Source organism: Chitinophaga vietnamensis (assembly GCF_902167635.1).
GTDB lineage: Bacteria > Bacteroidota > Bacteroidia > Chitinophagales > Chitinophagaceae > Chitinophaga > Chitinophaga vietnamensis.
This window is the reverse complement of the sequence record NZ_CABHMS010000005.1, coordinates 230,686-346,028: the sequence shown is the minus strand read 5'-3', so window position 1 is coordinate 346,028 and position 115,343 is coordinate 230,686. Positions and strand designations below refer to the sequence as shown.

Genomic DNA, 115,343 nt, shown 5'->3' with positions numbered 1-115,343 from the left:
GGGCTGTCAGAGAACATCAGGGCAGTTACACCATGCAGTGCATCGTAGATACCGGCATATTTTTCTTTATCCAGCGCTTCCAGTGCCTTGCGGATCAGGGTGTTCTTAGCCACCTTCATTTCCACATTCTTATCGAAACAAACCTTCCTCAGGTTGTTTACCTGAGCAACGGTCAGTGATTCCGTGTTAGTGATGTAAAAGTTGCTGTACTGAGAAAATTTCTCTTTCAGCAGTTCGATCACTTCATTTTTTTGCTCTTTATTCATATTAAAACGTTTGTAGCAAGCCCCCATCAGTAACGATTTCCGGGCTACAACTCGTGATCAGATTAGTTTTGAACAGATTTAGTGTCGATTACGATACCAGGGCTCATGGTGCTGGCCATAGACAGACCTTTGAGATAGGTACCTTTGGCAGTAGCCGGTTTCAGTTTGATGATCGCATTGATCAGCTCCATAGAGTTCTGTTCAATTTTCTCAGAACCGAAAGATACACGGCCGATAGAAGCGTGGATGATACCAGCTTTATCCACCTTGAAGGTGATTTTACCGCCTTTCACCTCGTTCACAGCTGCTGCAACGTCGTTAGTAACAGTACCGGTTTTAGGGTTCGGCATCAGGTTACGAGGCCCGAGGATCTTACCCAGTTTACCGATTTTAGGCATTACAGCAGGGGTAGCAACGATTACATCGACATCAGTCCAACCGGCTTCAATCTTCTGGATGAATTCATCCAGACCAACGTAATCAGCACCCGCTTCTTTAGCAGAAGCTTCTTTGTCGGGTGTGCAGAGCACTAAAACTCTCTTTGTTTTACCAGTACCGTGAGGAAGCGTTACGGAACCACGGATAGCCTGGTCTGCTTTCTTAGGATCAACGCCTAAGCGGATATGTAAATCGACAGAGCTGTCGAATTTAGTACAGTTAATATCTTTTACTAAAGTGGAAGCCTCTTTCAGGGTGTACGTCTTGTTTTTGTCCACCTTTGCTTCAGCTACTTTTCTCTTTTTAGTTGCCATTTGTCAAAATGATTTTAAAGTCCTGCCTTAACAGGGTGAAACAATTAGTTTTCCCAGGGAGCTTTACCTTCTACAGTAATACCCATGCTACGAGCAGTACCAGCTACCATTTTCATAGCGCTGTTCAGGGTGAAGCAGTTCAGATCAGGCATTTTGTCCTGCGCAATAGCTTCCACCTGTGCCCAGGTAACTTTACCCACCTTGTTACGGTTAGGTTCTTTGGAACCACCTTGCAATTTAGCAGCTTCCAGCAGCTGTACAGGCGCCGGAGGAGTTTTGATTACGAAGTCGAAAGATTTGTCAGTGTAAACAGTCAGCAACACAGGCAATACTTTACCCATTTTGTCCTGGGTACGGGCATTGAACTGTTTGCAGAACTCCATGATGTTCACACCTTTGGAACCCAGCGCGGGACCAATTGGAGGTGCAGGGTTGGCCTGGCCGCCTTTAACCTGCAATTTCACGTACGTTGCGATCTCTTTTGCCATACTATTTTATTTAATTTGGTTAAAACGTTCCCTGCAAAGCAGAAAACTCCCAAAACTAAAAGGAACTAAAATAACCTTTTAAAGGGGATGCAAAGGTATATAATAATATGAAATTGACAAAAAGTATTTGATTTTGGGCATCCTTTTTGCTTAGAGACGCCTTTTTTTTACAAATCCATTGCATTCCACGAAAATTTCCTTATTATCCGGAGCTGGCAAAGGTACGCCTAAAACACCACTTTATAAAATAGAGACTTCCGGAACATCCTGCCCGTTCTGATATATTTCGATACAAAAGCCTGCTCTCCCGCTACCCGCTGCTTCAAATCAGTGGCCGCCGCCAGTATCTCGTTGCGCGTCCGGTTTACTCCGGCATCATCTCCCGGGATCGCCCCCAGCAGCGCCACCGTCTCGTCCAGCTTGCGCGCCACCCCGTCAATCCAGGCCCTGATCTCGTCGTCCGGCCGTGCAGGACTAAACTGGTGATTCTTGAACTGCACATAGCTATTAAAGGCATTCACCGCCTCGTTATACATACTGCTCCCCTCGTTCACCCGGTTGATCAATTGATTTTGTGCCAGCACCTGTTCATTCTGCTTGCCAATTGCCACCACATTATGCAGGTAATTCACTTCAACAGACGTAAACTGGTTGGTGATCCCATATCGCTCGATCCTGGCCACCTCATTGGCAGCGCGGGCCACATGCCCCATGGCATTGAAGGCCCGGAGCGTGTCGGAATAATTGAAAACCGGCCTGCCGGCGGCTTCTGTGAGCCGCCCATCCCTGATCTCGTCATGCCGGAAAGGATGATCCAGCAACTGGAACAGCGGATCAAAGGGCACATGCGTTCTGATAAAGGCCGAGGGCAGCACCATGAAATACCGCCAGTTCAATTGTTGTACATAACGATTGCCGTTAACGTATCCCGCTCCCCAGGTGGGATCGGTGAACTGCCACTGGTTATTCACATACACCGCCACCCAGGCATGGCTGGCATTATCCAGCTTGCCGTTGGTGATCGTATAGCCCGTTACTAACCAGGCTGGAATATGTGCAGCACGGCAAACGGCCATATACAGGGCTGCATAGCCCTGGCACACGCCTGCACGGGTTTGTAAGGTCTTAACGATAGCGTCAGTGGTATCTTTATAATAGTCAGGCCGGAAAGTATTCACCACATCATAAACAATATGATCAGCCATCCAGGCATAGAGGGAGCGCAGTAAGGCCGTTTGGTCAGTAGTGTGCGACTTCAGATAAGCCGCTATGCTGGCGGCGGAGCCGGTAGCCGAATCTGGAATAGGTACAACAGGAATAGCGGATGGCGGCGCCACTGCTTTTCTCACTTGCGCCTGCAAACCGTTGCATAACAGGAAGCAGGCCAGGATATATATCATTACTCTCATACAGGAACAGCTTGCATGAAAAAAGCGTTCCGGAAATTCCGGAACGCTTTTAATATTGTTGAAAGTATTTAGGAGAGTTTCTCTACCTGCATGAAGTTCAGTTCTACCGGCGTAGCACGGCCGAAGATCTTCACAGTCACTTTCAGTTTCTTTTTGTCTTCGATTACTTCTTCGATCACACCGTTGAAGTCGTTGAAAGGTCCGTCGATGATTTTGATGGTTTCTCCCACGATGAATGGTTCGCTCATGGTGAGGCCCTGATCGCTCAGTTCATCTACTTTACCCAGCATTTTATTCACTTCTGCTTTACGGAGTGCGATCGGTTTTTCTTTTCCGAGGAAGTGGATAACACCTGATACGTTGCGGATGGCTTGTATCACTTCATCGGTCATTTTACCGTCTATCGCTTCGATCATCACATAGCCCGGGTAGAAGTTCTTTTCGCGCATCACTTTTTTACCAGCCTGCACTTTATACACTTTTTCTACCGGCAGGAAAACCTGTGTGATCACGTTGCCCCAATCGGAGCGGCGTACTTCGATATCCAGGTATTCCTTTACTTTCTTTTCCTTGCCACTAACAACGCGGAGTACATACCACTTTGTTTCCTGAGCAGGAATATTGGCTGCATCCATTATTTAGCTGCTTTGAATATTTGATAATAGTGAGTTAACACAAAATTGGAGGCGGCATCCATACCCCATACCAGTGCTGTTACGAAGATAGTAGCAATCAGTACAACCATGGTAGAGGATTGGAGTTCTTGCCAGGTAGGCCAGGACACCTTGTAAACCAATTCATGATAAGACTCGCGGAAATAGTTTCTGATCTTATTCATTCTATAAAGTTAACTTTTTATGGTCAATTGGTTAAAGCCTAAAATGGTTGAATTGTTCTATTATTTAAAAATAACAACAATTCAACCATTTATTTACTTTTAAAAACCTTGCACGGGCACTAGGATTCGAACCCAGATCAAAGGTTTTGGAGACCCGTATGCTACCGTTGCACCATGCCCGTGTATAGAGCCATTAGCGGTCCAGCATTTCGGCTACCAGCAAATATAGCTGATTTGAGATTGCCGACGCTAATGGCTCTTTGATATTTTTATTACGTTGCTTATTTCAGGATTTCAGTTACCTGACCAGCACCTACTGTACGGCCACCTTCACGGATAGCGAATTTCAGACCTTTGTCCATCGCGATAGGCTGGATCAGTTTTACGGTCAGAGAAACGTTATCACCAGGCATTACCATTTCAACACCTGCAGGCAGTTCAACTTCACCAGTTACGTCAGTTGTACGGAAGTAGAACTGAGGACGGTATTTGTTGAAGAACGGAGTGTGACGGCCACCTTCTTCTTTGCTCAGTACGTAAACTTCGCATTTGAATTCAGTGTGCGGAGTGATAGAACCCGGTTGGCAGATAACCATGCCACGACGGATCTGAGTTTTTTCAATACCACGCAGCAGCAGACCAGCGTTATCACCAGCTTCACCTTCGTCGAGCAGTTTTTTGAACATTTCAACACCGGTACAAGTTGATTTCAGTGATTCAGCTTGCAGACCTACGATCTCAACGTTCTCACCAACTTTGATACGACCGCGTTCGATACGACCGGTAGCAACAGTACCACGACCGGTGATAGAGAATACGTCTTCTACAGACATCAGGAACGGCTGATCAACTGGACGGGGAGGCAGAGGAATGTAAGAGTCAACTGCATCCATCAGTTTATCGATCGCTTCAACCCATTTAGCATCGCCAGCGAGTGCGCCGGTTGCAGAACCCTGAATAACAGGAACGTTATCACCGTCGAAACCGTTAGAGGTCAGCAGGTCGCGGATCTCGATTTCAACCAGTTCCAGCAGCTCAGGATCGTCTACCAGGTCAACTTTGTTCATGAATACTACGATACGAGGTACACCTACCTGGCGAGCCAGCAGGATGTGCTCTCTTGTTTGTGGCATAGGACCATCAGTAGCGGCAACCACGAGGATAGCACCGTCCATCTGGGCAGCACCAGTGATCATGTTTTTCACATAGTCAGCGTGGCCTGGACAGTCTACGTGTGCGTAGTGACGGTTAGCTGTCTGATACTCTACGTGTGCTGTATTGATAGTAATACCTCTTTCTTTTTCTTCAGGAGCAGCATCGATCTCATCATAACCTTTCTTCTCTGCCAGACCCTTGTTTGCCAAAATGTTGGTAATGGCAGCAGTCAAGGTAGTTTTACCGTGGTCCACGTGACCGATGGTACCGATGTTTACGTGGGGTTTATCCCGCTTAAAGGTTTCTTTTGCCATTGTATTTTCTTTTTAGATGGTTTGTAAAGATTGTATTGATAGTTGTTTTTAAAACACGTTTTACAAACTTGTACCGTTGATGAGAATTGAACTCACGCCCTTCCCTTAAGGGGATGCTCTTCCGCTGAGCTACAACGCTAAGTTTAATTTCGGAGTGGGAATTTAATAAATTCGAATCCCGAAATTCGAATTTTATGGAGCTGTTGATGCGATATAACGACTCACTACAACTATTCTTCTAAAATTCAATTGAGCTGTTGAAGAGAATTGAACTCTCGACCTCTTCCTTACCAAGGAAGTGCTCTACCCCTGAGCTACAACAGCTTGAAAAATTGCATTAAAATCATGCGAGCGGGAGACGAGGTTCGAACCCGCGACCTACAGCTTGGAAGGCTGTCGCTCTACCAACTGAGCTACTCCCGCATGTAATTCATCCGAACGGAAATAACGAAGGTCGCTCCGCTCAAAGAATCATGGAATAAATTAAAGAACCTGATTGGCTGTTGTCTCAAAGGGTCAGGGTGATTGGTTGTAACAACTTAAAACTCACCTTCCGTTCACAACTATGTTCCGCCTCTGCGAAGGGCAAAGGCGGAACACGCCGTTGGTGGGCAGGATAGGATTCGAACCTATGAAGTCGTAGACAGCGGATTTACAGTCCGCCCCATTTGGCCGCTCTGGAACCTGCCCGAAATAGTTTGATTTTGAAATTCTGAATCTTCGTACGTACGTGAAATTACCGGGTAAGAAAATCCGAAATTTAATCGATGAGCCAGCAGAGGGATTCGAACCCCCGACCCACTGATTACAAATCAGTAGCTCTGGCCAACTGAGCTATGCTGGCATCTTTCTTTCAAAAAACATTCTTTTAAAGTGTAACTCGTTAAAAGAGAGCGCAAAATTAAGAATCTTTTTCAATTCTCAAAATCTTTTTTTCAGTTTCTTACAAATATTGAAAATTTATTTGTTTTCCGCTAAAACGCCCTGCCATAAAGAACTTTGCTACCTTTACCGACCCCTTTTCGAATCGGGATGGCAAAGGTAGCAAAGAGATTAATATTTCCAAAATTATTTTAGAAAATTATTGAAATTTCTTCTCCTTTTGTTTTTTCACCTGGTTAACGAGAGAATCAAAAGCGAGATCAAAGGATTCTTCGAAGGATTTGGACTCATGCTTCACAAAGAGATCCTGGCGGGGAACGCGTACTCTTATTTCCGCAATTTTATCTTTAACCTGATGCGCTAAATTATCCAACTTTAAAAACACATCCACACTGACTATGCGATCGTAAAACGTGTTGAGCTTCTGCACTTTTTTATTCACATGATCGATCAATTTTGAATCAGCATCAAAATGCACAGTTTGAATTTGTACGTTCATAGCACTAATTTTTTAAATATTTAACAATCTAGGTTCTATTAAGTTGACCGTGGTCATAGGCATTCTCTTGGTGTGAAAGAACTTCATTTCTAATTTAGTCATTTTTGCGATACCGTGATATTCGCGAACGTAATATTTTGTTAAAATGAAAAATAATCGCAGCTATGCTTTCGGGTGCGCCTGTTGATATACCTTTTTCAATTGTTCAATCGTATTGTGCGTATACACCTGCGTGGCCGCCAGCGAAGAGTGGCCCAGCAACTCCTTCACCGCGTTCAGGTCCGCACCATTATTAGTAAGGTGCGTGGCAAATGTATGCCGCAGTATATGCGGGCTTTTCTTCTTCAGGGTCGTGATCTCGTGCATCGTCAGATATTTCCTTACAGTCAGATATACATACTTGGGATATAAACGCTTGCCGCTGAGCGGATGCACCAGCAATACCCCTTCTTCAAAAGTCTCCAGTTGCTGACGCTTCAATTCCATATACCGGCTGATCTGCTCACTCAGCGCAGGACTGATAGGAATCAGGCGTTCCTTCCCCCCTTTCCCCAACACCTTAATAGTGAGCGCACTCCTGTCTACCCGGAACTCCAAAAGAGAGATCAGCTCTGATAAGCGGATACCGGTTTGATAGAAGATCTCGAAGATGAGCCGGTGGGTAATCCCTTCAAAGTCGTTTTCGAAGATGGATACACTGGTGACAGACACGGGACTACGGTTGTCCTGCAGGGCGCGCATCCCTTTTTCTTCAATGAACCCGGGAAGGCGGCGACTTACCTTGGGGGCCACCACTTTCGCCATGGGCGACGTTTTGATAAGACCCTGCAAGAGACAGAATTTAAAGAAAGACTTGAGAGAGGATATTTTGCGGTTGACGCTCTTGGCTGTGATAGCGTTCTCCATGAGCTTTGCCAGCCAGCTACGCACCATGACATGCGAAAGGTCGGCTATGAGCGTAGTGCTATAGCTTTCAGTAATAAAATCAAAAAATTGGAATAAGTCGTTACGATATGCAGTGCTGGTATGACTGGAGTATCGCTTTTCGAGCTGGATGTAGGAGATGAAGCGCTCGGCTAAGGAGTATAGTTCTTCGTTCAACGCAAAAAGATTGATGATTGTAAAGTTATAAAATAACCCTACAATCATCAAATATTTTGAGTTGTAATATGCTTACAGAATGAAGGAATTAACCTTCGAGCTTGCCACTAGCCAACTGTTGTTTGTAAACGGCTTTCAGTACTTCGTTACGACGTTTAACAGAAGGTTTAGTGAAAGACTGGCGCGATCTCAGCTGCAGCAAAATGCGAGCTTTCTCGAATTTCTTTTTATACTTCTTAAGCGCCTTGTCTATGTTTTCGCAATCTTTAGAATCAATTATCAACATAATTTTTGCCTCTTATTTTTAGGAACGCAAAGATAAAACAAGATTTAATAAAAACCAAACCTGATTGAAAATTACTCCGCCTCGCCTCCCTCCTCTCCATAAAATATTGCCCAGAGCAGCAGATCGGGGCTGAAATTGCGGAACCGGTGCCTTGTATTAGCTGGCACAAAGAGAAAATCCCCTACCCCTACGTTCACCACTTTTTCACCTTCCAGTTCAAACTCGCCACTTCCTCTGACCACAATATAAATCTCATCCTGTATATGCGGTTCCTGGCCATCTATTTCATCAGGTCCGAAAATAATTCCCCGCATTGATCCGTGTTCAAACAATACAGCAAAGTCGTCTTCGCTTTTCTGCAGTTGCCTTAAAGACTCTGCAAGAGAAACATGAAACCTCATCCGATTGGTGATTTACGTGTTCAGATAAAATACTGTCAGAATGTAAAGTAATTTATGATTTTTAGCTATAATAGCCAACCGCCGCGCTAAAAAAATGCTGTGCGGCAATTGCCTGCGCAGGTATTGCAGCGGGTTTGGGGCATAGGGGTGATGCCAATAGCCCCCGCGAATGCGCAGGGGCTATTGTTTATTTAATCTTTGATTTTTTTCTTCAGTAGGCTGACCTGGTCTTGCAGATGACTGACCATATCTGCGAGGTGGTTGACGCTCATGCGGCTTTGGGGGCCGGCTTTGCTGATCACGGCATCGGACTGCCACAGTTCCAGCACATCTTCCATCTCCACCGCGTAGGGTTCGAACTGCGGATTGTCGGACACCAAGGTGATACGGGCTTTGGAGCGGTTGCTCTTGAGCACTCTTTTGAACACGATCCCTTCGCGGGAGGTAACTACGATATAGGTTTCGTTGTTCTTGATCTCTTCCCAGCCATCTACTTTATGGCAAACGATGACGGAGCCTGATGTTACGGGCAACATAGAGTCGCCGGCGATTTCAAAGGCGCGGTAGTCGCCAGCGCCGAGCATGGGCAGCGTGAAGGTGTTCAGTTCTTCGATGAACTCTTCATCATTGTAGCCGGCGAGGTAACCTGCTGCAGCCTTCACGGGTACAAACTGAACGGCCTGCCTGCTGTTACCCAGTTTCTGCTGGCGGCGTTTTTCCAGGAAGCTGTCTTTCTGGGAGCCGAGATCGCGGCGAAGCAAGTCGTCGATGGATACGCGGAACATGTCGCTGACCTGTTCCAGTATGTCGGTTCGTGGTTCTGCGCGCTCCTCTTCATATGCTCCCAGCAGGGAACGTTTGATACCTAATTTGTCGGCAAACTCTTGCTGCGTCCAGCCTTTTTGCTTACGCAAGTACTTGAGATTCTGGCATACTACGGACATAACCTAAACATTTTAGTACATTGCTAACAAAATTAGCAAATATTTTTCGCATTTTCCAAATTATATCTATAATCTTCACTTATTTTTGCCCGGTAAAAATCCAACTCAACACTATGTTATATTTACACTCCCTCTTAAGATGGGCTATAGTACTGGCTGGCATCTGGGCTGTGCTGCGGGCGCTGAAAGGTGTTTCCGGCAAAACGCCCTTTACCGGAGCCGACAACAAGGCAGGGCTTTTTTTCATGATATTTTTTGACTTGCAGTTCCTGGTAGGGCTGATCCTTTTCTTTACCAGCCCGCTGGTGAAAAGTGGTTTGGCAGATATGGGAGCTGCGATGAAAAACACGCCGCTGCGTTTCTTTATCGTAGAGCACGAAACCATGGCCCTGATCGCATTTGCGCTGGTGCACATTGGTAAATCAAAAGTGAAGAAAGCGGCTACCGATGCGCAGAAACACAAGCTGGCATTGATCTTTTACGGCATTGCACTGATCCTGGTGCTGGCGCTGGTTCCATGGCCTTTCCGTGAAGCCCTGGGCCGCGGCTGGTTTTAAGTAAATAAAAAAATAAACAAATCCTCACATAACAAAATGAATGGCGGCCTTGTCAGAGCCGCCATTTCTTTTTTATTGATTGACCACTTAATTATTCAGCCTTTGTCTTGGTTGTATAATCTGAAAGAATAGATATACGGTAGAGCCGACAGTACGATGGCTGCTACGAATATAACAAAAACCCCTGTAACCAGCGGCAGAAAGAATCCTGCGATGATGATCACGATACCGGCGCTGAGCCAGAGTGTGCCGGCCATGCGGTGTGTTTCTCTCCATATATCCGTGCTTTGCAGGGTCCAGGGCGTTCTTACGCCTACATAATTATTGGGCCGCAATTTTTTCAGATAGGCGCCAATGGCGGCAATCAGCAGGCCGATGCCGCAAAAGGCCCAACGTTCCATTGCAAAAGGTTTTCCCTGGCTCACCATAAATATGATCACACAGGTAAAAACCGCCTGGTAAGCATGAATGATAAACCGGATCCGGTAATATTCCTTTCGCATCACGTCCACATCCGATACGCCCTGCCCGTCGGTACGCGGCACATACCGGAAAAGCGCGTAAATAAGGGCATTGGTGATGAACAGGAAGATCATCAGGAGCAGAAAATCATTTTTCTCTCCCACCCTTTCGGGTACGCCTTGCACATTGAAATTAGTGGGAATAACGTCCGGGAGATAATTCCAGATGACGCCTAAATAAACCATCGGGACCAGTACCAGGGCCAGGATAAGCAATTCTTTTCGATAATCCGTTTTTGTCATAGGAACATGATTTAAAGATGAACGTGCACGATCCCTTTTTCTTCATTTCCATCCTCTTAACTACTACAGATTCCTTGCCTATATGTTGTAATAAAGTTACGAAAATTGAAAATGGGGATAAAAAAACAAGAATTATTTTGCTAAAAATATTAGTAAAACTAAAAAAGTTAGTACTTTAGCAGGTACAATTGCATTAAGGTGATTCCGGCTGGCAGGCCCCGCAGATCGCTATCCAGATTACCCTCACGCCCGGCCTGCCATCCGCGTATCGCTTCATGAAGGGGCCATTTAAAGCATCATGAAGGGCCATTTGAATCATTGATGCCATTTAAATACCGAATATGATCACGTTACAACAGCGTGCTATCGCGCATTTCGACCTGGATTGTTTTTTTGTATCAGTAGAGTGCCAGCAGGACAACAGCCTGCTCGGCAAGCCGCTGCTGATAGGCGGCAGCAGCGACCGCGCCGTAGTGGCGGCCTGCAGTTATGAAGCCCGGCGCTTTGGCATTCACTCTGCCATGCCCATGAAAACAGCGCTGCGCCTGTGTCCGCAGGCAATCGTGAGAAGCGGCGATATGGAACGCTACAGCGAGAAATCAAAAGAAGTAACGCAGATCATTGCAGACAAAGCCCCCTTGTACGAAAAATCATCCATCGACGAATTTTACCTGGACCTCACCGGCATGGACAAATTTTTCGGTTCGCTGAAATGGACAAGCGAATTGCGAAAGCGTATCATGAAAGAATCAGGGCTGCCAATCTCTTTCGGACTGGCAGCCAACAAAATGATCTCGAAAGTGGCCACCGACGAGGCCAAGCCCAATGGTCAGCTGGAAGTGCCTTTCGGCGAAGAGAAAATATTTCTTGCGCCAATGCCTGTGGAAAAAATACCCATGGTAGGCCGCGAAACCGCCGCCCAGCTGCGGCGGCGCGGCGTGGAAACTGTGAAAACACTCAGCGAAGTGCCCGTCAACCTGCTCGAAGCGTGGATGGGAAAAAACGGTATCTCCCTCTGGAAAAAAGCTAATGGCATCGATGAATCCCCCGTGGTGCCTTATTTTGAGCAGAAGTCCATCTCCACTGAAAGTACCTTTCCCGCGGATACGATCGATATGGCATTTCTTCATGCAGAGCTGGTACGCATGACAGAAAAGATCGCGTTTGAATTGCGGCAGCAAAACAAACTGACGGGCTGCATTACCGTGAAGATCCGTTACTCGGATTTTGAAACGGTTACCAAACAAATGGCCATCCCATACAGCTGCGCTGATCACGTCTTGCTGGAGAAAGTGAAAGAACTTTTCCGGAAACTGTACGACCGCCGCCTGTTGGTACGCTTGATAGGCGTGCGTTTCAGCCACCTGGTACATGGCAATTACCAGATCAGCCTTTTTGACGACAGCCAGGAAATGATTGCCTTGTATCAAGCGATCGATCATATCAAAAACCGCTTTGGATGGGAATATCTTATGAAAGGCACCAACGTACTGCCACCCGAAAAAAGAAAGCAGCCGCCCGTTAAGAAAGATATCATGCGCTACTTTAAAGCATAATCATGTTCCTGAACTGCAAAACATTTTTCAGCCTGCGCTACGGCACGATGCACGTGGAAACACTGGTGAAACAAGCGTTTGACCTGGGCATCCGTACACTGGCACTCACTAACATCAACATGACCTCCGACGCATGGACCTTTGTGGCCGAATGCCGCAAACATGATATCAAACCCATACTGGGCGTGGAGTTCAGGAATGAGCATGCTTTCAAATACCTCTTGCTGGCACGCAACGAGGAAGGCTGGTACCATATCAATCATTTTCTTTCCGAACACCTGCGCACGGAAAAACCCTTTCCTGACCAGGCGCCGGCATTGCCGCACACCTTCGCTGTCTATGCCTGGGGAACCCGCGATGCTGCTGCATTAGCGCCGCATGAGCTGCTAGGCATAAAGCCGCGGGACATCAATAAACTCTTCCGTGCAGACACCATTGCTCTCCGCGAAAAACTGGTGATCATGCACCCGGTCACCTTTCAGGACCAACAACATTATGAGCTGCACCAGCTGCTGCGCGCAGTGGATCAAAACATTCTCATCTCCCAGCTGGAAGCGCACACCATCGCGCATGCGGACGAAATGTTCCAGCATCCGGCGAAGCTGGTGGAGCATTTTGAACGGTATCCGGATATTGTGCAAAACACGTTAATGGTGATGGAAGCCTGCGGGATCGCAACGGATCTCCATCTCTCCCGCAATAAAAAAACATTCACCGCCAGCGTGGCAGAAGACCGGGAACTACTGCGCAGGCTTGCCTTTGAAGGCATGGCCTATCGCTACAGCCTGCAGGATGCGCAAGCACGTGAGCGTATTGAAAAAGAACTGGAGATCATCGCGCAGCAAAACTTTGAAGCCTATTTCCTGATCACCTGGGATATTATCCGTTATGCACAGCAACGCGGTTTCTTTTACGTAGGGCGCGGCAGCGGCGCCAATTCTATTGTAGCCTATTGTCTTCAGATCACAGATGTGGACCCCATACAACTGGATCTGTACTTTGAGCGCTTCCTCAATCCCTACCGCAGCTCTCCCCCGGATTTTGATATTGATTTTTCGTGGCGCGACCGTGACGAGATCATTAAATATGTATTTGAAAAATACGGTCACGACTATACGGCCTTGTTAGGAACGGTCACCACGTTCCAGACCAATGCCATCATACGTGAGCTGGGCAAGGCTTACGGGCTGCCTAAAAAAGAGATCGACAAGATATTGGAAAATGGTTTTGATATCCGGCTGGATGGCGATCATATACAGCGAAAGATACAGCAGTTCTGTAAGCTGATGGATGATCCGGGGGTGAAGGCGTTTCCCAATCACCTCAGTATCCATGCTGGCGGTATCCTGATCAGCGAGGCGCCGATACATCATTATTGCACTACCTATTTGCCGCCGAAAGGCTTTAGCACCGCGCAACTGGATATGTTCCAGGCCGAAGCAGTGGGATTATTCAAGTTCGATATTCTCAGTCAGCGCGGCCTGGGGCATATCCGGGATGCGATCGATATTATCCGTGAGAACAAAGGTGTGGAGATAGATATCCACAATGTGAAAGCATTTATGGTGGATGAGCGTGTGAAGAAAAATCTCAGTACGGTCAATACCATCGGGTGTTTTTATATAGAGTCGCCGGCGATGCGGCAACTATTGCTGAAGCTGCGTTGCGACAACTATCTTTCACTGGTGGCGGCGAGTTCTATTATACGCCCGGGGGTGGCGCAATCCGGGATGATGAAGCAATACATCGAGCGTTTTCATCACCCGGAAAAAGTGAAGTACCTGCACCCGGTGATAGAAGAATTGCTACATGAAACTTTTGGTGTAATGGTGTACCAGGAAGATGTGATCAAGGTAGCGCACAAGTTTGCCAATATGGAGCTTGGCGATGCCGATACGCTGAGAAGGGCCATGGCGGGCAAATACAGAGGACTGAAAGATATGGAAGATATACAGCGGCGCTTCTTTGACAACTGCCGGGCGATGGGGCATCCGGAAGAAGTGACGATAGAAGTATGGCGGCAGATCGCCAGTTTTGCGAACTTCTCTTTTTCAAAGGCACATTCCGCCAGCTTTGCCGTAGAGAGTTACCAGAGCCTGTACCTGAAAACGTATTTCCCTGCGGAATTTATGGTGGCGGTGATCAATAATTTCGGTGGCTTTTATAACCGGGAGCTGTATTTCAGGCAGCTGAAACAGACCGGTGTTGCGCTGCATCCGCCCTGTATCAACCACAGTGACTATCCTACCAATATCAAGGGCCAGGATGTATATGTGGGACTTATACACATCGAAGGGTTGGAAGAAGCGCTGGCAAAGCGCATCCTGGTGGAAAGGAAAGATTATGGCCCGTTCCGGGATCTGGAAGATTTTACGGAACGTATCGGACCGGGGCCGGAGCAGATGGAGCTGTTGATACGTGCCGGTTGCTTTCACTTTACCGGCTATACGAAAAAGCAATTGCTGTGGAAAAGCAGCCTGCTCGTGCGTTCCAGGGAAGCGGCGAGCGCGCACAATATGCAGCTTTTTCAACAGGAAGGCGTTTCCTGCGAGCTGCCTGAGCTGGCTTATCATCCACATGAAGACGCCTTTGACGAGATCGACCTGCTGGGCTTTCCGCTGGCTTCTCCCTTCCAGGTTTTACAGCATGATCAAAAATCGTATATACCTGCCCGTGAGTTCGTCCGTTATGTGGGTCAAACCATTACTACGCTGGGGTATTATGTAACGGGCAAATTCATGCGTACGTCCAAAGGAGAGCCCATGTGTTTCGGGACCTTCCTGGATGCGGAAGATGCGTTCATCGACACAGTGCATTTCCCGGACAGCCTGCGACGCTATCCGCTGCAAAAAGATGGTTTCTATATCCTGACGGGCAAGGTGGTAATGGATTATGGCGTGATCACGCTGGAAATCAGCCATATGAAGAAGATCGGTTACTTTGAGGACAAAAATTTCTGACGATTTCCAAATAACGACAAAATGTTGTATTTTTGTGCCAAATGTCGGAGTTTATGAAACAAGCCAAAGGATATCAAGTACAGGAAAATGCCCTGTTGATCGTGGAGGACCCGCACGCAGTCTATGGCCGCGGCAGTGCCTACTTTGATTACATCCAGCTTTCACGCAGCGGCATCATCAAACGGGCGCTATTGAACCTGAGCCGGCAGCTCTCCTTTTCGCTGGCAGAGCTGGCGCAGGTGATACATCTCTCCGAGAGAACATTACAACGTTACGCAGATGATGCAAAATTGTCTATCGATACATCTGAAAGAGCTATACTGCTTTCCCGGCTCTACCAGCGCGGTACAGAGGTTTTCGGTGACCTCGAGAATTTCAAGGAATGGATGAGAACTCCATTACCAGCCTTCAACTATCAACTCCCTATTTCGCTTTTAGACACTACATTTGGTTTCCAGCTGATCCAGGATGAGCTGGGGCGTATTGAACACGGTCTATTCGCATAGCATTTATCAAAGCAACAACCGGCATGGAAGTTTACAGGATCAGTAAGTGCGCTTACATCAATGACCTGAGTGGCACGGGTGCGCGGCTGTATGGCGGTCGCTGGAACAGTCCGGGTCATTCTATTGTTTATACTGCGGGCAGCAGAGCCCTATCGGCGCTGGAGGTGCTCGTTCACATCCCTCTCAAAAATATCATACAGGATTTCTGTATTGCTACTATTCACATCCCTGATGAAATAGCTATTAAAACCCTTACCAAAAAAGATCTGCCCACCGGCTGGCAATCGCTCGCGCCTTTTCCCGAGCTACAGGCCATTGGCGACGAATGGATTGATACGGCGAAGTATGCTGTATTAAAAATCCCGTCTGTGGTAATTGCTGATGAGTTCAACTTTCTCATCAATCCGCAACACCCGGAGGCCGTACATATCACGATCAAAGATGCCCAGCCTTTCCTGTTTGATCAACGTTTGAGCAGGAAATCCTGATAAAAGTAAGGGCCTGCCGCAATTGCGGCAGGCCCTTACTTTTATCGCATAAAATCTATTCCAGTCCAAATAATCCTTTGTTCAGCAGTTGCAGTACTTTCTCCTTGAACTGGCCATTTACCAGGATGGAGACGTTATGCCTGCTACCGCCGTAGGAGATCATGCGCAGCGGCACATCTTCCAGGGAGGAGAATAATTTAGTAATGATAGATGGCGTGGCAGCCACTTCATTACCAACGATAGAAACGATGGTTTGATGATGATCCAATTCCACGGAGCCGAAAGGTTGCAGTTCCTTGATGATCTGATCGAGATGCTGTGCATGATCGATCGTGAGGGAAACAGCTACTTCGGAGGTGGTGATCATATCGATCGGTGTGCGGTATTTTTCGAACACTTCGAATATCTTGCGCAGGAAGCCGTAAGCCAGCAACATGCGGCTGGACTTGATTTTTATGGCGATGATACCATCTTTTGCCGCGATGGCTTTCACACCGTTGCCATTGGGCAGCTCAGTGATGATGGTGCCTTTGGCTTCGGGCTGCATGGTGTTCAGCAGTTTCACCGGAATGTTGAAATGCTGTGCAGGCCAGATAGAGGCCGGGTGCAGTATCTTGGCGCCGAAGTAGGCCAGCTCCGCTGCCTCATCGAAGGAGAGCTGTTCTATCGGGAAGGTTTTCTTTACTACGCGCGGATCGTTGTTGTGCATACCGTCGATATCTGTCCAGATCTGTACTTCACTGGCCTGGATAGCAGCGCCGATGAGAGAAGCGGAATAGTCGCTGCCACCACGTTTCAGGTTATCCACTTCGCCTCTTGCGTTGCGGCAGATATAACCTTGTGTGATGAAGATGGTTTGATCTTTTTGCTGATTGAGCAGGTTACCCAGTTTGATCTTGATCTTCGGAATTTCCGGTTCTTCATATTCATCGATACTCATGAAATCCAGCGCTGGCAGCAGTACTGCGGGGATGCCGGCATCTTCGAGGTATACGCAGAACAGGCGGGTAGACAGCAATTCGCCTTGTGCAAGGATATCCTTGTTCAGTGCTTCGTTGAAAGATATCTTCAGGATGATATTCAGAAATTCAAAGTGCTCATCTACGATAGCTTTGGCGTTGGCGCGACCTGCGTCGCTCTTCACCAGCTCCTCACAGAAAGTACGGTAGTGCTTTTCCAGCTTGTCGATCTGCTGCTTGGCCTGTTCCTTCTTGCCTTCCGACAATGACTGACTAATTTCCACGAGGGCGTTGGTGGTGCCTGACAGGGCAGACAGTACGACGATCTTACGATCTTTATCTGCGGTGATCAGTTGAGCTACCGAATGCATACGCTCTGGCTTTCCCACGGAGGTTCCGCCAAATTTTAACACTTTCATCTGAGTTTATTGTTTTTGCTTCGCTATGAATGATTGAGATTTAAAAATTCAATTTGAGTTTGGCCGCTACTTCCCGGAGGTCTTTTACTACGGGTTCGAGCACGGGTATACCGTTTTCCAGGCGGTGGTGTTGCATTTCCCTTTCCGGATCGCCGGGGATCAGTACTTGCTTTCCGGCTACAGGCGTGGCTTCGCGGAATCGGCCGATCCATTTGTCCATGTGTGATTTAAATTCATCTGCCGGGCGGAAGGCATCTACGCGCATGGCGCCGAAGAAGTGGCCTAGTCCCTCTCCTACGGGATCGGGAGCCAGTGGCAGGAAGCTCACAAACGGCGGCGCCCATGGTCCGTAATTGGCGCCGGAAAGGACAGCCGAAAATATATCAACAATTGCTCCCAAACAATACCCTTTATGACTTCCGTGGTCGCGGTCGCCGCCCAGTGGCAGCAAAGCGCCGCCATCTTTGAGTTCATGCGGGTTGGTGCTGGGATGGCCGTCTTTGTCCTGAATCCAGCCATAGGGCGCTTCTTCATTTTTGCGTTGAAGAATTTCCAGTTTGCCGTTGGCGGCGGTGGTGGTGGCAAAGTCGGCCACAAAAGGTGGCTGCTCTTTCGCCGGGATGGCCACTGCGATGGGATTGGTGCCGAGCATGCGTTCTTTCGCGAAAGTGGGCGCTACGAGCGGACTGGCATTGGTCATCGCCATGCCGATCATATCCTGGTCCAGCGCTTTCATGGCATGATATCCTGCGATACCGAAGTGATTTGAGTTTTTCACGCTCACCCATCCGCTGCCTACTGCAGCGGCCTTTTGCATGGCTACTTCCATGGCGAAGGGCGCTACAACGAGGCCGAGGCCGGCGTCGCCGTCCACTACAGCAGTGCTGGGCGTTTCGTGTATGATACGTATGTTGGGTCGAGGATTGATCCTTTTAGCTTCCCAGAGGCGCAAGTAGCCGGAGAGCCGTGCTACACCGTGAGAGTCGATACCGCGGAGATCTGCGGCCACCAGCACATCTGCGGCCAGCGCAGCATGTTCGAGCGAGCAGCCCATATGTACAAATACTTCCCTGGTAAACTCTCTCAGGTGATGGTATGAATAGATATTTTCCATGAGATGACGATAATATAAAGCGATACGATATTATGCCTGCGCGGTAGGCCCTCCGAAGTTCATAGGCAGGGAAACCGGCTCCTGATCCTGGATCGGGCCATGTACGGATTCGTATTTCTTGATATTATCGACCATCGCCTTCATGAAGCGTTTGGCATGCTGTGGAGTGAGGATAATGCGGGATTTGACTTTCGCTTTAGGTACGCCCGGCATTACATTTATGAAGTCTACAACAAATTCTGCGTTGGAATGTGTGATGATAGCGAGATTGGCATATTGACCTTCGGCCATTTCTTCACTCAACTCAATATTGAGTTGATGCTGTTCTTCCTGCTGATTTTCCATGATATTAGATTTAGCGGTACAAAAATAAAAAAAGAGGACTCAAAAGCCCTCTTTTTTTATCTCATGCAAAATTCTAATTTATCATTGATCCCACCATACTCTGCTGAAGAGGGTGAGCTTGGAATTTACGTTAGCCAGGTTATAGCTGATTTCCTGTTGCGGGTAAAGGAACCGGCGTGGTATCTGTGTTCCGGCTGACGGCGTGAGTGCGGGCACGCCTGTTCTGCGCCAATCGGTGAATACTTCAGGGCTGAGGTACATGGCCAGGTATTTCTGGAACATGATCTGCTGAAGCGCCTGCGCTTGGGTAGTAGCCGTAAAAGGATTGGCTGCGAGGTAAGTATTGGCAGTTGCGGTGTCTAAACCAAATTTCTTGAAGGAGGCCGTTACGGCGGCGGCATAGGCGGCTCCGGCAGCCGGCAGGTTATTCAGTCGCGCATAGGCTTCTGCCTGTATGAATATTTGCTCCATATTTGTCACCAGTGGTACAGGAGAAGCGGCACTACCATAGAACGCGCCAATGGTGCTGTTAGCTGTGTCGATCAGGACAGGAAGTCGAGGATCATTCATACTAACCATCGTATTGTACCAGTAGCTTTGTGTATAAGAGAGATAGCCACCACGGTTTTGTTCAAACTGGAAGTAAGGCGCATTAGAGGTCGCAGCGGTACCAAATATTACCTGAAAATCTTCGTCATTGCTAGTAAATCCGCCTGCAGCGATAGCATCCAGAGCTTTCTGCGGAGCTGTGTTATCAAATTTCGAAACATGTATGTAAAGGCGTGCTTGTAAGACGTTTGCCAGTTTTATCCATCTGTTTATTTTACCGCCATACACTACGTCATCCGCGCCTGGTTCGGCTGTACCAGCTGTAGCACCTTTACTACTGAGATTTTTTATGGCATCAGCCAACAATGCATGTGCTGCTGTATAGATATCCTGTTGCTTGTCGTACTTTGGCTGTAGTCCACTCAAACCATTGAAAGCGTCACTATAAGGTACATCACCCCAATAGTCAGTTGTGGTTACAATGGTGTATGCCATGAGAATCTTGGCGATAGAGGCATATGGGTTATAACCATTTGTACCGGCGGGTGATGTTTTGATCATGATCTGCAGGTTCTTCATGATAGCACCATAATCGAGCGACCAAACGTTATCAAAATCCTGCGTAGAGAAAACGTATTGCTGATAAGAAGCAAATTGCCTGTCTGCACCGGTAATTTGTTGTGCAAACAAACTTCCCCAACGTGAAAAGTCACTACCGAAAGCATAGCCCATGGCTACTTCCACACTTGGCAGCAATGCAGATGAAGAAACGGACACCGGGTTATTGGGATCCTTGTTAATATCAGGATCCACAAAAGCTTTCTTACAGGAACTGCCGGCAAAGAACATCGCCGCTGATAAAACCCCTGTTACGATATATCTGAATTTCATAAAATCAACATTTAAAATTTAATAAACTACCTGGTCGGATCAAAGAGATAATTTCAGTTGAACGGCATAGCTTTTTGTACCGGGCGACATGAAATAATCGAGGCCCTGCGCATTACCAGCACCGGTGAGGCTTCCATCAGGATCTACACCAGTGTATTTAGTATGGAGCCAGAGGTTCCTGGCAACAAATCCTAATTCCAGCCCTTTGATCACTTTTGTACCGCCGAGCAGTCTTGGATTGAACTTGTAACTGAGGTTTACTTCACGGAGCCTTACGAAACCGGAGTTTTCCATGAATGGTTCGCCAACAGGCCCGAAGCCACCACCATTACCAGTATACCATGCCTGGCCCAATACAGCTTTCACATCATTGGTCTTACCGGAAGTAACGAGGTTGCCGTTATCGTCGAGGTGACCAGCTACTCCCTGGAATACAGTGGTAGTACCTCTGTTTTCAGTTTCTTTAGCACGTCCGTAAGTAACGAGTGCCCCACGGGTACCGTTCCACATCATGCCACCGTGTTTGATATCCAGCAGGGCATAGAGGCTGAAACCCTTGTAGGTAAAGGTATTTGCGATACCTGCGAGCCAGTCGGGGTTTGGATCGCCGAGAGAAACACTTTTGGATAGATCGGGTATCGGGAAACCGTATGCGCCAGCCCCCTGGTCAGCGCGATCTTCGATCACGAGGTTGCCCTTGGAATCGCGCAGGTATTTGTTACCGAAGATGGCGCCAAAAGGTTGGCCTTTCATCGCACTGGCAACTGCACCGGTATAACCGCCCAATCCTATCTGATCTACTCCAGGATAGAGATCACCAACAAGGCTGCGGTTGCGTGACCAGTTGATATTGATATCCCAGCGGAAGTCGCGGGTTTTTATTGGCGTACCATTTAACTGTACTTCCACACCATTGTTGGTAATATTACCTGCGTTCAGCACCACAGCGCCATAACCGGTAGATGCAGTAGTGGGTACTGCCAGGATTTCATCGATGGCTTTTTTGCGGTAGTAAGTAACGTCAGCGCCTAAACGATCTCCGAAGAAACGCAGTTCGATACCGGTTTCAAATTGTTTGATCCTTTCAGGTTTCAGGTTCGGATTGTTCAAACGGGAGCCGGCAGCGCTGCTGGTACCGTTTGCCATAAAGCCGCCCACGTTACCGTTGGCAGTCTGGAACGGGAAGGTGATACCGTTAGTGAAACCATCTATAAAGAAAGAAGATACGAAGTTAGGATACAGGTAGTAGATGGGCGCATCATTACCTACTTCTGCATATGATACGCGCAGTTTACCGAAAGTCAGTGCCTTACTGCTTTTCAGGCCATTCAGCTCTGTGAATACCCAGCCCAGATCCACGGCAGGATAGAAGAAAATATTATTTCCGGGAGGCAGTGTAGAGCTTTTATCCTGACGTCCGCTGGCATGCAGGAACAGTTGGTCTTTATATGCTACACGCAAGTCGCCTATATTGGAAGCTCTTCTGCGTTTGAACACACCCTCTGTAGCCTGGATATTTACAGCATTGGAAAGATTATCGAAGTTCTGGAAGGTCAGGTTGCTACCAACCGGGTTGATATGTTCATTGTAATAGCTGTAAAGGTTGTTGTCATACATCAAGGCAAAATCCCAGTCGCGGAACTGTTTCTTGAATGTAACGAAGAGGTCGGAGTTGATGATCCTGTTCAGGTATTGATCTTCATACAGCTGACCGGCAGGCAGGTTGGCGGAATAGATCGGGTAAGGTTGTTTTCGTCTGTCTGAGTAAACGTCGCCACCGATACGGTAAGAGAGGTTCAACCAGCTGAGCGGATCGTAGCTGATAGTACCAGATCCCATTACACGGTTTACATCATCTTTAAACTGTTCTTTATTGATTACCCAGTAAGGATTATCAAATACAGGCGTGTGCGATCCATCACCATTCACCCCAGTAAATGCACGCTGAGAGCCGGCGCCATCAGGCAGAATGTAGGCTTTTGGATCGGAAGGATCAGTTGCGCCATTTTTATTATCAAAGGTGATAGGGGTACGGTACAGACCCAGGCCAATACCGGAAAGGCCGCCACCTTGCGGGATACGGGTACCTCCGGAATTGATATACGCAATTGTAGCGTTGGAGTTCAATTTATCCGTGAGTTTGGAATCCGCGCTCAATCTGAAAGTGGTTTTGCGGAATTCACTGTGTGGTACCACACCATTGTTCTGTTGGTTGGAGAAAGACACACGGTAAGAACCTTTGTCAGTGCCGCCAAAGAAAGATACAGAGTTATCGTACGTCATACCCGTTACAAAGAAATCCTTGATATCGTATATGCGTACAGGTGCGCCAGTACCATGTGGATCTTTATGGCCAACAATTGTTGTACTGCCTGGTAGTGAAGGATCAGTCACATCATTCTTATAAGTGAGTGCACCAAGATAGCTCCAGAGATAGTTACCCGGATTAAGCGGATCGTTGGGATCAGAAGTATTGTTATAATAAGTGAGGTCTTTTACATTAGGTCCCCAAGACCTTGAAGTGCCAATATCCGGCCCTCTGTATTTGCCACCGGTACCTTGTGCATAAGTGTCCTGAAATTCAGGCAGCTTGTTCACCTTGCTCCAGGTTACTGCGGAGTTCACGATCACATTGATCTTACCGCCGGTGTTAGCGCCTTTTTTAGTGGTGATAACGATCGCACCGTTGGAGGCGCCGATACCGTACAATGCAGTGGCAGCAGGGCCTTTCAGGACAGACATGGTAGCGATATCGTCCGGGTTCAGGTCAATAGCGCGGTTAGAGTTCTGCACACCTTGCAGGTTGCTTTCTGTAGAGTTTACACTGTTATCGATAGGAATACCGTCGATCACGAACAGTGGCTGGTTGGAGCCGGTGATGGACTGATTACCACGGATCACGATGTTGGCAGAAGAACCAGGCAAACCTGTGGAGTTAGTCACCTGCACGCCGGAAACCTTACCAGACAAGGCAGAAACAACGTTATCCTTGTTATTCATCAACTGGTCGCCTTTCACTTCCTGTACAGAATAACCGAGAGATTTCTTCTCTCTTTTAATACCTAAAGCCGTTACCACCACTTCTTCCAGGCTCTTCTGGTCCGACTGCAATACTACATTGAACGTACCACCGGCTGTTGCTGTCACTTCTTTGTTATTGAAGCCTACGCTTCTGATTACAAGTACAGCCTCCTCGCCGTCAATGTTCAATTTGAAATTACCACTGGCATCGGCAGTAGTGCCTTTCGTAGTGCCTTTGATTTGAATGGTGGCATAAGGAACTGGAGCACCATCTGCTCCGGTTATCTTGCCCGCAACGGAGCGTTGCTGGGCATAAGTCATGTTCAATGCGGTGAAGAACACAACGAAAAAGAATAGCATCTTTTTCATAGATGATTCAGATTTTGGTTGAAAAGAAAAAACTAAATAATTCCGATAAACAGCAAATTATATATGATCAGGTTGTAACTGTTTGACTAAAACTAATCTCATAATCCCCAAAAACCATAGTGACCGCCTGCAAAACAGACAATCGAGCACAATAACAAATAAGTTAAAAGGTCTGAATAAATGGAAACTTGTGAAAATACAGATCGAGTGCGAGTTGTGTGCTCTGATCCTCTTCCATTGATTGAGCCCCGGGTAGAACGGGTTGAAAAAGATTAAGTCGTCTCTTTCATAAACAATTTTCGATTTAGATTTTGGTTGAACATCCACAATTTAGAAAAAAAATCAACTCCACCATCAAAAACACTTAACATTATTTTAACAGCGTTGTCAATTAGTTATTAACTAACTGTATTTCAATAAATTATGAGAATAAAATTAAGCGGTTTTTAATCCACTATCACCATTCATCCACTCAAAACTGCTGTTGTAACTGGCATTGGACCATCGTTTTTCTTCCTCCAGGGATCGCATCCCAGCCTGTTCCAATAGGGCCGCCACCAGGATAAATCGTTTGATGCCACCGCAGCCAGGCCACCAAACCGCGGCGTAGCTTGTAACTTACATTTACATAGTACTGCCAACCATCTCCATAAAGCTGCGATACCGCGTTATCATAGCGCACGCTGTGCTCAAAAGCGTATATACGCGACTGATAGCCTCCCGTCAGGAAGCGCGCCAGCCGGGCATTTACACCGAGCGGCAAATGCCGGCCATGCCAGGCCACGTCCTGCGCCAATAACCATCCCTGCTGCGCAGCGCCCGCCTTAACGCTGTAATAGCTCCATTCCAGCCGTGATTGTATATGGAAGACGCGGCCGGGTTGATAACTGCCCTGAAAACGTATATGCGTCAGCGTTATAGGCGTCAATACTTTCACCCTGCCAACTGTTACATTTTCTTCATATCGGCGGCTATTGCAACGCAGCGCCCAGGTATAGCGTTTGTTGGGCGTATAAGTAGCAGCCAGCAACCATTCATAGCCCTGGCTCGGCGCATTGGCGCGGTACTTTATCCAGGGAAAATAAAACAGGTCGCCAAATGCATCCAGTTGCAGGCGCGCATTTACCTTGAGCGTAATACCTGTGTACAGTCCCTGCTCGTTGACGGTACGGTAACTATCGCCAAAACCTTTGGTATACATACTTTGATAGGCCTTATCATAATAGCGGTATAACGCAGCAAGGCCCAGCGATGGCGACAGGCTCATCAGCAAACCCTGCACCACGGCCGGTTTGCCGTGCATATCCACTGCGGCTTCTCCAAAAAGGTGCAGGTTACGCCAGTTGCCGCTATAGTCGATACTCGCATTAGCCACCTGATCACCGCCTGGATCGAATTGGTCATAGGCTGCTTTTCCCGCTTGCAGCGGCGGTGTAAAATGATGCCATATACCATTGATACCAATCTGCCAACGGCGGCCACTGTGGCGGATATTGGTGCCTGCACTCCATTGTTGCAGCGTACCTTTTTTCGCTATCTCTTTTTCACTTCGGTGATAACCACTGCTGTTAATGGCACTCACCTGTGCGCCATCAAGTGAATCTGTAGCCATGCTGCCATCCAGGCGGCGGAAAGAAGTGAAGGCAGTGAGCTGCCATGCCTGCTGCTGTAATGTAATAGCTGCGCCCCTGAAGAAATAATATTCTCCTGCAGAAGTGTAAGGCCGCAACACATCTCCTTCCCTTTTCACCTGCATCACGGCGGCGCCTTTGCTATAGGCCATTGCATGCCATTGTATCAGGCCCTGACCAAGGTTCACCGTATAATCACCCAATGCGAAAGCCCTTATCTTCCTGTAATTACGCAGGAAAATATGCGCGCTGTAAAAATCAAATCCCTGGCGCTGCCCGCCCCTAAAAAATGCTTCGCCGGCATCTTTCTTCATCACTACACCCCAGCTGGCATATCTGCCGAATGTATAACGGTAACGTATAAACGCTTTATCCGGGCTGCCGCGGTAAAAAGGCAGGGTACTGTCGGTATGTCGATAGCCTTTGGCTTTCTCCAGCACACGGCCGTAACGTAGCAGCAGCGTGCGTTCTCCCTTGCTGAAATAATCGCGGAGGGAATAATGCGGGGCCAGGTCGTTACCCACTTTTACGTACGGCAATATGCGCTGTATCACTTCGGGCTCAAAGCCAGGCACTGCCTGCAACTCGTAGATACTCACCAGGTCGCCGAGCAGGCGGCGGTAAGCCAGCAGGTTACCGACTTGCAAAGGCGTTAGCAGTCCTAACGATTGTAGTGCCGCCTCATCGGCATCATTGAGTTGCAACCGGTGTGCAGCCAGCATATCCAGCTGTTGCCACTGGGCGTCGTCATCGGAGCTTGCATTGGTGTTGGCCGCCTCATTTTCCAGTTGCTGGGTGATGGCGGCAGGTATATGTTCTTCTTCCTGCTGCTGCGCTATTGCATAGGTATGTATCCCGCACAGGCATAGCATCGTTAACACACATCTGTTCATGTGAATTCCAGATTAACAAACAATAAAAGTTCAAGACAGGGTTGTGGATTGGGTCAACAAAACGCTATCTTCTTATACAAAAATAATAGCGTTGCAGGTGGGGATTGTTTATTGGATGTTAACAAAAATCCGGATATGCTGTTTTCTTCAACATATCCGGATCTCTTTATCAGAACAGCCCATAGAGCTGTGAGTCAATACGGGAGATGATTTCGCCGAGGTCTTCTTCGCTGTCAGGGAACTTATTTTTGTCAATATCTATGACCAGCAAAGGCCCTTCTTTATATTTCTCGATCCAGTTGTTGTAATATTCGTTCAGGCGTTTCAGGTAGTCGAGGCGGATATTCTCTTCATATTCCCTGCCCCGCTTCTGTATCTGGGCCACCAGTGTAGGCACAGACGCTTGCAGATAGATCAACAGGTCCGGTGGTTTCACCATCGACTTCAGCGTTTCGAAGAAATTGAAATAATTATCGAAATCACGTTTGGTCATCAGGCCCATTTCATAGAGGTTGGGCGCGAAAATATGGGCATCTTCATAGATCGTACGGTCCTGTATAACAGTGTCTTTGCCGTTCTGTATTTCGAGCAGTTGTTTCAGGCGGCCGTTCAGGAAGTAGATCTGCAGGTTGAAAGACCAACGCGGCATATCCTCGTAAAAGTCGTTCAGGTAAGGATTGTGTTCCACATCCTCATACTGCGGATTCCACTTGTAATGCTTGCTGAGCATTTCTGTCAGCGTAGTTTTGCCGGCGCCGATATTCCCGGCGATAGCGATATGTTTGATCTTGTTCTGTTTTGCCATGCGTTCGCGGATAGGAGTAAGCATTGAAAATAGCGACTAGTCGCGACTTTTTCAATAGTAATTTATACCGATAAGTTTTTGGGCCTGTTGCAAAGTTTGTGCCGCATTCGCCCTGGCTTTTTCGGCGCCCGCTTTCATGATCTTGCGCAGGAAGTCTTTGTCTTGCTGCAATGCCGCCGCTTTTTCACGGATAGGCGTAATAAATTTCACCATATCTTCTCCCAGCTGTTTTTTCATATCACCGAAGCGGATGTTCTGGTTGGTCCATGCATCTTCGTAAAACTTCACCACATCCGCAGTGGATACGAGTTTCATCAATTCGATGAGGTTCTGGACAGATTCCGGCATAGGCGCGCCGGGTTCGCCGTTGCCGCTATCGGTTTTGGCTTTGCTGATCTTCTTCCTGATCTTTTCATCATCATCCGCGAGGTAGATGGTGGCCATTTCGTTTTCGCTTTTGCTCATTTTACCGTTACCATCGAGGCTGGCGATGCGCACGAGGCTATCGCCATAATTGAAGGCTTCCGGTTCGGGGAATAGCTGACCATAGCGGCGGTTGAAGCGCTGGGCAAAATTGCGCGCCATTTCGAGGTGCTGGCCCTGATCCTTGCCCACAGGTACTTTCACGGCACGTTGTATGAGTATATCCACGCTCATCAGTACAGGATAGGTAAGCAGACCGGCGTTTACGTTATCGGGCTGCTGGCGTACCTTGTCTTTGAAGGTGGGTACTTTTTCCAGTTCGCCCATGTAGGCCAGGTTATTCATCAGCAGGTAGAGCTCTGCAATCTCTTTGATATCACTTTGTACATAGAGCGACACTTTTTCCGGATCGAGGCCAGAGGCAATGTTCTCCGCCAATACGCGCATCACGTTGCCTTGCAAGTCTTTCGGATCGGGATGCGTAGTCAGTGAATGCCAGTCGGCCACAAAAAAGTAGCAATTAAATTCTTCCTGCATCCGCACGTAATTACGGATCGCGCCGAAATAGTTTCCGAGGTGTAAATAACCAGTGGGGCGGATGCCGCTCACCACAATTTCTTTTTCTTTAGCCATAACAAGGCGCAATTTAATGATTTGTGCATTGGAGAATTTGAGAATTTGGGAATTTCTTTCCCAATCCTCAAATTCCCCAAATCCATAAATCCGTAAATCCATAAATCCTCAAATACTTATTGGCCGTTTATCCCTAATTTTGGGGTCATATCATTTTAGCACTTATATTTTATTATCTTTTGATTTAATTTGAATATGGAAGTGAACGACGCCCTGGTGCAACAGCTGGCAGATTTATCCAGACTGGAATTCAGCGAAGAAGAGAGAAATGATATCCGTGGCGACCTGCAACGGATGATCACTTTTGTGGAGAAACTGAACGAACTGGATACCACTAATGTAAGCCCCTTGCTGCATCTGACGGAAGACTATAATGTTTTCAGAGAAGACAAGGTGGTTCCATCCATTACCCGTGCAGAAGGCTTGCAGAATGCACCCGCGGCCAACGACGAATATTTCAGGGTGCCAAAGATCATTAAGAAATAAATCCGCATGCAAAAGTCCGTTATTCATCTCGAGGACATCCGCAAGAGTTACTATCTCGGAAAAAATGAACTTCCTGTACTGAAAGGCGTAACCCTGGATATATTCAAGAACGAATATGTAGCATTGATGGGGCCTTCCGGTTCGGGAAAGTCGACCCTGATGAATATCCTCGGATGCCTGGACTCCCCTACCAGCGGACGTTACATCCTCAGCGGCCATGATGTGAGCAAGATGGAAGACAATGCCCTCGCTACCGTTCGCGGTAAAGAGATCGGTTTTGTGTTCCAGCAGTTTAACCTGATGCCCAGGCTCACCGCACTGGAAAATGTGGCCATCCCGCTGATATATGCCGGCGTAGGCAAAAAAGAAAGAGAGGAGAAAGCCCGCGCCATGCTCGAAAAAGTAAGACTGGCAGACCGTTTCGACCATAAGCCCAATGAGCTTTCCGGTGGCCAGTGCCAGCGTGTAGCCATCGCCCGTGCACTCGTAAATGACCCCGCGCTCATCCTCGCTGACGAACCCACCGGTAACCTCGATACCAAAACTTCTATCGAGATCATGGATATCTTCGGCCAGATACATGCATCCGGCAATACCGTAGTACTCGTTACCCACGAAGAAGATATCGCCGAACATGCCAGGCGCGTGATCCGCCTGCGCGACGGCGTAATAGAATCCGACCGCATCAATGAAAAAAGAGTTATAGCAACGAATTGATTTCAAGTATAGTTGCGCGCTGCGCGCGCTTTTCACGCAGAGGCGCAAAGCAGCAGAGCGACATAAGATAAATGAAAGTATTTCATTGAGAGGGCTTTTAAGGCCCTCTTTTTATTGGGTAAAACTTGCGGGCTCGCCCGCCCTTTGCTGCTTTGCTTCTCTGCTGCTCTGCGTGAAAAACGCGCGCAGCGCGAGGTCATCTCTCCAGAAACTTCTTCGTAACTTTATCACTATGAAAATATATACCAAAACAGGCGACCGCGGCAAAACCTCGCTCATAGGCGGTACCAAGGTGCCGAAGAGTGATCTCCGTATCGATGCCTATGGCACCGTGGACGAGCTCAACTCTTACATCGGTCTCGTCAACGATTATACCGCCCACACGGAGAAAAAAGCGCAGCTGAAAGAAATTCAGGACCGCCTCTTCACCATCGGCGCAGCGCTGGCCTGCGACCCCGACAAGGAAACGAAGATGAAGATACCCGACCTGCATGAAGAAGATGTTACCCTGCTGGAACGCAGCATCGATGATATGAACACCGAACTGCCGCCCATGAAATCGTTCATACTGCCGGGCGGCCACGTAGCCGTATCCACCTGCCACATCGCAAGATGCGTATGCCGCCGCACCGAACGCCTCTGCGTAGGTATGCAGGAACAGGATATGTTCATCGAACCAGTGGTGATCAAATATCTCAACCGTCTCAGCGACTATCTCTTTGTGCTTGCCCGCTGGACTTCCCATCACCTCGGCGTGGAAGAAATACCCTGGAAGCCGAGAGTAAACTAGTATTTCCGTAAATTCGCTTTATGTTCACAGGAATCATAGAAACATCAGGAGAAGTAATTGCTACCAGGCAGGAAGGCGGTAACCTGGTCATTACTATACAGACGCCCATTGCAGGCGAATTGAAAGTGGATCAGAGTGTGGCCCACAACGGTGTATGCCTTACCGTTACCAACATCGGGCACGACACTTTCGACACCGTAGCCGTAGCCGAAACATTACAAAAAAGTAATCTTGGCCAGCTCACGCCAGGCCAGCAAGTGAACCTCGAAAGAGCCATGGTATTCAATGGCCGCATCGACGGGCACCTCGTGCAAGGCCATGTAGACAGTACCGGCGAATGCATTTCAAGAGCAGAACAGGACGGCAGCTGGCTGTTCCGCTTCCGCTACCCGGCTACCTTCGCAGGACTGCTCGTAGAAAAAGGCTCCATCTGCCTCAATGGCATCAGCCTCACCATCTTCGACGTTACCAACAGCGAATTTTCCGTGGCCATCATCCCGTATACATACGAACATACCAACATCCAGTACATCCAACCCGGCGACAGCGTGAACCTGGAATTTGATATCCTCGGGAAATACGTAGCACGCCAGTTGGCAGTAAGGTCTTAAACCACTTCAGATATTGAAACGAAAGCTGCTGCTGATCATATCACTGGCGCCGCTGCTGGCATTCAGCCAGCAGCGGACCATCGTAGCCGTTAAAGCGGTATACGATTCTTCCGCCGTTACAGAACTGTATAACCGCACCGCCATCGGACTGATATTCACCTACAGCGATAGCTCGCACCGCGCTACCACCGGCTATCTTCACGGCGACTACAAATGGAAACAGGCAGACGTTTCCACCTCCAACGGCAACTTGCAAAATGGTTTTCTCGTATTCAACCGCATGCAACTGGCACAGCAGCATTACCAGATCCTGCTGACCGTGAATACGCCGGAAAACGCCGCCGGTAAGCCTTTACAGGCCATACTCACCCTGCCGCACGTAATCGGCATCCGCTTCAATCATTATACCGACAGCCTCAAACGCGAAATTCCTTTTTATCTCAATGTAGAAGGAAAATTCAACAGCGGAAAGATATTCCCGCTGGATACCACGTTGATCCGCTTCAGCACTTCTGCCGGACAGCTCAACGGACAAAATCTTGTGTTGGAAAAAAATGATACCACCAGGCTGATTACCGTAGAAGCCTGGTACAAGCCTAATCCCAATATGTACCTGCGTTCGGTGATACCGGTGAAACAATTGCCAGATAAGGATATCCCGCCTATGGAAAGCGTAAGCCCGGGCCGCCGCAGGGGCAGACATTGATCAGATCAACATCCGCGCCTTCAGCTCCAGGTATTTGTTCACCACATTCAATGTGAGGTTTTCAGGGGGCGTTAACAAAGACATGATACCATACTTCGCCAGCTCTTTCACGATCAGCTTTTTATCGTAAGCAAACTTTTGCGCAATGGTTTGTTTGTAGATGCCCTCTACATCGCGGGCAGTTGTTTCCGTTACTTTTTTCAGTTCGGTATTTTCAAAGAACACCACCAGCAACAAGTGGTAACGCGCCAGGCGCCGCAGGAAGGGCAATTGCCGCTGCAAGCCCGACATCGATTCGAAATTGGTGAACAGGATCAGCAAAGAACGTTGCGACAAACGGCTGCGCAGTTGTACGCTCAGCGTTTCGTAATCGCTCTCCTGCCATTGCGTTTGCTGCGAATACAGGGATTCCAGAATATTATTTAACTGTACTTTTTTGCTGTTAGCCGCCAACATCTCCACCTGTTTTTCCGTGAAGGTGATCAGTCCGGCCTTATCGCCCTTATTCAACGCCACATTGCTGAACACCAGCGAAGCGTTTACCGCGTAATCCAGCAGGGTCATACCATTGAAAGGCATTTTCATCGTGCGGCCTTTATCGATCACACAATATACCTGCTGCGATTTCTCTTCCACATAATTATTCACCATCAGGTTACCAGTGCGGGCAGTAGCTTTCCAGTTGAGCATCCGCACATCATCTCCCTTTGTATAAGGCTTGATATGATCAAACTCCATACTGTGGCCTATTACACGGCGTTTATGCACCCCCAGCTCATTGAGGCGGTTCATGAAAGAATACAGCGTGTAATGACGCAATTGCAAAAAGCTGGGATATACGCTCACTGTTTTTTCATTATCGAAAACGAAGCGGCGGCTGATCAACCCCAAAGCGCTTTTCACAAAAATATTCGTATAGCCGAAATCGTAAGTGCCTCTTTCCACCGGGCGCAGGACGTAACGGAATATGTGTTCCGCGCCGGCGTCCACGCGACCTTCCATCAGGAAATCGCGCAGCTGGAACTGGAACGGCACTTCGTCGATCATCGACACTTCGAGCGGAAATGGATAATGGTTCTGTAATACTACCAGTACTTCGTTTTCATCGCCATTGCTGAAACGCGGGCTCATCCTGCGTTCCACCGAAATGATATCCCGGGGGCGCAAAAGCAGCAATGCCATATCCAGCAGGAGTAGCAACAGCAGCACGCCAATGGCGATCAGGGCCACGTTATACAGCGCCGGAAAAAAATAGGCACAGATAAACAGCAGGATATTAGCCCCCAGCGCGAAATACAGCCGCCTGGTGAAGAAGAGTATCTGGTATAGATTATTTTTTACGGTAGCAGACATGTTATGCGCTTTTATACAGATTATCTCGGCACTTCAATCATCTTGATGATCTGTGCGATCACATCATCTGTAGTGATGCCTTCCATTTCACGCTCCGGCGTGAGCATGATACGGTGGCGGAGCACATGCGGCACCATATCCACGATATCATCCGGGATCACGAAATCGCGGTTGCGCATGGCTGCCATGGCTTTGGCGCAGTTCATCACCGCAATGGAAGCACGTGGCGAGGCGCCGAGATACAGCGATGCGTTCATACGTGTTTCGTTGATGATAGACGCGATATAATGCAGCAGCTTTTCGTCGATACGTACCTGGCGCACGAGGTTCTGGTATTCGATCACCTGGGTGGCGGTCACCACTTTGCTGGCCATGTGCACGAGATCGGTCACGCCATTCAGCTGGTGGATACTTTGCAGCACGGCTACTTCTTCCTGGAGGTCAGGATATTTCACTTCTATCTTGAAGAGAAAGCGGTCCAGCTGCGCTTCCGGCAGGCGGTAAGTACCTTCCTGCTCAATAGGGTTCTGGGTGGCGATCACCATAAAAGGGCGGTCCAGCGAGTAGGTAACGCCGTCGTTGGTGATCTGTCTTTCTTCCATCACTTCAAAAAGCGCCGATTGTGTTTTTGCAGGGGCGCGGTTGATCTCATCGATCAGCACGAGGTTGCTGAACACGGGCCCTTTTTTATATTCAAATTCACGGGTTTGCGGATTGAATACGGAGGTGCCCAGTACATCGGCGGGCATCAGGTCGGGCGTGAACTGGATGCGGGAGAAGTTAGCATCCACGCACTGGGCCAGCAGCTTGGCTGTCAGGGTTTTGGCAACGCCGGGCACTCCTTCTATCAGTACATGACCCTGTGTGAGCAAACCTGCGATGAGCAGGTCTACCATCTGGTGCTGTCCTACAATTACTTTTCCGATTTGCTCCCTGATCGCCTCTACACCGGCATGTAAGGCAGAAAAGTCAGTTCTGGGCTGGAAGGTATTGATGTCCATTGTTATTTCGTATTTAAATAAAAAAGTTGAATGCGTTTATAAAATTCACGGAGATATTCATCGCTTACGTAACCTGCCTGCTGAATGTGATCGATCATGCCCAGCAGTTCGCGGATATCGCTATCTGGCAGGGAAGCCTTTCTGGACAAGGTTTCCACGAATTGCTCGTTCAGCGCATTGGTGTTGATATAATAACGGTTACGGATATACTCCAACAGGTGTAATATCATTTTGTGCGCGAGGTTGTAGTTATCGTGCTGTTGATAATACAATTGCCCGAGCGCATCTACAAATTCCAGCGAGGTATTCGCCAGTGCGGGTTTATCCGGGATGATGCGTTGCCGTCTTTTACTTTCGAAGATCACATACAGCAACATGAGCAACACGATCAGCCACAATGCCCAGCGCATGGCGGGATAGCGCATAAGCACCTGCCACTCGGTGAAGGCGCCACTGCGGGCCGAATGCTGCGCGGAATAATAATCATCCCAATAAATATTGGCCGCTACCTGGTCCATGTACGACAATTGATGCGCCAGCGCTTCATTATTATTGTTATGCAACACAAAATAATTGGTGAACGTATAAGGGTTCAGCAAGAGGAATATCCTGCCACGGCCATATTCAATGCGTACGAAATTAGGTTTGCCTTTATAGTTGGAGCCGAGCACCGTTGTGAATGTGCTATCCATGCCGGAGAAGTAGCTGCCGCTCACCATCCCGTTATAGCGGTAAGATGCATTGAACGGTACTCGCGTGCCGGAATATGCATTGACCTCAACACGGGGATCATAGTAAGATTGTACTGCTTTGTTCTGCTCATCCTGGAAGTTCTCTCCATCTACTACTTTCAGGTCCAGTTTTTTAGCGAGCACCGGATCAGGCTTGTTCACGGCGATGAATAGCTCATTGCCATTCATGGCATAGCTCAGCATATCTTCCACATCCTGTTCTGTGGCGAATAATTCATCGGCCACCAGGATGTAAACATTGCTGGTATGTTTCAGTTCATCGTCCTTGTCGTAGGAGCGGGTGAACGGTTTGGTCAATATCTGCACGGGACGGTTGCCAAACAATGAAGGCAACATTTTCACCGCAGCATAGGCGCCACCGGCTTTTTTGTCTTTGCTGGCGAAAGACGAATTTTTCATATCGGTGGTCTGGTCTTTACTGCTATTGCTCCGTATGCCGGTGATCACCAGCAGGATGAGCAGTACCGCTCCGATTGTTACGGCGATATAAACTAATTTCGACTTCACGCGGCTTTTCCTATTTGATTTACAAAATCCCTGAATTGCTGATCGATCAAGCGGTAATCATCTTCCCCTACTTCAAATCCGCCGTACCAGATATATTCATAATCCATCGTAAGCATGGCAAAAGCTTTATAGTAGCTGGTATTACGCATGCTGCGCAGGTAATCGTTATTGGTTTTTTCTTTGCCCGGTTTGATCAGCTCGCGACCAGCCAGCAGGAAGAGCGTGTAGAGATACCACCAGCGCGTAGCCTGACGAATATTGCCCGATTGCACCGCTTCCCTTATCTTCTCTTCGTACTCGGCCGGATGATGTAATTCCTCTTCCTGCACCACTTCTACACCATCTATCAGCACGGGTTTGCGGAAGATGCTCAAGCCATTGCGTTTCAGGAAAACATACAAGAGGTAGGCAATGAGCCCTATTATCAGCAAGATGATGATCCAGCGGAAGAAAAAGATATTTTGTGCGATGAAGCGGAAGATACCGGCGAAGAGCATCGTCCAGAACCCCGGCGTGGTATCCTTTTTCTCTTCCGGATGATATTGCAAACGTGGATCGTCTTTCAATTCCCTCAAAACAATATCCGATACCGGGCGGTTGTTATAGGCTGGCAATACGCTACCAGATTGATAATTGGGATTATTGCCGGCAACGGCATCTGTATCCGCAGGCACGGTGTCCTGCGCTTCATCAACCTGAAATTGTCTTGGATGAAGATTGGCAGAATCGATGTATTGCTGTATCTCTTTGTTCGCGGCGGCTTCTGCACTATCTGCCACCTGCTGTTGTTCCCTGTTTTGTGCGAATATGGCCGCCGGCAAACAAAGCATCAGCAGCAGCCAGATGCTTTTAATGACTTTCGATTTCATGTTGGCGGCTTTGATTGACAGGCATCAGCACTTTACCTTCCGGCGACAGCTGATAGCCGCGGCGGTAAAGGCGTATGGGGTAGATGATAAAATAACCGATGATAAATGTCAGCGATGCCAGCAGAATGAAGAGGCTCAACCATACCGGCATTTCTGTATGACGGGTTACAAATCCTTCGAGGAAAGCGGCTACAACAAACACCGGCACCAGCGTTACCATGATCTTCACCCCATCTTTCGCACCTTTCTTCAGTGCGTCTATCCTTTTGCGCGTGCCGGGAAAGAGCAGGCTGTTACCCATGATCAGGCCGGCGCAGCCTGCGATCACGATACTGGATATCTCCAGGGTACCGTGTATCCATATCACCAGTATGGATTTCCAGCCAAGGCCATGTGAGAAGAAAATATACTGGAACGCCCCGAGCATAATGCCGTTTTTGAACAAAATATACAAAGTTCCTACCGAGCAAAAAATGCCGAATATAAAACAGGTCATGGCCACGTAGATATTGTTGATCGCGATGTAAAGGAACATCACTACTTCGTTCCCGCTTTTATATACGCCAAAAGGATCGCCGTTGGCGATGTTGCGCTCGGTCATATTGATGTATTCATCTCCCAGCACGCCTCTCACAAAGGTTTCGTCATGTGCGCTGGAGAAGGCGCCCATCACGCAACACAGCAGGAAAAAGCTGAACGTGAACAACAACAAACGATGATATTTGCGGAAGAGCAGCGGCAGCTCATATTTGAAGAAGAGCTGGAAACGGCCCACCTGCTCACGACGGTTCTGATAGATAAGCTGGTAGATGCCCGCAGCAATGCCATTGATATATCGTGTAACCTTGCTGAAGCTGTAAAACGTTTTGGCGTAGGATAAGTCATCCAGTAAGGATACGAATCGGTCGGCCATCTCATCCGGGTTATCAGTATGCTCCTCCTGGTATTTTTTCCAACGGGGCAGATTCTTCTTGATAAACAATGATTCTCTCATAATGAGTCAATTCCCTTTTAAAAAATCCAGATAAAACCTACAGTGACAGGTTACTTACGCGGGAAGTATGAGCAAACATACTTAAATCGTTAAACAATATATAAACAATATGTAAATTTGTTTATGAGCAATATAAAAATCCCCACTTCATTCAATATAGACCTGGAGTTTGAATCGGCAGACCTGGGCCAGCGCTTCCTGGCATGGCTGATAGACCTTGCGGTGCGTTTGGCATTTGTGCTGTTGGTGGTTGTGGTCATCAATGGTATGGTAGACAATGGATCATTGAAGGCAATACTGTTTGTTATCTTCCTGGGGATTCCTTTACTATTGTATTTTCTGCTGGCGGAAATTATCATGCGCGGGCAAACGCCTGGTAAAATGGCCATGAGCCTGAAAGTGGTGAGTATGATGGGCAACCAGCCATCTATAAGCCAGCACCTGGTACGTTGGCTGTTCCGCATCATAGAGCAGCCGGGGTTTTTCTGGGCGCTGATACCGATCATTTCCATTGCGCGCTCGCCCTATAATCAGCGGGTGGGTGATGTAGTGGCCGGTACAATTGTGATCAGCACCAAGCGGAAAGGCAGTATTGAAGAAACCATCTTCCGCGATCTCTCGCATACCGACTACCAGCCTCATTTTCCGCAGATCATGAAACTCTCCGACAGGGATATGAACAAAGTGAAAGACCTGCTCGACCGCGCACTCAAAGCCAAAGACGAAGATCTTGCGGCAAGGGTGGCATTCCGCGTGAAAGAAGTATTACACATCCAATCAGATATGAGCCACACCCAATTCCTGGAAACGGTACTGAATGATTATAATTACTATACAACGAAGGATAATTAAAGCGTAGTTTGTCTTACTCAGGATTATTTTGATTGAAAGGATTACCAGGATTTTTTTATCGGGATTAATAAAGATTAAATCAGGATTTTCGATTTGATCTTCGCGAATCCTTAAAAATCCTGATAAAAAAATCCTGGTAATCCTTTCAATCAAAATAATTCTGAGTAAGACAAACTACGCTTTAATCACAATCGTGCCGCTCCATTTATCATGCCATGGCGCGGTGCCAAGGCCGGAAAAATTATCGAAAGGCACCAGTCTTGAAAGCGTTCTTCCTAATACTTGTCCTAAAGACATATCTTCACCGTTTTCATTCACCGCGCGGGTGCGGGTGATGAACTTGCCGAGGGTACGCCCTCTGGTGGCTACTTCCATAATAAAATAGTATGGAAAGGCGATGATGATCGTTGTTAGTATAGAGTTCTTTTCCCAGAATTCACCCATAAAGATCATCATGCAGGCGCATAAGATCACGATCAGAAAATAATCGATCAGGTAATTCGCGAAGCGCTGCCCTTTGGTGGCATGCTCCAATACGGGCTCTTCATGAAGATCATCCAGAAGGTCCGTTTTTATTTCAGGATGGTGTTCCATAGACAAAGGGTATAAGTGGTTAAATGCCTTTGCCGATGTTGCTTACATCATCTATCAAAGAGGCAGACGGGTTACCGGCAGGGCCTTTATAGGTGATCGTTCTGTCGAACGCAAGGATGGCGAGGAAGATAGGGCCAAGAAATATCAGGCCAACGGTGAATCCTTCACTTTTACCAAAGCTCTTGCTCAACAGGTTCATCACCCAGATGCCGAAGACGATGTTAAGGAAAGGAATGCAGAACAGCAGTAACCACCACCAGGGCTTACCAACTATTTTGAGCATGATAATCACGTTGTAGATAGGGATGAGACATTTCCATCCTTCTTCACCGGCTTTTTGAAAAACTTTCCAAGTACAGATAATTGAAAAAACCATGTAAAGTAACCAGAAGATCATAAAGCCTGCACCAAACGCGGCGCCTACAGCAGAGCTGCTTTCGTAAGAAGTTGTTTCCATAAATTTGAGGTGTTTAAGATGAATATGGATACGGAGGTTGAGCCGTATGCCAACAAATATATAAATTTTCTCCAGTACACATAATACAAGCAGTATTAACATAAAAAGAATGCGTAGAAATACTCATCGCAAATTTTTTTTAGAGATTCCTTTTATAAAATTTGGATTTACAGTGCATTGTATTACCTTTGCAACCGGCAAGTCTTATACGACCAGCTCCTGCTGAACTCCCCCAGGACAGGAATGTAGCAAGGGTAGGCGGTTGTAGCGGTGCGATATAAGTAACTTGCCTTTTTTATTTTAAAAAGGTCATTAGTCGCTGTCAATAATTAACTGGTTGCGATTCACCTCCTCCGCTAATGACAGCTACTCCACTAAGCTGACGCAACATTCCTGACAAAAAATTTTTCATCATATGAAATTCTTTATCGATACAGCTAATCTGGCGCAAATACAGGAAGCTCAGGATCTCGGTATTCTGGACGGTGTTACCACCAACCCATCCCTGATGGCAAAAGAAGGTATTAAGGGAGAAGCAGCCATTCTGAAACACTACAAAGACATTTGCGAAATCGCCGTTAATGGCGACGTAAGCGCAGAAGTGATCTCCACCGATTTCAAATCTATCATTGAAGAAGGTAAGAAACTGGCTGCTATTCACCCGAACATCGTGGTGAAAGTGCCCATGATCAAAGACGGCGTAAAAGCTATCAAATGGTTTACCGACAACGGTATCAGAACCAACTGTACCCTGGTGTTCTCCGCAGGTCAGGCGATCCTCGCTGCAAAAGCAGGCGCCGCCTACGTTTCACCATTCATCGGCCGTATTGACGACAGCAACTGGGATGGCGTGGAGCTGATCGCTCAAATCGCCAACATCTACAGCATACAGGGTTTCAAAACTGAAATCCTCGCGGCTTCCATCCGTAACGCACTCCACATCGTAAAATGTGCAGAAGTAGGCGCCAACGTATGTACTTGCCCGTTAGATTCTATCCTCGGCCTGCTCAAACATCCGTTAACAGACATCGGCCTGGCGAAATTCCTCGAAGACGCCAAAAAGATGTAAGTAAATATTTTTTAGATGGTCCCATCCCCGGTGTAGCTATTGCGCCGGGGATTTTTTTTCGGTAAATTTATCTCTATCATTCACCAAATAAATTCCACATGGGGAAATATATCCTTGCGCTTGACCAGGGAACTACCAGTTCGCGCGCCATCATCTTCGACCACCAGGGAAGCATCCGTGCCGTTGCCCAAAAAGAATTTAAACAAATTTTCCCGCAGGCAGGATGGGTAGAACACGACCCCATGGAAATATGGAGCTCCCAGGCCGGCGTAGCCGGTGAAGCCATCCTCAAAGCCAATGCCACCGGCGAAGATATCGCCGCCATCGGCATCACCAACCAACGCGAAACCACCATCGTATGGAACCGCAAAACAGGCAAGCCTGTACACAACGCCATCGTATGGCAGGATAAACGTACTGCCGACTACTGCGCACAACTTAAAAAAGAAGGCAAGGAACAGATGGTGAGAGAAAAAACAGGCCTCCTCATCGATGCCTATTTCTCCGCCACCAAAATAAAATGGATACTCGATAATGTGCCCGGCGCCCGCCAACAGGCCGAAAATGGCGAACTTGCTTTCGGTACGGTAGACAGCTGGCTGGTATGGAACTACAGCCACGGCAAGCTACACATCACCGATGTGAGCAATGCTTCCCGCACCTTGTTGTTCAATATCCACGATATGAAATGGGACGATGACCTCCTGTCCTTATTCAACATCCCTGCATCCATGCTCCCGCAGGTGAAACAATCCAGCGAGCTGTATGGCAATACAGAAGCCACGATCACGCCCTATGCCATCCCGGTTGCCGGCATCGCCGGCGATCAGCAGGCCGCCCTCTTCGGACAGCTGTGCACCCAACCCGGCATGATCAAAAATACTTATGGCACTGGATGCTTTATGGTGCTGAATACCGGAGATAAACCCATCCCCTCCAAAAATAACCTGCTCACCACCGTAGCCTGGCAGATCAATGGTAAAACCAGCTACGCACTGGAAGGCAGCATCTTCATCGGCGGCGCGGTAGTACAGTGGCTGCGCGACGGCCTCGGCATCATCCGCCATTCTGCCGATGTGGAAAAACTCGCTTCTACCGTGGCCGACAGCGACGGCGTATATCTCGTGCCAGCCTTCGCCGGATTGGGCGCTCCCTACTGGAACCAATATGCCAGAGGCACTATGGTAGGCCTTACGCGTGGCTCCAGCGCAGCGCACATCGCACGCGCCGCACTCGACAGCATCGCCTTCCAGACTAGAGACGTACTCAAAGCCATGGAGGCCGACGCCAACATGACCATCTCCGAACTCCGCGTAGATGGCGGCGCTACCAACAACAACATGCTCATGCAGTTCCAGGCCGATATCCTCAATGGCCGCGTTATAAGGCCCGTTGTAACTGAAACCACCGCACTCGGCGCCGCCTACCTCGCAGGGCTCGCCGTTGGCTTCTGGGACAGCATCGAAAGCATCAAACAACAATGGAAAGTGGATACCAGCTTCGAACCCGCCATGGAAGCGGCACAGCGCGATAAACTATGTCGCGACTGGAAACGCGCTATCAAGGCCGCACAAGCCTGGACCGAAGAATAAAATTTTTTGATTTTTGAATTTACGGATGTGAGAATTTGATCAAAATTCTCACATCCGTAAATTCAAAAATCCGAAAATCCAATCACCAAATATCTAAATAATAAAATACCCAAATTCTCATGTCTCCTTTTTTAGCAGAAATCATTGGAACGGCTTTTCTCATTGCGTTGGGAGATGGTGTGGTGGCGAATGTTGTTTTAAGCAAATCAAAAGGTAACCAGGGCGGCTGGATCGTGATCACCCTCGGATGGGCCATGGCCGTGTTTGTAGGCGTATATTGTGCAGGGCGCTACAGTGGCGCGCACCTCAACCCTGCGGTAACGCTGGCGCTGGCAGTGAAAGGCGATTTCCCCTGGAGCCAGGTACCTGCTTATTTTATTGCGCAGCTCCTCGGCGCTATGCTGGGCGCAGGGCTTGTATGGCTCATCTACAAGCAGCAATTCGACGAATCCACCGATGCTGATGGCAAACTCGCCGTATTCTGCACGGGGCCGGCTATACGAAACAGCTTCTATAATTTCCTCACCGAATTTCTGGCCACCGCCATTTTTGTGCTGGCAGTCCTCTTCATCACCAAACCCGCTACAGGACTGGGTTCGCTGGATGCCCTACCGGTAGCATTTCTTGTATTGGCGATCGGCCTTTCCTTAGGCGGCCCCACAGGCTATGCCATCAATCCCGCCAGGGATCTCGGTCCCAGGCTCATGCACTTCCTTCTCCCCATCCCCGGCAAACGCAACAGCGACTGGCCCTACGCCTGGATCCCCATCCTCGCTCCACTAGCTGGCGGCGCCGTAGCGGCGTGGTTGTTCGCGCTCTTAGCGTAGTTTGTCTTGCTCAGGATTATACTGATTGAAAGGATTACCATGATTTTTTTTATCAGGATTAATAAAGATAAAAGAAGATTGACGAGAAGATCAATGAGGTTCCAGCCCTTGAAGCGCTTTGAGCGCTTCAAGGGCTATCGTTGCGAACGATCTTCGTAAATCCTTCTTTCATCTTTATTAATCCTGATAAAAAAAATCCTGGTAATCCTTTCAATCAGCATAATCCTGAGCAAGACAAACTCCGCATAAACTTTCATTATTTTCTGAAAGTTTAGTAACTTTGATAATCCTTAGCAGCGGCACAGCATTTGCCGAACAGCTGCAAGGGGAAAAATGTTACGTAATGAGCACCTTTTAAACAGATGAATTATGATCCAGCCCAACATTCCGGAAACCAATCTGCCAAGGATAGTCATTGTCGGCGGCGGCTTCGGTGGTATCAATCTCGCCAAACAGCTCAAACATGCTCGGGTACAAGTAGTACTTCTTGACAGAAATAACTATCACCTCTTTCAACCCTTATTATACCAGGTATCCACCGCAGGGCTGGAACCCGACAGTATCGCATTTCCGCTGCGCGGTATCTTCCGGAAACAGCACAACCTTGTATTCCGCATGGCCGAAGTAACCGGCGTTCGCGCCGCAGAAAACATACTGGAAACAGGTATCGGCGAAATTCGCTACGACCAGCTCATCTTTGCCACCGGCAGTAATACCAACTTCTTCGGTAACAAACAGGTAGAAGAACATGCCATCGGCATGAAATCCCTGATAGAGGCCGTTCAGATCAGGAACTACGTTGTAAAACAATTTGAAGAAAGCCTGCTGCTCAAAGATCCTGAAGAGATAAAACCTAAACTCAACTTCGTGATGGTAGGCGGCGGCCCCACCGGCGTAGAACTCGCCGGCGCCTTCGCCGAACTACGCAAATATATCATGCCCAAAGACTACCCCGACCTGCCACAGAACCTGATGAACGTATATCTCATCGAGGCAGGACCCAGGCTGTTGGCATCTTTCAGCGAAAGCACCTCACAGAAAACCATGGAGGCATTACAACATATAGGCGTGAACGTGATGGTAAACACCAGCGTGAAAGACTACGACGGACAAACCATCACCCTCAATAATGGCGAACAGATCAAAACACAATCCCTCCTCTGGGCCGCCGGCGTAAAAGGCGTACCGGTACTGGGTTTGCCACAGGATATCCTGCTACCCAACGGACGCATTATCGTGAATGAATTTAACCAGGTGAAAGGATTTAATAACATCTATGCCATCGGCGATATTGCACAGATGACCAACGATAGCCGCTTCCCTAAAGGCTATCCCATGGTGGCGCAAGTGGCCATCCAGCAAGGAAAAAATCTCGCACACAACCTGCGCCTGCAAATGGAGCAAAAGCCCATGAAAGCATTCCACTACAAAGACCTCGGCAGCATGGCCACCATCGGCCGCAACAGAGCCGTAGCGGAACTCCCCAGCATGCGCCTCAGTGGCTACTTTGCATGGATCGTATGGATGGTGGTACACCTGATGAGCCTCCTCGGTTTCAGGAACAAACTCGTTGTGTTCATCAACTGGTTCTATCGCTACTTTACTTATGAGAGAGGAACCCGCATCATCATCAAACGCGGCGCCGCCAATATTGTGAAACTGCGGCAAACAGTAGGCGTATAAATGAAATAATTACGGATTACGAATTAAGAATTACGGCCTGAGAAAAAGATCATTGGGGAGATAGTTGCGAAGGTTAGAAGCCCTTGAAGCACTCAAAGCGCTTTAAGGGCCGATCTTCGCAACTATCTCCCCAATGATCTTTTTCTCAGGCCGTAATTCTTAATTCGTAATCCGTAATTATTTTCTGTTTAACATGGAATTCAAGGTAACAGTGGCTACCAGCTCATCAGACCTTGCGCCCAATGCACGGTAATATAACAGTATCGTATAGTTATTCTCTGTCTCCCAATAATCCCCTTCTGTCAACTCTGTATCAAACCTGGCATCGGGCTTCGTTTTATCTACCAGTCCGTAGAAGTAATTGTAATAGCCCTGCTTCAGGAAAAGCGTGCCTTCATAAGCGCGCGTAGCGCCATTGTAGGTTAGCTTGCTCATATCATTACACTCGTAATTGGTGAGTTCACCAAAGATGTACATATCATATCCGGCGTAAGGTTCCGGCGATGCAAAGGAAAAATGTACCGTGGCATAATCGCCTTCAAAGTTAGGATCATAGCCATCCAGCGTAGCGAGATAGTATTTACCATTGATATCTTTGATGAACTGGTATACCTTGTCGGCCCGCTCATGTTCAGGGAAGGCATATACGTCGGTGCTGCTGGCATGATACTCCGTATGCTGTACTCTCTCTGTTTGCAAACGGAAACTGCGCAGATCGATCCAGCGGAACTCCTTGCCGCCAGGGAAGATACAATCCACCTCTGTATTGTATTTGATCGTATTACCGTTGATGAACTGCGGCCGGATATTCGAAATGCAATTATCCCATCTGCCATTCTGCAGGATCACCACTTTCACCTGGTCAAATGGATTCACCACATTCAGTGCGGCGGTATTCACTTCAAAGTTTACTTTCTGGGTTGTTTTGAACAGCTTGGGGCTTACCGGCTGCTGAATAAAACCTGTTAACCCGGCTTTATTCTCTACCACCATCAAACGGCGGGTAAATGCCAGTTGCGACGTATCGCTATCGAGATATACTTTAAGCAGGTAATTACCTGATTTGATCGGGTAACTGTTAGTGCTCGGCAACTGCACACTGTAGTGCGTATAACGTTGCAGCGCTACGCTCGACAAACGGTAATTGAGTATCCTGGTTTCAGAGAAGCCGCGCAGGTATTCCAGCTGGTTCACCGTAGCAGGCGTCCAGTCGGCATTACAGAGCACAAAAGAATAGTAGTAATTCTTCACGTCATTGTCCAGGTCATCGAACGACAGCTCCAGTTTATCACCGGAGTTGAGCGTGTAAAGCGGCAACCCCAGCGGATCTCCGGCAGGATTCAGTTTTACCGATTTGATGTTGTTGTAATACACATGATCAGGTGTAACAGCGTTTGCCTGCGCCAGTGCTTCCACAGTACAAAACAGGGAAAACAGGGCAGCCAGGAACAAAAAGGCTTTACGCATAAGTGCTAATTGATTGTATTCAAGTTACGATTATTCTGAGATAGTACTTCTCTGCGCCACTGAGAAGTACTGATTTTTTAAGTATTTTAGCGCTTACTGTGCTTCATGGGCTAAAATATTAAATTACGATGAATCTGCCGCTCTTTATTGCCAGGCGTATTGCTTTCAACAAGGCGTCTACATTTTCGAAATTCATTATCAACATCGCCATCGCTGCCACAGCGATCAGCGTTGCGGTAATGATACTGGCAACAGGATTGGTGAACGGATTTCAGGAGGTGATACAAGAGAAGATCTTCAGCTTCTGGGGCCATATTCATGTAAACCAGTACCAGCCCAATGCCGGCCCCCTCACAGAAGAAGTGCCCTTCGATACCGACAGCACCGTGATCCGAAAAATATTGCAATTGCCGCAGGTCAGGTCTGTGAATAACTATGCCACCAAATCCGCGATACTCAAGGCCGAAAAGGAAATAGACGGCGTACTTTTCAAAGGCGTGGACAGGCACTACGACTGGCCACGGCTGCAGCAGTTCATGCAGGCAGGCCATGCTTTGCAATACAACGACAGCACCTATTCCCAGGAGATCATGATATCAGCCGCAATGGCCAAAGAACTGCTACTGAAAGTGAATGATAAAGTGATCATCTATTTCATACAGGGCGGCGGCCAGCCCCCCCGCGCCCGCAAACTTACCGTGGGCGGCATTTTCAAAACAGGCATTGAAGAATATGATAAAACCTATGTGATCGGCGATCTCAACCTCGTTCGCAAACTCAACGACTGGGCGCCCAACGAAGTAGGCGGCTATGAGATCAACCTCAGAGACTACCGCCAGATGGATGCTGTAGCCAACCAGATCGATAATAACATGCTGCCGGAAAAACTATTCACCCGCACCATCCGCGATATCTATCCCAACATCTTCGACTGGCTTCAGCTACAGAATAAAAATGAAGTGATCATCATCGTGATCATGATCATTGTTGCCATCATCAATATGATAACGGCCATCCTCATCCTCATACTCGAACGTACTAACATGGTTGGTATCCTCAAGGCGCTCGGTATGAAGAACTGGCGTATACAGGAAGTATTCATTGCACAAGCCGGATACATTGTACTGATGGGCGTTTTCATCGGCGACGTTTTTGGCCTCGGCCTCTCCTGGTTGCAACAGGCCACCGGTTTTTTTAAATTACCGGAAGAATCTTACTATATGTCCGTGGCAGCGATTTCCCTCAACTGGATCGAGGTATTGCTGATCAATCTCGGCACCTTCCTGATCTGTATCCTGGTACTCCTGCTGCCATCGTTCATCATCTCCCGGATCACACCGGTAAAAGCTATTCAGTTTAAATAATTACTACTTCGAGCGTCTCACAAAATCGCGGAGGTAGCTGCATTGGCCGTATACTTCCTGGTAAAGCCGCGTGTCTTTATAATTGGCCACCAGCACCGGGAAATAACGGTTACGCACCAACGCGCCATAGTATTTCTTGTCATCATTGTTCGGCGGCGTATGTTTCTGCGAACAACGGGCCGCCATGAAAAAGCAGCGTGCCCGGAATTCCTTATCCGTAGCGGCTTGCGCAGCCTTGAGATAATAAGCCTCCGCATTGTAGCAACCGAAATATTGCTTGTCTGCAGGAATAGAATCTTTCGCGGTCGTGTACCAATAACCCGAAGGACGGAAACTTCTCATGAAATGCCAGGTTTTCCCGTAATAGGAAATATTGAATAACGCGGTCGCATAATCGTAGTACGCGCGTGCATCTTTCGGCGCTGTTTTCATGCGCTCCTGCAATTGCAGCATCTGGTTACAGAACTGAAGCTGGGTAATGCTTTTCGGGTGTTTTGCATCAGCGGTATCCTCTCCGAAATCCTGTAGCTGGTCCTGGAATACCTGGTAGGTAACGAGCTGTTGTTTGGCGGGTACTTTCTTCAACCAGCTCTGTGCATTTTTAAAATCATGCAGGCGTACATAGCTCACGCCGATGGCCTGATCTATGTTCAGGGCTTTCGGGAAGAAGCTGCTGAGATAAGCCTCGTACGGCGTTTTAGCTGCCTGATGCAGGAAGCTGTTGAGCTTTTGCAGTTGATCGGGCGTCATGTCATTGGTAACCAGGTCCACTACACTGGAGCCGGAAACGCCCCAGGTATTCATGTTCAGCGAATCGCAGCGGCCAGTAACCAGGGCTTCTTTTACAAAGTCGCCCTGCCTTTTGTAGACTGGCGCCAATACCGCGAACAAGAGGTTGCGATAGGCTTTATTGAAGAAATATTCTTTATCGTTTCCATAAGCCCAGATGTTGTTAGGCTTATGCGCCGTTTTTGTATCGAGCCATTTAAAAGAAGCCAGCAGCTTGTTTTCGAAGGCGCTATCAATTTTTTTCTGTTGATTGATATTGACCAGCAGGTTGATGATCTCCCATTGGTCTTTTACGTTGGGGTCTTTCACCTTAGCATTGTCGAGCCTCGACCGGGCGCCGGGAAGATCGCGCAGCATCACAGAGAGATAGGCCGATGCAACGCGCCACAGGTCCGGATCGCTGACTTTTCCTTTATCGGCAATGCTATCCACATAATGCTGCAATTGTTTCGTATAGCCTTTATAGTTAAAGGTCTCAGAGCTATAGTAGTTGTATACCCAGGCGTTGCTGTCGAGCGAATGCAGGAGATCGGGACCGAAGTTGCCATCTTCCAGTTTATTGATCTCTCTCACCAATAAAGTATTAAGTGCAGGAGAAGAGGGATCGAACTGGTATACATTGCGCAGGGGCGCGAGACTGGGAGAGGCATACGCCACGCCGAAAATGGCTGCCACATTGGCTTTCTCGCGATTGTTGGCGCAGAGCGCATATACCTGTTCCGCTTTGGTATTGGTCCACATCAGGCTGGTGAATGCAGGGATGCGCATCGACGGCGCTTTGTCGAACACACGGGAGAAAAGGTAGGCGCTTTGCACCGTATCCTTGTAACGTAGCAGGGCGCCGGCTTTCAGCGAGAGCGATTTGTAATACATCAGCGAGTTGGTTTCTTTCTTGCCGAAATATTGATCGAACTCATTCATCGCATCCTGGTAGAGGTGGCGGAAATGAGTAAGCCGGATCAGCTGAAAGGCGTATCGGTCGCGGATTTCGCGGCTCTTTGTTTTTTCGCGGAGTTGCAGGCCTTCGGCGTGCAGCAATGCCATGATGCTGTCGTTGGCGGGCGCTGGTGTCCAGGCATCCACGTTCACTACCTGTGGCTCACAGTCTTTGGCGAAGAGGAGGTAACGGGCGGCGTCGCTGTTGCGTAGCAGAAAGCGTACGAAGGTATTGCGCTGGGCGCTGTCGGGCAATGTGCCGTTGCCGCCTTTGGCGCTATAGTCGGCCACCTGCGCAATCTGTTCACGACTGAAATGATAGATGTAGCGGTCCACATCTTCTGTCTGCACATTTTTGCCGGCATAAGCTGCCCAGTCGGCAGTATTCACCGTAGCTTCCGCCGGCGTGGGGTCATCGTAAAACGGCAGCATACCGATGTAATAGAAAGGCTCATATCCCGCACCTTTTCCGTAAGGGTTGAAGAAAGAGACGTAATAATCGTAGGGGTCTGGTTCCGGGCCACACGAGAGTGTGTAGATCACATTACCAAACAGCACGGTAAAAAAGCTAATGAAAAAGACGATAAATTTTTTGTAGTTCATCCAGGGGATAATTATGAAGGGTTACTGAATCAAGATGATAGAATATGACCGTCGGATCATGATGTTGCCGTTGCCTGGAAATCATATGGGCAGCGGTTTCCAGCAGTTCCGGGGTGCATCTCTCCCGCCGTATCTCATCGCCGGCCCTTAGTGCAAATCCATTGAAAAGCGTATCCTTTTGCACGCGGTACAGGTACTTTCCGGTGGCGGCAAACAGGGGGCTATGCTGTAGTGCCTTTTCATCCACACTTCTGAGGATACCCGCGTATTGTCCACCGCGGAACAATACGCTCCAGTCGAACAGGGGTAAAGCGATATCCAAAGATAATGGATAATCTGTAACGCGGCTGTCGCCAATATAAGCGGCGAGGGTAGTCTCGTCGAGAATGGAATTATGATCGCCGGGTTTACGGAGATCGCCCATGTTGTAGCACATCAGCAGGCCTTTATCTACCGGCGGAATGCCGCTACGGGAGCGGTATTTCACCTGGTACATGCGGATGGTGGCGGATAATATTTTATGTTGAAGGAAGGGCTGCGCGCGCATGGCCCTGATGAAAGTGAAATACTGATCGCGGGACCCTTGCGTCCAGTCGCAGTCCAGCTGTATCTCGGGAATGGTGGCGGTATGGAGGCTGTCGCAGCAATCCCGGAGCAGGCGCGTTACTTGCTGCGCCAGCGTATAGATAGCCGCGGAGTCCCGTCCAGCCCATATTTCATTCATGAGGAATACCACCGGCACGATGGCCACGCTGTCCGGCAGCGGCGCATTTTTCCTGAAAATGGCCACAGGGGCGGGCTCCCTGGTATTCTTTTCCGGCGCTACGTCGAACATACGGATATAGAGGCGTTTTGCGGGCAGGTCTTTCACATATTGCCGTTCCGTGCTATTGCCCGTCCATACCTGTTTCCAGAAATAGAAGGCGGGTGTTACCTGCCGCGGCGGAGGCGCCTGGCAAGCGAGCAAACAGCATAACAAACAATAAAATAATATACGGGGTGCCATGATCATTTAAATAAGTAAACGGCCACAGATAATGCCGGTGGCGATAGCGGCATTCAGCGATTCGGCGCCGCCCAGGCGCGGAATGGTGATACGGTGTGTGGCCAGCGCAATGGTGCTGTCCAGCAGCCCCCTCCCCTCGTTGCCGATAAGGATGATGCCTTCCGCTAGTTTCCCGAAGCCGGTGATATCATCACCATGCAATGTGGCGGCATAGGAGGGCAATACAGTTTGCCGCAACAGCGAGGGTATATCGTGTTCGGCTATACGAACACGTGCCAGGCTGCCCATCGTAGCTTGTATGGTTTTGGGATTGTACACATCTACACAGTCAGGAGAGCAGATGATCTGCGGGATACCAAACCAGTCGGCTATACGAATAATGGTGCCCATATTGCCGGGGTCCTGGATGGCTTCCAGCGCCAGTGCCACGGCGCCTGCGGGAGGCAGCGCAGTATCGGCGGGAGGCATATCCAGCAAGGCCATCGCCTGGTTGGGGGTTGTGAGAGCAGACAATTGTTTGAGTACGGCGCTATCCACTTCAAATACAGCACCGGCGGGCAGCTTGCTCAGCAAAACGCGATGCAGCTCGATCCATTCCCGGGTGGCATATACCGCTTTCACCGGCATGCCTGCCTGTAACAGCTCCTGCACGATCTTGTCGCCTTCTGCAATATACTGGCTGGATTTTTGACGGTTTTTTTTGTGCTGTAATGATTGAATATATTTAATTTGCGCCTTTGACAACATGGGGCCAAACCTACACGATTTCTTTTAATCGGCCAAGAACAGGCAGGGTTACCAGTTACTACAGCTTTTTCCATTATCAAATATTAACAACGTTTGCCCGTGATGCAGCCGCCAAAAAATTCAAGGACATACCTGCTGAAACATTTGCTGATATTGGCCGTACTGCTGGCACTGGGCGCCTGTTCCAATACCAAATACCTGCAAAAAGACCAGCAGCTCTACATCAGCAGCAAGATAGATGTGAAGGGAGATATCCTTACTTCGGAAAAGCAAGACATCCGCAGCGCCCTTTCATCCAGGTCGCTGATGACGCAACAACCCAATAAAAAGCTGCTCAACACCCGCATCAAAGTATGGCTCTACAACCAGAAGTATAACGAAAAAAAATCCAACTGGTTCTGGAACATCGTGCTCGCCAAACGGAATCTCGAAGAGCCCGTGATCTATGATTCTTCCAAAACAAAGGAATCAGTGGATCATATGACCAGCTACCTGCATAACCAGGGCTTCTTCTACGCCACCGTTGAAGCAGATGATGCCACCAAAGGCCGCAAAACCAGCGTCACCTATCATGTGAATACCGGCAGGAACTTCGTGATCGACAAGATCACCTACAACGTCGCCGATTCCGCCATCCTCGCGGTAGTGAAGGGCAGCGAAAATCTCTCCCTCATACAAAAAGGCGTGGCCTTCAAATCCTCCACCCTCTCCAGCGAACGTGAACGGCTCACCCGCATCATCAAAGATGCCGGCTACTATAAATTTAACCGCGATGCCATAGAATTCAGCGTGGATACGCTTAACAAGGCGCTCTTCAAAAACCCGCTCAACCCCTTCGAAGGATTTGTAAATATCTTCAACGAAAATAAAGGGAGAGAAAAACCCACCATGGATGTGGAAGTGATCATCAAAAATCCAGAAGATTCCGCCTTCCGGAACTGGCACAAATACTATATCAACCGCATCTATGCCTATCCTGATTTCCCCATCAATGGTGACCCGAACGATAGCTCCTTTCACCAGGAAGTAAGAAAATATATCACCATCCGCGAACACCAGGAAATACTGCGGCCCAAGATCCTCTCCAAATCAATCCTGTTGCGGCCCGGCGAAGTATACTCCCAGCAACAGTATAACAATGCTATCAACAAACTATACGACCTCGGCATATGGCAGTTTGTGACAGTACAATATAAAGAGACGAAAGATACCAACACCCTCGATGCTTACGCATTCCTTACCCCGCGCAAGAAACAGGAGATCGGCGCCAACTTCGAATTGAGCAACAGTACCGATTACCTGCTGGGAAGCGGCATCAGTCTCAACTACCGGCATATCAACCTGAACAGGACTGCCACACAATTTGGCGTGAGCCTCAACACCGGCATTGAGCTGATCCGCAATGCCAACAATCAGTGGGTGCTGCAATCAAAAGAATTTGGCGGCGAGGTAAGCCTTACCTGGCCTCGCTTTGCGCTGCCTTTCCATATCCGGCAATCGAACCGCTCCAACGTAAAAACGCGCCTCACACTGGGCGCTAACTATTTATCCCGCGTGGATAAATTCGATATCAAAAGCATCAACGCCTCCTATGGCTACGACTGGAATTCCAGCGCCTATCGCCGATGGATCGTAAGGCCCTTCACCCTCAACTATGTTGGCGTGAATCTCAATCCCGGCTTCCAGGATTCTATCGTAAACCCCAACCCTTACCTGAAGCGGAGTTTCGAGCCTGCGCTCATCGGCGGGGAAAATGTTTCTTACATCTATAGTAATAATGATGTGCTGCATCAGCGGCGTTATACCTACTTCCGCGTGAATGTGGAGGAATCAGGGCTGTGGCTCAATGGTATCAACAGTTTGGTGAATGCCGCCACCAGCAAGAAAAAGGACCTGGAAACCATCACCGGTGTCAGCATCTCCAATTTCGTAAAACTGGAACTCGATTACCGCCACTACTGGAAGTTCGGTATCCACAGCACCCTTGCTACAAGGGCATATGCGGGCATCGGTATCCCCTACAGTTATTCACAGGTATTGCCTTATGTGCGCCAGTTCACTTCCGGCGGGCCTAACAGCATCCGTGCATGGCGCCTGCGCACCCTCGGCCCCGGCATCTATAAAGACAGTTCCGCCAACGCCACGATATTCCCCGATCAAACCGGCGATATGAAACTCGAAGGCAACGTGGAATACCGCTTTGATCTGCTCCGCATGTTCGGCGGCAGCATCAACCTCAAAGGCGCTACCTTCCTCGATGTAGGTAATATCTGGATGATCAAGCCCGATTCCACCAGGCCCGGCTCTGAATTCAAGTTCAACCAACTGTATCATGATCTCGCCATGGGCACCGGCCTTGGCCTCCGCCTCGATTTCGAGTTCTTCCTCATCCGCCTCGATTGGGGCATACCATTGAAAGTACCTTATTTCACCGGCAACAAAAATGGCTGGTACCTGGGCCAGTGGAGTCTTGGCGACAGCCAATGGCGCAGGAACAATATTATCTGGAACGTGGCTATTGGTTATCCTTTTTAGGAACGGAATGCGCGGCGATGAAAGCCTCCATGTCCTCGGCATCTTCCAGCCTGAAGTCGCCGATACGGGTGCGGCATAAACTGCTCATATAAGCGCCACAGCCAAGGGCTGCGCCGTAATCATTGGCTAAAGAACGTATATACGTTCCCGTGCTGCATACCACCCGGAAATGCACCACCGGCATCTCTACCTTCGTGATCTCAAATTCGGAGATGGTTACTTTGCGCGGTTCTACCTTCACTTCCACCCCTTTCCTGGCGAGATGATAGATAGGTTTACCATTCTGTTTGATGGCAGAGTGAATGGGCGGCAACTGCATGATCTCACCGATAAAGCCCAGGGTAGCGGCTTTCAGCGCAGCGTCGTCAATGCCGCTGGTATCTTTGAAATGCTGGGGTTCAGATTCCAGGTCGAATGTAGGCGTAGTGGCGCCTAGTGTGAAGGTGCCGGTATATTCTTTTTCCTGTGCCTGGTATTCGTTAATCTTTTTGGTCATTTTTCCGGTACAGCAGATGAGCAGGCCCGTTGCCAGCGGGTCGAGCGTGCCCGCATGACCTACTTTGGCTTTGGTGGTGTTCCTGATCTTGCGTACTACGTCAAAGGAAGTCCACGTCAGTGGCTTGTTGATCAATATCACAGCGCCTTCCTGGTAAATATTCTTTTCTTCGGTTTGCATGCCGCAAAGATAGCTTTAAGCATTCAGGTTTCAGCAATCCGCTTTTTTTACTATTTTCACGGAATTTTCAAAACATGTCGTTACAACATCATACAGACGCAACATTACGTTACCAGCAACAGGTAGATAACTCGCGCGACTATGTGCTGCCCTTTATTCAACAGGAGTTCCCACAGCTGGAAGGCCTGCATGTAATGGAGGTTGGCTGTGGTGAAGGCGGCGTGCTCACTCCCATGCTGGAACAAGGCTGCCGCTGCGTAGGTGTGGACCTTGTACCGGAACGCATTGCCCTGGCAAATGGTTTCCTCGGCAAATATGTGAGCAATGGCCAGCTGAAACTGATCGCGAAGAACATTTATGATGTTGACTTTTTAGGAGCGTTCCGCAACGCTTTCGATCTGATCATCCTCAAAGATGCTATCGAGCATATTCCTGACCAGGAGAAGATCATCGGCCACCTGAAGCAGCTGCTCAGCCCGCGCGGCCAGATATATTTCGGATTTCCACCCTGGTACATGCCGCACGGCGGCCACCAGCAGATATGCCAGAACAAATTTCTCAGCATGGTGCCTTATATCCACCTGCTGCCGGCGCCGCTCTATAAAGGGCTTGCAAAGATGTTCGGAGAAAAGGATGATACCATCCAGGAACTGCTGGATGTGAAATCCACGGGTATTTCTATCGAGCGTTTCGAAAAAATCGTTAAACAACAACAATACGATATTACGCAGCGCAGGTTCTATCTCATCAACCCGATCTACAAATATAAATTCGGGGTGAGCGCAAAAGAGCAGTGGGGGCCGATTGCAGCCATTCCATGGTTCCGCGACTTCGTCACCACCTGTGTTTATTACATGATTAAACCACGATAAAAAATAAAGCCCCGCTTGGGGCTTTATTTTTTTATCCTTGGTTCCATATCTCCCAGGCCGCTTCGGCCTGCAATATCAGCATTTCATGACCGTTCTTGACAGTAGCGCCTTTCGCCGCGCCCCTTTGCAGGAACAGCGTTTCCGGCGGGTTATACACCAGGTCATACAGCAAATGTTTTGAAGTGATGTATTCGTAAGGGATGGCTGGCAACTCATCTACATTGGGATACATCCCTACCGGCGATGTATTGATGATGATGGTATGCGCTTCCATATCTGCACGCTGTAATGCGCCATACGCAATTGTTTCCGGGCCATCGCGGCGGCTCACCAGGGTATAGGGGATCGATAATTGTTTCAAGGCATACATCACGGCTTTGGCTGCGCCGCCGGTACCCAGTACCAGCGCTCGCTGGTGATGCGCTTGCAGCAAGGGTTTCAATGAGTTAGTAAACCCAATTACATCCGTATTGAAACCTTTCAGCTGGCCATCTTTAAAGCGGATCGTGTTTACGGCGCCGATTTCCGCAGCAGCATCACTGATGCTATGCAGATAAGGCATCACCACTTGTTTGTAGGGAATGGTAACATTAAGGCCGCATAGTTCCGGTTGCTGCTGTAATAAAGATGGGAAGGTGTTGATATCTGCCAGTGGAAAATTTTCATAACGGCAGCCTGTAATGTGCTCCTGCTCAAACTTCTGAGCAAAATATCCTTTGGAGAAGGAGTGGCTGAGCGGGTAGCCGATAAGGCCGTAGAGTTTCATTTGAGAATTTTTTGATTTTTTGATTTACGGATTTAGGAATTTGTTTAAATCTCTAAATCCGTAAATCAAAAAATTCGAAAATCATTATTCTTTGTCCAGAAACAGATGGAACGTATCGCCTCTGAGGCCTACGCGCATCGCTTCCAGGGAGATTACTTCATGTGGTGCGAGGTTACCGAGGTTGGCATTGCAACCTACCAGCTCCAGGAAGTAGAGCTGCTGGGCTTTCTGGGGCGCTTCCCAGATGATCTTTTCCGCAGGTATCTGTGTGAGGATTTCCTGTACAAGACCTTCGCGTACTTCACCGGTACCGCGATAGATACCCACATTACCGCTTTCGCGCGCCTCTGCGATCACATAGGTGGCGCCGGCATTGAGTTCTGCGCTCATCAGCTCAATCCATTTGTAAGGAGGGATGATGTGCTCTGCGTCTTTGGAGCCCACTTCACTGAGCACCAACCCGATCTTGGAGAGCTTCTCGATATAGCCGCATTTCTCTGCATGCGGAATAGTGATAGAACCATCGGATACTTCCATGTAAGAGATGCCGTAGTCCTGAACCACTTTTACGTATTCATCAAACTGGTTGCGGATGAGGAAGGCTTCAAACAAAGTACCGCCGAAGTATACAGGGATGTTGGCAGCCTGGTACAGTTCAATTTTTTGGCGCAGGTTGGGCGTTACGAAGGAAGTGCCAAAACCCAGCTTAACAATATCCACGTGAGGCGAGGAGGCAGATAAAAAATTTCTTGCTTCTTCCAAACTGAGCCCCTTGTCCATAACCATGGTCAGACCATGTTTGCGAGGCTTCTTTGTCCTTTCCGGGATTTGTGTCAGATTAAAATTCATTTGAAATATTTTTATCTTCTTAATGGTCATTAAAACACCCGCTAATACTGCCAGGCACTTGGGTATAGCTGATTAGCATTTTTTTAACCGGAAATAGTTGGCTTCCGTCCATGACAATGCAAAGCCGGCGCAAAAATAAGAAGTATCCGCTATTTTAAAAGTGTAATTAACATTGCTTAACGCTTACGCCTGTACTGGGCGATCAGGTCAACAACACTCACATGCTGTAAGATGGCGGGGTCCAGCTCCACCAGCTTCTTCAGGATTTTCGGCGCCTGTTGTAACGCTGTTTCCAGGTGCAGCAGCCCTTCCTTTGTTTTCCCCATGGCAATCAGGATGGCGGCACGGTAATACATGAACACGGGTTTGCGGCCCGCCTTTTCTTCAGCAGTGGCCAGCTGCGTCAGCGCTTCTTCCAAAAAGCCCGACACATACAGCCCGCGCAGCAATTCCTGCCAGGCCTGCGCGCTCTTGGGTCGCATACGCACCGCATTCATGAAATGGATCAATGCGTCCTTGTTTTTGCCCATCTCCAGGTAGCATTCTCCCAGGCTCATGTTGTATTCAGTGCTCTGCTTGTTGATCTTCAGGGCGCTGAGCAAGGACTTGGCCGCATTTTCCCAGTTGGCCTCCATCATATAGGCCACGGCTATTTTATAGTACAGCTTATCATCGTTCGGGCTAAGGTGGGAAGCCTTCCGATAATAATAACGCGCTTGGGTAAACTTGCGCTGACGCTCATAACAATGTCCGATCGCTTCATAGATCACATCTTCAGGCTTGGCAATCTCCAGGTGCTTCTGCAACACTTCTATCGCTTCGGCGTACTTACGCAAACGGATATACGCATCTCCCATATTACGGTAGGCGTAATCAAATTTCTCGTCGATCGCCACCGCATACTGGTAAGCATCGATCGATTTCTCATACAGCTTCAGGCCCTGGTAGGCGGTGCCCAGATTGAACCAGGCCAGGTGATTGTACGGAAACTCATCTATGATCTGCGTATGCAGGCGGATGCTCTCCTCATTCCGGCCGGTAAACTCCGTCCAGAAACAGATCTTGTGGAGCGCTTCCTCATTGTTAGGATCGTGTTCCAGCGCCATCTTCAGGCAATCGAATACCTTCTCGAACTCCTCCCAGTCGTCATACACATCTGCCAGTTCCAGCAACAACTCGGTGCGGTCTTCCCCATCAAACTGATCGATCTGCTCTTCCAGCACACGCGCCGCTTTCTGGTGCTGGTTCAGCGCCAGGTAAACGTCGGTTTGCAGGATGTAGAGATTGATATCGTTACTGTCGAGGAGGGCGGCTTTATCAAGCATATCCAGGGCTTCCCGGTACTTCTTGGTTTCTATCAGCAAGTTGGCTTTCTTCAGTAGTAGTGCGGCGGAGTAGGGAAATTGTTCGATGGCTATTTCTGCAGCCTGTAAGGCGATCGGCATTTCATCATGCTCGTCATAATAATCGATGATCTGCTCAAATGAGTCTTCGTCCAGAAAAGAATGAGACTTACCAGCCCTTAAGTTTTCAAACTGCTGCAACAAGTCTCTCAGATCATCAAAATCCTCGTTTAAAAATGAAAAGTCTTTACTCATTAGTGTAAATATAAGCAATTTCCATATCCCCAAGTAATCCCCTCTGTTAACCGTTTATAAATTTTTTAACATTTCTTTAGGTTTTCTTCGTATCTTGCGTTAAGAATATGTTATAGAATACATCAAAAAGTTTGTACATTTGTGATACAATGAAAACGAGACCCTTCATATTAAAAACTTTTTCATTGTCTTGCATGTTGGCGGGCGTTATGGCGCTGCTGGCTATCAAAGCGCAGGCAAACAGTAATCTTTTGCCCACCGATAATAAAGACAAGGTGAAAAAAACGGACAATACCCACTTTGTTCTCAATACTTCCATGCCTAAAGCTAATCTCGGCCTGGATGCCGGCTATCGTTATACCGGCGCTTTCTCTTCTGACTTCAAGTTTACCAATAACAACACCGTAAACTTCAAATCAGTAATGACTTATACCAAAGGTAACGTTACCTACGTAGTACCTTACAATGTACAGGTACCGCAACAGCCTGGAAATATGAACTTCCAGCGCCTGCAGATCATTCTGCCACTTAAGAAAGGATAATTACGTTTCTTCAAGTACAATACAAGCCGGTCAAAGAGTTTCACAGCTTTTTGACCGGTTTTTTTATATAGAAATATAAGCTCCACTCATAAAAAGGTCCCGCACCTGCTGGTGTGGGACCTTGCTATTTTTCTGTAGATCATTACATGTTTTTCAGCTCCTGCTGGCTCACTTCCTTATAGCCCGATTTTGGTACATCAAAGTAAGATGCCGGGATAGGGAACAACTCTACCTTCGTAGCAATCACCTTGATCTTGGCGCCCGTTTTAGTTGGAATCTCGAACTGCAAGGCAATTCCCTTCAGGTTCATGAAACGGTGGTTATAGAGCTTGTTTTCAGGTATCAGATCAGGTGCATAATACACGTCAATGGTTTTACCATCCACAGTAGCAGTGGCCTTACGGCAGGTATAACCCGCGATCTGCTTGGTTTCCCCATCTTCCTTGAACTGGATGTTCTCGTATTGCTTCAGGTCTTTCTCGTATTGCTCCTTGCTGATGCGGATCAGGTATTTGTTCCCGTGCTGGTCGATGAGCGTGGTCATTGTTTCATCCTTGCTGTTCATCAGGTAGGTATAGTTCACAATGTTCAGGTTCATATCGATACGGCTCAGGTGTCCGCGCATGTACTGGGTAAGGGTGCTGTTTTCCAGCATGGCATCCATTTGCAGCTGCTCTGGCGGCAATTCCATCTTATAGGTGATTTTGGCGTCAGAAACGGTACGCTGAGCCAGCAGCGCGCCGGAGATCCACAGGCATAAAAATGTTAAAAACAACCGGTGTGACATATTGTGTGGTGTTAGTGATTGGTATACTGATATTTCAGTTACCAGATAAGCTTCTCTTTATTCAGAAAGGCCGCGATACCACGCTTGCAATCGCTGTGCCCCCGGGTGGCGGCATTCAGTTCCGCAGCGTGCGTGAGGCCTTCTTCCAATGTAAGGTCCAACACTGTGCCAATCAATTGCTTGGTTACTTTGAGTGAGTGGCCGGATGCTTCCGTACACAAGCTGGCAGCCACTTTCGCCACCTGCTGCCGGATATCTGCGGCCGGTACTACCGCCGTGATGAGACCATCCTGCGCCGCCTTCTCTGCACTCACTAACTTACCGGTGAGCAACAATTCGCGGGAGCGGCCCTCTCCTATCTTGCGCACCAGGAAAACCGCTACCAGCGCAGGAATAAAGCCGATCTTCACTTCTGTATATCCCAACATGGCCTCGGGTACGGCATAACTCAGGTCGCAAAGGGTGACCAATCCGCAGCCGCCCGCTACCGCGTGGCCTTCTACCTGGCCGATCACGATCTTGTCCAGCTCATAAATCTCGCGGAACAAAGCCATCAATTCCCTGGAATCAGCAAGGTTTTCTTCATAAGTGTTCTTTTGCAGCTGTTGCAGGTATTCCAGGTCAGCGCCGGCGCAAAAGGCGTCGCCATTGCCTTTAAGCACGATCACCTTTACCTGTTCATTTTCCGCGGCCTGCCGGAAAGCCTGCCGCAACTCCGCTACCAGTAAGCCATTCAGCGCATTCCGCTTTTCAGGGCGGTTCAGCGTGATACTGGCTACGCGATCAGCTACTTCATACAATAAAAACGAAAAAGCCATGCGTCAGATTTTATAGTCCTCAAAATACAAAGGAGCAAAGCACACAAAAGATCGAAACATCCCGTTGTGTACTGCGCTCCAATGTAAGAAAAAAAAGATTATCCGATATCAGGCCGTACCTCACGGTACCGGCTATACGCTGTTACTTTGTGATCTCTTCAATCACCTTACCTACTGTGCCGCTTGGCATCTGGATATGCAGCAGCGCGGCCAGGGTGGGTGAAATATCGGTCATACCCACTGTACGGTTGGTTTTGCCGGGATGAATGCCCCAGCCCATCCATACCAGCGGAATATGCGCATCGTAAGGATACCACAAACCGTGTGTGGTACCGGTTTTCCCGCCTTCAATATAACCTGGCGCCAGTATCACCTGGATATCGCCGCTGCGTTTGGCATTATAACCATTGGTGAGCATTTTATGCATCACTTCCGTCAGTGGCGTATTGCTCAGCTGTTTCAGCGGGAAAGCATTCGCGATAGCGGGCGATTTCGTTACCTGGTCGATGATGAACTGGGTGATCTCTGCTTCATTTTTACCAGCAGTTGCAATAGCGGCATGGTCCAGCCAGAACTGGTAGTTGTCTGCCGCGCTGATAGCGCCTTTCACGCCAAATTTATCAGCGATCTGCTTGTTGATATCTTTCATCGCGCCGTTATCATCCCATACGCCGCCGGGCAGTTTATTTTCTTCCATAAAGCCCGGAACATGCGCTACGCCATGGTCTGCAGTGATAAAGAATACATACTGGCCTTTACCCACTTTTGCATCGAGGTACTGGAACAAGGTGGCCAGGTCCTGATCGAGGCGCAGGTAAGTATCTTCAATCTCCACTGAATTAGGACCGAACTGATGGCCTACATAATCCGTGGAAGACAGGCTGATAGCGAGGAAATCCGTTACGTTGCCTTTACCCAGGTTATAGGCTTCCAGCGCTTTCTTCGCAAATTCCAGGGTCATGGTATTGCCGAAGGGAGAAGCGGAGATCAGGCTGTTGGCTTGTGCAGACAGGTCATGCGGGAAAGACGTGTTGCTGGCGTTTTTATACTTGCCTTCATAAGGTTTTTCATCAGCGGTGCTGAGTGTATAGGTAGCCGCAGGATACAGCGTGGTCCAGGGTTTGGAGAGATATTGCTGCGGCCATTTTTCGTTATTGAAAGTTTGCGCCCATGCTGGCAGCTCATTCATGTAGTAAGTGCTGGTTACCCAGTTGCCGGTAGTGCCATCATACCAGAAAGCGGCATTGGCGCTGTGGCCGGCCGGCAGGATAGCGCCGCGGTCTTTGATCGCCACACCGATTACTTTGCTCTGGAAATTATTGGAGAGGCGCAATTCATCGCCGATGGTGGTCACCAGCATATTGCGCGGGCTCATTTTACCAGCGGCGGAGCTGCTGCCAACGGTGTTCATTGTAGTATCTTCCGTGCAATACACTTTGCGGCCCAATGCAGGACTATACCAGGTATTGCCGATGATGCCATGCACGGCAGGCACAGAGCCGGTGTACACGCAGGTGTGGCCACAAGCTGTGATGGTAGGGGTATAGTTGATCAGGGTATTTTCGCAGGAGAATCCTTCCTGTAACAATCTTTTGAAACCACCAGCGCCATAGCGGCTGTTGTAGCGGTACAGGTAATCCCAACGCATCTGGTCCACTACCACGCCCACTACCAGTTTGGGCCGGGCAGCAGTTTTAGCACTTGTTTTAGCAGCTGCGGCATGATTGAAAGGCTTTGGCGACGTGGCCTTCTGTGCCCAAACAGCCGTACTTACGAGGAGCAAGGCCGCTGTTAAAAGGTTGTTCCGTTTCATCAGATTGTAATAATTTTTAAAGGATTTAAGATGACGGGCTCATTGGCCCGGATATTTCATAGCTGTCGTAATTTTGAAAAGATGGAGGCAAATGTAAACCAAGTTTACAAAAAGTAATATTTTAATACCTTTGTGGCCATTTTAATTGAAAGCAATTAACCATTACATAATATAGCATATGGATATTTTCGAAAAACTGCTGAAACACATGGGCCCCATCGGGGAACATTCAGACAGAGCCCATGGCTATTTCGCATTCCCTAAACTGGAAGGAGAAATAGGCCCCCGTATGAAATTCCGGGGCAAAGAGAAAATTGTATGGAGCCTGAACAACTACCTGGGCCTCGCCAACCACCCGGAAGTTCGCGCCACGGACGCACAGGCCGCTGCTGAATTTGGTCTCGCCGCCCCCATGGGCGCGCGCATGATGACTGGTAACACCAACTACCACGAGCAGCTGGAAAAGGAACTTTCCGATTACATGGGTAAAGAAGATACCACGCTGGTAAACTACGGCTACCAGGGCTTTATGAGCGCCATCGATGCCATATGCAACCGTAGAGATGTAATTGTTTACGACGCAGAAGCGCATGCCTGCCTGATCGACGGCTTACGCCTCCACCAGGGCCATCGCTATGTGTTCAAGCATAACGATATCGAAGACCTGGAAAAACAGCTGAAACGTGCGGTAGAAATGATCAAAACCACCAATGGCGGTATCCTCGTGATCACGGAAGGGGTGTTTGGTATGGCCGGCGACCAGGGTAAACTGAAAGAGATCGCTGCTTTGAAAGATAAATACGAATTCCGCCTGATGGTAGACGATGCGCACGGCTTCGGCACCATGGGTAAAACCGGCGCTGGTACCGGCGAAGAACAAGGCGTTCAGGACAAGATCGACCTGCTGTTCAACACTTTCGCCAAATCAGGCGCTTCTATTGGTGGTTTCATCAGCGGCCAGAAAGCGATCATCAATTACCTGCGCTACAACATGCGCTCCCAGATCTTCGCCAAATCCCTCCCGCTGCCTATCGTAATCGGCCACCTGAAACGTGTGCAGCTGATGCGCAAACACCCGGAACTGAAAGCCAAACTCTGGGAAAATGTGCAGAAACTGCAACAGGGCCTGCGCGACAGAGGCTTCAACATCGGTAAAACCAACTCCCCCGTTACGCCGATCTACCTCGAGGGCGACATTCCGGAAGCTACCGCCATGTGCCTCGATCTCCGCGAAAACTATAACATCTTCTGCTCTATCGTCGTATACCCGGTGATCCCTAAAGGACAGATCATCTTCCGTATCATCCCGACAGCTGCACACAATGATGAAGATATCGAACTTACCCTTCAGGCTTTCAGCGAAACCAAAACCAAACTGGATCAGAAAGTTTACCAGGTAGCTGAAATACCCGTAGTATAAGCAAGCAATATATTTTTAGCAAAAAGCCGCTCTTGTGTGAAGAGCGGCTTTTTTAATATAGTCACCAGGTCACTCCATGCAAAAAGGGCTGATATGTATCAGCCCTTTACAACAAATCGTTCTTTCACTAGGTGTAAGTTCACTTAGTTTTCATTAGGACATGGTAGAACAATTGGTCTTCATAGAATGTGGAATAACCAAGTGATTCCAAATAATTTATATCGATAGTAATTTTCTAAGGTGCAAACGTTTTTGCTTCGTTCTTTTCAAAAGTAGATCAGATTTCGCAGTAATCTATGACACGTATGTGTGATTTTGTTAACGGGTTGTTAAAAACGCAGGACTGATGCAATAAGTCAGCCACACCCCCCAAATACCGCCTTTTTCCGTTTCTGATTGATATTTTTCCTTATTGCGTAAACGTTCCGGCTAAGCTAAGGCTAACTTTGCGGCGGCAACGCGCGCCGCCCGGAAGAATAGCACTTTCGTGCGCCGTCATACTGATAAGGTTAAAAAAACTACAGATTGGACAAACATTGGAGCAAGCAATTATTCTGGATACACCGGATCACGGGCCTCGTGGCCGGTATCATGCTGTTATTGGCCAGTTGCAGCGGCAGCTTGCTTGTTTTCAATGAAGAAATCGACCAGGCGCTCAACGCTCATCTCCACCAGGTAAGGCCCGGCGCCATCCGCAAGCCCATACAGGAACAGCTCAGCAGCGCCAGGCGAGCGCTCCGCGGAGGCCATCCCTACCTGCTGGTAACGAAACTGCCAGAAGCCCCCACTGAAACCACTGTCATCAGAGCGGAATACTCCGTCGAAAACAAAGTATACCTGTTCGTCAATCCCTATACTGCGGAAGTGATCGCGCAACGTGGTAACAAAGATTATTTCATGGGTTGGCTGCTCTACTTCCACTTCTCGCTGCTGGCCGGCAAAACCGGCGCGCAGGTCATGCTTGTTACTGGCATCCTGCTCTTCCTCTCCCTGCTCACCGGTACCTGGATATACCGCAAATCGTTCCGGAAAGTGCTCACCTTCAAAGCGCCGCTGGAATGGCACAAGCGCAAACGCCGCTGGCGTAACCTGCACCGCATCATCGGCGTATGGGCCGTTCTGTTTAATCTGCTCATCGCTTTCACAGGTGTGCTGATGGAATGCAAGATCATTGACGCGCGTAAAAATCCGGCGGCCATTTTCACCGAAGTGCCTGTGAATGCCGATTACGACCGGCTCATGATCAAAGCGGAAAGCCAGATCCCGGGTCTAACGGTAATGGGTATACGGCCGCCAAAGAAAGCCGGCGATCCGGTGAGGTTCCTCGGACATGCCCGCGAGTCGGCCATCTGGGGCGAATATCCATCCGCTGTTTCATTTGATCCCGCCAGCGGCGCCATCGTAAAAACAATAGATTTCAGCAAGGCAACTTTCGGCGATAAATTCAATGCCTGCATCTCTCCCCTTCACTTTGGCAACTATGGCGGCATCCTGGTAAAAATCCTCTATTCACTGTTTGCACTCACCCCCGGCATCCTCTCTGTATCAGGTTTCCTGATATGGTACCGCCGCAAGTTCATTATTAAAACACACCGTAACCCGCTGCCACAGGCAGTTTAAGAACATATGAAGCAATATATATTATCTGGATTAGTGATACTGACCGCCACCATACAAGTGGCCGCACAAAGTACTGAAGCAACTGTAGCAGATACCACACAGCCTGCCAGCAAAGGCCTCAACGAAGTTGTGATAACAGCCGGCCGTAACAAGGAAACACTAGGTACCGTTCCTTCTTCTATTACCATCATCACCGGTAAACAACTACGCGAACAAAGCGCCATCACCACAGATATTAACCAGCTGCTCAGTATGAACGTGCCAGGTCTCACACTGGGAACCAATACCGCTACCAAGAAAGGACAATCGCTCCGTGGCCGCAGCATGCTCATCATGATCGACGGTATCCCGCAATCTACACCGCTCCGCAACGGCGATAAAGACATGCGGAGTATAGACGTTTCCGTTATTGAAAGAGTGGAAGTGATCAAAGGCGCCACCGCGATATATGGTAACGGCGCCGATGGTGGCATCATCAACTTCATCACCAAAAAAGCGAATGCGGACAAGGCTTTCAGCGGCTCCACCGATGTGAGTGCCGCGGGTTCGCTCAGCAGCGCCGCCAACAGTCTTGGCGGACGCATCTCGCAATCGTTCAGCGGTACGATCAAAAAATTCGACTATGTAGCAAGCGGCACTTACGAACAAACAGGCGTCGCGAAAGACGCCAATGGCGAAGTGATCGCACCTTCCCAATCGCTGGCGCAGAACGAAAATATCAATGCATTTACCAAACTGGGCTACAACTTCAATGAAAAGAACCGCCTGGAAGTGATGTACAATTACTACCGCAGCATGCAGAATGCCACCTATGTAAACTCCGGCGGCAAATTCGGCGCAAGCCCCATCATCGGCGTGGTAGGCACGCCTGTTGGCGACAAGCAAGGCACGCCCTATAACCATAACGCCTATCTGAATTATACTTCCAGGGATATCTTCAAAAACACCTCGCTGGATATCAACCTGTATTACCAGGATTTCTACACCATCTTTGAATGGTCGGATTATTACAAGCCCTCAGGCAATTCCGCCATCTCTTCCAAAAAGAAAGGCGCCCGCGCGAACTTCAATACCGTATTCCATTTCAGCCCGGATATACATGGCGATGTAACCTGGGGCGTGGATATCCTCAATGACATTACCAAACAAAGTCTTACCGATGGCCGTGGATTTGTACCGGAGATGAATATGAAAAACTATGCGCCTTATGCACAATTGAAACTGTACCTGTTCAACAATTTCCTGCTGAAAGGCGGATTGCGCTACGAAAATATCAGGCTGGATATTCCTGACTATACTACCATTCCTTTTGGTAACTACAAAGGCGGCGTATTTGTAAAAGGCGGACGCCTGCCATACGAAGCGCTGGTGTTCAATGCCGGCCTGCGCTATACGAAGTTCGACTGGTTCAATCCCTTTGTAAGTTTCTCTCAAAGTTTCTCGCTGTATGACCTGGGCCGTACACTGCGCCTGGCAAAGGATACGAGCATCGGCGCCAGTATCAATACTATTGAAACAAAAGCGATCATCACCAATAATTATGAGGTGGGCTTCAACAGCAATGTCGGTAAGTTCAACGCCTCCGGTTCTTACTTCATCAGCACCTCTGACCTGGGCAGCAGTTTGAAAGATATCAATGGCGTGGCTACGCCGGAACGTGCACCAGAGCGTATTCAGGGCTTTGAGCTTACCGCCGGATATCAATTCCTGCCGAACCTTGCTGTAAGCGCATCTTATTCACATGTAGAAGGTAAGAAAGATGTAGACGGTGTAAAAACATGGTTGCCTACCAGCCGTATCTCGCCGGATAAAGGTACTTTCAATGTGAATTACTCGCCATTGAAACAATGGGATCTTGGTGTGTATTACATCTATTCCGGCGCCCGCAAACGTTTTGATGTAAATCCGAAAACAAAGGAATATGACCTGGGTAACGGGCCAGTGAACAGTTTCAGCCTGGTGAATTTCTATACCGCTTACCGTTTCAACAAATCAACCGCTATCCGCCTGGGTGTCGATAACCTCCTGAATGCAGACTACTATCCCGTAATGTCGCAGGCGAGAGTGATTACCGACTCTTATATCAAGGGCAGCGGCGCGAGATTCAATATTGGTTTAAATCATTCTTTCTAATAGGAGATAGATAAAAAAGAGCGGCCCTCACTGGTGTGAGGGCCGCTCTTTTTATTGTAGAGATATTTTATTTCAGGTGTTCTTCGATGGAAGTATCGTAAGGTTTCTTCCAATCGCTCACTTTACCCCAGTTTTCGTTATTCACCACAATGCTGTCGCCTTTTACAGTACCGATCAGCTCATGACGTACAGACACATCAGAAGCGTCTACGAGGCCATGGAGAATGGATTCGAATTTCTCCTTGTTTTCCGGTCTAACGGTTACCACTATACGGCTTTGGCTTTCACCGAAGAGGTAAGCATCTTTACGGAAATGGTTGTTGGTGTGTATTTCGAAGCCGAGGCCACGTGGCATTGCTTTTTCCAGCAGGGTCACGAACAGGCCGCCTTCGCTCACGTCATGCGCAGATTCGAGCAGTTTGGCTTTGTTCAGTTTAGCGATCGCCTGGTGCAGGCGGTGCTCTTCTTCCAGGTTGAAATGCGGAGCAGGGCTGTATTCGATGCCGATGATTTTTGACAGGTATTCAGAGCTGCCGATGTCATTGCGGCTGCGGCCGAGCAGGTATACGAGGTTGCCTTCTTCTTTGAAATCAAGCGTGATGCGCTGTTCCATGCTATCGAGGATACCCATCATACCAATGGTAGGCGTAGGATACACCGGACCATCAGGAGACTGGTTATAGAAGCTCACGTTACCGCCGGTAACAGGTGTGTTGAATTTGCGGCAGGCTTCGCCCATACCTTGTACGGCGTGTACGAACTGGTAGTATACTTCAGGATCGTAAGGGTTACCGAAGTTAAGGCAGTTGGTGATAGCCACCGGTTCACCACCTGAGCAAACGATGTTGCGGGCGGCTTCTGCTACTGCGATCTGGCCGCCAGTGTGCGGATCTGCAAATACGTAGCGGCTGTTGCAATCTGTAGTAACAGCGAGCGCTTTTTTAGTGCCTTTCACTATTATGATTGCAGCGTCGCTGGGTGCGTTGGTGCTGGCGTTGGCAGTACCTACCATGCTATCGTACTGTTGATAGATCCAGCGTTTGGAGGCGATGTTAGGCAAAGCGGCGATCCTTTCTGCTACGAAGCGAGCATTGGTAGTATCCGGGATGTTCTGGATATCGAATGCTTTGATCTTTGCGAAGTAAGCAGGTTCGGTGTAAGCGCGGTGGTATTGAGGTGCGCCGCCGCCGAGTACGAGGCTCTCAGCAGGAACATCTGCTTCGAGTTCGCCATTCATGTAGAATTTCAGGTTGGTATCTTTGGTTACTTCACCGATCTGCACGCAGTGCAGGTCCCATTTATCGAAGATATTGAGTATCTCTTTTTCCTGTCCTTTCTTCACTACGATGAGCATGCGTTCCTGGCTTTCGCTGAGGAGCATTTCCCATCCTTTCATATTTTCCTGGCGGGTAGGTACTTTGTCCAGCCAGATGTTCATGCCGTGTTCACCTTTGGCGCTCATTTCGGCGGTGGAGCAGGTGATACCGGCAGCGCCCATATCCTGCATACCTATGATGGCGCCGGTTTTGATGATTTCGAGGCAGGCTTCCAGCAGTTTCTTTTCCTGGAACGGATCGCCTACCTGTACTGCTGGCAGGTCTTCCACGCTGTCTTCCGTGATGTTGGCAGAAGCGAAAGAGGCGCCGCCAATACCATCTTTACCGGTAGCAGAACCTACGATAAAAACGGGATTGCCTTCACCGTGAGAGGTAGCGGAAACTGTTTGACCCACTTTTACGATACCCACGCTCATGGCGTTTACCAGGGGGTTTGTGCTGTAGCAGTCTTCGAAGTACACTTCGCCACCTACGGTAGGCACGCCGAAGCAGTTGCCATAGTGGCCGATGCCGTGTACGACGCCTTTAACGAGGTGTTGTGTTTTTTTATCATTGATGTTACCGAATCGCAGGGAGTTGAGGGCTGCGATGGGGCGAGCGCCCATGGTAAAGATGTCGCGATGGATGCCACCAACGCCGGTAGCGGCGCCCTGGAAGGGTTCGATGGCAGAAGGGTGGTTATGTGATTCTATCTTAAATACCACTGCATAGCCGTCGCCGATATCAACGAGGCCGGCATTTTCCTCCCCTGCTTTCACCAGCAAACGGTCGCCTTCACGGGGCAGGGATTTAAGCCACACAATAGAGTTTTTGTAGCTGCAATGTTCACTCCACATTACAGAGTACATACTTAATTCAGTAAAATTGGGAGTGCGGCCTAAGATGGATTTAATTCGTTCAAACTCGTCAGCTGTAAGTCCAAGCTGTTCAGCAATTTCTACGGTGGTTTGCATGTATTTAAGTTAAAAGAAACGAGTAATTTAAAAGGAGATGCAAACCTACATGATTTTCCGGCAAATGCCAAGAGATGGCGAGGAATGGAGGGATAAAGATTTTTATCTCACTCTATTATATTAATAATTTTTTAATTCATCAGTTTGGAGCTCGCTTGCTCCATTTTTTTTGATAATTCCTCAAAAAACAATCCTTTTTTAACTCCAAAATGTAATTTTTTGGTTAAAGTGAACAATTTCCTTGCTTTTATAAACAGTTGTATGTTCTTTTGTATAAAATTAATTACAGCATGCAATCGTTACGTTTCACCGCGCTGGAAGGATTAGCTGGCGTAGACTCCAAACTCACCGAACATAACGGTAAAATTACCGAAGTATTTGGCAGCAATGTTTTTTCCGGCAGAATTGTACGGGAATATCTGAGCGATGAGGCTTACAAAAGCCTGATGAATTCTATTAAAAATGGCACCAAGCTGGAACGTAAAATGGCGGAGCAGATCGCATCCGGCATGAAAGCCTGGGCGATGAAAAAAGGTGTAACCCACTATACACACTGGTTTCAGCCATTAACCGGCACTACTGCTGAGAAGCACGATTCTTTCTTCACCCTGAAAAGCGATGGCAGCGCCCTCGAAACTTTCGACGGTGATGCGCTCGTTCAGCAGGAACCAGATGCTTCCAGCTTCCCTAACGGCGGTCTGAGAGCCACTTTCGAGGCACGTGGTTATACTGCATGGGATCCTTCTTCTCCTGCTTTCATCCTGGAACAAGGCCATGGTAAAACACTTTGCATCCCTACTATATTTGTTTCCTACACCGGTGAATCACTGGATTATAAAGCGCCGCTGCTGAAAGCACTGGCTGCACTGGACAAAGCCGCAGTAGATGTTTGCAACTACTTCGATAAAAACGTTACCAAGATCACTCCAACCCTCGGTTGGGAACAGGAATACTTCCTGGTAGATGAAAGCCTCGCTAATGCCCGTCCTGACCTGGTGATGACCGGCCGCACAGTGGTAGGTCATGCGCCTTCTAAAGGTCAACAGCTGGAAGATCACTACTTCGGTTCCATTCCTGAACGCGCTTATGCTTACATGCGCGATTTCGAAGAAGAAGCGTACAAACTCGGCATTCCGCTGAGAACCCGTCACAACGAGGTAGCTCCTTCCCAGTTCGAGTGCGCACCTATCTTTGAAGAAGTGAACATCGCAGTGGACCACAACTCCCTGCTGATGGACATCATGAATAAAGTGGCCAAACGCCACAAACTGAGAGTGCTCCTGCACGAGAAACCTTTCGCAGGTATCAACGGTTCCGGTAAACACAATAACTGGAGCATGGCTACCGACACCGGCGTAAACCTGCTGGCTCCCGGTAAAACACCGAAAACCAACCTGATGTTCCTCACGTTCTTCGTGAATACCATCAAAGCGGTTCATGATTACGCAGACCTGCTGAGAGCTTCTATCGCCTCTCCCAGCAACGATTTCCGTCTGGGCGCCAACGAAGCGCCTCCGGCTATCATCTCCGTATTCTCCGGTAAATACCTCTACGATGTACTGCAGGAAGTAAAATCCCGCGTAAACAACAAGTTCGACGAGCAGGATGAAGCCATCCTGAAACTGGACCTGCACCGCCACATTCCTGAGCTGCTGCTGGACAACACCGACCGTAACCGTACTTCTCCCTTCGCCTTCACCGGCAACAAGTTCGAGTTCCGCGCCGTAGGTTCTTCCGCTAACTGCGCCTCAGCGATGACCGTGCTGAACACCATCGTGGCTAAAACCCTGGCTGACTTTAAAGTTGAAGTAGATGGCCTGATCGAAAAAGGCGAGAAAAAAGAGATTGCGATTATGCAAACTCTTCGGAAATATATTGTAGATTCGGAAAAAGTTCTGTTCGAAGGCGACGGCTACAGTGAAGAATGGGAAAAAGAAGCGGCAAAAAGAGGCCTGGAGAATATCAAAACCACTCCGAAAGCCCTCGACGCTTTCATCACTCCTAAAGCTGCCAAACTGTTCGAAGAAACCGGCGTTTACAACGAAAAAGAACTGCATGCCCGCCACGAAATTCTGCTGGAAGATTATGTGAAGAAAGTGCAGATCGAAGCACGTGTAATCGGCGACCTCGCTACCAACACCATCCTGCCGTGCGCTATCAGCTACCTCAATGAGCTGATCAACAACATCCGCGGCCTGAAAGAGATCGGTCTGGGCGACGACGCAGCGAAAGCACAAAAACAAATTGCCGCTAAAATAGCTGAACATATTAATGTCATCAGTGAAAATGTACAGGCTATGATCGAGGCGCGTAAGGTAGCTAACAAGCTGACCGATAGCCGCCAGAAGGCGATTGACTACTGTGAAAAGATAAAGCCGTACTTTGATGTGATCCGTTACCACTCCGACAAACTGGAGTTCCTGGTGGATGACAAGAAATGGGCACTGCCCAAATACAGAGAGCTGCTTTTCTTGCGATAAAACCGTAAGATTGTTTTGGTGTATGATTAGCCCCGGATTTTTATCCGGGGCTTTGTTTTTCCCGCCTTTAAACGAAACCCGATCCGCTTAGTCAAATCCCAAAACATGTTTATGCCATGAGAAACCTGCTGATAATATGCCTGATCGCCGCCGCTGCCAACGTACATGCACAGAACCCTGTCAACCCGAAGACGCCCGCACTCTCCGACCAACAAACCAGCCAGATCAAAGAAATCAACGCCACTTTCATCAAAGCGGCACAAGCCGTACGCACTGATAAACAACTCAGCGCTGACGACAAAAAAACTAAACTGGAAGAACTGCATTTCAACCGGGAAGACAAGATCAAAAGCGTGCTCACGCCCGATCAGTATGCCAGCTGGCAACAAAAACACCTGGCCGCCACCAGCATGATGGCGGAAAAACAAGCGCAAAACGCACAACGCCTTACGCCTAAAACGCAGGACCAACTAGGCATTACCAGGGCTGAAGCGCAACAGGTGAAAAGCATCAACAGCAATTATAAATCACAGATCAAAGCCATTAAAACAGATAACAGCCTGTCCAGGGAAGACAGGAAGATGAAGATAGATTCGCTCCATTCACAACAGAACAACGAACTGAAAACAGCGCTCGGCGATGAAAAATATGCGCGCTACCAGGCCTGGAACACAGACAGAAAAGCGCGTGAGAAGGAATTAAGAAAAAAACAGGACCGCCAGTTGCCAGGAAAGAATTAAGCAAGCACCCTTCTGTTTATAAAAAAGCAAAGCCGCAAAGGATGTCCTTTGCGGCTTTCAGTTTGTGCTAAAATATTTACACCAGCTTGAAGGTTTCAGTGAACTTGGTTGTAAAATTACCTTTACGGAAGTTCTCATCGCGCATCAGCTGCTGATGGAATGGAATGGTTGTTTTCACGCCTTCGATCACAAATTCGCTCAGGGCGCGCTCCATGGTGTTGATGGCCTCTTCGCGGGTTTGTGCCATGGTGATGATCTTCGCTACCATTGAATCGTAGTAGGGAGGGATCACATAACCGGCATAGATGTGTGAATCCACACGCACGCCATGGCCGCCAGGGATATGCAGTACAGTGATCTTGCCCGGTGAAGGACGGAAATCATTGTACGGATCTTCCGCATTGATACGGCACTCGATCGCATGCATTTGTGGCGTATAGTTTTTACCGGAGATAGGAATACCGGCAGCAATCTTGATCTGTTCTTTAATCAGGTCGAAGTTGATCACTTCTTCCGTAACGCCGTGTTCTACCTGGATACGGGTATTCATTTCCATGAAGTAGAAGTTGCGGTGTTTATCCACCAGGAACTCAATGGTACCAACACTTTCGTAGTTGATAGCGCTGGCTGCGCGGATAGCCGCTTCACCCATTTTCTCGCGCAGTTCCGGCGTCATGAAAGGAGAAGGCGATTCTTCTACCAGCTTCTGGTGACGACGCTGGATAGAACAGTCCCTTTCGCTGAGGTGACACACTTTACCGTATTGGTCGCCAGCTACCTGGATTTCGATGTGACGGGGTTCTTCCACGAATTTCTCCATGTAGATACCATCGTTATTGAAGGCGGCGCGGGCTTCATTTTTAGCCATGTTATAGGCGTTCTCCAGTTCAGCATCTTCCCATACTACGCGCATACCTTTACCACCGCCGCCGGCGGTAGCTTTGATGATCACGGGATACCCCATTTGCTTCGCCAGTCCTTTGGCTTCTTCCACGCTTTGCAGCAAGCCTTCGGAGCCAGGAATTACCGGTACACCGGCAGCGATCATGGTTTCTTTCGCGGTCATCTTGTCGCCCATTTTGCGGATCATTTCCGGAGTGGGGCCGATGAATTTGATGCCGTGTTCACCACAGATCTCGGCGAAGCGGGCGTTTTCGGCGAGGAAGCCGTAACCCGGGTGGATCGCATCTGCATTGGTGATCTCTGCGGCAGCCATGAGGTGAGGGATATTCAGGTAAGACTCACTGCTCTGTGGTTTGCCTATGCATACCGCCTCATCTGCAAACTTCACGTGCAGGCTGTCCTTATCTGCTGTAGAATAAACTGCTACCGTTTTGATGCCCATTTCCTTACAGGTGCGGATGATACGCAGGGCAATTTCGCCACGGTTAGCAATCAATATTTTTTTAAACATTGTTTTCCTTATAAGTTAAGAAAAAGCGCATAGCCTTCAGCAGTTCGCCTGTATCCTGGCGGGTGACGCCGGAAACCAGGGCTACAGCTGAAGGCTATTATGCGATTACGGTTCTACTAAAAATAAAGGTTGGTCATATTCAACCGGAGATGCGTCATCTACCAGCACTTTCACGATCTTGCCGCTTACTTCGCTTTCGATTTCGTTGAAGAGCTTCATGGCTTCGATGATGCAAACCACTTTACCGGAAGCCACTTCGTCGCCTACGTTTACAAATGGTGCTTTATCCGGACCGGCGCTGCGGTAGAAGGTACCGATCATCGGAGATTTGATGGTGATCAGGTTGTCTGCTTTAGGAGCAGCAGGAGCGGCAGGTGTGGCTGCGGGCGCAGCAGGTGCAACAGGAGCAGCTGCAGGAGCTACAGGCGCTACCGCCTGAACCGGCGCAACGGCCGCAGGTACGGTGATGACCTGTTGTACTTCGTTATCTTTCTGCTTTATTGTAATCTTGAACTTGTCCTGCTCAATGCTCAGTTCACTGATATTTGATTTGTTAATCATTTTTACCAGTTCCTGAATCTGTTTAAAGTCCATGTAGACAATTTTTGGTTTAGAAATGTGATTAAAAATTTAAGGGATTTTCGGATTTTTTGATTTTCGGATATAAATCCCCAAATCAAAAAATCCGGAAATCCCTAAATGATTATTTTACTCTCTCGATGTATTCGCCGGTTTTGGTATTAACCCTGATCAGTTCACCTTCTTCTACGAAGAGCGGTACCATTACAGTAGCACCGGTTTCGATGGTAGCGGGTTTCAGGGTGCGGGTGGCTGTATCGCCTTTAACGCCTGGCTCGGAATAGGTAACCAGTGCCACGATCTTGTCGGGCAGTTCTACTGCCATGTACTGGTCGGTTTCGGTGTTGATCTGTACACTTACTTCCTGGCCTTCTTTCAGGAACTGGGGAGCGTCGATGCTGTTTTCAGGCATAGCGATCTGCTCGAAAGTTTCATTGTCCATGAAGTTATAGCCGGTGTCATCTTTGTACAGGTACTGGAAGGCTTTCTTCTCGATACGAACAGGGAAGATAGTATCACCTGAGTTCCATGTGTGCTCGATAGAACGTGTATTGTCGACGCCCTTCAATTTAGCCCAAACCTTTGCTGCTGCACGGGCGGTTTTGTTCTGACCAAACTCTACAACAGAATATAAGCTGTTATCCAGCTTGATGATCAATCCTGTTCTGATATCTGCGGTGGTAGCCATAAAAAGGTTACTGATTTTAAGTTAAAAATTTATAAGGAATGCAAAAGTAAAAATTTTCGCATATGAACAAGCAACTAATTACCAAAAATAGGCAGAATAGTCCCTTTTTGGCCCAATTTTCGTCTTTTTTCTGCAAATAATGACATTAAAGGGGTAAATTGATCCCTCAAATCAAGAAACTTTTATTGATATGCGTTACCTGATTTTCGCCCTCTTTTGCTGCCTGCCCGCACTGCTCAAAGCTCAAAGCGCGCCAGCCAACAAACCATCTTATTTGCAGTACCCGGTTATACCTGCCTTTCCCCTCACCCTTCCCGATGGCCATACCATCACCAAAAACGATCTCCATAAAAGAGAGAAGACCATGGTATTCGTATTCAGCGTGGATTGCGACCACTGTAAACACCTGACGGAAGAAGTTTTGAAGAATATCGACAAGTTCAAGAAAACGCAGATATTGATGGTAACGCCCTTCAAGCTGGAACAGATGAAGGAATATTACGACCATTACAAGATCAAGGATTACCCAAATATTACGATGGCCAGCGAGCCTACCCGCCAGATCATGTATTTCTATGACCTGCATTATTTCCCCGGCCTCTACATTTACGACAAAAAACAACAATTCGTAAAAGGCTTTGAAGGCACCGCGAAGATAGATTCTCTGCTTTATTACCTGAAGTGATATTGAAAGGCAACTGAGGAATAATTTATTTATTTGGGGATTTTCGGATTTTGGGATTTGAGAATTTGTCCAAATCAAAAAATCCGAAAATCCCCAAATCCAAAAATTCTTCTGTAATTTCAATTGTTATTATTTCTTCACATTAAAAGCCATAGACAAGATGAAAGTTACAGTAGTAGGAGCCGGCAATGTGGGTGCAACCTGCGCCAACGTACTGGCCCACAGAGATTTCTTAACGGAGGTGGTTTTGCTTGACATTAAGGAAGGAACAGCTGAAGGGAAGGCATTAGATACATGGCAACAGGCCCCTATTGATTATTACAGCACAAAAGTTACCGGTGTAACCAACGATTACGCCAAAACCGCCAACAGCGATGTAGTGGTGATCACTTCCGGCCTGCCCCGCAAACCGGGCATGAGCCGCGATGACCTGATCTCTACCAACGCCAACATCGTGAAATCTGTGACGGAAAATATCATCAAACATTCTCCGGAAGCAATCATCATCGTGGTGAGCAACCCGCTGGATGTGATGACCTACTGCTCTTATCTGACCGCTAAAAAAGATAGCAACAAGGTATTCGGTATGGCCGGCATCCTCGATACGGCACGTTACCGCGCATTCCTGGCCGACGAAATCGGCTGCTCTCCCAAAGATATACAAGCCATCCTCATGGGCGGACATGGCGACACCATGGTGCCCCTGCCCCGCTATACCACCGTAAGCGGTATCCCCGTAACAGAACTGGTAGCTGCCGATAAACTCGAAGCCATCATCCAACGTACAAAAGTGGGTGGCGGCGAAATCGTAAACCTGCTCGGCACCTCCGCCTGGTACGCTCCCGGCGCCGCTGCCGCACAAATGGTGGAAGCCATCCTCAAAGATGAAAAACGCATCTTCCCCGTGTGCGCATGGCTCACCGGCCAGTATGGCCTGAAAGATATCTACCTCGGCGTACCCGTTGTACTGGGCCGTAAGGGTATCGAAAAGATCATCGAACTGCAACTCAACAAAGAGGAAAAAGACCTGCTGAACACATCCGCCCAACACGTGAAAGAAGTAATGGACGTGTTAGACAAGATGCAGGCAGAAAAAGTATAAGGTGCTTACCGGAACATAAAAAGAGCAAAGGGCGCGGTAATTACCGCGCCCTTTGCTCTTTTAGTTTATAAATCACGTAATTTCGTTCTTATTCTTCTGTTACATCTTTTGTGCGTATGTCTAACCTGGAAAAACTAATCACACAGAAAGCCTTTGAAAATGAGTACCACAAAGGTCTGGTGAGCTTGATCTTTGTAGGAAACTGGATTACCTCCAAACATCAGCAATTCTTCAAGAAGTATGAGATCACGATGCAGCAGTTCAATATCCTGCGGATACTGCGCGGACAACTACCCAGAGCCGCCAGCATCAATGTGCTCAAAGAAAGAATGCTGGACAAAATGAGCGATGTATCACGCCTCGTGGAACGCCTGCGCAAAGCCGGCCTCGTAGAACGCAAGAGCTGCGAACTCGACAGACGCGCGGTAGACGTATACATCACCCCTAAAGGCCTGGACCTGCTCAAACGAATAGACGAAGAACTCAGCCAACTGGAAGATACCCTGAAAGGCCTCAACGAAAAAGAAGCAATACAGCTTAACAAGTTGCTCGACAAAGTACTGGACAACTACTCCTGATAACTGTCACGGTTATATTTTTTCTACATAGTTAAGATCCTTACCAAAAGTTTCTTCGATACTCCATGCAGTAACGGCTGCAATACCTATGCATAAGGCTGCGATCACACCGCCGCTTTGCAGGTAGTTGAAGAAGCCTTGTGCCTTTACGAACAACAGCGAAATCAACGGCAGCATGCCCCTGGCAAAGTTAGGCACCGTAGTAGCTACCGTGGCGCGCAGGTTAGTGCCAAAACTCTCTGCTGCAATGGTAACGAAGATCGCCCAGAAGCCCACGCTGAAGCCCATCAGGAAACACACCGTATAGAACAGCCATTTTTCTGCGCCATGCAGATTAAGATAGATGGCAGACATGACCGCAGTGAAGAAGAGGAACAGCAACATCACCTTGCGGCGGCTTTTCCATAATTGACTGATCAGGCCACTGGCGAAATCGCCCAGCACCAGGCCGGCATAACAGAAGGCAACCGCATCGCCCGGACTAATCGCCGCCTTCACGCCCATTTCCACTGCAAATTTATTGGAGAAGGCAATGAGGATGCCCACCACAAACCAGGTGGGAGTGCCCAGCAGCACACATTTCAGGTATTTAAGAAAACGGTCTTTATTGGTAAAGAGCGCAACAAAGCTGCCGCGATTGGCTTCCGAGGCCTTCACCGCATTGAACATATGCGATTCCATTACGCTGATACGCAGGATCAGCAATGCCAGTCCGAGCCCGCCGCCGATAAAATAACAGATGCGCCAATCGCCCACCTGTTTCGCGATCAGGTTGGCCGCCACTGCGCCGGAAACGCCTACGGTGGCCACTATCATAGTACCATAACCTCGTTTTTCTTTCGGCAGTATTTCAGATACCAGCGTGATGCCTGCTCCCAGTTCCCCTGCCAGCCCGAAGCCGGCTACAAAGCGCCACAGCATATAGCCGTTGACGCCATGCACAAAACCATTGGCAATATTGGCAATAGAGTAAATGAGAATAGAACCGAACAATACGCTGAGCCGTCCTTTTTTATCACCGATGATGCCCCAGAAGATGCCGCCGATGAGCAGTCCGAGCATCTGTACATTGATGAGCAACATACCGGCGCCGGCGTCAATCTCGCTTTGCGGAAGCCCCAGTGATTTCAGGCTCGGCACCCTTACAATAGTGAATAACAGGAGATCGTAGATATCTACAAAATACCCCAGCGATGCAACAATCACCGCAATGTTGAAGATAGAAGTGGAATTTGTCCCGGTTTTCATGAATCGTGGTTGATAAAAAGAAAAATGCCATGAAGCTTTTGGCGCTTCATGGCAAGATATTGAATTATTTGTTTTCGCTTGTTTCGGTGGCTTTCATTGTTTCCTGTGGATGATCATCGTGATGCGGATGTTTGGCCTTTCCAAAGACCAGTTTGATCAGTACCGGCAAAGTGGTGATGAGCACAATACCGATGATGATGAGCTCCAGGTGGTTCTTCAGGGTCGGGAACTGTTTATCGAGGAAGTACCCTGCGAGCATCATGGAGAATACCCAGGAGATGGAGCCGATGATGTTGAACATCATAAATTTCTTACGTTCCATCTGCACGATGCCGGCCACGATAGGCGCGAAAGTGCGGATGATAGGCAGGAAGCGGGCAAAGAAGATCGCGCCGCCGCCATATTTATCGTAAAACTCTTTGGCCTGATACAGGTGTTTCTTTTTAAAGAAGAAAGTATCTTTTCTGCTGAACAGCAAGGGGCCGGATTTGATCCCGAACCAGAAGCCGACCATATTACCGAGGATACCTGCAATGGCAATCAGCAACATTACCACTACAAAAGGCACGTTGAAAAAGCTGGCACATAAGGCCTGGCTGTAGATACCGGCCAGGAAGAGCAGGGAATCGCCGGGCAGGAAGAATCCTACGAACAGGCCGGTTTCGGCAAAGATGATTGCCAGCAGCAAGTACAGCCCTCCGTGTTCAATGATCCAGGAGGGATTGATAAGGTGTCTGAATAACTCTATGATCTGGTCCATGCTAATAATAAAGGCTTTCGGAAGCGGTAAAATATAAATTAATCTCTAATTGGAATGTTAATGTTTGGCATCAGGCGCTACTTCGCCGGGTCCGAGTTTCTTTTCCCATTTGGATACGACGGCGGCGGCCATGGCATTACCGATCACGTTGGTGGCAGAACGGCCCATATCCAGCAGGTGATCTACCCCGAGCAGCAGGAGGAGCCCGGCTTCCGGTATTTTGAACATGGACAGGGTACCGGCAATTACCACGAGGGAAGCGCGGGGCACCCCGGCAATACCTTTACTGGTGATCATCAGCACTAATAACATCGTTACCTGTTGATCTATTGGCAGGTGCAAACCATAGGCCTGTGCAATGAAAAGACTGGCAAAGGTCATATACATCATGGAACCGTCGAGGTTAAAGGAATAACCCAGCGGCAGTACAAAGCTCACAATACGGTTATCGCAGCCAAAGGCTTCCAGTTCCGCCATGGTACGGGGATAGGCCGCTTCGCTGCTGGCGGTGCTGAATGCCAGGAGCAAGGGATCCTTGATGTGTTTCAGCAACTTGAATACCGACTTGCCCAGTATTGCGCCGCCTACCAATATCAATACCAGCCATAGGCAGAACAGTCCTACATAAAATTGTGAGATGAACTTACCGTACACCAACAGCACACTGATACCTTTCTGCGCTACAATAGCCGACATAGCAGCAAATACCGCGAAAGGCGCGAAGTTCATCACAAAGCCGGTCACTTTCAGCATGATGTGGGATACGCTGTCCATCAGCTTTACCACGGGCGTTGCTGCTTCGCCGATGGCGGCAGCCGCTACGCCGAAGAAGATAGAGAACACGACGATCTGCAGTATCTCATTGGTCGCCATGGCCTCAATCACACTATCCGGCACCACGTGATGGAAGAAGCCCCTCAGCGTCATGTCGGTGCCTTTGATACCACTGCTGGCATGTACATCCGGCAGGGGCAAGGAAAGGGAAAGGCCTGGTTTCATCAGGTTCACCAATATCAGACCGAGGAACAATGATACAAACGTTGCACTGATAAACCACAGCATCGTTTTACCACCTACGCGGCCAACAGCCTTGATATCGCCCATTTTGGCCACGCCTACCACGAGGGTAGAGAATACCAGTGGTGCGATGATCATTTTAATAAGACGAAGGAAAATATCTGTGAGGATAGAGATGTTATCGGCGAATTTGTTGATAGTGGCCAGTTGATCGACAGTAGGCTTCCCGTTTCCAAGAGAGTAGTTTACTACAAATCCCGTTACGACGCCAACGACCATCGCCACGAAGATAAAAATAGTAAGCCTGTTGGATTTCTTCATGCAGCAGTAATGTTTATAACAATAATTGGTAAGGTTGTAACCCCGAAAATTTTCCAAAAATAAGCTTACTGCGGTAAAAATCAGCGCAGATAAGCAAAATAAAACACAGCCTTTTTAAATTTAGATATTATATTTGGCGAATCGACAATCAACAACAAGCTAAACTACCTTAAAACATCAACCACAATAACAGCTGCTATGAGCAAACTATTTGCTAAGAAACAATTGTCTGTATTACTTTCCGAAGCATCTGATTCTGAAAAAGGCCTTAAAAGAACATTGGGGGCGGGTTCCCTGATCGCTCTGGGTATCGGCGCCATCATTGGTGCGGGTCTTTTTGTGAGAACAGCTGCGGCGGCAGGTCAGCATGCCGGTCCTGCGGTAACGATCTCTTTTATTATTGCTGCAATCGGATGTGCCCTTGCCGGCTTATGTTATGCAGAATTTGCCTCCATGATCCCTATTGCCGGAAGTGCCTATACTTATTCCTACGCTACTTTAGGAGAATTCATTGCCTGGATCATCGGCTGGGACCTCGTGCTGGAATATGCGCTGGGCGCGGCTACGGTGGCCATCGGCTGGAGCCAGTATCTCAACAAATTATTGACGAACGTTTTCCACATCACGATACCTTATCAGTGGTGTCATAGCCCCTTTGAAACCTCTGATGCAGGTGTACAGGGTATCGTCAACATCCCTTCTCTCTTTATTTTGTTACTGCTTACCTTATTACTGATCCGCGGTACACAAAGTTCTGCGATCGTGAACAACATCATTGTGATCACGAAAGTGGCCATCGTATTGCTGTTCATCGTGCTGGGCTGGCACTTCATCAACCCTGCTCACCATGAGCCATTCACCATCCCTGCTACTGCCGGTTCCGTGAAAATGCACAATGGCCAGATAGTGGATTACTCCAACTTCTGGAACCATGGCTGGCCCGGTGTGTTACGAGGGGCGGGCGTGGTATTCTTTGCTTTCATTGGCTTCGACGCCGTATCTACCGCTGCGCAGGAAACCAAGAATCCAAAACGCAATATGCCGATCGGTATCCTGGCATCCCTGGCCATTTGTACCGCATTGTATATCCTCTTCTCTTATGTATTGACCGGTATCGCACCGTTCCAGGACTTCCTGAAAGCGGGCGGCGAGGCTTCCGTAGCTTATGCGATCGATACTTATATGCCTGGTTACCAGTGGCTGTCTACCTTCATCACCGTAGCGATCCTCGCAGGTTTCTCTTCTGTGATCCTCGTGATGCTGTTAGGCCAGACCAGGGTCTTCTACTCTATGAGTAATGATGGACTGGTACCGCCGGTATTCTCGAAGCTGCATCCTAAGTACCGTACACCATATCGTTCTCAATGGATGTTCTTTGTATTCACTTCTTTATTTGCAGGTTTTATCCCTGATAACGTAGTGGGCGATATGACCAGCATTGGTACTTTGTTCGCTTTCGTACTGGTTTGCGTGGGCGTGATCGTGATGCGCAAGAGCAATCCTGATATCCCGCGTGCCTTCAAAACTCCGCTGGTGCCGATCGTACCGATCCTGGGTGCTGCCTTCTGCCTGCTGATGATCATCAGCCTTGGCCTGGAAAACTGGGCGAGGTTGATCGTATGGCTGGCGATCGGTTTTATCATCTACTTTAACTACAGCGTGAAGCATAGTAAAGCCAGAAAAATGTTGGATTAGCCGACCTTTTTATAAGAAAGAGGCCCGTTCTGCCAGGTGGTGGAGCGGGCCTCTTTCTTAAGCTGAATTTTCTTATTTTTGCGGACCAATTAAAACAGATACCACACCAATGGGAAGAATATTTGAAGTACGAAAATCTACCATGTTTGCCCGCTGGGACAGGATGGCCAAACAATTTACAAGAGTAGGTAAGGATATCGCTATTGCTGTAAAGGCGGCGGGCCCTGACCCGGATAATAACCCGGCATTGCGTCGTTGCATGCAGAACGCCAAAGCGGTGAACATGCCGAAAGACCGTGTGGAGGCTGCTATCAAGCGTGCGATGGGTAAAGATAAAACTGATTACGAGGAAGTAGTGTACGAAGGTTATGCTCCTCACGGCGTGGCGGTGATGGTAGATACTGCTACCGACAACACCACCCGTACTGTTGCCAATGTGCGCATGCATTTCAACAAATGCGGCGGCAGCCTTGGTAACAGTGGTTCTGTAGGCTTCCTGTTCAACCGTGTGGGCGAGTTTAAAGTGAAGAACGAAGGCCAGGACCTGGAAGAGCTGGAACTGGAGCTGATCGATTTCGGTTTGGAAGAAATTGGGGAAGATAGTGAGGGCAATATCATTGTGCGCGCGGCTTTCAATGAGTTTGGCAATATGTCGAAAGCGTTGGAAGATAAGAAGCTGGAAGTGATCTCTTCTGAGCTGAAGCGTATTCCCACTACTACCGTGGAGCTGTCTGAAGAGCAGGCGAAAGAAGTGTTGGAGCTGATTGACCGTTTAGAGCAGGATGACGATGTGCAGCAGGTTTTCCACAATCTGAAATAATTTACAAAGTTCCCGCTTCCGCGGGGAACTTGTATTTGTTAAATAAATTAAACGGCCCTCGCTATAGCGGGGGCCGTTTTTCATGGGATGTGGTCAAAAACTATGGTGTAGTTAAACTTTCGTAGGGGTATGAATTCGGTCGGCCTCATTGGTGATGAACATGATTCCTTTGCCGTGGTAGGTTTCAACGCTCACGGTGGGGTCGGGAGAGATGTACCTGCGAAGGCGGGTTAAGTAAACGTCCATTGTTCTTTTGTTGAAGGAGTCGTCGTTGCCCCAAACGCAGGACATGATCTGATCACGCTTGAGTCTTTTATTGGGATTTTCGCAGAGGTATTTCAACAAATCGGATTCTTTTGGAGGCAGTTGAACAGTGATATCAGATTCGGTGAACCGGATGCTGCACTGTTGGTAGTCGAAAATGAGGTTACCTACTTTATAGGTTACTTTTTTTTCGCTGTGCAGGAGGCGGCTTCTTTTGATGAACACATCAAGGCGGAGCAGAAATTCCTGCATATTGAATGGTTTAACGAGATAGTCATCGGCGCCGCAATCGAAGCCCTGGATACGGTCCTGTTCCATATACCGGGAAGAGGTGATGATGATGGGAACGTGCGGGTCGAGGCTGCGGATATCTTTGGTGAGTTGAAAACCGTCTTTACGTGGCATGACGATATCCAGTACGCAGAGATCGAAATCGCGTTGCTGGAATCGCTCCCAGCCTTCCTGTCCATCATAACAAGGTACAACTTCGTAGCCGGCCCTTTCGATATGTCTTTTTACCACTTTGGCAAAAAACTGGTCATCTTCCACCAGGAGAACGGTCGGTTTCATACGGTTAGATTTTTGCTGTAAGGAATTGCTGTAACCAATAAAAAACGATCAGAATTTGGTACGTACCTTCGAAGGGTACTTTTTACGTTTAATCAAATTTGCGCCATAACTGTCTATTAACGAAATTCATTCCTGTTCATTATCGCGATTTCTGTTCATTCTGTTCATTCCGAAGTTGACGAATAAATACATCTATATAGCTAATTATCTTAGCAAATAATACATAAAAATTATTCAACTGGCGTCGAAAATATATTATTCTCCCATCTACACATTGTATTTTTAACTGATCAGTTAATCCATCTAGTCTACCGGAAACCAGGAATTTCAGGTGGAACCGCATATTTTTCCACTTAAAAAAGCATCAGTTTTTATTCATTTACTACATGTTTGGGCGTACCGTCCAGGAACGCTTTCAGGTTGCTGATCACGGTATCCAGCAGGCGGCCACGCGCGGCCTGTGTAGCCCAGGCGATGTGCGGTGTGATAATAGTATTGGGCGCTGTGATCAGCGGATTGTCGGCTGCCGGCGGTTCGGTAGACAATACATCCAGCGCGGCGCCAGCCAGGGCGCCCGCTTTCAGGGCAGCGGCCAGGTCGTTCTCCTGGATCAGAGGACCACGGCTGGTATTGATCAGGAAAGCCGTCTTTTTCATGGTACTCAGCAATGCAGCATTTACAAACTCCTTGTTATCCTTGTTCAGCGGGCAATGCAGCGATATAATATCCGCCTCCTTGAAGCAGGTAGCCAGGGTAACGAAGTCCACGCCAGCCATCGCGTCGCGGTCGGGATGCTTGTGATAGGCGATCACCTTCATACCAAAAGCCAATGCAATGCGGGCTACCGCCTGCCCGATCTGCCCTAGTCCTACGATGCCTAATGTCTTTCCCGCCAGTTCTACCAGCGGCGTTTTCCAATAGCTGAAATCAATGCTCCGGCTCCAGTCGCCCGCTTTCACACTTTCTGCATGCAGGCCGGTATGATGGCATAATTCCAGTATCAATGCAAAGGTCAGCTGTGCCACAGATGCCGTGCTATACGCCGGCACATTGGTTACCGGGATGCCTTTGGCCTTTGCCGCCGCAATATCCACGACATTATATCCCGTGGCAATCACGCCGATATATTCCAGATTCGGCAGCTGTTCAATTGTAGCCGCGCTCACGATTGCTTTATTCGTTAGCAGGATGTGGGCGTCCTTTGCGCGTGCCGCCACCTCCTGTTCCGGTGTGCGATCATAGATCATTACGTTGCCGAGCGCTTGTAAGGGCTGCCAGTTGAGGTCTCCCGGGTTGAGAGCATATCCATCCAATACAACTATGTTCTTCATGCGTGATCATTTTGAAGATAAAAATATCAAAATGTTCGTTGACATAGAAAAGATGATCGCTTACATTTTCCAGATGATCATTTACATAGAAAGAAATCAATCTGACAAGATCCGGAAGCATGTTTACATCGAGCGGTATCAATATGACAAATTCCAGTTACTCATTTACATCGAAAGGAATCAATCTAACAACATCTTATCACTCATTTACAATAACGGATCGTTGTTTTACTGCTGATTATGTAAGCACTCCTCACAATGAAAAATATTTTTTCAAAATGAAAATTATTATGATCTTAGTTACCGTAACGAGTAAAACTGTAGCGGACAGCCAGCAATCCCACCTTTAGATGTATGCATGTGACATCAAGTGTCCACAATATATTCGTTAACATCAAAATTAACCATCATGAACAAACGTCAGTTAAACACGTTAACCATGTTCCAGGCTGTACTGGCGCACATGGACAATTTCCCACAAAGCTGGAATAAGCTCCCCCCTGTAACCCCACTGGTAGAAGGCCTTCGCAGCGACATCAACAAACTACACACGCAATTGAAACAGCAGGAAGCTAACAGCACCGTAGGCCACACACTTAACAAAGATCTGCATTTCGACAAACTCCGCGAACGCATCTATCAGCTCTCCCTCAAGCTGCGCGCCTTCGCCAAACTACGGCAAGACAATGTGCTGCTCGTAGAAGTGAACTACTCCCCTTCACAGCTTGATAGCATGTCTACCGCCGTGCTGTTGCAACGTTGCTATACCATCGTGGAACTGGCGAACACCTATCTCCCTGATCTCACCAACTTCAACATCGCCGGACAGGATATCGCCGATATCACTGCCCTCATCAAAGCCGCCGAACCCATGCCCTCACAGCGCGATGTCATCGCCGGCACCCGCAAAATGGTGACAAGCACAATCCCCGAACTTTTTGTACACGCCAAAGCACAACTGGATATACTGGATGACCTCGTAGAAGGATTAGTGACAGATAGCACTTTTACTGAGACGTATTTTAATTTGAGGAGAGTGAATGACAGAGTAGGGAGAGGGGTTGCGAAGGAGTGAGTAGCTGAAGGAAGGCGGCTGAAAGGCCGCCGCTTTTTTTGATGAGGGATTGGGTGAGGGTTATTGAATCGCTGTAGGAAGCTGTTGAATGCTTGCAAAAAGGAATTAACTTCAATATATGGAATCATTAATTTCTTTATCGAAAATAAAGTAGCTTCTGTCTAAAAAATTTGACTTAGCATGACCCTCAGTTAGTACCCCTATCAGGTCTTTTACAAGGAAAGATTGACCTGCTTAAAAATTGATAATAAATACCCTGAAAACTGAATCCCATGCAAAGAAAATTATTGTTTCCTTTCTTACTATCATTATTATTTCTTGCAATAAGTCAACATTGCATCAACCCCAGGATACCAGCCTAATAACGCAGGCGAGACTATTCTTTGAGCAAAATGTTTACTCCAAGAAACCTACATTTATTGAGAATAATTTATTTTCGTTTGACCTGAATGCAGATTGGGATGCGCCGGTAGTTGAGCAGCTACAGCCCGAATTCTGCAACTTAGACTGGCCCGAAATATGGGAGGACGTCACTATCAGGTGGTGGAAGTGCCATTGAAATTTCAATATAGAATATTACAAGACTGATATAAAATGCAACAGCAAATTATTCCCTTTCTCCATAGCCATCTCTCAAAACAACCGATCCAATACTTCAATTTCGATAAACCTCATATCATTTAAGAAGTATCTCACTTCACATTCGCATGAAACTCACTGTCATCTCACATCTTCACAAAGGTCTGTTTATGTTACTCCCAGGAAGGAAACTCAAACCAAAGAACGGAACCTATTACGAAGTTCATTTCGGCTATCTCGAAGGCGACCTTCTTGGGTACCGGCAAAAGATCATTGAAACAAGTGATGAGCTGGTATCCTGCATAGAGATACTTGTAAAACATTTATGATAGTAAACCTTACCCCATTAATTCCGTACCTTCACTTCCACAAACACCCCCAAAAAATGAAACTCTTCCTTCTCCTCATTTTAGTACCTCAGCTCCTGCATGCGCAGGACTCGCTCCTGAACATCTTCCCGGCCGGTGGCGGACACGTGCAATACACTTCCAATATCACTGTTAGCGGCGCATCAAAAGCAGAGCTGGCGCAGCGCGCCATGCAATGGGTATTAGCGCAAAATCAGAATTTACAGGAGATGAAAGATGTGCGCGATGCGAGTAATGGCATACTAACATACAAGGGGTTCTTTATCAAACCAGTCGTTGTTGATGTATATGGCAAGAACATGGAAGATCAGCGGACAGTGCTATACAACGTAGGTTTCTTTATTACAGATGGCCGGGCAAAGGTAACGGTGAACAATATACGTTTTCGCTCGAACATCACTGGCTTGGCGGTGACCGTCACACCGGAATACGCTCTCGATGAGCCTAATATGTGGCGCGTGGAAGATATAGACAAACTATTCATCGGCATGACCAAAAAGAAAGCAGCAAAGCAACGCGCCATCAACCTGGAATATTTCAGGTCATTGAACCAGGACTTTATAAAGATGCTGAATACGATCGCACAGGCGCTCAAAGAAGGATAAGCACGACTACCGCATGCTCCGGAATGATGATTCAGAAAGTGGAACATTACCTTGCAAACGGTAAGCACAAACCGACTCATCTACTTTCTCATCATTAGAAGAAATAGCCGCCACCATAAAACCATTGGCCGCCAGCTGTTGTAACAGCGGGAAGTTTTCGTACCCCATGCTGTTGTAGCTTGCCATATACAGCACCACCGGGAACTTGCCCGCGGCGGCCGCCGGTTTATCATAAGTTGTTGTTTGCATCCGTAAAAGCCGCGCTGTATCTCCACAATGAAATCCATTATATAAAGATTGCGCTACCCGCGAACTCGCGCCAGTAGCCATATTGCTGCCTGTGTAATAACTAGACCTCGACTCCAGCAACAGCAACATATCTTTAAATCTCAAACAGGAATCATGCACCGATACCCGCGCCGGATACCAGATATCCACATCCGCCGGGCGGAAATGCAAACTATTGCCGGTATCTGCACCAGGCTTATAAGTTCTGGAAGAATCAATGAAACGAATAGTCTTGAACCCTGCCGCCAACTCACGCTGATCTTTTTCCATCCCGCCACAACTGAAGAAGATGGCGGCCATAACAGCCAGCAGCAATATACCGGAGATGTACAGCTTATACATAGGACCTTGAGTTTAGCGCAATTAATTTCCGATAAAAAAATGGATACAAATTGTTAAAACACCAAAAGCTGGATAACTATAAATGAATTAATTATTAATTCACATAGAGCATCACCATACTATGATTAATTCCTGCACCTTTGCACCGCCATAATATAATTACCAGGCCTACAAAAAGCACTGACTTATTCTTTAGAGGTCGCCGTGATGCACGCTAGTTATGCATTTGCGGCGGCCTCGTCAATTTAACAAATACCTCGATTAAACTTTTTTCTGCGCTCGTCATCTATCATATAAACACAAAAACCTACAACAATGAAACGAGCTGCACTTATCGCTATGATCGCCTTCCTCGGCATCTCTACTGCAACATATGCCCAGCAAAAAGAAAGCGCATGGGATAAAAAACATCCCCGCCGTGATCAGGTAAACGACCGACTGGCAAATCAAAACAGACGCATCAAAGAAGAAGTGAAAGAAGGCGAGATGAGTAAATCAAAAGCCGCACGCCTGCATGCTAACGACCGCAAGATCCGTCAGGAAGAAAGAGATATGGCTGCACAAAATCATGGGCATCTCACCAAAAGAGAACAACGCGCACTCAATCAACAGGAAAACGCCAACAGCAGGAAAATAGGCCACTGATTCGTATAAAAAACCGGCGCCGCTGATGAGCGGCGCCGGTTTTCTTTTTACACGAAGCACGAAGTTTATCAGTTATCAGGCAATGCAGAAAGATCCACATTCGGTGGCGTGCCCGTAGCCTTACGTTCATACACTCTTTGAATATTGGTATCCACGTCTTTGAATCCACCACTGAACATATACACGAAGTTACCATCCACGCCGGCGCCAATGTCATAGCGCTGATGCACTTTTTCGCTGGCAGTAGTGGTGAATGCCAGCCTGGTGGCTTCCACCCATTCGCCGGCCGGCGTACGGCACCATTGATTGCCATAGTATGCCTTAAATAATTCATCGCCATTATCAGCAAAGTTTTCCACAAAGGAATACATGCCGTCCAGCAGCTTGCCGCCGGATTTAGCCTGATCCCACTGCGCAATCAGCTGCCAGCGGCCAGTTTCAGGCGCATAAAAATAGCCGGTGAAGATGGTATGCGTGCCTTGTGCCTGCGCACGCACTAACAGCTTGTAAGTATTGCCGTTCTTCCACGGAAAACGGAGAAAGCTCTGTCCGCCAGAACCCTCGCCACCAAATTGTTTCGCTACTACGCCCTTTCCTTTCTTCAATAATTTCACTTCATATTCAGCAGGTATCTGCGCAGGATTGTCTGTTTGATAATAACTCCAGATAGAGAATAAAATGCGGCGCTCTGTTTTACTATTCACCTGGATACCCATATAGCCGCCATTGAAGCCATTGGTCATGTAATAAGCGTTGGTAGCATCTACGCCCACCGGTACTTTGATTTCGCTGTAAAGCCACTCATACGGCTCTTTGGGCACTATACACGACAAGTGAGTGGCGGCCGCTCCACGGTACTGAGATTTATTATACTTCAGTTCCAATCCACTGTTCATCAATAATGAACTGATGACCGGCAGTTGTTTTGCAACGCCCTTTGCCACTTTGATCTGCACAAAATGATAGCCTGGCTTGGTGATATGAAATTGCCCTGCATGCAGCACAATGGGCGTAGCACCTGGTTTCACATGCACATCATAACCTTTGCCCTGGCCATCCAGCGTAAGATGTAACAGGGCATCGCTTTTAGCCTGCTGCACCTGCAGCGCTACTTGTATATCGCCAGCAGTTTTGGGATAGAAAAATACTTTGATCGTAGCATGTACATTGCTCCAGGAGTCGGGAGTAGCGGTATACTCGCCTGTACTATCCCGCCATACAGGATATACGTACCCGTTAGACAGCAACGATACGGTATCTGTTTTTTGTTCACTGTTTTGCGCACTGGCCTGCATACCAGCCAGCAGCAGCAACGCTAATATTTTTTTCATTGTAAAGAGATAGATGAAATCTGAAAATAAACAAAAAGGGCTGATCGGAAGATCAGCCCTTCACTATTTTTTCAACTGGATAAGCAGCTATTCTTCCATCATCTCCAGCACTATCTTCACCACATCTTCTGTATTTGGTTTGGAGAAGTAGTCGCCATCAGAGCCATACGCCGGACGGTGTGCCTGTGCGCTGAGCGTGCGTGGTGCCACATCCAGCCAGCGGTAGCCGCCCTGGTTTTCCATCACCTGCTGGAACATGTAAGCAGTTCCACCTCCCGGCACATCTTCATCTACAAAAAGAATGCGGTTGGTCTTCTTCAATGATTCCACGATACTATGGCGAATATCGAAAGGCAGCAAAGTTTGTACGTCTATCACCTCGCAGGAAACGCCCAGCTCTTCCAGCGTTACCACGGCTTCTTCCACGATGCGGGCAGTAGAGCCATAAGTCACGATCGTGATATCTGTACCGGCGTGCAGTACTTCAGGAACGCCCAGCGGCACGGTGTAAGTTTCGAGGTTGGTAGGCAGCTTCTCTTTCAGGCGGTAGCCATTCAGCGATTCGATCACCAGCGCCGGCTCGTTGGCTTGCAGCAGGGTATTGTACATACCTGCCGCTTGCACCATATTACGCGGCACACACACGTGCATACCACGCAGTGAGTTGATGATCATACCCATCGGGGAGCCGCTGTGCCAGATGCCTTCCAGGCGATGGCCGCGTGTACGCACGATGATCGGGCAATGCGTGATACCTTTGGTGCGGTATTGCAGCGATGCCACATCATCACTGAGCGGTTGCAAGCCATACAGCAGGTAATCCAGGTACTGGATCTCCGCAATCGGCCGGAGGCCGCGCAAAGCCATGCCAATGCCCTGTCCCATGATGGTCAGCTCACGGATACCGGTATCAGAGATACGGTCTTTACCATGTTTCTGTTGCAGGCCGGCAAAGCCCTGGTTCACATCGCCGATCTTGCCCACGTCTTCACCGAAAGCAAATACTTTCGGATTATTGGTGAAGAGCTGATCGAAATATTTGTTGAGGATCTCGTAGCCATTGAGCGTAGTGGCTTCTGCATCGTATTCAGCAGGCACTACAGGTACATTCAACGCAGAGTTAACGCCGGTGGCATGGAGATAGGTATTGTAATTGTCTTTTTCTGTAGCCAGGTACTGATCGTAGTATTGTTGCAGTTCCTGTATTGCGGTTTCTCCTTTCAGTGCCCTGTGTCTCACAAGAATGCTGGCGGCAGCTTTGAGAATATCGCGGCGTTGTGGCTCGCGGTTCTGTTGCAGCTCACGTATAACATTGTTTACAAAATCGCTGTGAGCGCCGCCCAGTGCAGCTACCGGCGCAGCCAGGGAGATGAATGTCTGCACCTGTTGTTTGATGGGTGCGATATATTTTTCCCAGGCAGATTTACGCGCTTCCTGCGCTACTACTTTAGCGGCGGCTTCTATTTCGCGTAAGGTCTCTTCGTCAGCGAGTGCGTTCTCTATGATCCACGAGCGCATCTTCGTGTTACAGTCGAACTCTTTTTCCCAGGCAAGACGTTCCTTGCTTTTATAACGCTCATGTGAACCGCTGGTGGAGTGGCCTTGCGGCTGTGTGATCTCTTCCACATGGAACAGCGCAGGAACGTGGGTTTCACGCACTTTGCGGATCGCGGCTTCAAACACTTCACACATGCCGGCGTAGTCCCAGCCTTTTACATTGTATATATCAAAGCCATTGGTGCCATCCGCTTTGCGGAAGCCTTCCAGTGCGGCGCTGATGGAGTTCTTGGTAGTTTGATATTTACGCGGCACGGAAATACCATAACCATCATCCCATACAAACACGGCCAGTGGCACCTGCAATACACCCGCAGCATTCATGGTTTCCCAGAAATGCCCTTCCGACGTAGAGGCGTCACCGATAGTGGCGAAACAGATTTCGTTACCGTTATGGGAGAGATGATCAAACGGGTGCAGCGCGGGCACCTCGCGGAACAGTTTGGAGGCATAGGCAAGACCTATGGCGCGCGGCATCTGACCGGCGGTAGGCGCCATATCTGCAGCAGAATTTTTCATGCCGGCCAGATTCAGCCAGTTGCCATCTTTATCAATATTGGGAGTGGCAAAGTGTGAATTCATCTGGCGCCCGGCAGAAAACGGATCATGATTGATGTCAGGATCTGCATAGAGTTGCGAAAAGAACTGCTCCGGGGTGGCGATACCGGTTGCAAAAGCAACGGTCTGATCGCGATAATAACCAGAGCGGAAATCGCCAGGCTGAAAGTATTTTGCCATGGCTATCTGCGCCAATTCCTTTCCATCCCCAAAGATGCCAAACTTTGCTTTGCCGGTAAGCACTTCCTTACGGGCAAGCAGACTAACTTCCCTGCTCTCGCAGGCTAACCTGTAGTCATTTAGCACTTCCTTGCGGAATTCATCGAATGACAACCGGCTTTCTATATTCATAGCTAGTGCTTTATTTTCTTTCATGCCGCTTTGTTAAAGAACAAAAGTAAGGTTAATTATACAGTTCAGAAATAGCACAATTTCCGACATTCAAAATAATCTGATTTTTTTTAATAAGAATTTAATAAATTGTAAGGTATCTATTACTTTTTGGCCGTAAATTTGTTTTCTGCAAGAAAGAAATTCATTTTTTTTAACCAGTCGCTTTAAAACCAGCATATGAAAATGAAAAAATTTATTCTATCCCTATTTGCAAGCATGCTTTTGACAACAGCGCTGTGGGCACAATCTCAGACTCCTAACGCTACTGATTCAAAAGTGAAATTTGCCAAAGAAACCATCGATTTCGGTAAAACCGAACTGAACAAAGCGGTAACAGTTGATTTTGAATTTACCAACGTTTCTAAAGAGCCAGTGTTGATCGAAGCTGCCCGTGCAAGTTGCGGTTGCACCACTCCAAAATGGACACAGGAGCCTATCCTGCCTGGTAAAAAAGGTAAGGTAACTGCCAGCTACAACGCCAGCAGCCTGGGTCAGCAAAACAAAACCATCTGGGTAAAATTCAAAGGAGTTGATCAGGACAAAGAACTGCACCTCACCGGTACAGTTGGTTCCAACAACAAATAGTACTGTCAATAAAATCATTTAAAAAACCTTGCAGCAAATGCTGCAAGGTTTTTTTGTTGCCCGCACGGTACCTATCTTTGCAACGCAAAAGAATCAAAACAATTTTATGCCTACCATTAGCCAGAGAGGCGAGCAGATGCCTTCCTCTCCTATCAGAAAGCTGGTGCCATTCGCCGAAGCAGCCAAGAAAAGAGGGGTGAAAGTATATCATCTCAATATCGGCCAGCCAGATATCGAAACGCCCAAACCCGTGCTGGATGCGGTGCGCCATTCCGATTTCAAGATACTGGAGTACAGCCACAGTGCAGGTAATGAAAGCTATCGCCGTAAACTCACCGAGTATTACCAGCGCTTTAATATCTCGCTCACGCCGCAACAGATCATCGTTACCACCGGCGGCTCTGAAGCCATCATCTTTGCTTTCATGGCCTGCCTCGATCCAGGCGACGAGATCATTGTTCCAGAACCTTTCTATGCTAACTACAACGGCTTTGCGGTAGAGGCAGAAGTGAAGATCAAAACTATTACCTCCAATATTGAAAGCGGCTTCGCACTCCCTGCCATGGCCGATTTCGAGAAGGCCATCACGCCTCGCACCAAAGCCATCCTGATCTGTAACCCGAATAACCCTACCGGTTATCTCTACAGCCAGGAAGAAATGGAAGTGCTCAAGCAACTGTGCCTGAAACATAACCTGTTCCTTTTCTCTGATGAGGCCTACCGTGAGTTTTGCTACACTGGTACACACTTTTCGGCCATGAACCTCGAAGGACTGGAAAACAACGTGATCCTGATGGATACCATCTCCAAGCGCTACAGCGCCTGTGGTGGCCGTATCGGGGCATTCGTTACCAAAAACCAGCAGGTGCTGGATGCTGCCATGAAGTTTGCACAGGCGCGTCTCAGTCCTCCCTCCTTTGCACAGATCGCCGGCGAAGCGGCTGTAGACCTGCCCGCCGATTACTTCGACGTTATCAAAGCGGAATACCAGAGCCGCCGCGACATCCTCGTGGAAATGCTCAACAAGATCCCCGGCGTGTTCTGCCCTAATCCGGGCGGCGCTTTCTACGCCATGGCCAGCCTCCCGATCGATGATTCCGACAAGTTCTGCCAATGGATGCTGGAATCTTTCTCACATGAGCAACAAACCGTGATGATGGCGCCTGCTACAGGTTTCTATGCCACTCCAGGACTGGGCAAAAAAGAAGTGCGCCTGGCTTATGTGCTGAATCGTGAAGATATTCGTCATGCAATGGTCTGCCTGCAAAAGGCATTGGAAGTTTATCCGGGTCGTACTAATTGATAAAAAAGAGAGATAAAATATATTATAAATAATTTTATATATGTTTTTTATGAAGAAAATTCAATTTTTAACGGTTCACCTATTGGATTTTTGATATTTTATTTTGTATATTTGATATACAAACAGGAAATAGACCAAAATAATCAATAAATAAAAAATATTTACATATACGATAGGTTGCAGAAATCTAAACTTGTTTAAGAAAAATTTAACCTGCAGAATTTCTTGAAACACGGTTTTGGTCCGACCTTTGAATTACAATTACAGCGATGATTTATCAGTCATCTGTAAAAAACTAAGATTGACTAAAACGTTTTAGCAAAATATCGTATTTTTGTATCAGTTTTTCATAACGTGGAATTTATAAAGGCAAACGGCTCTGATCACAGAGCCGTATTTTTTTGCCCATATTACGGGTTTACCCTTAAAAAAGTCCGGAAAGTACTGATTCAGGGCTTCTGAAGAAAAAATTCCCCTCCCCAATTCACTTTAACACACCTTTTTTTTATAATATTGTTATGTAATAAAACGGCGGAATAACTACAGCATTTATGCGTAGGATTTTCGTTTGTTTTCATAACGTGGAATTTTAAAATGCAACGGTCCCGATTCCTCGGGACCGTCTCTATTTAAACTCGTATGTAATGCAGGATATTAGTGCTGATGCGCTTTGATCATCGCAAAGAAATCATCGAACAGGTAGCGGGAATCATGCGGACCCGGAGTAGACTCAGGGTGGTACTGCACAGAAAACGCCGGCTTGTTCTTGATGCGGATGCCTTCTACGGTGTTATCATTCAGGTTGATATGCGTTACCTCCACATTAGGATTGGCTTCCACCGCCTTAGGATCCACCGCGAAACCGTGGTTCTGCGTAGTGATCTCACATTTACCGGTTTGCAGGTTCTTTACCGGGTGGTTCAAGCCGCGGTGACCGTGATGCATTTTGTAAGTGGGAATATCATTAGCCAGCGCCAGCAGCTGATGACCAAGACAGATGCCAAACATAGGCCTTTCAGCAGCAAGGATCTGTTTTACGGTTTCCACCGCATATTTCAGCGGCGCCGGATCGCCAGGACCATTGGACACAAAATAAGCGTGCGGCTTGAATGTTTCACACTCCTCAAATTTGGTATCTGTAGGGAACACTTTCAAATAGGCGCCTTTTTCAGACAGGCATTTCAGCATGTTTCTTTTCACACCGTTGTCCAGCACGGCTATACGGATTTCCGCATTCGGGTTGCCAATATGATAAGGCTCTTTGGTAGTCACTTCCTGGCACAGCGCCAAACCTTCCATGGACGGCACTTTTGCCAGCTCTGCCTTCAGTTTTTCCACATCCAGTATCTCGGAGGAGATGATGCAGTTCATCGCACCTTTGCTGCGGATATGAGATACCAGCGCACGGGTATCCACATCATAGATCGCCACCAGGTTGTTGTCGGTCAGGAATTTCTCCAATGACTCATCGGCCATTTTCCTAGAGTAGTTATAGGCGATGTTTTTGGCGATCAGACCGCTGATCTTCACACTGCTACTTTCTACGTCATCTTTTTTGGTCCCATAGTTACCAATATAGCAGTTGTTCATGATCAGCACCTGCCCTTTGTAAGAAGGGTCGGTAAACACTTCCTGGTAACCCGTCATACCAGTATTGAAAGCTAATTCACCGGCAGCAGTGCCAATTTTTCCAAAAGCTTTTCCCTGAAAAACCGTGCCGTCGTCTAACAGCAGTATGGCAGGTTGGATGGTTCTTGTCTGAGGCATTTCTGGTATCTGTTCTTGTTTTATATTTTAAAAAAAACCTTCAAGGGCGTGTTGGCCCTGAAGGTTCGGATAAAAAACCGTGCAAAGTTATGAAATGCAACAGTTAAATGCAGATTTTTTTTGCCTCAGCAGAACAGGGCTATTTGATCTTCACAGATTTCATCACTCTCCTCGCCACTTCCTGCCCTACCGGATCATCTTCCCGGTAATTGATATGTATCTGCCAGCGGCTGGCGCCCCGCACCGCTACCAGGTTCGCAAAAGTGAGGCGGATAGCGCCTTTGTACAGATAACTGCCTTCTTCCAGCACGCCAGGGGCGCCGGAGATCAGCACGGGCACTGATTTACATTGTATCTCCGATATCTGGCGCTGCAATTGCATTTCCCGATGGCAGGATGCTACTGCATCTTCCAGGTCGTTGGACACATTTGATTGATAACTGCGCAGGTTCACGGTGATCTGTATGCCGCCTCCATCTTCATTACTGTAACTCTTCACATATTCCACCGTTTTAGCCTCTTCCCGGTCCAGCGGCCGGTCATGCACCCACAACTTCACCGGCGTACTGATCTCCAGCGCCTGACGGCCAATGGTAGCCGTTTGCCAGTTGCTGTACAGGCTTGACTTTGGCACCTTCGGATACAACAGTGTAAATACAGCCCGCTTGCCAAAAAGGGTACCGGCAGTAGCAATCATGATCATCAGCACGGAGAAGAACAATACGACTTTGCCGCGGTTCCCCGGCTGAAACTGCCGCCGCGTCCAGGCGGCCACCGGCTTAGGTTTCCGTTCTTTTATCTCCACGGCCACCGCTTGCCGGTATTCGTCAAAATCCGCCATAGGCCGGCTCTGATGCCAATCGGAAAAATTATTGGCCATCTTCTTTCCACATTGCTCGCAAAAGGTCAGGTATTCGGATTTTATTGCATTAGCGTGCTGGCAGTGGTTACATAACAGGTATTTCATAGGACAGATAGGTATATCTCCTGTAATATTACGAAATTTCCGCATTTATCAAGGCATAAAAAAGGGTTACGGTGGCGCCGTAACCCTTTTTTGTATCGTAATGTAAAATTACTCAGCTGATTTTTCTTCAGCTTTAGGTTCAGCAGCAGCTTCACCTTCAGCTTTCTTTTTAGCGCCACCAGCACGGCGGGTTTTCTTGGCAGGAGCTTTTTCAGCAGTAGTGCCGGCACCGTAGATTTCGTTGAAATCAACCAGTTCGATCAGTGCTACTTCTGCGTTATCACCTACACGTTTACCCAGCTTGATGATGCGGGTGTAACCACCTGGACGGTTAGCGATTTTTTCGCTGATAGTGCCAAACAATTCTTTGATAGCTTCTTTATCCTGCAGGTAGCTGAATACGATTCTGCGGTTGTGGGTAGAATCCTTTTTACCTCTTGTCAGCAGCGGCTCAACATACACACGCAGCGCTTTTGCTTTAGCGAGGGTAGTGGTGATACGTTTGTGGCTGATCAGTTCGCAAGCCAGATTGGACATCAGGGCTTTACGGTGGGAAGCAGTTCTGCTTAATTTGTTTAATTTAACTCCGTGACGCATGACATTTTTGTTTTACCCCTTGCACCGTGTCAGGAATTGCAAGGTACTTATGAAAATTGAGTGATTTTTGGATTGCCTGATTTTCGAATTTCAATTCTCAAATTCAAAAATCAAGAAATTCCAAAATGATTTTATTCTTCTTCGAGTTTCAGTTTGGACAGGTCCATACCGAAGTGCAGGCCTCTTTCGCCGAGTACTTGCTCGATTTCGCTCAGTGATTTCTGACCGAAGTTTCTAAACTTCATCAGCTCTTCCTGCTCGTACTGTACCAGTTCGCTCAGGGAGTTGATTTTTGCTGCTTTCAGACAGTTGAATGCACGTACTGACAGATCGAGATCTTCCAGCGGTGTTTTCAGTATCTTACGCAGTTGCAGTGTTTGTTCGTCTACCACATCTTCTTTCTCAGCGTCTTTGGTATCAAAGCTGATGTTTTCATCGGTGATGATCATCAGGTGCTGGATGAGGATACGGGAAGCCTGTTTCACTGCTTCTTCCGGGTGGATAGTACCGTCTGTGATCACCTCCATGATGAGTTTCTCATAGTCAGTTTTTTGTTCCACACGGGTATTTTCGATGCTGTACTTAACGTTCTTGATCGGTGTGAAGATGGAGTCAATAGCGATGTAGCCAAATACTGCATCTTTGGGTTTGTTTTCCTCTGCAGGAACATAACCACGACCTTTACCGATAGTCAGTTCGATGTCCATCTTGGCAGAAGGATCGAGGGTACAGATCAACAGCTCAGGGTTCATGATCTGGAAAGCGCTGGTGGCTTTTTCGATCATATCCGCACGGAATTCTGTTTTACCCTTGATTGACAGTGTGATCTTTTCATTCGTCACATCACTCTCGGAGATCCTCTTGAAACGAACCTGTTTCAGGTTCAGGATGATCTCAGTAACGTCTTCAGTAACACCTTTCAGTGTGGCGAATTCGTGATCAGCACCCTCAATCTTGATACCCACAATGGCATAGCCCTCCAAAGAAGACAACAGTACGCGGCGTAACGCATTACCGATGGTCACAGCATAACCTGGTTCTAATGGACGGAATTCGAATTGAGCTTCAAAGTCGGTAGACTTCTGCAATACGATCTTATCAGGTTTCTGGAAATTTAAAATTGCCATTGATATGATAGATTTATGAGTTTAAATATGAATTTAGTCCATGACCGAAGGCCATGGACTAATTTATTACTTAGAGTACAATTCCACGATCAGTTGTTCCTTGATGTTCTCAGGAACGCTCTCTCTCTCAGGATAAGCAATGAATGTACCTTTGAATTCCTTCTCGTTCCAGTCTAACCAGCTGAACTTGGGATTTTTACCGCGGATAACGCTGGTAAGCGCAGTATTGTTCGCGGTTCTGTTCTTCAGGCTGATGATATCGCCTGGTTTCAGTTGGAAAGAAGGCGTATTCACTACGATACCGTTAACAGTAATGTGTTTGTGAGATACGAGCTGGCGAGCAGCGGGGCGGGAAGGAGCGATACCCAGACGGAACACGGTGTTGTCCAGACGGGCTTCCAGTAATTTGATCAATACTTCACCGGTAACACCTTTCCTGCGGTTAGCTTCGTCGAACAGGTTGCGGAACTGACGCTCCAGTACACCGTAAGTGTATTTTGCTTTCTGTTTTTCTCTCAGCTGCAGTGCGTATTCGCCCAGCTGTTTACGCTTGCGGTTAGCGCCGTGCTGACCCGGAGGGTTACTGTTTTTACCTAAATACTTGCCATTACCGAGAATGGGCTCACCAAAAATTCTGGAAATTTTGGTCTTTGGTCCTGTGTACCTTGCCATAAAAATTGAATATACTTAAGATTTTTTAGTTAATGGTGCAAGCTCTTCAAAAAATCTCAAAAACCCGATCATGCACCCAATATAAATTATAAACTACAAAGTCCAGATACCAGACTTCGAGCGAAATCCGGTATCTGGAATTTGTTGTTTTATATTCCTACACTCTTCTTTTCTTGGGAGGACGGCAACCATTGTGTGGTAAAGGCGTCACGTCTTTGATCATGCTCACTTCGATACCAGAGGTAGCGATAGCGCGAATAGCGCTTTCACGGCCGGCACCCGGCCCCTTTACAAAAACGTCTGCTCTTTTCAGACCGGCATCCATAGCAACTTTAGCAGCATCTTGTGCAGCCAGCTGAGCTGCGTAAGGAGTGTTCTTTTTAGAACCTCTGAAGCCCATTTTACCTGCAGAAGACCAGGAGATAACCTGACCATGCTTGTTGGTGATGCTTACAATGATATTGTTAAAGCTAGCAGAGATATGAACATCTCCGTAGTTGTCTACTTTTACTACCCTCTTTTTATTAGCAGCAGTTTTTGTATTAGTTGCTTTTGCCATAATGATTTAAATTCCAAATATGAAATTCCAGATCCCAAATTTTACACGACCTTGCCGTCATAGAAACCCCGCTGATTCGGACCTTGGGATTTCAACCTGGGATTTTATTTACTATTTCTTAGTTGCTTTTTTCTTACCAGCCACTGTTTTACGCTTACCTTTACGGGTACGGCTGTTGGTACGTGTACGCTGGCCTCTTACCGGCAAGCCTTTCCTGTGGCGCAGACCGCGGTAGCAAGCGATATCCAGCAAACGCTTGATATTCATTTGTACTTCAGAACGCAATTGACCCTCTACCTTAAACTCGCCGTTGATGATGTTACGGATGGCAGCTTGCTCATCGTCATTCCAATCCTTCACTTTCTTGTTGAAATCAATTTCCGCCTTGTTCAGGATATATTGGGCGGTAGAACGGCCTATACCAAAGATATAGGTGAGGCCAATTTCTCCTCTTTTATTTTTAGGAAGATCTATACCGGCTATACGTGCCATATTTCTATTTTAGATTTTATGATTCTGATTAAAAAATCAAATTCCGAAAGGGAATATTAACCCTGACGTTGTTTGAAGCGAGGATTCTTTTTGTTGATCACCAACAAAACGCCTTTCCTACGAACTATTTTACAATCCGCACTTCTTTTTTTGATTGCAGCTCTTACCTTCATGATGATTATTTTATAAAAGGTTATATTTTTTGTTAATTCTTTCCAACCTCACATTCCAGTCTGATAATTACTTGTATCTGAAAATTATACGGCCTCTTGATAAATCGTATGGGCTCATCTCCACTCCAACCTTGTCTCCGGGCAGAATGCGTATATAGTGCATTCTCATTTTTCCAGAAATGGTGGCCAGAATCTCATGCCCGTTTTCCAATTTTACACGGAACATAGCGTTCGATAAGGCTTCTAATATAATTCCATCCTGCTTAATGAGTGCCTGTTTTGCCATAAAAATTTTTAGGACTGCAAAGATAGCATTTATCTTTTGAAATAGAAAAATTTCCCTTGATTATTATTCTTACAACCAGTCTTTTAAACAAATCTGCCCAGCCTCACTTTCAGATAAGTATAATATCAAATAGATAGAATACTTAGTATTAATAGTTTGTATTCAATTCCGGGTTATTCTTCTCTTCCTTTTCAATGTCCGCAAAAGTCGACAAAACATCCGCCTTTCCTTTGCCTACCGCCACTGTATGCTCAAAATGCACGGAAGGACTGCTGTCGCGGGTCACCACGGTCCAGCCATCTTCCATATATTCCACATCCTTGCTACGGAGGTTGATCATCGGTTCAATGGCGATCACCAGGCCTTCCTTCATCACCGGGCCACTGCCACGTTTACCGTAGTTAGGCACCTGGGGATCTTCGTGCAGGTTCCGGCCCAGGCCGTGGCCTACCAGTTCCCTTACCACGCCATAGCCTCTCTCCTTCTCTGTATACTCCTGGATAGCATAGGAGATATCCCCTATCCTGTTGCCTACTACCGCTTTTTCGATGCCTTTGTACAAAGCCGCTTTGGTAGCGCCCATCAGGCGAAGCACATTTTCCGGTACATTGCCAATGGCGAAGGTATAGGCGCTGTCGGCATGGTAACCATTCAGGTACACGCCCACGTCCACCGTAACGATGTCTCCGTCTTTCAGCACATATTTATTGGGAATACCGTGCACCACCTCTTCATTTACAGAGATACAGCAAGCATTCGGAAATCCTTTATAATTCTTGAAGGAAGGAACGGCGCCATGATCAACGATATATTTATCCGCCACTGCATCTACATCGAGGGTGCTCATGCCGGGCTTCAGGTTCTTTGCCACCTCCGCCAGGGCTGCACTCAGGAGCAGCGCGCTTTTACGCATTAATTCTATCTCTTCCTTGGTCTTATAATGAATCATAACAATCCTTTTCTTCTTGCACCCCGCACAACCCTGCGCGGAGGCCACTTTCAAATAACATAGCCACTAAAGCATAAAATTACGTTTCATGCTTATGTGGCTATTATATTGTTCTTGTACGCCAGGGGCGCGCAATTACTTATGCATTAGCCGGGGCAGTTCTGCCTTTGATACGGCCGGTGCTCATGAGCCCATCATAGTGGCGCATCAGGAGCTGGCTTTCGATCTGTTGCAGCGTATCCAGGATAACGCCTACCATGATCAACAGGGAAGTACCACCGAAGAAGGTGGCAAAGTTGCTGTTAACACGGAAAGCGGCAGCTACACCTGGAAGAATACCTACCAGCGCCAGGAAAAATGCGCCAGGCAGGGTGATACGGTCCATCACCGCACCGATATAATCGGCAGTGGCTTTACCAGGTTTAACACCAGGAATGAAACCGTTGTTGCGTTTCATCTCATCCGCCATCTGGGTGGGGTTGAAGATCAGCGCAGTATAGAAGTAAGTAAATACGATTACCAGTACGGCATAAATCAGGTTATACCAGCCATTGGTGTGATCACTGAAGATGCGGACAAAGCCGGATGCACTTTCAGAAGAAGTGGCAAAGCCAATCACCGTAGCCGGGATGAACATGATCGCCTGGGCAAAGATGATGGGCATTACACCGGCAGCATTCACCTTCAGGGGAATGAACTGGCGTACACCACCATACTGTTTATTGCCCACAATACGTTTGGCGTAGTTAACGGGGATTTTGCGGGTACCCTGAACAAGCAGGATGAGCCCCACTGTGATCAGGATGAAAACTGCAATTTCTATCAGGAAGAGGATCGGGCCACCGCCACCAGCGATTTTGGTGGAAAATTCCGCGATCAGCGCCTGTGGCAGACGGGCAAGGATACCCATCATGATGATGATGGAAGTACCGTTACCGATGCCTTTATCTGTAATCTTTTCACCGAGCCACATTACAAACAGGGTACCTGCTGTAAGCACAACGGTAGTGGAGAGCCAGAAGAAGAAAGTGCCATATTCCGGGATAATAGCGCCACCTGACTGATTACGCAGATAAGCAACGTAAGCACTTGCCTGGAAGCCTGTTACCACCACGGTGAGGATACGGGTGTACTGGTTGATCTTTTTGCGGCCGCTTTCACCTTCCTTCTGCAGTTTCTGGAAATAAGGCACTGCTATCGTTAACAGCTGGATAGCGATAGACGCGGAGATGTACGGCATGATACCGAGCGCAAAAATGGAGGCTCTTGAAAACGATCCACCTGCAAACATGTTAAACAGCCCCAGGATCCCCTGATTGGAACTTTTTGAAAACTCTGTGAGGGCGTTGGCATCAATACCGGGCAATGCAATATAGGATCCGATACGGTAGATCAGGACCAGGAGCAGGGTGGTCAAGATGCGGTTACGCAGGTCCTCGATACTCCAGATATTCTTAATCGTTTCGATAAATTTCTTCACAGGAAGATAAAGGTTTAATAGCGCTATTAAATATGAAAAGACGCACTACTCCGTAGGCGTCTCCTCAGTCGTAAAGTCTTATACCAGTTCTACTGATCCACCTGCTGTTTCGATGGCCTGCTTAGCTTTCTCACTGATCGCGTTCACTTTCACAGTAACCTTCGTTTTCAGTTCGCCATGAGCCAGAATCTTAACTTTGGCGGTCCTGTTGATCAGACCATTCATGAACAGGTTCTCGAGATTGAATTCCTGGAGACCATATTTTTCAACCAGATGATCGATTTGACCCAGGTTAAAGATCTGATACTCTTCGCGGTTATTGTTTTTGAAACCACGTTTAGGCATACGGCGCTGGATAGGCATCTGGCCACCTTCGAAGCCTCTTTTGCTGGAGTAACCGGCACGTGATTGAATACCTTTGTTACCTTTTGTGGAAGTACCACCTTTACCGGAAGCCTCACCACGACCCAGGCGCTTCTCTTTATGTACGGAGCCTTTAGCAGGCTGTAATGAATGCAGATTCATAGTTTAATTTTTTTTACTTACGCGGAAATTAACCGCTCGCATGTTAAATGTAAAGTGTCTATTGTAAAGTTACAAATGTAAAAGTAAGATTATCAACAGACAATCCCACAGCAGTGTTAGGCTTAGCCGTTTACCTGCTCAACTTTTACCAGATGATTAACTTTAGTAACCATACCCAGGATCTGAGGAGTAGCTTCTACTTCAACAGTAGCGTGCATTTTAGTCAGGCCCAGTGCCTTCAAGGTCAGTTTCTGCCTTTCAGGACGGTCGATACCACTTTTCACCTGAGTGATTTTAATCTTTGCCATAAACCCCTATCCGCCGGCGGCGGAGTAATTTAATTGTTAATGAAATAGTTCTGATATTACACACGGGAAAACCAATCTCCTTCCGGAGATCAGTATCAACCGTTGAATACTTTCTTCAGTGAAACAGTTCTGGTTTTAGCTACGCTTACTGGCTCACGCAACAGGCCGAGCGCTTTGAATGTAGCTTTTACCACGTTATGCGGATTGGCAGAACCCAGAGATTTAGCCAGTACGTCAGTAACGCCAGCGCTTTCCAGTACGGCGCGCATAGAACCACCAGCGATCACACCAGTACCATGAGCGGCAGGTTTGATCAATACTTTGGCAGCGCCTTCTTTTGCAAACTGATCGTGAGGGATAGTACCGTGCATAACAGGAACCTTGATCAGGTTCTTCTTAGCATCGTCTATACCTTTGGTAATAGCCTGCTGTACTTCTTTCGCTTTACCAAGACCATGACCCACCACGCCGTTTTCATTACCTACTACTACCAGTGCGGAGAAACTGAATGTACGACCGCCTTTGGTGGTTTTAGTAACACGGTTGATCGCCACAACTTTCTCTTTCAGCTCCAGGTCACCGGCCTTTACTTTATTGAATGAATTCTTTGCCATTTTATTTTATAAGAATTACTTGTTCAGAATGATAAAATTCGGATCCGGTTATTAAAACTGGAGCCCGCCTTCTCTTGCACCGTCAGCTACGCTTTTAATGCGGCCGTGATATAAATAACCACTTCTGTCGAATACGCAGGTGGTGATACCCAAAGCAACTGCTTTAGTAGCCAGGGCTGCGCCTACCAGTTTGGATTTTTCAGTTTTGGTACCTTTCTGCGCTTTGATATCCTTATCGCGGGAAGAAGCTGCAGCCAGGGTTGTACCATTGGTATCATCGATCAGTTGCACATAGATGTCGCTGTTGCTGCGAAATACAGATAACCTTGGTGCTTTTGCAGTACCGGAGATCTTCTTACGGATGCGGTAGCGGATCTTCTGTCTCCTGTTAACTTTTGTGCTCATTTTGAGTTTAATTTTATTTATCCCGATGCTGCCGGGATATTGTTAAAATTAGCTAACCAGCCATTGCAAGCTGATTAGCTAACTTAAAAATTTTATTTACCTGCTGATTTACCAGCTTTCTTGCGTACAACTTCATCGCTGTAGCGTACACCTTTACCTTTGTAAGGCTCAGGTTTACGCAGGCTGCGGATTTTAGCGGCAACCTGACCGAGCAGCTGGTTGTCAACACCTTCCAGCATGATCTTAGGGTTCTGACCTTTTTCAGTTAAGGTGCTAACCTTCAGTTCTTTAGGCACTTCAAACACGATGTTGTGAGAGTAACCCAGTGCGAGGTCCAGTAACTGACCGCTGTGTGCAGCTTTATAACCCACACCCACAAGTTCCAGTTGTTTTTTGAATCCTTCTGTAACACCCAGTACCATGTTGGCGATCAGTGCGCGGTACAGACCGTGCAGCGCTTTGTGGCGGATCTGGTCAGTAGGGCGGATTACGTTCAATACGCCATCCTTCACTTCTACTTTGATATCCCTGTCGATGAGCTGTTTCAGTTCACCTTTAGGTCCTTTTACTGTTACTTCATTGGCAGGAGATACAGTAACTGTAACGCCGCTAGCCAATTTGATAGGACTTTTACCTATACGAGACATAACTTTAGTTTAAAGTTGTTGATGATTTGATTACCGGTTATCCGTGTTCAGCGCCGTATAGAGAGCTTAATTGTCAGATAACTGCGGGACTGGCGATTGCATAGCAAAGCCGGTCGGGTATATTAATAGATGTAGCAAACTATTTCGCCACCTACGTTCTGAGCTTTCGCTTCTTTGTCGGTCATAACACCTTTGGAAGTGGACACAATTGCCACACCCAGGCCATTCTTCACGCGTTTGAACTCAGCAGGTTTTGCGTACTGACGCAAACCTGGGCGGCTGATGCGTTGCAATTCCTTGATAGCGGGTTCTTTGGTTTGAGGATCGTATTTCAGCGCGATCTTGATCACACCTTGTTTGTTATCCTCTTCGAATTTGTACTTCAGGATATAACCTTTATCGTACAGAATTTCTGTAATACGTTTTTTCAGCTTGGAAGCCGGGATTTCCACGATCCTGTGGGTGGCCATTTGCGCGTTCCGGATTCTTGTCAGGAAGTCTGCTATTGGATCAGTAACCATTGTCTTAAATAGTTTGATGATGTTTACAATGCGATATCCAATCAGTATTAGATGGGAATCAAAAAAATTCAAAGATTTTCGAATTTGAGGATTTACGGATTTAAAATCCGAAAATCAAAAAATCCGAAAATACTGTTTACCAGCTGGCTTTTCTTACGCCAGGGATTTTACCTGCCAGTGCCAGGTCGCGGAACATGTTCCTGCAGAGGCCGAAGTGACGCATGTAGCCTTTAGGACGACCGGTCAGCTGGCACCTGTTTTTCAGACGAACAGGAGAAGCGTTTTTGGGCAGTTGGTCCAGTGCAGCGTAATCGCCTGCTGCTTTCAGCGCGGCGCGTTTTTCTGCAAATTTGGCTACCATTGCTTCCCTTTTCCTTTGTCTGGCTTTTACGGATTCTTTTGCCATAATTTATTTATCGTTTCGATTTTACTGATTATCTTTTTTCATGTTCCTGAACGGCATACCCATTTCTTTCAGCAGCTCGTAAGCTTCTTCGTTGGTGTTTGCAGTTGTCACGAAAGTGATATCCATACCGGACATTTTAGTCACTTTATCGATATCGATTTCGGGGAAGATGATTTGTTCAGTGATACCCAGGGTATAGTTACCACGGCCGTCGAAAGCTTTTTCGTTCACACCTTTGAAGTCGCGTACGCGAGGCAGAGACACAGCGATCAAACGATCCAGGAAATCGTACATGTTCACGCCGCGCAGTGTTACACGAGCACCGATAGGCATGTTTTTCCTGAGTTTGAAGTTGGAGATATCCTTTTTAGACAGGGTAGCGATTGCTTTCTGACCAGAAATACGGGTCATTTCGTCTACAGCGATATCCACCAGTTTTTTATCGCCAACGGCACCATTGATACCTTGGTTCAGGCAGATTTTAACCAGGCGTGGAACCTGCATTACACTTTTGTAGTTGAATTTCTTCATCAGTGTACCTGCAACTTCTTCTCTGTATTTCTTCTGCAGTCTCGGAGTATATGTAGTGTTAGCCATTATTTAATTACCTCCCCTGATTTTTTAGCGATACGGATTGTTTTACCATTCTCTCTCTGTCTGTTAACCCTGGTAGGTTTACCAGCTTTAGCATCCCACAGCATTACGTTAGAAATGGCAATAGGAGCTTCTTGCTTCACAATACCACCTTTGGTGTTCTGAGCAGTAGGCTTCGTATGCTTGGTAATAATGTTAACGCCCTCTACAAGAATGCGGGCTTCTTCAGGATTTACTTCCAGCACTTTGCGAGGCTTGGTCCTATCCTTATCGTCGCCGGCAATTACCGCAACCAGGTCGCCCTTCTTAATGTTGAACTTAGGCTTAAATCTAGTTTTCATTACTTTGATTTATTTATAAACGCCAAGCGAAACGTCTGTTTCGCTTGATTAATGTTTTTCTCGTTTTGCAAACGGGCTGCAAAGATAAGAAATATTTAAGAATTTAGGAATTTTGGGATTTTTTGATTTAAATCATAAAAATTCCAAAATCCCTAAATCGACAATATCTTATAACACCTCAGGTGCGAGGGAGATAATTTTCATATAACCCTTATCGCGAAGCTCACGTGCTACCGGACCGAAAATACGGGTTCCGCGAGGTTCGTCTGAGTTGTTCAGCAGTACAACCGCGTTATCATCGAAACGGATATAAGAACCGTCTTTACGACGTAATTTATTCTTGGTTCTTACGATTACGGCTTTAGTAACCATACCTTTTTTAGCACCACCGCCAGGAATTGCATCCTTTACAGTTACCACAATTTTATCGCCCACTTTAGCGTAGTCCTGGCCAGAGTTACCTAACACACGGATGCAAAGTACTTCTTTTGCACCGCTGTTATCAGCTACGTTCAGCCTTGATTCTTGTTGTATCATCGTAATGAGATTTGTTGTTTAGTCAGCGGCTGTAACCAGGATTGCCGGATACAGCTTGAAACAAATAATGAATTATTTTACTTTTTCGATTATTTCTACCAGTCTCCAGCATTTGTTCTTGCTCATCGGACGGGTTTCCGCGATTTTAACGGTATCGCCGATGCTGCACTCGTTCTTATCGTCGTGTGCCATGAACTTGGTAGTTTTTTTAACGAATTTACCATAGATCGGGTGCTTTACCTTACGCTCCACTTTAACAGTGATGGTTTTATCCATTTTGTTGCTGGAAACCACACCAATCCTGGTTTTTCTTAATTTTCTTTCGGTCGTCATTTTTGAAAGTATTTAACTCTCCGGAGGAGGTCTTAAATGTTAATACTAATGCTGTCCTTCTGGCCGGGGCCAGAGAGGATTTAGAAGCCCAGTTGTCTTTTACGCAGTTCAGTATGCATACGAGCGATATCGCGTCTTACGGAGCGGATGCTCATCGGATTTTCGATCGGCGTGATTGCATGACTGAAGGTCATCTTCTTCAAGCGCAGTTCCTCAGCAGAGATTTTCTCTTTAAGGTCTTGTTCGCTCAGGCTTTTCAGGTCCAGCTTTTCTTTTGCCATTGTATTTGGATTTGATTCAGTTTACCGTTTTTGGCGGCTCACCGGATTTATTAGTTATTGTGTTCCTGTGATTACGCAACGTAGTCGCGGCTGGTTACGAATTTCACTTTGATCGGCAGTTTCTGTGCCGCCAGTTCCATCGCTTCTTTGGCTACCTGTAAGGGAACGCCATCTGCTTCAAATAAAATTCTGCCTGGTTTCACTACTGCTGCCCAATGGTCAGGAGCACCTTTACCTTTACCCATCCTCACTTCCAAAGGCTTGGCGGTGATTGGTTTATCAGGGAATATGCGGATCCAAACGTTACCTTCACGTTTCATATGCCTTGTCAGGGCCACACGGGCAGCTTCGATCTGCCTGTCGGTGATCCACTTAGGTTCTAATGCTTTAAGACCGAAAGTACCAAAGGAGAGGGTAGCGCCTCTTTTAGCGTTCCCTTTGATGCGGCCTTTGTGCATCTTCCTGTGTTTCGTTCTTTTTGGCTGTAACATCGTCTATGTTGTTAATGTTAATAGTAATTGTTAATGTCTGCTTTCGCGCTGATACTATGATCTGCGGCCACCGCCACGATGATCACCACCACCTCTTCTTTCGCCGCCACGTTCTCTTCTCTCGCCACCGCGTTCGTTGTGATGATGCTCACGGCCACCGCCACGGTTATCACCTTCTTTACCAGTCAGCACGTTCGGGTTCAGATCGCGTTTGCCCAGTACTTCACCTTTACAGATCCATACTTTGATACCGATCTTACCGTAAACGGTCAATGCAAACAGGGAAGCGTAGTCGATGTCCATACGGTAAGTATGCAAGGGTACGCGACCTTGTTTCATTTCTTCAGCGCGGGCGATTTCAGCACCACCCAGACGGCCGCTTACTTTGATTTTGATACCTTCAGCACCCATTCTCAGTGCAGTAGCAATCGCCATTTTGATAGCACGTTTGTAGTTGATACGGCTTTCAATCTGTTTTGCGATTGTTTCAGCAACGATGTTAGCATCCATTTCAGGGCGGCGGATCTCCAGAATGTTGATCTGAACATCTTCCTTACCTGTCAGCTTCTTCAGTTCTTCTTTGATGCGGTCAACTTCGTTGCCACCTTTACCTATGATGATACCAGGTTTGGAAGTATGAACAGTGATAATCAACTTACCTAAAGTTCTTTCGATCACAACTCTGGAGATGCCACCTTTGTTGATACGGGCATTCAGATAAGTTCTGATCTTGTTATCTTCGATCAGTTTGGTAGCAAAATCTTTCTTGCTGCCATACCAATTAGAGTCCCATCCTCTGATGATACCTAACCTGTTACCAATAGGATTTGTTTTCTGACCCATGTTCTGGTTATTTGTCTATTAGTTTAATAGTTTTAATTTCTCTTACGCGTTCTTGCTGTCCACTACGATTGTAACGTGGTTACTTCTCTTGCGGATACGGTAACCTCTACCTTGTGGAGCAGGGCGCATTCTTTTCAGCGTGCGGCCACCGTCTACGAAGATGGTTTTTACAATCAGGTTAGCATCTTCAACCCTCGCACCTTCATTCTTCACTTTCCAGTTCGCGATGGCAGATACCAGCAGTTTTTCTAATGGTACGCTCGGGTGCTTTGGATGGAATTTCAAAATATTCAAAGCCTTTTCCACATCCAGACCGCGGATCAAGTCTGCCAGCAAACGCATTTTGCGGGTAGATGTAGGATTATTGTTCAGCTTAGCTACTGCTTCCATTGTTATTAATTTCTTGATTTATTGAGTGTCTGCAGCTTGTTATTCAAACCGCAGACTATAATTTACATTTTCTTGTTAGCGTGTCCTCTGAAGTTACGGGTAGGTGCGAATTCGCCCAGTTTGTGGCCTACCATAAATTCCGTTACATAAACAGGAATAAATTTGTTGCCATTGTGAACTGCGAATGTGTGGCCTACGAAATCAGGAGTGATAGTAGAACGGCGGCTCCACGTCTTGATAACAGTACGTTTAGTGCCTTCATTCATTTTTTCTACTTTATTCTCTAATTTCTGGTCTACGTAAGGACCTTTTCTTATGGAACGAGCCATGTCTTTGTGTTTATTATTTTTTCAATTCCAGGTTCCGGTCGTGTTTTACCGGAACCCGGATCATGAAAGATTATAATTTTTTACCGTTTTTCCTGCTGATGATCAGTTTGTCAGAGCTCTTATGCGGCTTTCTGGTTTTCAGACCTTTCGCATATTTACCTGTTCTTGATCTTGGGTGACCGCCGGAAGATTTACCTTCACCACCACCCATCGGGTGATCTACAGGGTTCATAGCCACACCACGGTTGCGGGGGCGGATACCTCTCCAACGGTTAGCACCTGCTTTACCGATGGATTGCAGGGCATGGTCGGAGTTGGAAACAGTACCAACAGTAGCCATGCAGGTGTTGAGCACTTTACGGAGCTCGCCAGAAGGCATTTTCAGTACGGCATATTTTTCTTCTTTGTTGCTCAGCTGTGCATAAGCGCCGGCGCTTCTTGCGATGGCGCCACCTTTACCAGGTTGCAGCTCGATGTTGTGCACAACAGTACCCAGCGGCATATTTTTCAGCAGCAGGGCATTACCTACTTCAGGAGCTACTTCAGCGCCGCTGATAACGGTACCGCCTACTTGCAGGCCCTGCGGAGCAATGATGTAACGTTTCTCACCGTCAGCATAGCTAACCAGTGCGATGAACGCGCTACGGTTTGGATCGTATTCGATCGTTTTAACTGTAGCAGGGATATTCTGTTTGTCGCGCTTGAAGTCGATCACACGGTATTGTTTCTTGTGACCGCCACCGATGTAGCGCATAGACATCCTACCTTGAGCATTCCTACCACCGCTTCTCTTTGCTGGCTCCAGCAGGCTTTTTTCCGGGGTATCCGTAGTCAGTTCCGCATAAGCGTTACCGATTTTCCAGCGGGTACCAGCCGTCATTGGTTTAAATTTCTTCAGTGCCATTACTTCCTAAAAAGTTAAATGTTGTTATGAATTATAAATCGTGATCTGTATATACATCCACATCCCGGCTGTTGGGGCCGGAACGGCACTACATGTTAGCATACAGATCTATAGCTTCGCCTTCGGCGAGGGTAATCACAGCCTTTTTGTAAGACGGTTTTTTACCCGCAATGAAACCGGCTTTAGTAAAGCGGAATTTTGCTTTACCAGGCATTACTGCAGTATTCACATCTGCCACGGTCACACCATAAAATTCTTCCACAGCTTTTTTGATCTCCAGTTTGTTGGCTTTTTTGTCAACGATGAAGTAGTAGCGGTTGAATTTATCGGTGGCTTTATTCACCTTTTCTGATACTACCGGTTTGATTAAAACGTCTGAAAGTTTCATCTTCTTTATACTTATAGCTGTTTGCTTGAAGCTTCAGCTGAGTTATTTAATTGGTTTTTAACACCTTACGCTTCTGCAGGCTCTTCAGTGAAGATTTTAGCAGCGCTTTCTGTAAACACCAGGTAGTTGCTGTTCATGATATCATAAGTATTGATATCGCTCAGCATTGCACCGTCTACAGTAGGGATGTTCCTTAAAGACAGATAAACGTTATCATTGTATTCCGGTGTGATGAACATAGTCTTCTTACCGTCAACATTGATGTTCAGGTTCTTCAGGAGACCAACGAACTGTTTGGTTTTAGGAGCCTGGAGCGCCAGATCTTCAACGATGATGATGCTGTTCTCTTTAGCTTTTACTGACAGGGCAGAGATCTTGGCGAGATCTTTTACTTTTCTGTTCAGTTTGAAACCCCAACCGTGAGGTTTGGGTCCGAAGATGGTACCACCACCTTTATAGAGCGGGTTACGGATGTTACCTTTACGGGCGCCACCAGTACCTTTTTGTTTGTGCAGTTTGCGGGAAGCACCTTTTACTTCAGCTCTGGTCTTCACTTTGTGAGTACCCTGACGCTGTGCGGCGAGGTATTGCTTAACAGCCAGGTAGATCACGTGGTTGTTAGGCTCTACACCGAAGATCTCCTCGGGGAGGTCGATGGATCTGCCTGTTTTCTTACCTTCTATATTTAAAATATCGATCTGCATGTTACTTCTGGATTAAAACGATTGAACCATTGTGGCCGGGAACGGAACCACTTACCAGGATATAATTCTTTTCAGGGAATATTTTCAGAATTTTCAGGCCTTTCACTTTCACTCTTTCATTACCTGTTTGACCTGCCATGCGCATACCCTTGAAAACGCGGGAAGGATAAGAGGATCCACCAACAGAACCGGGAGCCCTGCTTCTGTCGTGCTGACCGTGGGTAGCTTCACCCACACCGGAGAAACCGTGGCGTTTTACAACACCCTGGAAACCTTTACCTTTGGAGGTGCCTACGACGTCGATGGTTTCACCTTCAGCGAAGATTTCGCAGGTGATAGTTTCGCCGAGGGCTTTCTGTACATCCGGGTTACGGAATTCTTTTACAAAACGTTTGGGAGAGGTGCTTGCTTTCGCGAAGTGACTGAGTTCTGCTTTAGTGGTGTGCTTTTCTTTCTTCTCACCGAAAGAAACCTGAATAGCGTTGTAACCATCTGTCTCCAGGTTTTTTACCTGAGTTACAACGTTGGGACCAGCTTCGATAATGGTACAAGCAGTTTGCTTACCATTGGCTTCGAAGATACTGGTCATGCCAATCTTTTTACCAATAATACCTTTCATTTTTTATATGATTTTACCCAGCGCCTGGGGGATTTCTAGCTATCCCCAGGATGGGCGGTTAAATACATTTATTGGGCGGCCGCCCAGAAGGTACGACCTATGTTAAATTTGTTAAAATTGTTATACTGCTGATAATCAGCAGTATAACCATAAATCAAGTAAAAGCGGGCCTTTCACCCAGCCTTGCTGTTGTCCTATGCTTTAATTTCAACTTCTACCCCAGATGGCAAATCCAGCTTGCTGAGCGCATCTACCGTTCTGGAAGAGGACGTGTAAATGTCCAGTAAACGCTTGTGTGTGCACAACTGGAACTGCTCGCGCGCTTTCTTGTTTACGTGCGGGGAACGCAGCACCGTAAAAATTTTCTTCTCTGTAGGTAACGGAATTGGACCAGTTACCACGGCACCCGTGTTACGCACGGTTTTTACGATCTTCTCAGCAGATTTGTCTACCAGGTTATGATC

Annotated in this window: 118 protein-coding genes, 5 tRNA genes and 1 other RNA gene (2 of these 124 only partly in view); 36 read left to right on the top strand and 88 right to left on the bottom strand. The window is 47.7% G+C overall.

From position 1 onward, the window contains the following. From rplJ to FPG75_RS15615, 17 genes are all read right to left on the bottom strand, one after another. Nucleotides 1–266: the 5' portion of a 50S ribosomal protein L10 gene (rplJ, locus tag FPG75_RS15695; RefSeq protein WP_143307802.1), read on the bottom strand. Its footprint begins 262 nt before the window's first position; the window shows 266 of its 528 coding nt (coding positions 1–266); it begins with the start codon at nt 264–266; the stop codon falls past the left edge of the window. 62 nt (nt 267–328) lie between these two features. Further along, complete coding sequence (rplA, locus tag FPG75_RS15690; protein ID WP_143307801.1) at nt 329–1,018, bottom strand: 50S ribosomal protein L1; 690 nt, start codon at nt 1,016–1,018, stop codon at nt 329–331. Between the two features lie 44 nt (nt 1,019–1,062). Then, nucleotides 1,063–1,506: a 50S ribosomal protein L11 gene (gene rplK, locus FPG75_RS15685; RefSeq protein WP_143307800.1), complete on the bottom strand. Its 444-nt coding sequence runs from the start codon at nt 1,504–1,506 to the stop codon at nt 1,063–1,065. Nucleotides 1,507–1,733: 227 nt separating this feature from the next. Next, nucleotides 1,734–2,915, bottom strand: coding sequence for a transglutaminase domain-containing protein (locus tag FPG75_RS15680; protein WP_143307799.1), 1,182 nt, complete (start codon nt 2,913–2,915; stop codon nt 1,734–1,736). 68 nt (nt 2,916–2,983) lie between these two features. Beyond that, the gene (nusG, locus tag FPG75_RS15675; protein ID WP_143307798.1) at nt 2,984–3,550 is read right to left on the bottom strand and encodes a transcription termination/antitermination protein NusG; all 567 of its coding nucleotides are present in this window, start codon (nt 3,548–3,550) and stop codon (nt 2,984–2,986) included. Further along, entirely contained in the window at nt 3,550–3,753 is a 204-nt protein-coding gene (secE, locus tag FPG75_RS15670; protein WP_143307797.1) for a preprotein translocase subunit SecE, read from the bottom strand. Before secE ends, nusG begins: the two co-directional genes overlap by 1 nt. A 111-nt stretch (nt 3,754–3,864) precedes the next feature. Beyond that, nucleotides 3,865–3,935, bottom strand: a tRNA-Trp gene (locus tag FPG75_RS15665). A 99-nt stretch (nt 3,936–4,034) separates the two neighbouring features. Next, nucleotides 4,035–5,222, bottom strand: a complete 1,188-nt coding sequence (gene tuf / locus FPG75_RS15660; RefSeq protein ID WP_143307796.1) for an elongation factor Tu — start codon at nt 5,220–5,222, stop codon at nt 4,035–4,037. A 252-nt stretch (nt 5,223–5,474) separates the two neighbouring features. Next, a tRNA-Thr gene (locus tag FPG75_RS15655) sits at nt 5,475–5,546 on the bottom strand. 26 nt (nt 5,547–5,572) lie between these two features. Next, nucleotides 5,573–5,645: transfer RNA gene (locus FPG75_RS15650), tRNA-Gly, on the bottom strand. A 182-nt stretch (nt 5,646–5,827) separates the two neighbouring features. Continuing rightward, nucleotides 5,828–5,912, bottom strand: a tRNA-Tyr gene (locus FPG75_RS15645). An 80-nt stretch (nt 5,913–5,992) separates the two neighbouring features. After that, nucleotides 5,993–6,066, bottom strand: a tRNA-Thr gene (locus tag FPG75_RS15640). A gap of 237 nt (nt 6,067–6,303) precedes the next feature. Beyond that, on the bottom strand, nt 6,304–6,603 hold the full coding sequence (hpf, locus tag FPG75_RS15635; RefSeq protein WP_143307795.1) for a ribosome hibernation-promoting factor, HPF/YfiA family: 300 nt from the start codon (nt 6,601–6,603) through the stop codon (nt 6,304–6,306). A gap of 162 nt (nt 6,604–6,765) precedes the next feature. After that, nucleotides 6,766–7,704 (bottom strand): tyrosine-type recombinase/integrase, encoded by a 939-nt coding sequence (locus FPG75_RS15630; RefSeq protein ID WP_236652806.1) that lies wholly within the window; start codon nt 7,702–7,704, stop codon nt 6,766–6,768. 88 nt (nt 7,705–7,792) lie between these two features. Beyond that, on the bottom strand, nt 7,793–7,990 hold the full coding sequence (rpsU, locus tag FPG75_RS15625) for a 30S ribosomal protein S21 (RefSeq protein WP_143307793.1): 198 nt from the start codon (nt 7,988–7,990) through the stop codon (nt 7,793–7,795). Between the two features lie 71 nt (nt 7,991–8,061). Continuing rightward, the gene (locus FPG75_RS15620) at nt 8,062–8,304 is read right to left on the bottom strand and encodes a cupin domain-containing protein (RefSeq protein ID WP_236652805.1); all 243 of its coding nucleotides are present in this window, start codon (nt 8,302–8,304) and stop codon (nt 8,062–8,064) included. Nucleotides 8,305–8,582: 278 nt separating this feature from the next. Beyond that, nucleotides 8,583–9,335, bottom strand: a complete 753-nt coding sequence (locus tag FPG75_RS15615) for an XRE family transcriptional regulator (protein WP_143307791.1) — start codon at nt 9,333–9,335, stop codon at nt 8,583–8,585. A 113-nt stretch (nt 9,336–9,448) separates the two neighbouring features. Here FPG75_RS15615 and FPG75_RS15610 point away from each other — a divergent pair, with 113 nt between their 5' ends. After that, nucleotides 9,449–9,892 carry a hypothetical protein gene (locus tag FPG75_RS15610; protein ID WP_143307790.1) on the top strand — a complete coding sequence of 148 codons (444 nt, stop codon included), beginning with the start codon at nt 9,449–9,451 and terminating at the stop codon, nt 9,890–9,892. A gap of 95 nt (nt 9,893–9,987) precedes the next feature. On the opposite strand, the gene FPG75_RS15605 is transcribed toward FPG75_RS15610, so the two are convergent. Further along, on the bottom strand, nt 9,988–10,656 hold the full coding sequence (locus FPG75_RS15605) for an SdpI family protein (RefSeq protein WP_143307789.1): 669 nt from the start codon (nt 10,654–10,656) through the stop codon (nt 9,988–9,990). A 341-nt stretch (nt 10,657–10,997) separates the two neighbouring features. Here FPG75_RS15605 and dinB point away from each other — a divergent pair, with 341 nt between their 5' ends. Genes dinB through FPG75_RS15585 form a run of 4 tightly spaced genes read left to right on the top strand, consistent with a single transcriptional unit; the run spans nt 10,998 to nt 16,166 of the window. Beyond that, the gene (gene dinB / locus FPG75_RS15600) at nt 10,998–12,212 is read left to right on the top strand and encodes a DNA polymerase IV (protein WP_143307788.1); all 1,215 of its coding nucleotides are present in this window, start codon (nt 10,998–11,000) and stop codon (nt 12,210–12,212) included. A 2-nt stretch (nt 12,213–12,214) separates the two neighbouring features. Next, the gene (locus FPG75_RS15595) at nt 12,215–15,172 is read left to right on the top strand and encodes a DNA polymerase III subunit alpha (protein ID WP_143307787.1); all 2,958 of its coding nucleotides are present in this window, start codon (nt 12,215–12,217) and stop codon (nt 15,170–15,172) included. 53 nt (nt 15,173–15,225) lie between these two features. Continuing rightward, a complete protein-coding gene (gene parS, locus FPG75_RS15590) occupies nt 15,226–15,678 on the top strand; it encodes a type II RES/Xre toxin-antitoxin system antitoxin (protein ID WP_161596821.1) in 453 nt (150 codons plus the stop codon). Between the two features lie 23 nt (nt 15,679–15,701). Then, nucleotides 15,702–16,166 (top strand): RES family NAD+ phosphorylase, encoded by a 465-nt coding sequence (locus FPG75_RS15585; RefSeq protein ID WP_143307785.1) that lies wholly within the window; start codon nt 15,702–15,704, stop codon nt 16,164–16,166. A 55-nt stretch (nt 16,167–16,221) separates the two neighbouring features. Here FPG75_RS15585 and FPG75_RS15580 read toward each other — a convergent pair whose 3' ends face one another. The 8 genes from FPG75_RS15580 to trpS all read right to left on the bottom strand — a co-directional run bounded on the left by FPG75_RS15580 (nt 16,222) and on the right by trpS (nt 28,218). Continuing rightward, the gene (locus FPG75_RS15580) at nt 16,222–17,544 is read right to left on the bottom strand and encodes an aspartate kinase (protein WP_143307784.1); all 1,323 of its coding nucleotides are present in this window, start codon (nt 17,542–17,544) and stop codon (nt 16,222–16,224) included. Between the two features lie 40 nt (nt 17,545–17,584). Continuing rightward, complete coding sequence (locus FPG75_RS15575; protein WP_143307783.1) at nt 17,585–18,658, bottom strand: Ldh family oxidoreductase; 1,074 nt, start codon at nt 18,656–18,658, stop codon at nt 17,585–17,587. A 30-nt stretch (nt 18,659–18,688) separates the two neighbouring features. Further along, on the bottom strand, nt 18,689–19,003 hold the full coding sequence (locus FPG75_RS15570; RefSeq protein ID WP_143307782.1) for a DUF3467 domain-containing protein: 315 nt from the start codon (nt 19,001–19,003) through the stop codon (nt 18,689–18,691). A gap of 81 nt (nt 19,004–19,084) precedes the next feature. Continuing rightward, nucleotides 19,085–20,443: a SusD/RagB family nutrient-binding outer membrane lipoprotein gene (locus FPG75_RS15565; RefSeq protein WP_143307781.1), complete on the bottom strand. Its 1,359-nt coding sequence runs from the start codon at nt 20,441–20,443 to the stop codon at nt 19,085–19,087. A 39-nt stretch (nt 20,444–20,482) separates the two neighbouring features. Then, complete coding sequence (locus FPG75_RS15560) at nt 20,483–23,833, bottom strand: SusC/RagA family TonB-linked outer membrane protein (protein WP_143307780.1); 3,351 nt, start codon at nt 23,831–23,833, stop codon at nt 20,483–20,485. Between the two features lie 472 nt (nt 23,834–24,305). Beyond that, nucleotides 24,306–26,357 (bottom strand): ComEA family DNA-binding protein, encoded by a 2,052-nt coding sequence (locus FPG75_RS15555; protein WP_143307779.1) that lies wholly within the window; start codon nt 26,355–26,357, stop codon nt 24,306–24,308. 169 nt (nt 26,358–26,526) lie between these two features. Beyond that, complete coding sequence (locus tag FPG75_RS15550; RefSeq protein ID WP_143307778.1) at nt 26,527–27,162, bottom strand: deoxynucleoside kinase; 636 nt, start codon at nt 27,160–27,162, stop codon at nt 26,527–26,529. 51 nt (nt 27,163–27,213) lie between these two features. After that, complete coding sequence (gene trpS, locus FPG75_RS15545) at nt 27,214–28,218, bottom strand: tryptophan--tRNA ligase (protein ID WP_143307777.1); 1,005 nt, start codon at nt 28,216–28,218, stop codon at nt 27,214–27,216. A gap of 195 nt (nt 28,219–28,413) precedes the next feature. On the opposite strand from trpS, the gene gatC reads away from it, so the two are divergent. From gatC to FPG75_RS15520, 5 genes are all read left to right on the top strand, one after another. Continuing rightward, a complete protein-coding gene (gene gatC, locus FPG75_RS15540; protein WP_143307776.1) occupies nt 28,414–28,704 on the top strand; it encodes an Asp-tRNA(Asn)/Glu-tRNA(Gln) amidotransferase subunit GatC in 291 nt (96 codons plus the stop codon). Between the two features lie 6 nt (nt 28,705–28,710). After that, on the top strand, nt 28,711–29,421 hold the full coding sequence (locus FPG75_RS15535) for an ABC transporter ATP-binding protein (RefSeq protein WP_143307775.1): 711 nt from the start codon (nt 28,711–28,713) through the stop codon (nt 29,419–29,421). 232 nt (nt 29,422–29,653) lie between these two features. After that, on the top strand, nt 29,654–30,211 hold the full coding sequence (locus FPG75_RS15530; protein WP_143307774.1) for a cob(I)yrinic acid a,c-diamide adenosyltransferase: 558 nt from the start codon (nt 29,654–29,656) through the stop codon (nt 30,209–30,211). Nucleotides 30,212–30,231: 20 nt separating this feature from the next. Next, entirely contained in the window at nt 30,232–30,822 is a 591-nt protein-coding gene (locus tag FPG75_RS15525; protein ID WP_143307773.1) for a riboflavin synthase, read from the top strand. Nucleotides 30,823–30,835: 13 nt separating this feature from the next. Continuing rightward, complete coding sequence (locus FPG75_RS15520; RefSeq protein WP_143307772.1) at nt 30,836–31,528, top strand: hypothetical protein; 693 nt, start codon at nt 30,836–30,838, stop codon at nt 31,526–31,528. Here the strand turns inward: FPG75_RS15520 and FPG75_RS15515 are convergent, their stop codons facing one another. From FPG75_RS15515 to FPG75_RS15495, 5 genes are read right to left on the bottom strand one after another with little or no spacing between them, the layout of a single operon-like run. Next, nucleotides 31,529–32,881, bottom strand: a complete 1,353-nt coding sequence (locus FPG75_RS15515; RefSeq protein ID WP_143307771.1) for a DUF58 domain-containing protein — start codon at nt 32,879–32,881, stop codon at nt 31,529–31,531. A gap of 20 nt (nt 32,882–32,901) precedes the next feature. Further along, nucleotides 32,902–33,882 carry an AAA family ATPase gene (locus FPG75_RS15510; RefSeq protein WP_143307770.1) on the bottom strand — a complete coding sequence of 327 codons (981 nt, stop codon included), beginning with the start codon at nt 33,880–33,882 and terminating at the stop codon, nt 32,902–32,904. 2 nt (nt 33,883–33,884) lie between these two features. Continuing rightward, nucleotides 33,885–35,141 carry a DUF4350 domain-containing protein gene (locus FPG75_RS15505; RefSeq protein ID WP_143307769.1) on the bottom strand — a complete coding sequence of 419 codons (1,257 nt, stop codon included), beginning with the start codon at nt 35,139–35,141 and terminating at the stop codon, nt 33,885–33,887. Continuing rightward, the gene (locus FPG75_RS15500) at nt 35,138–36,010 is read right to left on the bottom strand and encodes a DUF4129 domain-containing protein (RefSeq protein WP_143307768.1); all 873 of its coding nucleotides are present in this window, start codon (nt 36,008–36,010) and stop codon (nt 35,138–35,140) included. The genes FPG75_RS15505 and FPG75_RS15500 overlap by 4 nt, the downstream gene beginning before the upstream one ends. After that, nucleotides 35,991–37,004, bottom strand: coding sequence for a stage II sporulation protein M (locus tag FPG75_RS15495; protein ID WP_143307767.1), 1,014 nt, complete (start codon nt 37,002–37,004; stop codon nt 35,991–35,993). Before FPG75_RS15495 ends, FPG75_RS15500 begins: the two co-directional genes overlap by 20 nt. Before the next feature lie 123 nt (nt 37,005–37,127). On the opposite strand from FPG75_RS15495, the gene FPG75_RS15490 reads away from it, so the two are divergent. Continuing rightward, nucleotides 37,128–37,856: an RDD family protein gene (locus tag FPG75_RS15490; protein WP_143307766.1), complete on the top strand. Its 729-nt coding sequence runs from the start codon at nt 37,128–37,130 to the stop codon at nt 37,854–37,856. 174 nt (nt 37,857–38,030) lie between these two features. Here FPG75_RS15490 and FPG75_RS15485 read toward each other — a convergent pair whose 3' ends face one another. Together FPG75_RS15485 and FPG75_RS15480 are read right to left on the bottom strand one after the other, a co-directional pair. Beyond that, nucleotides 38,031–38,450, bottom strand: a complete 420-nt coding sequence (locus FPG75_RS15485; protein ID WP_143307765.1) for an RDD family protein — start codon at nt 38,448–38,450, stop codon at nt 38,031–38,033. 19 nt (nt 38,451–38,469) lie between these two features. Then, nucleotides 38,470–38,907 (bottom strand): DUF5684 domain-containing protein, encoded by a 438-nt coding sequence (locus FPG75_RS15480; RefSeq protein ID WP_236652803.1) that lies wholly within the window; start codon nt 38,905–38,907, stop codon nt 38,470–38,472. Between the two features lie 195 nt (nt 38,908–39,102). On the opposite strand from FPG75_RS15480, the gene ffs reads away from it, so the two are divergent. The 5 genes from ffs to FPG75_RS15455 all read left to right on the top strand — a co-directional run bounded on the left by ffs (nt 39,103) and on the right by FPG75_RS15455 (nt 44,078). Beyond that, nucleotides 39,103–39,202: signal recognition particle sRNA small type (gene ffs / locus FPG75_RS15475), an RNA gene on the top strand. Nucleotides 39,203–39,322: 120 nt separating this feature from the next. Further along, nucleotides 39,323–39,976: a fructose-6-phosphate aldolase gene (fsa, locus tag FPG75_RS15470; protein ID WP_143307764.1), complete on the top strand. Its 654-nt coding sequence runs from the start codon at nt 39,323–39,325 to the stop codon at nt 39,974–39,976. A 98-nt stretch (nt 39,977–40,074) separates the two neighbouring features. Next, nucleotides 40,075–41,568, top strand: coding sequence for a glycerol kinase GlpK (glpK, locus tag FPG75_RS15465; protein WP_143307763.1), 1,494 nt, complete (start codon nt 40,075–40,077; stop codon nt 41,566–41,568). 119 nt (nt 41,569–41,687) lie between these two features. After that, a complete protein-coding gene (locus FPG75_RS15460) occupies nt 41,688–42,395 on the top strand; it encodes an MIP/aquaporin family protein (protein WP_143307762.1) in 708 nt (235 codons plus the stop codon). 369 nt (nt 42,396–42,764) lie between these two features. Further along, entirely contained in the window at nt 42,765–44,078 is a 1,314-nt protein-coding gene (locus tag FPG75_RS15455) for an NAD(P)/FAD-dependent oxidoreductase (protein ID WP_143307761.1), read from the top strand. A gap of 177 nt (nt 44,079–44,255) precedes the next feature. Here FPG75_RS15455 and FPG75_RS15450 read toward each other — a convergent pair whose 3' ends face one another. Further along, the gene (locus FPG75_RS15450) at nt 44,256–45,545 is read right to left on the bottom strand and encodes a type IX secretion system plug protein (RefSeq protein WP_143307760.1); all 1,290 of its coding nucleotides are present in this window, start codon (nt 45,543–45,545) and stop codon (nt 44,256–44,258) included. A 128-nt stretch (nt 45,546–45,673) separates the two neighbouring features. Here FPG75_RS15450 and FPG75_RS15445 point away from each other — a divergent pair, with 128 nt between their 5' ends. Further along, complete coding sequence (locus FPG75_RS15445) at nt 45,674–46,909, top strand: ABC transporter permease (RefSeq protein WP_143307759.1); 1,236 nt, start codon at nt 45,674–45,676, stop codon at nt 46,907–46,909. 3 nt (nt 46,910–46,912) lie between these two features. On the opposite strand, the gene FPG75_RS15440 is transcribed toward FPG75_RS15445, so the two are convergent. From FPG75_RS15440 to FPG75_RS15430, 3 genes are read right to left on the bottom strand one after another with little or no spacing between them, the layout of a single operon-like run. Then, entirely contained in the window at nt 46,913–49,237 is a 2,325-nt protein-coding gene (locus FPG75_RS15440) for a hypothetical protein (RefSeq protein WP_143307758.1), read from the bottom strand. Next, nucleotides 49,203–50,243, bottom strand: coding sequence for a hypothetical protein (locus FPG75_RS15435; RefSeq protein ID WP_143307757.1), 1,041 nt, complete (start codon nt 50,241–50,243; stop codon nt 49,203–49,205). Before FPG75_RS15435 ends, FPG75_RS15440 begins: the two co-directional genes overlap by 35 nt. Before the next feature lie 6 nt (nt 50,244–50,249). Beyond that, nucleotides 50,250–50,990, bottom strand: a complete 741-nt coding sequence (locus FPG75_RS15430; RefSeq protein WP_143307756.1) for a TrmH family RNA methyltransferase — start codon at nt 50,988–50,990, stop codon at nt 50,250–50,252. Between the two features lie 102 nt (nt 50,991–51,092). On the opposite strand from FPG75_RS15430, the gene tamL reads away from it, so the two are divergent. After that, nucleotides 51,093–53,525, top strand: a complete 2,433-nt coding sequence (tamL, locus tag FPG75_RS15425; protein WP_161596820.1) for a translocation and assembly module lipoprotein TamL — start codon at nt 51,093–51,095, stop codon at nt 53,523–53,525. On the opposite strand, the gene truB is transcribed toward tamL, so the two are convergent. Next, nucleotides 53,506–54,201 carry a tRNA pseudouridine(55) synthase TruB gene (truB, locus tag FPG75_RS15420; protein WP_143307754.1) on the bottom strand — a complete coding sequence of 232 codons (696 nt, stop codon included), beginning with the start codon at nt 54,199–54,201 and terminating at the stop codon, nt 53,506–53,508. The two genes, tamL and truB, sit on opposite strands and share 20 nt — an antisense overlap. A 74-nt stretch (nt 54,202–54,275) precedes the next feature. Here truB and FPG75_RS15415 point away from each other — a divergent pair, with 74 nt between their 5' ends. Beyond that, nucleotides 54,276–55,073: a class I SAM-dependent methyltransferase gene (locus tag FPG75_RS15415; protein WP_143307753.1), complete on the top strand. Its 798-nt coding sequence runs from the start codon at nt 54,276–54,278 to the stop codon at nt 55,071–55,073. Between the two features lie 31 nt (nt 55,074–55,104). Here the strand turns inward: FPG75_RS15415 and FPG75_RS15410 are convergent, their stop codons facing one another. From FPG75_RS15410 to FPG75_RS15400, 3 genes are all read right to left on the bottom strand, one after another. Beyond that, a complete protein-coding gene (locus tag FPG75_RS15410; RefSeq protein ID WP_143307752.1) occupies nt 55,105–55,839 on the bottom strand; it encodes a shikimate dehydrogenase family protein in 735 nt (244 codons plus the stop codon). An 84-nt stretch (nt 55,840–55,923) separates the two neighbouring features. Continuing rightward, nucleotides 55,924–56,688 carry a phosphosulfolactate synthase gene (locus tag FPG75_RS15405; RefSeq protein WP_143307751.1) on the bottom strand — a complete coding sequence of 255 codons (765 nt, stop codon included), beginning with the start codon at nt 56,686–56,688 and terminating at the stop codon, nt 55,924–55,926. 176 nt (nt 56,689–56,864) lie between these two features. Then, nucleotides 56,865–58,286: a tetratricopeptide repeat protein gene (locus tag FPG75_RS15400; RefSeq protein WP_143307750.1), complete on the bottom strand. Its 1,422-nt coding sequence runs from the start codon at nt 58,284–58,286 to the stop codon at nt 56,865–56,867. 185 nt (nt 58,287–58,471) lie between these two features. On the opposite strand from FPG75_RS15400, the gene FPG75_RS15395 reads away from it, so the two are divergent. Then, nucleotides 58,472–58,828: a hypothetical protein gene (locus FPG75_RS15395; protein WP_143307749.1), complete on the top strand. Its 357-nt coding sequence runs from the start codon at nt 58,472–58,474 to the stop codon at nt 58,826–58,828. A gap of 142 nt (nt 58,829–58,970) precedes the next feature. On the opposite strand, the gene FPG75_RS15390 is transcribed toward FPG75_RS15395, so the two are convergent. The 3 genes from FPG75_RS15390 to pafA all read right to left on the bottom strand — a co-directional run bounded on the left by FPG75_RS15390 (nt 58,971) and on the right by pafA (nt 62,246). Then, nucleotides 58,971–59,615 carry a DUF4412 domain-containing protein gene (locus tag FPG75_RS15390; protein WP_143307748.1) on the bottom strand — a complete coding sequence of 215 codons (645 nt, stop codon included), beginning with the start codon at nt 59,613–59,615 and terminating at the stop codon, nt 58,971–58,973. A gap of 38 nt (nt 59,616–59,653) precedes the next feature. Continuing rightward, a complete protein-coding gene (locus FPG75_RS15385) occupies nt 59,654–60,433 on the bottom strand; it encodes an enoyl-CoA hydratase/isomerase family protein (protein ID WP_143307747.1) in 780 nt (259 codons plus the stop codon). Nucleotides 60,434–60,575: 142 nt separating this feature from the next. Continuing rightward, nucleotides 60,576–62,246: an alkaline phosphatase PafA gene (pafA, locus tag FPG75_RS15380; RefSeq protein ID WP_143307746.1), complete on the bottom strand. Its 1,671-nt coding sequence runs from the start codon at nt 62,244–62,246 to the stop codon at nt 60,576–60,578. A gap of 178 nt (nt 62,247–62,424) precedes the next feature. On the opposite strand from pafA, the gene FPG75_RS15375 reads away from it, so the two are divergent. The 3 genes from FPG75_RS15375 to FPG75_RS15365 all read left to right on the top strand — a co-directional run bounded on the left by FPG75_RS15375 (nt 62,425) and on the right by FPG75_RS15365 (nt 67,419). Next, nucleotides 62,425–63,666: an aminotransferase class I/II-fold pyridoxal phosphate-dependent enzyme gene (locus FPG75_RS15375; protein WP_143307745.1), complete on the top strand. Its 1,242-nt coding sequence runs from the start codon at nt 62,425–62,427 to the stop codon at nt 63,664–63,666. Between the two features lie 525 nt (nt 63,667–64,191). Then, the gene (locus tag FPG75_RS15370; protein ID WP_143307744.1) at nt 64,192–65,286 is read left to right on the top strand and encodes a PepSY-associated TM helix domain-containing protein; all 1,095 of its coding nucleotides are present in this window, start codon (nt 64,192–64,194) and stop codon (nt 65,284–65,286) included. Between the two features lie 6 nt (nt 65,287–65,292). Beyond that, entirely contained in the window at nt 65,293–67,419 is a 2,127-nt protein-coding gene (locus tag FPG75_RS15365) for a TonB-dependent receptor (protein ID WP_143307743.1), read from the top strand. A 67-nt stretch (nt 67,420–67,486) separates the two neighbouring features. Here FPG75_RS15365 and purL read toward each other — a convergent pair whose 3' ends face one another. Beyond that, nucleotides 67,487–69,709 carry a phosphoribosylformylglycinamidine synthase subunit PurL gene (gene purL, locus FPG75_RS15360; RefSeq protein ID WP_143307742.1) on the bottom strand — a complete coding sequence of 741 codons (2,223 nt, stop codon included), beginning with the start codon at nt 69,707–69,709 and terminating at the stop codon, nt 67,487–67,489. Between the two features lie 290 nt (nt 69,710–69,999). Between purL and FPG75_RS15355 the strand changes: the two genes are divergently transcribed. Beyond that, nucleotides 70,000–72,189, top strand: coding sequence for a glutamine synthetase III family protein (locus tag FPG75_RS15355; protein WP_143307741.1), 2,190 nt, complete (start codon nt 70,000–70,002; stop codon nt 72,187–72,189). Nucleotides 72,190–72,305: 116 nt separating this feature from the next. Continuing rightward, entirely contained in the window at nt 72,306–72,929 is a 624-nt protein-coding gene (locus FPG75_RS15350; protein ID WP_143307740.1) for a hypothetical protein, read from the top strand. Nucleotides 72,930–73,005: 76 nt separating this feature from the next. On the opposite strand, the gene accC is transcribed toward FPG75_RS15350, so the two are convergent. The 3 genes from accC to efp form a co-directional block, all read right to left on the bottom strand. Then, on the bottom strand, nt 73,006–74,343 hold the full coding sequence (gene accC / locus FPG75_RS15345; protein ID WP_143307739.1) for an acetyl-CoA carboxylase biotin carboxylase subunit: 1,338 nt from the start codon (nt 74,341–74,343) through the stop codon (nt 73,006–73,008). A 105-nt stretch (nt 74,344–74,448) separates the two neighbouring features. Continuing rightward, complete coding sequence (accB, locus tag FPG75_RS15340) at nt 74,449–74,937, bottom strand: acetyl-CoA carboxylase biotin carboxyl carrier protein (protein ID WP_143307738.1); 489 nt, start codon at nt 74,935–74,937, stop codon at nt 74,449–74,451. Nucleotides 74,938–75,046: 109 nt separating this feature from the next. Beyond that, nucleotides 75,047–75,610 carry an elongation factor P gene (gene efp, locus FPG75_RS15335; protein ID WP_143307737.1) on the bottom strand — a complete coding sequence of 188 codons (564 nt, stop codon included), beginning with the start codon at nt 75,608–75,610 and terminating at the stop codon, nt 75,047–75,049. Nucleotides 75,611–75,800: 190 nt separating this feature from the next. On the opposite strand from efp, the gene FPG75_RS15330 reads away from it, so the two are divergent. From FPG75_RS15330 to FPG75_RS15320, 3 genes are all read left to right on the top strand, one after another. Then, nucleotides 75,801–76,295, top strand: coding sequence for a peroxiredoxin family protein (locus tag FPG75_RS15330; RefSeq protein WP_143307736.1), 495 nt, complete (start codon nt 75,801–75,803; stop codon nt 76,293–76,295). Nucleotides 76,296–76,455: 160 nt separating this feature from the next. Continuing rightward, nucleotides 76,456–77,397, top strand: coding sequence for a malate dehydrogenase (gene mdh, locus FPG75_RS15325; RefSeq protein WP_143307735.1), 942 nt, complete (start codon nt 76,456–76,458; stop codon nt 77,395–77,397). Nucleotides 77,398–77,513: 116 nt separating this feature from the next. After that, the gene (locus tag FPG75_RS15320) at nt 77,514–77,975 is read left to right on the top strand and encodes a MarR family winged helix-turn-helix transcriptional regulator (protein ID WP_143307734.1); all 462 of its coding nucleotides are present in this window, start codon (nt 77,514–77,516) and stop codon (nt 77,973–77,975) included. Between the two features lie 12 nt (nt 77,976–77,987). Here the strand turns inward: FPG75_RS15320 and FPG75_RS15315 are convergent, their stop codons facing one another. The 3 genes from FPG75_RS15315 to FPG75_RS15305 form a co-directional block, all read right to left on the bottom strand. Next, nucleotides 77,988–79,223, bottom strand: coding sequence for an MFS transporter (locus FPG75_RS15315; RefSeq protein ID WP_143307733.1), 1,236 nt, complete (start codon nt 79,221–79,223; stop codon nt 77,988–77,990). 64 nt (nt 79,224–79,287) lie between these two features. Beyond that, nucleotides 79,288–79,983 (bottom strand): DedA family protein, encoded by a 696-nt coding sequence (locus FPG75_RS15310; protein WP_143307732.1) that lies wholly within the window; start codon nt 79,981–79,983, stop codon nt 79,288–79,290. 57 nt (nt 79,984–80,040) lie between these two features. Further along, on the bottom strand, nt 80,041–81,321 hold the full coding sequence (locus tag FPG75_RS15305) for a dicarboxylate/amino acid:cation symporter (RefSeq protein ID WP_143307731.1): 1,281 nt from the start codon (nt 81,319–81,321) through the stop codon (nt 80,041–80,043). A gap of 198 nt (nt 81,322–81,519) precedes the next feature. Between FPG75_RS15305 and FPG75_RS15300 the strand changes: the two genes are divergently transcribed. Continuing rightward, nucleotides 81,520–83,016 (top strand): amino acid permease, encoded by a 1,497-nt coding sequence (locus tag FPG75_RS15300; protein ID WP_143307730.1) that lies wholly within the window; start codon nt 81,520–81,522, stop codon nt 83,014–83,016. 109 nt (nt 83,017–83,125) lie between these two features. Continuing rightward, complete coding sequence (locus tag FPG75_RS15295; protein WP_143307729.1) at nt 83,126–83,836, top strand: YebC/PmpR family DNA-binding transcriptional regulator; 711 nt, start codon at nt 83,126–83,128, stop codon at nt 83,834–83,836. A gap of 111 nt (nt 83,837–83,947) precedes the next feature. Here the strand turns inward: FPG75_RS15295 and FPG75_RS15290 are convergent, their stop codons facing one another. Beyond that, nucleotides 83,948–84,670, bottom strand: coding sequence for a response regulator transcription factor (locus tag FPG75_RS15290; protein WP_143307728.1), 723 nt, complete (start codon nt 84,668–84,670; stop codon nt 83,948–83,950). Nucleotides 84,671–85,041: 371 nt separating this feature from the next. Next, entirely contained in the window at nt 85,042–86,001 is a 960-nt protein-coding gene (locus tag FPG75_RS15285) for a D-2-hydroxyacid dehydrogenase (protein ID WP_143307727.1), read from the bottom strand. Between the two features lie 409 nt (nt 86,002–86,410). On the opposite strand from FPG75_RS15285, the gene FPG75_RS15280 reads away from it, so the two are divergent. The 3 genes from FPG75_RS15280 to FPG75_RS15275 all read left to right on the top strand — a co-directional run bounded on the left by FPG75_RS15280 (nt 86,411) and on the right by FPG75_RS15275 (nt 88,628). Further along, complete coding sequence (locus FPG75_RS15280; RefSeq protein ID WP_143307726.1) at nt 86,411–87,076, top strand: hypothetical protein; 666 nt, start codon at nt 86,411–86,413, stop codon at nt 87,074–87,076. Nucleotides 87,077–87,825: 749 nt separating this feature from the next. Further along, the gene (locus FPG75_RS26040; protein ID WP_161596819.1) at nt 87,826–87,984 is read left to right on the top strand and encodes a hypothetical protein; all 159 of its coding nucleotides are present in this window, start codon (nt 87,826–87,828) and stop codon (nt 87,982–87,984) included. A gap of 56 nt (nt 87,985–88,040) precedes the next feature. After that, complete coding sequence (locus FPG75_RS15275; protein WP_161596818.1) at nt 88,041–88,628, top strand: DUF4468 domain-containing protein; 588 nt, start codon at nt 88,041–88,043, stop codon at nt 88,626–88,628. A gap of 6 nt (nt 88,629–88,634) precedes the next feature. Here the strand turns inward: FPG75_RS15275 and FPG75_RS15270 are convergent, their stop codons facing one another. Continuing rightward, nucleotides 88,635–89,258, bottom strand: coding sequence for a hypothetical protein (locus FPG75_RS15270; protein ID WP_143307724.1), 624 nt, complete (start codon nt 89,256–89,258; stop codon nt 88,635–88,637). A gap of 315 nt (nt 89,259–89,573) precedes the next feature. Here FPG75_RS15270 and FPG75_RS15265 point away from each other — a divergent pair, with 315 nt between their 5' ends. Continuing rightward, the gene (locus FPG75_RS15265) at nt 89,574–89,903 is read left to right on the top strand and encodes a hypothetical protein (RefSeq protein ID WP_143307723.1); all 330 of its coding nucleotides are present in this window, start codon (nt 89,574–89,576) and stop codon (nt 89,901–89,903) included. A gap of 68 nt (nt 89,904–89,971) precedes the next feature. Here FPG75_RS15265 and FPG75_RS15260 read toward each other — a convergent pair whose 3' ends face one another. Together FPG75_RS15260 and FPG75_RS15255 are read right to left on the bottom strand one after the other, a co-directional pair. Next, on the bottom strand, nt 89,972–91,234 hold the full coding sequence (locus tag FPG75_RS15260) for a DUF3472 domain-containing protein (protein WP_143307722.1): 1,263 nt from the start codon (nt 91,232–91,234) through the stop codon (nt 89,972–89,974). Between the two features lie 87 nt (nt 91,235–91,321). Beyond that, on the bottom strand, nt 91,322–93,700 hold the full coding sequence (locus tag FPG75_RS15255) for an alpha-ketoacid dehydrogenase subunit alpha/beta (protein ID WP_236652802.1): 2,379 nt from the start codon (nt 93,698–93,700) through the stop codon (nt 91,322–91,324). A gap of 219 nt (nt 93,701–93,919) precedes the next feature. Here FPG75_RS15255 and FPG75_RS15250 point away from each other — a divergent pair, with 219 nt between their 5' ends. After that, nucleotides 93,920–94,327 (top strand): DUF1573 domain-containing protein, encoded by a 408-nt coding sequence (locus FPG75_RS15250; protein WP_236652801.1) that lies wholly within the window; start codon nt 93,920–93,922, stop codon nt 94,325–94,327. 106 nt (nt 94,328–94,433) lie between these two features. Next, nucleotides 94,434–95,630 (top strand): pyridoxal phosphate-dependent aminotransferase, encoded by a 1,197-nt coding sequence (locus FPG75_RS15245; RefSeq protein WP_143307720.1) that lies wholly within the window; start codon nt 94,434–94,436, stop codon nt 95,628–95,630. Nucleotides 95,631–96,284: 654 nt separating this feature from the next. Here FPG75_RS15245 and carA read toward each other — a convergent pair. From carA to rpsJ, 32 genes are all read right to left on the bottom strand, one after another. Continuing rightward, entirely contained in the window at nt 96,285–97,397 is a 1,113-nt protein-coding gene (carA, locus tag FPG75_RS15240) for a glutamine-hydrolyzing carbamoyl-phosphate synthase small subunit (RefSeq protein ID WP_143307719.1), read from the bottom strand. Between the two features lie 139 nt (nt 97,398–97,536). After that, entirely contained in the window at nt 97,537–98,364 is an 828-nt protein-coding gene (locus FPG75_RS15235) for a hypothetical protein (RefSeq protein WP_143307718.1), read from the bottom strand. A 108-nt stretch (nt 98,365–98,472) separates the two neighbouring features. Further along, on the bottom strand, nt 98,473–98,961 hold the full coding sequence (gene rplQ, locus FPG75_RS15230; protein WP_143307717.1) for a 50S ribosomal protein L17: 489 nt from the start codon (nt 98,959–98,961) through the stop codon (nt 98,473–98,475). A 131-nt stretch (nt 98,962–99,092) separates the two neighbouring features. Next, nucleotides 99,093–100,088, bottom strand: coding sequence for a DNA-directed RNA polymerase subunit alpha (locus tag FPG75_RS15225; protein ID WP_143307716.1), 996 nt, complete (start codon nt 100,086–100,088; stop codon nt 99,093–99,095). A 66-nt stretch (nt 100,089–100,154) separates the two neighbouring features. Then, on the bottom strand, nt 100,155–100,760 hold the full coding sequence (gene rpsD / locus FPG75_RS15220) for a 30S ribosomal protein S4 (RefSeq protein ID WP_143307715.1): 606 nt from the start codon (nt 100,758–100,760) through the stop codon (nt 100,155–100,157). 157 nt (nt 100,761–100,917) lie between these two features. Beyond that, nucleotides 100,918–101,319 (bottom strand): 30S ribosomal protein S11, encoded by a 402-nt coding sequence (gene rpsK / locus FPG75_RS15215; protein WP_143307714.1) that lies wholly within the window; start codon nt 101,317–101,319, stop codon nt 100,918–100,920. A gap of 111 nt (nt 101,320–101,430) precedes the next feature. After that, nucleotides 101,431–101,811, bottom strand: a complete 381-nt coding sequence (rpsM, locus tag FPG75_RS15210) for a 30S ribosomal protein S13 (RefSeq protein ID WP_143307713.1) — start codon at nt 101,809–101,811, stop codon at nt 101,431–101,433. Between the two features lie 56 nt (nt 101,812–101,867). After that, on the bottom strand, nt 101,868–101,984 hold the full coding sequence (rpmJ, locus tag FPG75_RS15205; protein ID WP_073083232.1) for a 50S ribosomal protein L36: 117 nt from the start codon (nt 101,982–101,984) through the stop codon (nt 101,868–101,870). 67 nt (nt 101,985–102,051) lie between these two features. Beyond that, the gene (infA, locus tag FPG75_RS15200; RefSeq protein WP_012789309.1) at nt 102,052–102,270 is read right to left on the bottom strand and encodes a translation initiation factor IF-1; all 219 of its coding nucleotides are present in this window, start codon (nt 102,268–102,270) and stop codon (nt 102,052–102,054) included. A gap of 148 nt (nt 102,271–102,418) precedes the next feature. Next, nucleotides 102,419–103,219: a type I methionyl aminopeptidase gene (gene map, locus FPG75_RS15195; RefSeq protein ID WP_143307712.1), complete on the bottom strand. Its 801-nt coding sequence runs from the start codon at nt 103,217–103,219 to the stop codon at nt 102,419–102,421. Between the two features lie 139 nt (nt 103,220–103,358). Beyond that, a complete protein-coding gene (secY, locus tag FPG75_RS15190) occupies nt 103,359–104,699 on the bottom strand; it encodes a preprotein translocase subunit SecY (protein WP_143307711.1) in 1,341 nt (446 codons plus the stop codon). Nucleotides 104,700–104,777: 78 nt separating this feature from the next. Then, on the bottom strand, nt 104,778–105,224 hold the full coding sequence (gene rplO / locus FPG75_RS15185) for a 50S ribosomal protein L15 (RefSeq protein ID WP_143307710.1): 447 nt from the start codon (nt 105,222–105,224) through the stop codon (nt 104,778–104,780). A gap of 122 nt (nt 105,225–105,346) precedes the next feature. Next, on the bottom strand, nt 105,347–105,532 hold the full coding sequence (gene rpmD, locus FPG75_RS15180) for a 50S ribosomal protein L30 (protein ID WP_143307709.1): 186 nt from the start codon (nt 105,530–105,532) through the stop codon (nt 105,347–105,349). A 95-nt stretch (nt 105,533–105,627) separates the two neighbouring features. Further along, nucleotides 105,628–106,146 carry a 30S ribosomal protein S5 gene (rpsE, locus tag FPG75_RS15175; RefSeq protein WP_143307708.1) on the bottom strand — a complete coding sequence of 173 codons (519 nt, stop codon included), beginning with the start codon at nt 106,144–106,146 and terminating at the stop codon, nt 105,628–105,630. A gap of 51 nt (nt 106,147–106,197) precedes the next feature. After that, on the bottom strand, nt 106,198–106,551 hold the full coding sequence (gene rplR, locus FPG75_RS15170; RefSeq protein WP_143307707.1) for a 50S ribosomal protein L18: 354 nt from the start codon (nt 106,549–106,551) through the stop codon (nt 106,198–106,200). Between the two features lie 92 nt (nt 106,552–106,643). Further along, nucleotides 106,644–107,198 (bottom strand): 50S ribosomal protein L6, encoded by a 555-nt coding sequence (rplF, locus tag FPG75_RS15165; protein ID WP_143307706.1) that lies wholly within the window; start codon nt 107,196–107,198, stop codon nt 106,644–106,646. 122 nt (nt 107,199–107,320) lie between these two features. Further along, a complete protein-coding gene (rpsH, locus tag FPG75_RS15160) occupies nt 107,321–107,719 on the bottom strand; it encodes a 30S ribosomal protein S8 (protein WP_143307705.1) in 399 nt (132 codons plus the stop codon). 136 nt (nt 107,720–107,855) lie between these two features. After that, entirely contained in the window at nt 107,856–108,125 is a 270-nt protein-coding gene (gene rpsN, locus FPG75_RS15155) for a 30S ribosomal protein S14 (protein WP_142685981.1), read from the bottom strand. 21 nt (nt 108,126–108,146) lie between these two features. Then, nucleotides 108,147–108,722, bottom strand: a complete 576-nt coding sequence (gene rplE, locus FPG75_RS15150; protein WP_143307704.1) for a 50S ribosomal protein L5 — start codon at nt 108,720–108,722, stop codon at nt 108,147–108,149. After that, on the bottom strand, nt 108,722–109,060 hold the full coding sequence (gene rplX, locus FPG75_RS15145) for a 50S ribosomal protein L24 (RefSeq protein WP_143307703.1): 339 nt from the start codon (nt 109,058–109,060) through the stop codon (nt 108,722–108,724). The genes rplE and rplX overlap by 1 nt, the downstream gene beginning before the upstream one ends. A gap of 168 nt (nt 109,061–109,228) precedes the next feature. After that, nucleotides 109,229–109,597, bottom strand: a complete 369-nt coding sequence (gene rplN, locus FPG75_RS15140) for a 50S ribosomal protein L14 (RefSeq protein ID WP_073083202.1) — start codon at nt 109,595–109,597, stop codon at nt 109,229–109,231. Nucleotides 109,598–109,669: 72 nt separating this feature from the next. Further along, nucleotides 109,670–109,930, bottom strand: a complete 261-nt coding sequence (rpsQ, locus tag FPG75_RS15135) for a 30S ribosomal protein S17 (protein ID WP_143307702.1) — start codon at nt 109,928–109,930, stop codon at nt 109,670–109,672. An 80-nt stretch (nt 109,931–110,010) separates the two neighbouring features. After that, a complete protein-coding gene (gene rpmC / locus FPG75_RS15130; protein WP_143307701.1) occupies nt 110,011–110,211 on the bottom strand; it encodes a 50S ribosomal protein L29 in 201 nt (66 codons plus the stop codon). A gap of 71 nt (nt 110,212–110,282) precedes the next feature. Continuing rightward, entirely contained in the window at nt 110,283–110,702 is a 420-nt protein-coding gene (rplP, locus tag FPG75_RS15125) for a 50S ribosomal protein L16 (protein ID WP_142685977.1), read from the bottom strand. A gap of 54 nt (nt 110,703–110,756) precedes the next feature. Further along, the gene (gene rpsC / locus FPG75_RS15120) at nt 110,757–111,545 is read right to left on the bottom strand and encodes a 30S ribosomal protein S3 (RefSeq protein WP_143307700.1); all 789 of its coding nucleotides are present in this window, start codon (nt 111,543–111,545) and stop codon (nt 110,757–110,759) included. Nucleotides 111,546–111,587: 42 nt separating this feature from the next. Further along, entirely contained in the window at nt 111,588–111,935 is a 348-nt protein-coding gene (gene rplV, locus FPG75_RS15115; RefSeq protein WP_143307699.1) for a 50S ribosomal protein L22, read from the bottom strand. A 62-nt stretch (nt 111,936–111,997) separates the two neighbouring features. Further along, a complete protein-coding gene (rpsS, locus tag FPG75_RS15110; RefSeq protein ID WP_073083188.1) occupies nt 111,998–112,264 on the bottom strand; it encodes a 30S ribosomal protein S19 in 267 nt (88 codons plus the stop codon). A 70-nt stretch (nt 112,265–112,334) separates the two neighbouring features. After that, complete coding sequence (gene rplB, locus FPG75_RS15105; protein WP_143307698.1) at nt 112,335–113,168, bottom strand: 50S ribosomal protein L2; 834 nt, start codon at nt 113,166–113,168, stop codon at nt 112,335–112,337. Between the two features lie 88 nt (nt 113,169–113,256). After that, nucleotides 113,257–113,556 carry a 50S ribosomal protein L23 gene (rplW, locus tag FPG75_RS15100; protein ID WP_143307697.1) on the bottom strand — a complete coding sequence of 100 codons (300 nt, stop codon included), beginning with the start codon at nt 113,554–113,556 and terminating at the stop codon, nt 113,257–113,259. 65 nt (nt 113,557–113,621) lie between these two features. Continuing rightward, nucleotides 113,622–114,260, bottom strand: coding sequence for a 50S ribosomal protein L4 (rplD, locus tag FPG75_RS15095; protein ID WP_143307696.1), 639 nt, complete (start codon nt 114,258–114,260; stop codon nt 113,622–113,624). Nucleotide 114,261: 1 nt separating this feature from the next. Continuing rightward, nucleotides 114,262–114,879, bottom strand: coding sequence for a 50S ribosomal protein L3 (gene rplC, locus FPG75_RS15090; protein WP_143307695.1), 618 nt, complete (start codon nt 114,877–114,879; stop codon nt 114,262–114,264). Between the two features lie 194 nt (nt 114,880–115,073). Beyond that, a protein-coding gene (gene rpsJ, locus FPG75_RS15085; RefSeq protein ID WP_012789286.1) for a 30S ribosomal protein S10 crosses the window boundary here: on the bottom strand, nt 115,074–115,343 show its 3' portion. 36 nt of this gene lie beyond the right edge of the window; 270 of the gene's 306 nt are visible here — the last part of the coding sequence; the start codon falls outside the window, past its right edge; its stop codon occupies nt 115,074–115,076.

Coding starts and splice junctions, on each gene's coding strand:
- rplA (WP_143307801.1), bottom strand. CDS start 1,018: ATGGCAACTAAAAAGAGAAAAGTAGCTGAAGCAAAGGTGGACAAAAAC.
- rplK (WP_143307800.1), bottom strand. CDS start 1,506: ATGGCAAAAGAGATCGCAACGTACGTGAAATTGCAGGTTAAAGGCGGC.
- FPG75_RS15680 (WP_143307799.1), bottom strand. CDS start 2,915: ATGAGAGTAATGATATATATCCTGGCCTGCTTCCTGTTATGCAACGGT.
- nusG (WP_143307798.1), bottom strand. CDS start 3,550: ATGGATGCAGCCAATATTCCTGCTCAGGAAACAAAGTGGTATGTACTC.
- secE (WP_143307797.1), bottom strand. CDS start 3,753: ATGAATAAGATCAGAAACTATTTCCGCGAGTCTTATCATGAATTGGTT.
- tuf (WP_143307796.1), bottom strand. CDS start 5,222: ATGGCAAAAGAAACCTTTAAGCGGGATAAACCCCACGTAAACATCGGT.
- hpf (WP_143307795.1), bottom strand. CDS start 6,603: ATGAACGTACAAATTCAAACTGTGCATTTTGATGCTGATTCAAAATTG.
- rpsU (WP_143307793.1), bottom strand. CDS start 7,990: ATGTTGATAATTGATTCTAAAGATTGCGAAAACATAGACAAGGCGCTT.
- FPG75_RS15620 (WP_236652805.1), bottom strand. CDS start 8,304: ATGCGGGGAATTATTTTCGGACCTGATGAAATAGATGGCCAGGAACCG.
- FPG75_RS15615 (WP_143307791.1), bottom strand. CDS start 9,335: ATGTCCGTAGTATGCCAGAATCTCAAGTACTTGCGTAAGCAAAAAGGC.
- FPG75_RS15610 (WP_143307790.1), top strand. CDS start 9,449: ATGTTATATTTACACTCCCTCTTAAGATGGGCTATAGTACTGGCTGGC.
- FPG75_RS15605 (WP_143307789.1), bottom strand. CDS start 10,656: ATGACAAAAACGGATTATCGAAAAGAATTGCTTATCCTGGCCCTGGTA.
- dinB (WP_143307788.1), top strand. CDS start 10,998: ATGATCACGTTACAACAGCGTGCTATCGCGCATTTCGACCTGGATTGT.
- FPG75_RS15595 (WP_143307787.1), top strand. CDS start 12,215: ATGTTCCTGAACTGCAAAACATTTTTCAGCCTGCGCTACGGCACGATG.
- parS (WP_161596821.1), top strand. CDS start 15,226: ATGAAACAAGCCAAAGGATATCAAGTACAGGAAAATGCCCTGTTGATC.
- FPG75_RS15585 (WP_143307785.1), top strand. CDS start 15,702: ATGGAAGTTTACAGGATCAGTAAGTGCGCTTACATCAATGACCTGAGT.
- FPG75_RS15580 (WP_143307784.1), bottom strand. CDS start 17,544: ATGAAAGTGTTAAAATTTGGCGGAACCTCCGTGGGAAAGCCAGAGCGT.
- FPG75_RS15575 (WP_143307783.1), bottom strand. CDS start 18,658: ATGGAAAATATCTATTCATACCATCACCTGAGAGAGTTTACCAGGGAA.
- FPG75_RS15570 (WP_143307782.1), bottom strand. CDS start 19,003: ATGGAAAATCAGCAGGAAGAACAGCATCAACTCAATATTGAGTTGAGT.
- FPG75_RS15565 (WP_143307781.1), bottom strand. CDS start 20,443: ATGAAATTCAGATATATCGTAACAGGGGTTTTATCAGCGGCGATGTTC.
- FPG75_RS15560 (WP_143307780.1), bottom strand. CDS start 23,833: ATGAAAAAGATGCTATTCTTTTTCGTTGTGTTCTTCACCGCATTGAAC.
- FPG75_RS15555 (WP_143307779.1), bottom strand. CDS start 26,357: ATGAACAGATGTGTGTTAACGATGCTATGCCTGTGCGGGATACATACC.
- FPG75_RS15550 (WP_143307778.1), bottom strand. CDS start 27,162: ATGGCAAAACAGAACAAGATCAAACATATCGCTATCGCCGGGAATATC.
- trpS (WP_143307777.1), bottom strand. CDS start 28,218: ATGGCTAAAGAAAAAGAAATTGTGGTGAGCGGCATCCGCCCCACTGGT.
- gatC (WP_143307776.1), top strand. CDS start 28,414: ATGGAAGTGAACGACGCCCTGGTGCAACAGCTGGCAGATTTATCCAGA.
- FPG75_RS15535 (WP_143307775.1), top strand. CDS start 28,711: ATGCAAAAGTCCGTTATTCATCTCGAGGACATCCGCAAGAGTTACTAT.
- FPG75_RS15530 (WP_143307774.1), top strand. CDS start 29,654: ATGAAAATATATACCAAAACAGGCGACCGCGGCAAAACCTCGCTCATA.
- FPG75_RS15525 (WP_143307773.1), top strand. CDS start 30,232: ATGTTCACAGGAATCATAGAAACATCAGGAGAAGTAATTGCTACCAGG.
- FPG75_RS15515 (WP_143307771.1), bottom strand. CDS start 32,881: ATGTCTGCTACCGTAAAAAATAATCTATACCAGATACTCTTCTTCACC.
- FPG75_RS15510 (WP_143307770.1), bottom strand. CDS start 33,882: ATGGACATCAATACCTTCCAGCCCAGAACTGACTTTTCTGCCTTACAT.
- FPG75_RS15500 (WP_143307768.1), bottom strand. CDS start 36,010: ATGAAATCGAAAGTCATTAAAAGCATCTGGCTGCTGCTGATGCTTTGT.
- FPG75_RS15495 (WP_143307767.1), bottom strand. CDS start 37,004: ATGAGAGAATCATTGTTTATCAAGAAGAATCTGCCCCGTTGGAAAAAA.
- FPG75_RS15490 (WP_143307766.1), top strand. CDS start 37,128: ATGAGCAATATAAAAATCCCCACTTCATTCAATATAGACCTGGAGTTT.
- FPG75_RS15485 (WP_143307765.1), bottom strand. CDS start 38,450: ATGGAACACCATCCTGAAATAAAAACGGACCTTCTGGATGATCTTCAT.
- FPG75_RS15480 (WP_236652803.1), bottom strand. CDS start 38,907: ATGGAAACAACTTCTTACGAAAGCAGCTCTGCTGTAGGCGCCGCGTTT.
- fsa (WP_143307764.1), top strand. CDS start 39,323: ATGAAATTCTTTATCGATACAGCTAATCTGGCGCAAATACAGGAAGCT.
- glpK (WP_143307763.1), top strand. CDS start 40,075: ATGGGGAAATATATCCTTGCGCTTGACCAGGGAACTACCAGTTCGCGC.
- FPG75_RS15460 (WP_143307762.1), top strand. CDS start 41,688: ATGTCTCCTTTTTTAGCAGAAATCATTGGAACGGCTTTTCTCATTGCG.
- FPG75_RS15455 (WP_143307761.1), top strand. CDS start 42,765: ATGATCCAGCCCAACATTCCGGAAACCAATCTGCCAAGGATAGTCATT.
- FPG75_RS15450 (WP_143307760.1), bottom strand. CDS start 45,545: ATGCGTAAAGCCTTTTTGTTCCTGGCTGCCCTGTTTTCCCTGTTTTGT.
- FPG75_RS15445 (WP_143307759.1), top strand. CDS start 45,674: ATGAATCTGCCGCTCTTTATTGCCAGGCGTATTGCTTTCAACAAGGCG.
- FPG75_RS15440 (WP_143307758.1), bottom strand. CDS start 49,237: ATGAACTACAAAAAATTTATCGTCTTTTTCATTAGCTTTTTTACCGTG.
- FPG75_RS15435 (WP_143307757.1), bottom strand. CDS start 50,243: ATGGCACCCCGTATATTATTTTATTGTTTGTTATGCTGTTTGCTCGCT.
- FPG75_RS15430 (WP_143307756.1), bottom strand. CDS start 50,990: ATGTTGTCAAAGGCGCAAATTAAATATATTCAATCATTACAGCACAAA.
- tamL (WP_161596820.1), top strand. CDS start 51,093: ATGCAGCCGCCAAAAAATTCAAGGACATACCTGCTGAAACATTTGCTG.
- truB (WP_143307754.1), bottom strand. CDS start 54,201: ATGCAAACCGAAGAAAAGAATATTTACCAGGAAGGCGCTGTGATATTG.
- FPG75_RS15415 (WP_143307753.1), top strand. CDS start 54,276: ATGTCGTTACAACATCATACAGACGCAACATTACGTTACCAGCAACAG.
- FPG75_RS15410 (WP_143307752.1), bottom strand. CDS start 55,839: ATGAAACTCTACGGCCTTATCGGCTACCCGCTCAGCCACTCCTTCTCC.
- FPG75_RS15405 (WP_143307751.1), bottom strand. CDS start 56,688: ATGAATTTTAATCTGACACAAATCCCGGAAAGGACAAAGAAGCCTCGC.
- FPG75_RS15400 (WP_143307750.1), bottom strand. CDS start 58,286: ATGAGTAAAGACTTTTCATTTTTAAACGAGGATTTTGATGATCTGAGA.
- FPG75_RS15390 (WP_143307748.1), bottom strand. CDS start 59,615: ATGTCACACCGGTTGTTTTTAACATTTTTATGCCTGTGGATCTCCGGC.
- FPG75_RS15385 (WP_143307747.1), bottom strand. CDS start 60,433: ATGGCTTTTTCGTTTTTATTGTATGAAGTAGCTGATCGCGTAGCCAGT.
- pafA (WP_143307746.1), bottom strand. CDS start 62,246: ATGAAACGGAACAACCTTTTAACAGCGGCCTTGCTCCTCGTAAGTACG.
- FPG75_RS15375 (WP_143307745.1), top strand. CDS start 62,425: ATGGATATTTTCGAAAAACTGCTGAAACACATGGGCCCCATCGGGGAA.
- FPG75_RS15365 (WP_143307743.1), top strand. CDS start 65,293: ATGAAGCAATATATATTATCTGGATTAGTGATACTGACCGCCACCATA.
- purL (WP_143307742.1), bottom strand. CDS start 69,709: ATGCAAACCACCGTAGAAATTGCTGAACAGCTTGGACTTACAGCTGAC.
- FPG75_RS15355 (WP_143307741.1), top strand. CDS start 70,000: ATGCAATCGTTACGTTTCACCGCGCTGGAAGGATTAGCTGGCGTAGAC.
- FPG75_RS15350 (WP_143307740.1), top strand. CDS start 72,306: ATGAGAAACCTGCTGATAATATGCCTGATCGCCGCCGCTGCCAACGTA.
- accC (WP_143307739.1), bottom strand. CDS start 74,343: ATGTTTAAAAAAATATTGATTGCTAACCGTGGCGAAATTGCCCTGCGT.
- accB (WP_143307738.1), bottom strand. CDS start 74,937: ATGGACTTTAAACAGATTCAGGAACTGGTAAAAATGATTAACAAATCA.
- efp (WP_143307737.1), bottom strand. CDS start 75,610: ATGGCTACCACCGCAGATATCAGAACAGGATTGATCATCAAGCTGGAT.
- FPG75_RS15330 (WP_143307736.1), top strand. CDS start 75,801: ATGCGTTACCTGATTTTCGCCCTCTTTTGCTGCCTGCCCGCACTGCTC.
- mdh (WP_143307735.1), top strand. CDS start 76,456: ATGAAAGTTACAGTAGTAGGAGCCGGCAATGTGGGTGCAACCTGCGCC.
- FPG75_RS15320 (WP_143307734.1), top strand. CDS start 77,514: ATGTCTAACCTGGAAAAACTAATCACACAGAAAGCCTTTGAAAATGAG.
- FPG75_RS15315 (WP_143307733.1), bottom strand. CDS start 79,223: ATGAAAACCGGGACAAATTCCACTTCTATCTTCAACATTGCGGTGATT.
- FPG75_RS15310 (WP_143307732.1), bottom strand. CDS start 79,983: ATGGACCAGATCATAGAGTTATTCAGACACCTTATCAATCCCTCCTGG.
- FPG75_RS15305 (WP_143307731.1), bottom strand. CDS start 81,321: ATGAAGAAATCCAACAGGCTTACTATTTTTATCTTCGTGGCGATGGTC.
- FPG75_RS15300 (WP_143307730.1), top strand. CDS start 81,520: ATGAGCAAACTATTTGCTAAGAAACAATTGTCTGTATTACTTTCCGAA.
- FPG75_RS15295 (WP_143307729.1), top strand. CDS start 83,126: ATGGGAAGAATATTTGAAGTACGAAAATCTACCATGTTTGCCCGCTGG.
- FPG75_RS15290 (WP_143307728.1), bottom strand. CDS start 84,670: ATGAAACCGACCGTTCTCCTGGTGGAAGATGACCAGTTTTTTGCCAAA.
- FPG75_RS15285 (WP_143307727.1), bottom strand. CDS start 86,001: ATGAAGAACATAGTTGTATTGGATGGATATGCTCTCAACCCGGGAGAC.
- FPG75_RS15280 (WP_143307726.1), top strand. CDS start 86,411: ATGAACAAACGTCAGTTAAACACGTTAACCATGTTCCAGGCTGTACTG.
- FPG75_RS26040 (WP_161596819.1), top strand. CDS start 87,826: ATGTTACTCCCAGGAAGGAAACTCAAACCAAAGAACGGAACCTATTAC.
- FPG75_RS15275 (WP_161596818.1), top strand. CDS start 88,041: ATGAAACTCTTCCTTCTCCTCATTTTAGTACCTCAGCTCCTGCATGCG.
- FPG75_RS15270 (WP_143307724.1), bottom strand. CDS start 89,258: ATGTATAAGCTGTACATCTCCGGTATATTGCTGCTGGCTGTTATGGCC.
- FPG75_RS15265 (WP_143307723.1), top strand. CDS start 89,574: ATGAAACGAGCTGCACTTATCGCTATGATCGCCTTCCTCGGCATCTCT.
- FPG75_RS15260 (WP_143307722.1), bottom strand. CDS start 91,234: ATGAAAAAAATATTAGCGTTGCTGCTGCTGGCTGGTATGCAGGCCAGT.
- FPG75_RS15255 (WP_236652802.1), bottom strand. CDS start 93,700: ATGAATATAGAAAGCCGGTTGTCATTCGATGAATTCCGCAAGGAAGTG.
- FPG75_RS15250 (WP_236652801.1), top strand. CDS start 93,920: ATGAAAATGAAAAAATTTATTCTATCCCTATTTGCAAGCATGCTTTTG.
- FPG75_RS15245 (WP_143307720.1), top strand. CDS start 94,434: ATGCCTACCATTAGCCAGAGAGGCGAGCAGATGCCTTCCTCTCCTATC.
- carA (WP_143307719.1), bottom strand. CDS start 97,397: ATGCCTCAGACAAGAACCATCCAACCTGCCATACTGCTGTTAGACGAC.
- FPG75_RS15235 (WP_143307718.1), bottom strand. CDS start 98,364: ATGAAATACCTGTTATGTAACCACTGCCAGCACGCTAATGCAATAAAA.
- rplQ (WP_143307717.1), bottom strand. CDS start 98,961: ATGCGTCACGGAGTTAAATTAAACAAATTAAGCAGAACTGCTTCCCAC.
- FPG75_RS15225 (WP_143307716.1), bottom strand. CDS start 100,088: ATGGCAATTTTAAATTTCCAGAAACCTGATAAGATCGTATTGCAGAAG.
- rpsD (WP_143307715.1), bottom strand. CDS start 100,760: ATGGCAAGGTACACAGGACCAAAGACCAAAATTTCCAGAATTTTTGGT.
- rpsK (WP_143307714.1), bottom strand. CDS start 101,319: ATGGCAAAAGCAACTAATACAAAAACTGCTGCTAATAAAAAGAGGGTA.
- rpsM (WP_143307713.1), bottom strand. CDS start 101,811: ATGGCACGTATAGCCGGTATAGATCTTCCTAAAAATAAAAGAGGAGAA.
- rpmJ (WP_073083232.1), bottom strand. CDS start 101,984: ATGAAGGTAAGAGCTGCAATCAAAAAAAGAAGTGCGGATTGTAAAATA.
- infA (WP_012789309.1), bottom strand. CDS start 102,270: ATGGCAAAACAGGCACTCATTAAGCAGGATGGAATTATATTAGAAGCC.
- map (WP_143307712.1), bottom strand. CDS start 103,219: ATGATTCATTATAAGACCAAGGAAGAGATAGAATTAATGCGTAAAAGC.
- rplO (WP_143307710.1), bottom strand. CDS start 105,224: ATGAATCTGCATTCATTACAGCCTGCTAAAGGCTCCGTACATAAAGAG.
- rpmD (WP_143307709.1), bottom strand. CDS start 105,532: ATGGCAAAGATTAAAATCACTCAGGTGAAAAGTGGTATCGACCGTCCT.
- rpsE (WP_143307708.1), bottom strand. CDS start 106,146: ATGGCAAAGAATTCATTCAATAAAGTAAAGGCCGGTGACCTGGAGCTG.
- rplR (WP_143307707.1), bottom strand. CDS start 106,551: ATGAGCACAAAAGTTAACAGGAGACAGAAGATCCGCTACCGCATCCGT.
- rplF (WP_143307706.1), bottom strand. CDS start 107,198: ATGTCTCGTATAGGTAAAAGTCCTATCAAATTGGCTAGCGGCGTTACA.
- rpsH (WP_143307705.1), bottom strand. CDS start 107,719: ATGGTTACTGATCCAATAGCAGACTTCCTGACAAGAATCCGGAACGCG.
- rpsN (WP_142685981.1), bottom strand. CDS start 108,125: ATGGCAAAAGAATCCGTAAAAGCCAGACAAAGGAAAAGGGAAGCAATG.
- rplE (WP_143307704.1), bottom strand. CDS start 108,722: ATGGCTAACACTACATATACTCCGAGACTGCAGAAGAAATACAGAGAA.
- rplX (WP_143307703.1), bottom strand. CDS start 109,060: ATGAAAACTAGATTTAAGCCTAAGTTCAACATTAAGAAGGGCGACCTG.
- rplN (WP_073083202.1), bottom strand. CDS start 109,597: ATGATACAACAAGAATCAAGGCTGAACGTAGCTGATAACAGCGGTGCA.
- rpsQ (WP_143307702.1), bottom strand. CDS start 109,930: ATGACGACCGAAAGAAAATTAAGAAAAACCAGGATTGGTGTGGTTTCC.
- rpmC (WP_143307701.1), bottom strand. CDS start 110,211: ATGGCAAAAGAAAAGCTGGACCTGAAAAGCCTGAGCGAACAAGACCTT.
- rplP (WP_142685977.1), bottom strand. CDS start 110,702: ATGTTACAGCCAAAAAGAACGAAACACAGGAAGATGCACAAAGGCCGC.
- rpsC (WP_143307700.1), bottom strand. CDS start 111,545: ATGGGTCAGAAAACAAATCCTATTGGTAACAGGTTAGGTATCATCAGA.
- rplV (WP_143307699.1), bottom strand. CDS start 111,935: ATGGAAGCAGTAGCTAAGCTGAACAATAATCCTACATCTACCCGCAAA.
- rpsS (WP_073083188.1), bottom strand. CDS start 112,264: ATGGCTCGTTCCATAAGAAAAGGTCCTTACGTAGACCAGAAATTAGAG.
- rplB (WP_143307698.1), bottom strand. CDS start 113,168: ATGGCACTGAAGAAATTTAAACCAATGACGGCTGGTACCCGCTGGAAA.
- rplW (WP_143307697.1), bottom strand. CDS start 113,556: ATGAAACTTTCAGACGTTTTAATCAAACCGGTAGTATCAGAAAAGGTG.
- rplD (WP_143307696.1), bottom strand. CDS start 114,260: ATGCAGATCGATATTTTAAATATAGAAGGTAAGAAAACAGGCAGATCC.
- rplC (WP_143307695.1), bottom strand. CDS start 114,879: ATGAAAGGTATTATTGGTAAAAAGATTGGCATGACCAGTATCTTCGAA.